Here is a 114,310-nt window from a genome sequence, read left to right as displayed (position 1 = left end):
AAAGCCGGGCCGTAGTGGGTGCCAGCCCCGTAGACGAAATGGTGTTATGGCCGGATGTGTATCCCAAGTAGCACGGGGCCCGAGAAATCCCGTGTGAATCTGTCAGGACCACCTGATAAGCCTAAATACTCCCAGATGACCGATAGCGGACAAGTACCGTGAGGGAAAGGTGAAAAGTACCCCGGGAGGGGAGTGAAATAGTACCTGAAACCGTTTGCTTACAAACCGTCGGAGCCTCCTTGTAGGGGTGACGGCGTGCCTTTGAAGAATGAGCCTGCGAGTTAGTGATATGTGGCGAGGTTAACCCGTGTGGGGCAGCCGTAGCGAAAGCGAGTCTGAATAGGGCGGTTCAGTCGCATGTCCTAGACCCGAAGCGAAGTGATCTATCCATGGCCAGGTTGAAGCGACGGTAAGACGTCGTGGAGGACCGAACCCACTTCAGTTGAAAATGGAGGGGATGAGCTGTGGATAGGGGTGAAAGGCCAATCAAACTTCGTGATAGCTGGTTCTCTCCGAAATGCATTTAGGTGCAGCGTTGCGTGTTTCTCGCCGGAGGTAGAGCTACTGGATGGCCGATGGGCCTCAACAGGTTACTGACGTCAGCCAAACTCCGAATGCCGGTGAGTGAGAGCGCAGCAGTGAGACGGTGGGGGATAAGCTTCATCGTCGAGAGGGAAACAACCCAGACTACCAACTAAGGCCCCTAAGCGTGTGCTAAGTGGGAAAGGATGTGGAGTTGCACAGACAACCAGGAGGTTGGCTTAGAAGCAGCCACCCTTGAAAGAGTGCGTAATAGCTCACTGGTCAAGTGATTCCGCGCCGACAATGTAACGGGGCTCAAGCACACCGCCGAAGTTGTAGATTTCGCACACAGACAAGCCTTCGTGGTTCAGTCGTGCGGAGTGGTAGGAGAGCGTCGTGTGGCGAGTGAAGCGGCGGAGTAATCCAGCCGTGGACGCCACACGAGTGAGAATGCAGGCATGAGTAGCGAAAGACGGGTGAGAAACCCGTCCTCCGAAAGACCAAGGGTTCCAGGGCCAGGTTAATCCGCCCTGGGTAAGTCGGGACCTAAGGCGAGGCCGACAGGCGTAGTCGATGGACAACGGGTTGATATTCCCGTACCGGCGAACAACCGCCCAAGCTAATCCAGTGGTGCTAAGAGTCCTAACCCGGATTACCGGATCCCTTCGGGGTGATGGTGTCCGGTCTAACGCTCGACCCCATGCTGGTGCGGCTAGCGTATGAACAGGTGTGACGCAGGAAGGTAGCTGAGCCAGGCGATGGTATCCGTAAGGTGAACCTGGTGTAAGGATGTAGGGCTGACGATAGGCAAATCCGTCGTCTGCATGCCTGAGATCCGACGCGTACCCGTCAAGGGGAAATCAGTGATCCTATGCTGCCGAGAAAAGCATCGACGCGAGGTTGCAGCCGCCCGTACCCGAAACCGACTCAGGTGGTCAGGTAGAGAATACCAAGGAGATCGAGAGAATCGTGGTTAAGGAACTCGGCAAAATGCCCCCGTAACTTCGGGAGAAGGGGGGCCGGACACGTGATACGACTTCTCGTTGTTGAGCGTTGAAGGCCGCAGAGACCAGTGGGAAGCGACTGTTTACTAAAAACACAGGTCCGTGCGAAGTCGCAAGACGATGTATACGGACTGACGCCTGCCCGGTGCTGGAAGGTTAAGAGGAAGGGTTAGCCCTTGCGGCGAAGCTCTGAATTTAAGCCCCAGTAAACGGCGGTGGTAACTATAACCATCCTAAGGTAGCGAAATTCCTTGTCGGGTAAGTTCCGACCTGCACGAATGGCGTAACGACTTCCCAGCTGTCTCAACCGCGAACTCGGCGAAATTGCACTACGAGTAAAGATGCTCGTTACGCGCAGCAGGACGGAAAGACCCCGTGACCTTTACTACAGTTTGGTATTGGTGTTCGGAGTGGCTTGTGTAGGATAGGTGGGAGACTGTGAAGCGGGCACGCTAGTGTTCGTGGAGTCATTGTTGAAATACCACTCTGGTCACTTTGGATGTCTAACGTAGGACCCTGATCGGGTTCATGGACAGTGCCTGATGGGTAGTTTAACTGGGGCGGTTGCCTCCCAAAGAGTAACGGAGGCGCCCAAAGGTTCCCTCAACCTGGTTGGCAATCAGGTGGCGAGTGTAAGTGCACAAGGGAGCTTGACTGTGAGACTGACAGGTCGAGCAGGGACGAAAGTCGGGACTAGTGATCCGGCAGTGGCTTGTGGAAGCGCTGTCGCTCAACGGATAAAAGGTACCTCGGGGATAACAGGCTGATCTTGCCCAAGAGTCCATATCGACGGCATGGTTTGGCACCTCGATGTCGGCTCGTCGCATCCTGGGGCTGGAGTAGGTCCCAAGGGTTGGGCTGTTCGCCCATTAAAGCGGTACGCGAGCTGGGTTTAGAACGTCGTGAGACAGTTCGGTCCCTATCCGCTGCGCGCGTTGGAAATTTGAGAAGATCTATCCCTAGTACGAGAGGACCGGGATGGACGAACCTCTGGTGTGTCAGTTGTTCTGCCAAGGGCACCGCTGATTAGCTACGTTCGGACCGGATAACCGCTGAAAGCATCTAAGCGGGAAGCCGTCTTCGAGATGAGATTTCCATGCACCTTGAGTGTGAGAGGCTCCCAGCAGACTACTGGGTTGATAGGCCGGATGTGGAAGCGGGGACTAACGACCCGTGGAGCTGACCGGTACTAATAAGCCGAAGACTTGACAACACAACTATTACCTCCACCGGTTTACGGTGGGGGGCTCGCGTCCACTTTGTGGTTCCCGACAGACGATCGGGAATCAAACTGAATACTTCAGCAATGCTCTGAAGGAACAATGGTTTGATCCAGGATCTGGGTCGACAGTGTTCCGGTGGTCATAGCGAGAGGGAAACGCCCGGTCACATTCCGAACCCGGAAGCTAAGCCTCTCAGCGCCGATGGTACTGCAAGGGGGACCTTGTGGGAGAGTAGGACGCCGCCGGACTCAACGTAAGTGATGTGGCCATCGGCCCTCCATCGAGAACTCGTAGGGGAGACCCTCGTTCTCGCGGAGGCCGGTGGCCACATCTGTTTCCGCCCTCGGTCGCTCGACTCGCGGTCCGGTTCGTGATGGACTGGACCCGCAGCGAGCACGGACGACCGTGCGGCACCCACACAACGACACAGCGGACGACAGCCCGGCGCTCTTCGGCGCGGGCACGCGATGAGGAGCAACGGTGGCGAACGACGACGAGCAGCAGCGCAACGACCGGGATCGCGGAGCGCGGCGTGAAGGCGGCCGCTGGTCGTCCGGGCCTCGTGACTTCGAGCGTCGCGAGGGTGATCGTGCGCGACGTGACAGCGACCGAGGCGGCCGTGACGTCGGGCCGGTCGGTCGTGACGACCGTCGGTCCTTCCGTGACGGTGACCGGTCGTTCGCCGACGGTGGCCGCCGCCCGGCCCGCCAGGGCGACCGCGACGGTGCCGGGCGTCCGCCGCGAGGCGACGGTCCTCGTGGCGGCGACCGTCCGTTCCGCGGTGGTGACGACCGTCGTCCGCAGCGTGAGGGCGGCGAGCGTCGTCCGCAGCGTGAGGGCGGCGAGCGTCGTCCCTCCCGTGACGGCGACGATCGCCGTCCCTCCCGTGACAGTGGCGAGCGTCGTCCGTTCCGTGGGGGTGAGGACCGTCGTCCGCAGCGTGGTGGGGACGCGCGTCGTCCGTTCCGCGATGGTGACGACCGTCGTCCGCAGCGTGATGGTGACGAGCGTCGTCCGTACCGTGGGGGCGATGACCGTCGGCCGCAGCGCGACGGTGACGTGCGCCGTCCCTACCGTGATCGCGGTGAGCGCGCTCCGTTTCGCGGGGGCGATGACCGTCGTCCGCAGCGTGATGGTGACGAGCGTCGTCCGTACCGTGGGAGCGATGACCGTCGGCCGCAGCGCGACGGTGACGAGCGCCGTCCCCACCGCGATCGTGCTGAGCGCGCTCCGTTCCGCGGTGGCGACGATCGTCGTCCGCAGCGTGAGGGCGGCGACCGTCGTCCGCAGCGCGACGGTGACGAGCGCCGTCCGTTCCGTGGAGGTGACGACCGTCGGCCGCAGCGCGACGGCGACCGTCGGTCGTTCGGCCGTGGTGACGACCGCCCCCGCCGCGACGACCGCGGTGACCGCCCTCGCTTCGGTGACGGCTCCCGGCACGCCGGTGCCCGCTTCGGCGAGGCCGCGCGGGACGACTGGGAGGACCGGGACCCGTACGGCACCCGTTCCGTCCGCCCGCGCCACGACGACCCCGAGATCGACGAGAGCGTCTCGGCGCGCGACCTCGACCCGGCCGCTCGCGCGGAGCTCAAGACGCTCAGCAAGGACAACGCGGACTGGGTCGCGAAGCACCTCGTCATGGCGGCGCTGCTCGTCGACGAGGACCCGGAGACGGCGAACCTCCACGCCCTGAGCGCCGCCCGGCGTGCCGGCCGTGTCGCCGTCGTCCGTGAGACTGCGGCGATCACCGCGTACCGCACGGGCGACTTCGCCACCGCGCTCCGTGAGCTCCGTACCTACCGTCGGATCTCCGGGAAGAACGACCAGCTGCCGATGATGGTGGACTGCGAGCGGGGCCTCGGTCGGCCCGAGCGTGCACTCGAGCTCGGACGGTCGATCGATCGCGCCGCACTGGACACGGCGGTGCAGGTCGAACTGGCGATCGCGATGTCGGGCGCCCGGCTCGACCTGGGCAACCCGACGGCTGCCCTCGGCGAGCTCGAGATCCCGCAGCTCGACCCGAGCACGGCATACAGCTGGTCGCCGGCCCTCTACAGTGCTTACGCGGCCACGCTCGAGGAGCTCGGCCGTCAGGACGAGGCCGACGAGTGGTGGGCGCGGGTCGACCGGGCCGCCGCCGCCCTGGCTGAGATCGCCGACGAGAACGCATGGGAGACTGTCGATGTGGTCGAGGAAGAAGTCGAAGGACACGACGAGCACGACGCCGTCGTCGGTGACGAGCCCGTCGCCGGGGACGAGCACGGAGCCGGAGCGCTCGACGACACCGACCAGCTCGGCGACGACGTCGACCCCGACGACGACCTCGGCGAGATCGACGACGACAACCCCCGCGACGTCGACGGCTCCGCAGCCGACTGACGTCCCGAGGCCGCCGACGGACGGGGTGGACGTCGTCCTCACCGACCTCGACGGCGTCGTGTACCGCGGGCGGAACGCGATCCCGCACGCGGTCGAGGCCCTGACCCGCGCGTCGCTGACGGCGCGGGTCGGGTACATCACGAACAACGCCTCGCGCCGGCCGTCCGACGTGGCCGAGCACCTGCAGGGCTACGGGCTCGAAGTCTCGGCCGACGACGTCGTGACCTCGTCGCAGGCGGGTGTCCGACTGCTCGAGACGCTCGTGCCGGCCGGGTCCACCGTGCTGGTGACGGGCGGTGTCGGGCTGACGAGCATCGTCGAGCAGGCGGGCTTCACCGTGACGACGAGCGCCGACGACGCGCCGGCAGCGGTCATCCAGGGGTTCTCACCGGACCTCGGGTGGACGCACCTCGCCGAGGCGTCGTTCGCCCTCGCCGACCCGCAGGTGCCGTGGGTCGCGACGAACATGGACTGGTCGATCCCGGTCGAGCGGGGCATCGCGCCCGGCAACGGCACGCTCGTGTCCGCCGTGCACCAGGCCGTCGGTCGGATGCCGGTCGTCGCGGGCAAGCCGGAACGGCCGATCTTCGACGCCGCGATCGCCCGGTTCGGCGGTGAGCACCCGCTGTTCATCGGCGACCGTCTCGACACGGACATCAAGGGCGCGAACGACGCGGGCATCCCCAGCGTGCTCGTGCTGACGGGCATCGACCAGGCGAAGCAGGTGCTCGCGGCCGACCAGCGCTCGCGTCCGACCTACGTGCTGCAGGACCTGCGCGGGCTGTCCGCGCCCTACCCGGTGACGGTGCGGCGGCAGGACCCGGACGGCACCCGGTACGTCACCGTCGGTGACGCCACCGTCGCGATGCACGGGCACGTCGTGCGGGTGCTCGACGCCGGCACCCCGATCGACCTGCTCCGTGCGGGCGCGGCGCTCATCTGGGAGTCGGGGCTGGCGATCTACGGCCTCGACGTCGACCCGAAGCTGTACGGCGGCGAGTAGCGTGACCGACGTGCACGACCCGCAGCCCGAGCAGCAGCGCCAGAGCGAGCACCGACAGAGCGACCAGCAGCGCCAGAGCGAGCACCGACAGAGCGAGCAGCAGCGCCAGAGCGAGCACCAGCAGCCCGAGCAACCGCAGCAACCCGACGACTTCGCAGCTCGCACCGCCGCTGCCGAGGCCCTGCCCCTGCCCGAGCGCGCCGACGCCTTCGCCACCCTGCACGACGACCTGCGCACCCGGCTCGAGAGCGGTCAGCCACCGCAGGGGCACAGCTCCGGCCCCGCATCCGCCGCCGCGCAGGTGTGGGGGGAGCGGACGAGGCGACGGCGGTACGGGTGCCTGAGCACGACGACCGCCGACCGGTCCGGCTGGACGCACTGCTCGCCACCCGCGGACTCGTGCGCTCACGGACCGCGGCGGCGAAACTGGTCCAGGCCGGGCGGGTGACCGTCGACGGGTCGGCCGTCGTGAAGCCCTCGGCGCCGGTCGCCCCGGACGCCGAACTCGTCGTGGACACCGAGGACGAGTGGGTGTCCCGTGCGGCGCGGAAGCTCGTCCGCGCGCTCGAGGTCTTCGGCGTCGACCCGGGCGGGCGCGTGGTGCTCGACGTGGGGGCCAGCACCGGCGGGTTCACCCAGGTGCTGCTCCACCACGGCGCTGCCCGCGTGGTCGCCCTCGACGTCGGGCACGGCCAGCTCGACCCGGTGATCGCGATCGACGAACGCGTCCGTGTGGTCGAGGGCTGCAACGCCCGCGACCTCACCGCCGACGACTACGCGGCACTCGACCACGAGGCACCCCGCACGACCCTGGTGGTCGGCGACCTGTCCTTCATCTCCCTGCGCATCGTGCTGCCCGTGCTGGCCGAGGCCGTGCCCGCCGACGAGTTCGTGCTGCTCGTGAAGCCGCAGTTCGAGGTCGGCCGCGGCGGTGTGCGCGAGGGCATCGTGCGCGATCCCGGGCTGCGGAACGACGCGCTGATGAACGTGCTCTGGTCGGCGTGGGACGCCGGCCTCGGAACGGTCGGACTCGCCGCGTCGCCGATCGTAGGCACGCACGGCAACCGCGAGTACCTCGCGCACTTCCAGCGTCGTGTCGGGGGTGATCCGGCAGGATGGGGGAACCCGACAGCGTGGATCGATCGGGCCACCGAACTCACCGAAGGGGCTGCATGAGCGACGACGACCGGCACATCCTGCTCGTCTCCCACACGGGCCGACAGGACTCCATCGACGCCGCCGTCGAGGTCTGCGACCTGCTCCACGCCGCGGGGCTCACCCCGGTGATGCCGTTCGACGAGTACGCCGACGTCCGGCGGGCCGAGGCCTCGGTCGGCCAGGTCGACATCCTGGGTGTCGACGTGCAGGCCGACCAGCTCGAGATCGTCATCGTCCTCGGCGGCGACGGCACGATCCTCCGGGCGGCCGAGTTGGCGCGCGGGACGGGTGCGCCGATCGTCGGCGTGAACCTGGGGCACGTCGGGTTCCTCGCCGAGAGCGAGCGCGACGGGCTGCGCGCCACGGTCGAACGCGCCCTGACCGGCGACTACAAGGTCGAGGAGCGCGTGACGCTGCAGGTCGACGTGGTCGTCGGGCACGAGGTCGTCTACTCGTCGTGGGCGTTGAACGAGGCGACGATCGAGAAGGCCTCGCGTGAGCGCATGCTCGAGGTCGTGACCGAGGTCGACGGTCGTCCGCTGTCGTCCTTCGGCTGCGACGGCGTCGTCGTCGCGACCCCGACGGGGTCCACCGCCTACTCGTTCTCGGGCGGCGGCCCGATCGTCTGGCCGGACGTCGACGCCCTGCTGATGGTGCCGCTCAGCGCGCACGCCCTGTTCGCCCGACCGATCGTCGTCGGTCCCGACTGCACGCTGGCGATCGAAGTCCTGCGGCGGACGAGCGGCGTCGGGGTCCTCTGGTGTGACGGACGTCGCACGCACGACCTGCCGCCGGGCGCCCGGGTCGAGGTCCGTCGTTCACCCGACCCGGTCCGGGTCGCACGGCTGAAGGACGCACCGTTCACCGACCGGCTGGTCGCGAAGTTCCAGCTGCCCGTCGCCGGGTGGCGCGGCCCGGCGACCGAGGACGACGCATGATCGAGGAGATCGTCATCTCCGACCTCGGCGTCATCGGCGAGACCACGCTCGAGCTCGGGCCCGGCTTCACCGTCGTCACCGGGGAGACCGGTGCGGGCAAGACCATGATCGTGACGGCGCTCGGGCTCCTGCTCGGTGCGCGCGCGGACGCCGGCTCGGTGCGCCGCGGTGCCTCGAGCGCGGTGGTCGAGGGACGCTGGCACGTGCCGGACCACGCCGCCGTCGCGGAGCGTGTCGAGGACGCCGGCGGCACGGTCGAGGACGGCGAGCTCATCCTCACCCGCACGGTCTCCGCCGAGGGCCGTAGCCGTGCGACCGTCGGCGGACGCAGCGCCCCGGTCGCGGTACTCGGTGAACTCGCCGACCAGCTGGTGACGGTGCACGGACAGTCGGACCAGATCCGCCTGACGTCGGCGTCGGCCCAGCGCGCAGCCCTCGACGGCTTCGGTGGCCGGACCGTCCAGCGTGCGCTGGATGCCTACGTCGCCGCCTACGACACCTGGCAGGCCCACGCCGGCGAGCTGGAGGCGCTCGTGCGCGACCGCGACGACCGCGTCGCCGAGGCCGATCGGATCCGTGCTGCGTCGGACGAGATCGAGTCGGTCGACCCGCAACCCGGCGAGGACGTCGAGCTCGCGGAGCGCGCCGAACGCCTCGGCAACCTCGAGGAGCTCCGCCTGGCGGCCGGCACCGCCCACGAGGCCCTGTCGAGCGAGTCGCTCGACGGCGTCGCCGACGTGGTCGGCCTGGTCGAGGCAGCGCGCCGCGCCGTCGAGCGCGTCGCCGGCTCGGACCCGGCCCTGCAGCCCGTGCTCGAGCAACTGACCGAACTCGGGATCCAGGCGTCGGACGCCTCCGCCGGGCTGTCCAGCTACCTCGACTCGTTGGAGCCGGACGCCGGCCACGACCTCGAGCTCGTCAACGAGCGCCGGGCGCTCCTGGCGAACCTGACCCGCAAGTACGGCGAGACCGTCGACGACGTCATCGCGTACGGCCAGCGGGCGAGCGATCGGCTCCTCGAGCTCGACGGCGACGACGACCGCATCGTGGCGCTGCAGCAGGCCGTCGAACAGGACGAGCAGGCCCTCGAGCAGACGGCCGCCACGCTCACGGCGGCCCGGACGAAGGCGGCCGGCGACCTGGCGAAGCGGGTCACCGCGGAGCTGCGGACGCTGGCGATGGCCGGAGCGACGCTCGTCGTCGAGGTCACCGACGGCGGCGAGTACCGCCGGCACGGCCGCGACCAGGTGGCCATCCTGCTCCAGCCGCACTCCGGTACCGACCCGCGCCCGATCGGCAAGGGCGCGTCCGGCGGCGAGCTGTCCCGCGTCATGCTCGCGATCGAGGTCGTCATGGCCGGCAGCACGACCGTGCCGACCTTCGTCTTCGACGAGGTGGACGCCGGTGTCGGCGGTGCCGCGGCGATCGAGATCGGTCGGCGGCTCGCGAAGCTCGCCGAGCGCACGCAGGTCGTCGTCGTCACGCACCTCGCACAGGTCGCCGCGTTCGCGAACAACCACCTCAACGTGGTCAAGGACGCCAGTGGCGCCGTGACCTCGTCGAGCGTCCGGCGGCTCGAGGGCGAGGAACGACTGCAGGAGATGGCTCGTCTGCTCTCCGGCCTGGGGGACAGCGCGAGCGGCATCGAGCACGCGCGCGAGCTCCTCGACGTCGCCGGCCAGCGCGCCTAGCCGACCGCTCGACCTGGAGGCGCACCGCACCCCCGCCCTTCGGCTCGCGCCCGCCCCGTGGTCAGCGCGAGACACCGGCGTCAGCCCGAGACGCCGCGCGCTCCGCGAGACGCCGCCGGAACCCGCGGCGTCTCGCGCGGGCCGGGGCGTCTCGGTGGGAGCGACCACCGTCGTGCGCAACGCCCGCGGCGAACGCAGGTCGCGCCTCCCGGCAGTTCTGACGTACGATGGAACCCCGTGGCGGACACTCTCAGCGGCGGAACCAATTCTTCGACCTCGACCCCGAAGGTCACGAAGCAGATCTTCGTGACCGGCGGGGTCGTCTCGTCCCTCGGCAAGGGCCTGACGGCGGCCAGCCTCGGCAACCTGCTCACGGCACGCGGCCTCAAGGTCGTCATGCAGAAGCTCGACCCGTACCTCAACGTGGACCCGGGCACCATGAACCCGTTCCAGCACGGCGAGGTCTTCGTGACCGACGACGGCGCCGAGACGGACCTCGACATCGGGCACTACGAGCGCTTCCTCGACATCGACCTGTCGCAGGCCGCGAACGTCACGACCGGCCAGGTCTACTCGAGCGTCATCGCCAAGGAGCGTCGCGGCGAGTACCTCGGCGACACGGTCCAGGTCATCCCGCACATCACCGACGAGATCAAGCGGCGGATGCGCGAGCAGGCCGAGAACGACCCGCAGCCCGACGTCATCATCACCGAGGTCGGCGGCACGGTCGGTGACATCGAGTCCCAGCCCTTCATCGAGTCCGCACGCCAGGTCCGGCACGAGCTCGGCCGCAACAACGTGTTCTTCGTGCACGTGTCGCTCGTGCCGTTCATGAGCGCCTCGGGCGAGCAGAAGACCAAGCCGACGCAGCACTCGGTCGCCGCGCTCCGGTCCATCGGCATCCAGCCGGACGCCCTCGTGCTCCGCTCGGACCGCCCGGTGTCGGACGCGAACAAGCGCAAGATCGCCCTGATGTGCGACGTCGACGAGGACGCGGTGGTGAACGCGGTGGACGTGCCGTCGATCTACGACCTCCCGACGCTGCTGCACGACCAGGGCCTCGACCAGGTCATCATCGACGCGCTGAAGCTCGACGCGCACGACGTCGACTGGTCGGCCTGGAACCCGGTCCTCGACGCGGTGCACGAGCCGAAGAAGCACGTCACGATCGCCCTGGTCGGCAAGTACATCGACCTGCCGGACGCGTACCTGTCCGTCACCGAGGCCCTGCGCGCGGGCGGTTTCGCCCACAACGCCAAGGTCACGCTGAAGTGGGTCGTGTCCGACGACTGCACGACACCCGAGGGCGCCGCGAAGCAGCTCGGCGACGTCGACGGCATCTGCGTCCCCGGCGGCTTCGGCGTGCGCGGCATCGAGGGCAAGCTCGGTGCGCTCCGCTTCGCTCGCGAGCAGGGCATCCCCACGCTCGGCCTGTGCCTCGGCCTGCAGTGCATGGTCATCGAGTACGCCCGGCACGAGGCCGGCCTGACCGACGCGTCGAGCACCGAGTTCGACCCGGAGACCTCGACGCCGGTCATCGCGACCATGGCCGAGCAGGTCGACATCATCGCCGGTGGGGACATGGGCGGCACGATGCGCCTCGGCCTCTACCCCGCGAAGTTCGCCGACGGGTCGCTCGCCGCGTCGCTGTACGGTGCGCCGGAGGCCTCCGAGCGCCACCGCCACCGCTACGAGGTGAACAACGCCTACCGTCAGCAGATCGCGGACGCCGGCCTGGTGTTCTCGGGCACCTCGCCCGACGGCACCCTGGTCGAGTACGTCGAGCTGCCGCGCGACGTGCACCCGTTCTACATCGCCACGCAGGCGCACCCGGAGCTGCGCTCGCGGCCGACGAAGGCCCACCCGCTGTTCGCCGGGCTGGTCGACGCGGCGATCGCGCGGCACGAGGCGTCCAGCCTCTTCGACCCGGCCGAGGAGTCGGCGGAGGTCGTCGCCTGACGCGACCGGACGACTGACGGGCGCGGTGCCGGCTGGCACCGCGCCTCCCGTCCGTTGCGGGGCGCGTGCGGTTCTGATCCGTACCGCGGGAGCGACAGTGTGCGCGGAACCGTCGGCGGCGGACTGTCGCTTCCGCGGAACGGACGCGGCCTGAGGGGCCGCTCGTCGGGGCCGCGTGCCAGGATGGCTCGGTGACCACCGCTGACGACCCCACCGCTGCCGCACCGATCGCCGACGAACACGCCTCGTACGAGGTCACCGAGTCCACCGTCGTGTACGAGGGCGCGGTCTGGGACGTGCGCCGCGACCACGTCGACTACGACGGGCACGACATGGTCCGCGAGTACATCGACCACACCGGCGCCGTGGCCGTCTTCGCGGAGGACGACGACGGCCGTGTGCTCGTCATCCAGCAGTACCGGCACCCGGTGCAGCTGCGCGACTGGGAGCTGCCGGCCGGACTCCTCGACCACGAGGGCGAGGACCACCTGACCGCCGCGCAGCGGGAGCTCGGCGAAGAGGCGGACCTCGAGGCGGACCACTGGGAGCCCCTGGTCCGGTACAACACCTCGTCCGGTGGCAGCGACGAGTTCATCCAGGTCTACCGCGCCCGTGGGGTCCGTGCGACGGCGTCCGCGTTCGAGCGCGAGGCGGAGGAAGCCGACATCGTGACGCGGTGGGTGCCGCGCGCCGAGCTGGTCGAGGGCATCCTGGCCGGTCGGCTGCAGAACTCCGCGCTCGTCGTGGCGACCCTGGCGGTCGACGCGATCGAGCGGGGTGCGACCGAGCGCGGCGCGACGGCATGACCACCGCGCGGGGCTAGCGTCGAGGGGTGACCCCGCTCGATCGTGCCACCGACACGTACCTGCGGCACGTCGCCGTCGAGCGAGGGCTGTCGCAGCACACGGTCGCGGCCTACCGGCGGGACCTGGCGGTCTTCGCGGAGTGGCTCGCCTCGACGCGGGCGGTCGACTCCGCGGGCGCGGACCGGGCCGGGGGAGCGGAGGCCCTGACGGACGTCGCGCGGCTGACCCGTGCGGACGTCGCCGGGTTCGTCGCACACCTGACCTCGCGGCCGGAGCAGCCGCTCGCGCCCCGGTCGGTGGCGCGGATGCTCAGCTCGGTGCGCTCCTTCACCGCGTTCGCCGCCGCCGAGGGCTGGGTCCCGCTCGACCCGGGCACGGCCGTCCGCCCGCCGAAGGCACCGTCGCGCCTGCCGAAGGCGATCTCGGTGGACGACATGGAGCGGCTGCTCGGCGCCGCGGGCGCGGTGGACGACGACCCGGTGCAGCTCCGGGACCGGGCACTGCTGGAGCTGCTCTACGCCACGGGCGCGCGCATCTCCGAGGCGGTGGGGCTGTCCGTGGACGACGTCGCGACGCTGTCCGACCCCGAGGACGACGAGGGCGACGGGCTGGCGGTCGTGAAGGTCACCGGCAAGGGGAACAAGCAGCGCATCGTGCCGCTCGGCAGCTTCGCCCGGGCCGCGGTCGACGCCTACCTCGTGCGCGCGCGGCCGGTCTTCGCGGCCCGGGGTCCGTCGACCCCGGCGCTCTTCCTCGGAGCACGCGGCGCTCAGTTGTCGCGGCAGAGCGCGTGGCTCGTGATCCAGGCGGCGGCGGAACGGGCGGGGCTGTCGGCGCACGTGTCACCGCACACGTTCCGGCACTCGTTCGCGACGCACCTGCTCGAGGGCGGCGCCGACGTCCGCGTCGTGCAGGAGCTGCTCGGGCACGCGAGCGTCGCGACGACGCAGATCTACACGCTCGTCACGGCCGACATGCTGCGCGACGTGTACCAGACGGCGCACCCGCGGGCGCGGCGGTAGCGACCGGAGTCGGTGGGCCGGGGCGACGTGCGGCGCGACGTGCTCAGACACGACCGGAAGCACGTTGCGCCGTGGAGAAGCGTGGCGCGACGTGCTTTCGGCTGTGCGGGGAGCGCCGAGCACCGAGGGCCGCGGGCGCGGCGGTAGCGACCGGAGGTCGTCCTCAGAGCAGGTGGAACTGCGCGGACGCAGCCACCGCCCCCGTGGCGACGGCGACCACGAGGGCGCTCGCCGCAGCGCTCCGCCACAGCACGCGCCAGCCGCCGGTCGCGCCGGGACGGACGATCGCGACGACCCCCGCGACGACGGCCAGCGTGCTCGCTGCCCCGACCGGGTTCCACACGACCGACACGACCGCGAGCAGGACCGCCACGAGCGCCGCCGCCCCGACCCGCTGCACGGAGCCGCCGGAGGCCCACGAGCCGGTCCGGACCGCTCCGCCCTCGACCGAGAACGACGGTCCGGCCGGTGCGACGACGATCGGTGCGACGGGTTCCTGCCGGGCCGGGAGCACCCGCGTCGCCCCGCCCCACGCGTGACCGTCCCACCACCGCAGGCGGTGGGCGTCCTGGGGGTCCGGGAACCAGCCTGCGGCCGGCAGCGTCACGGGGTGCTCCTCGAGGGTGCGGTGGATGGTGCACCTCGACGCTACGCAGCCGGGAGGTACGCCCACAGTCCCACAGCGGGTGTCGGCAACAAGGGGGACCAGTCGGTGCGCTACGGTCGGGCGGGTGATCACCGCCGACGCCCATACCCTGTCCGCCTTCTGGTCCGCCCGCCGTGACGAGGCACCGGAGCTCCCCGAGGCCGTGCCGGAGGCGTGGGCGTTCGGCGCCACGCCGGACCACGCCGACGGTCTGCTCGACCTGGTGCTCCGCGGGATCAAGGACGGCACGGCGTCGTCGATGTGGGACTACGAGGCGACGGGCGACCCGCTGCCCGAGGTCGGCGAGCTCAGCGTCATCCTCGACGGTCGGGGCGAACCCCGCGCCGTCATCGAGACGACGGACCTGCGGGTCGTGCCGTTCGACCAGGTCGGCGAGGAGCACGCCCGCGCCGAGGGCGAGGGCGACCGCACCCTCGCGCACTGGCGCGCGGTGCACGAGCGCTACTGGCGCGAGCACTCCGAGAACCCGCGCGGGTACGAGCCGGACATGCCGGTGCTGTGCGAGCGCTTCCGGCTGCTCTGGCCGGAGGCGCCCGCCGAGGCCTGAGCGGGGAGCCCTGAGCGGGGAGCCCTACGCAGGGACGGCCGCCGCGTCGACCTCGTCCATGACGGCCTTCGTCGCCGCGAGCAGCCGGGCGTTGAAGTCGACCCCGAGCTGGTTCGGCACCGTGACGAGCACGGTGTCGGCGGCCCGGACCGCGGCGTCGGCGGCGAGCTCGGCCACGAGCTGCTCCGGCTCCCCGATGTACGAGCGGCCGAACCGGGCGAGGCCGCCGTCCAGGTGCCCGACCTGGTCCTGCCCCTCGACCTGCGCCCGCACCCCGAAGTAGTGCCGCGACTCGTCGTCGGTGATCGGGATGATGCTGCGCGACACCGAGACGCGCGGTGCCCGCTCCCAGCCCATCTCGGCCCAGGTGGTCCGGAAGCGCTCGATCTGCTCGGCCTGCAGCTGGTCGAAGGGCACGCCGGTGTCCTCGGTGAGCAGGGTCGAGGACATGAGGTTCATCCCCTGCTCGGCCGTCCACTCGGCGGTCGCGCGGGTGCCGGCGCCCCACCAGATCCGGTCGGGCAGCGTGGCCGACAGCGGGGACACCGCCAGCGAGCCGGCGGACCCGGTCATCTGCGGGTTCGCGTGTGCCATCGGCTCCCCGGCGATCGCGCGACGGAACACGTCGGTGTGCGAGCGTGCCATGTCGCCGCCGTTGGTGTCGTGCGCCTCGGGGACGTAGCCGAACTGCTGGTACCCGGCGAGGGCGGTCTCGGGTGACCCCCGCGAGACGCCGAGCTGCAGTCGGCCGCCCGAGATGAGGTCGGTGGCCGCGGCCTCCTCGGCCATGTAGAGCGGGTTCTCGTAGCGCATGTCGATCACGCCGGTGCCGATCTCGATGCGGCTGGTCCGGGCGGCGATCGCCGAGAGCAGCGGGAACGGTGCCGCCTGCTGCGGGGCGAAGTGGTGCACACGGAAGTACGCGCCGTCGACACCCGACTCCTCGGCAGCGACGGCGAGGTCGATCGCCTGCACGAGGGCCTCGCGGCCGCTGCGCACACGCGAGCCCGGCACGTCGCGCCAGTGCCCGAAGGACAGGAACCCGATCTTCGTCATGCCGATGCGAACGCATGCTGCTGCTGCCGCATTCCGACCGGACTACGGTCGTCGGCATGGACGACCCACGCACGGCGCTGACGGACGAACGGCGGCGCAACGAGCGGCTGCTCGCCGACGTCGAGCGCAGCATGCGGGACGTCAGCGACGCACGGCAGGACGCCAACTCGGACGACGAGCACGACCCCGAGGGGGCGACCCTCGCCTGGGAACGCGGCTCGCTCGGTGCGGTGCGCGACGACGCACGGAACCGGATCCGCCTGGTCGACGCCGCGCTCGCGCGGCTCGACGCCGGCACCTACGGGCGGTGCGGCGTCGGCGGCGAACCGATCCCGGCGGCCCGTCTGGACGCGGTCCCGTGGGCCGCGACGTGCGTCGCACACGCGTGACGCGCCTCCAGACCGGTGGGCCGTGCTGCTGACGGTCTCGCGGCCGGACCGAGACGGGCCCGTCTGCACGGCACGCCGCGCAGCGCGTGGGGCGGCGTGGCATCTGCGGCCGCCTCGGTGAGACCGCGGCGTCTCGACGGAACGGCGGCCGGGAGGCGCGGTGCACCCCCGCCCCGCCACCCACGTCGCGTGGACCGGTTGCGCCGCCGTTTCCCAGCCGCGCGCCCTAGGTTGCCGCCATGGACGACACCCACGAGCGACCCGACGCGGTCGTGCGTGCCGACACCACGGCTCCCGAGACCGACGCCGACGACCGTCACCGCCGCTTCCGGTGGTTCCGTCGAGTGCGGGCGTGGATCCACGCGCGGCCCGGTGTGCACCTGTTCTACAAGGTGCTCGTCGGGATCGTCGGGGGGCTCGTCGTGGTGATCGGGCTGATCCTCGTGCCACTGCCCGGCCCCGGCTGGCTCGTGGTGTTCATCGGCCTGACGATCCTGGCCAGCGAGTTCCACTTCTTCCACCGCATCATCACGTGGTTGCGTGCGCAGCTGCACCGCTTCTGGGACTGGGCGAAGGCGCACGGGCCGCAGTGGCTGCGGAAGGCTGCGGACCGGGGCAAGGCCGACGTCGACGCGGCCCACGCCGATGCACACCGCAGCACCGGGGTGCGGGCGCAGCGGCCGAACCGGGCGCGACCGGGGCACTGACCGCCGACCGCGTCGGTCGGGCCGTGGCTACTCGGCGACGGTCCGGACGGCGCCCGTCGCCGTGCGCTCGACGGTCTCGGCGGCGCGCTCCTCGACACCGGCCGCGCTGCGGGAGGTGACCTGCAGCACGAGCGCGGTCGTCGCTGCGAGGACGATGAAGGCGCCGTACCCGGCGAGCACCGGTACGAAGCCGAACGCCGGCTCGACCAGACCGGCCACGACGGCCGGCACCCCGAACGCCAGGTAGCTGACGATGTAGACCGACGACAGCAGCCCGGCGCGGTGCGTGGGGGCGGCGGTCGCGAGGAGCATCCGCAGCGGCGCCTGGAACCCCGCACCGAAGCCGACGCCCGCGATCGCGCTGCCGACGACGAGCCCGGGCAGCGAGTGCGCGAACACGAAGGACACGGTGACGACCGGGCCGACGATGAGCGCGACGAGGCCGAGGAACAGGCTCCGACGCGTGTCGAAGCGCTGGATCGCGAGCCCCGTGAGCCCGCCGACACCGGTGACGACGGCGATCAGGGCTCCGGCCGCGAAGTGGTCGTGGATGCCGAAGACCGCACCGAGCGCCGACGGCACGAGCGACAGGAACAGCCCGCCCAGTGCCCAGCTGGCGACCAGCGCACCGGCGACGCCGCGGAACAGCGCTCGCGAGGCCCGGGGGACGGACACCGTCGGGCGGAGGGAGCGGAGCGCACCCGGTCGGCGGGTGACCCGCTCGGGCACGACGACCAGGGCGGCGACGAGGAGCAGCAGGAGCGCGCCGAACAGCACGTAGACGAGCTGCTCCGGTGCCGGGCCCCACTCGACGAGGGCGCCGCTCGACACCGCGCCGGTCGCCAGGGCGAAGGGTGGGACGGCGCCGTTCAGCACGCCGGCGAGCGAGGGGAAGCGGTCGAGCGAGTTGTCGATGAGGGCCGCGCCGAGGGCACCGATGAGCAGCCCGACGGCGACGCCCTGCACGATGCGGTCGAGCACGAGCGCCCCGAAGCCGTCCGCCCCGGTGAACAGCACGAGCGAGACGACGAGCAGCAGGCCGCCGGCGACGAGCACGGGCTTCCGGCCGACGTGGTCGGAGAGCCGCCCGGCGACGAGCATCGTGACGAGGAGTCCGGCGACGTAGATCGCGAACACCCCGGTGAGCATGAGCGGCGTGAGGTCCCACTCGGCGGCGTAGACGGGGTAGATCGGCGAGGGGACCGAGGACGACGCCATCGCCACGAAGAGCATGGCGGCGAGGATCCAGAACCCCGCGACTCCGCGTGCTGTCTGCATGGTGACACCTTCCCGCCGGATCGACTGCTGTACGAGCACATTCGTACAGCAGGTGCCAGTACGACGCAAGTCGTACTGTCCGGTCGGCGGTGCTACCGTCGTCGCATGCCCGTCGCGCCCGTGGACTCCGCCGTCACGCCAGAACGCCTGCCGCAGCCGACCGTCGCCGAGATGGACCTGCCGGTCGTGCTCGACGCGCTGAGCGACCCGATCCGGCTCACGATCCTGCACCGCTACCTGGTCGACGCCGCCGGCGGGGTGCGCAGCTGCGGGTGGGTCGGGGTCGACCGGCCGAAGTCGACGCTGACGCACCACTTCCGTGTGCTGCGCGAGGCAGGCCTGCTCGAGCAGCACCAGGAGGGCCTGACGCGGTCGAGCCGGGTCCGGGTCGAGGACGTGCAGCAGCGCTTCCCCGGACTGCTCGACCTGGTGGCCGCGTGGCAGGTCCCCGCGTCCGTCATGCGCACGGAGGTCCCCGCGTGACCCAGCGGGCACGGGCAGCAGCGGCCCACGAACTGCCGACCATCACGACCGACCCCGCCGTGACGACGGCGCTCGCCGCGGACCTCGACGCCGCGGGCTTCACCGTCGAGCGCATCGACGCGCTCTGGGGCAGTGAGGCCGCCGCATCGCTGCACCGAGGCTCACGGGTCGCCGCGCTGCGGGCACTCGCCGCGCGTGAGACGACGCCGCTGACCACCCTCGCGACGCTGTTCGTGCTCGGCCTGCCGGTCGACCGCGCCGATGCCGAGCGGGCGTTCCCGACGGCCGGACTCGACCGGGTCCTGGCCGCGGGGCTCCTGCGCAGCGACGACGGTTCGGGCCACGACGAGATCGACGACTCCGGGCTGCCGGACACCGAGCACCGACGGGTGCACCCGACCGTCGACCTGCGGCCCTACGCCTTCGTCGACGACCAGGGCGCCGGCAGCTGGTGGATCGTCTCGGACCTCGGCGAGCTCGCGCTCGGCACCGCCCTGGGCGAGGAACACGTGCTCGGCATCGGCGGTGCGACCACCACGCTCTCCGGGCTGCAGGTCCCGGTGCCGGTCCGACGGGTGCTCGACCTCGGGACCGGTTGCGGGATCCAGGCCATGCACGCGCGGCGCTTCGCCGAGCAGGTCGTCGCCACGGACATCTCGCGCCGCGCGCTCGACATCGCCCGGTTCAACGCCGCGCTGAACGGCATCGACGGCATCGAGTTCCGGCTGGGCTCGCTGTACGAGCCGGTGGCGGGAGAGCGCTTCGACCGCATCGTGTCGAACCCGCCGTTCGTCATCACCCCGCGACGCGACGACGTGCCGTCCTACGAGTACCGCGACGGCGGGATGGTCGGCGACGCGCTCGTCGAGACCGTGCTCCGCGGGCTCGCCGACCACCTGGAGCCCGGCGGGACCGCGCAGCTGCTCGGCAACTGGGAGTACCGCTGGGGCGTGGACGGGCTCGACCGGGTGCGCTCGTGGTTCGCCGACGCCGAGGACCTCGACCTGTGGGTCGTCGAACGGGAGCGCGAGGACCCGCCCGCCTACGCCGAGACCTGGATCCGGGACGGCGGCACGAAGCCCGGCACGGAAGCGTTCGACCGGCTCGTGGACGCCTGGCTCGACGACTTCGCCACCCGCCGGGTCACGGGGGTCGGCTTCGGGTACGTGGTCGTCCGGCGTGCGTCGGCGACGGACGCCGACCGGCCGGGAGGCACGGCTCGCCTCCGCCGCACCGAGCGCGTCCCCGAGGCGCTCGGCTCCAACCCCGTGGGGCTCGGCGCGACGGTCGCCCGGGTGCTCGACGCTGCCGAGTGGCTCGCGGCGAGCGACGACCGGGCCCTCGCGGCCGCACACCTGCGGGTCGCCGGGGACGTCACCGAGGAACGGCACTACTGGCCCGGGAACGACGACCCGACGGTGATCACGCTCGTGCAGGGCGGCGGCTTCGGCCGGCGGGTGGACGCGGACACGGCGCTCGCCGCGTTCGTGGGTGCCTGTGACGGGGACCTGTCGGTCGCGGCGATCGTCGGCGCCCTCGCGCAGATCACCGGCGTCGACGAGGACGCGCTCACGGCAGACCTGCTGCCGCGCGTGCGCGACCTGGTGCTGGACGGCCTGCTGCTCGCACCGACGTCCTGAGCGCGCCCCGCGCCTGGCGTCCGGTCAGCGGGAGCGGTGGTCGCGCCAGGTGTGCTCGGGGGCGTAGCCGAGGAGCTCGCGGGCCTTCTCGCTCGACAGCAGCGAGCTCGTCCCGTCGATGTCCGTACGGCGCTCGATGTCCGGCACGAAGCGCTCGACGAGCTCGATCGTCGGGGTGTCCATCACGGTGTCGGGGCTCGCGATCACGAACGCCTCGAACCCGGTGAGCTCGGCCTCGAGCGACTTCCGCACCGCCTGCGCCCCGTCGCGGGAGTCGATGTACGACCACAGGTTGAACGTCTTGGCCTCCGGCGAGGCGTCCCACGGGAAGGACGGGTAGTCGGTCTCGTCCATCACGTTCGAGAACCGCAGCCCGATCATCTTCAGCTCCGGGTCCCACCGGGTGAAGTGGCGGGCCATCTCCTCCTCGACGGCCTTGCCGAGCGAGTACGACGACTGCGGGCGGACCGCGAACTCCTCGTCGACGGGCAGGTACGGCGGGTGGTGCTCACCCATCGGGATGCCGAGCAGGGTCTCGCTCGACGCCCACACGACGTTCTTGATGCGTGCGACCCGGGCGGCGTGGAAGACGTTGATCGACGCGGTGACGTTGTTCGTGATGAGCGCCACGTCGGGCACCTGGCCCGGTGCAGGGACGGCGGCGAGGTGCACGACGGCGTCGACGCGGTCGTAGCGGTCGTCGATGCCGGTCAGTGCGCCGAGGACCTGGCCGTAGTCGCTCAGGTCGACGCGGACGAACGGCACCCGCTCGGGCTTGTCGGGTGAGGGCACCCGGTCGAGCAGGACGACGTCGTACCCGTGCTCGTCGAGGTCGCGGACGACCGCCCGTCCGAGCTTGCCGCTGCCTCCGGTCACCACAACACGCGTCATCGCGTCACTCCACATCGTCGTCGGACGGCCTGGTCGGCCGGCTCCCATCCTGCCGTGCGCGCCCGCGTCGGGACCAGGCACTGGTGGTACCTGTCCGGGCGGCGCAGCCCGATGCGCCGGGTCAGGGCGGGTCGGCGCTCAGGCGGAGGCGGTCGTGACCGACTGTGCGACGGCCAGCCGGGCGACGAGCTCGACGTGCTCGGCCATGTCCCGTGACGGGTCGTAGAGCCACTGGATCTGCATGCCGTCCGAGATCGCCAGCAGCACGCTCGCCAGCTGCTCGACGTCCACGTCGGTGCGGAGCCGACCGTCCTGCTGCATGGCCCGGAAGTCCCGGGTGAAGTCGTCGCGGCTGCGCTCGTAGCGTTCGCGGAAGTACTCGTGCGCGGGGTGTCCGGCGTCGGTCGCGGCGGCGGCGGACAGGTTCACGAACATCTGCACGAGTCCGGGGACCTCGGTGTTGTGCCGGACGATCGCCGCGAGGAACGCACCGGGGTCCTCGGCGGCGGTGCCCCAGTCGTGCGCCAGGTCGACCTCGTCGCGACGGCGGAGGATCTCCACCCAGAGGTCGTCCTTCGAGTCGAAGTAGTGCAGCAGCCCGGCCTGGGTGAGCCCGACCGCGTCGGCGATGTCCTTGATGCTCGTGCGTCGGAACCCCTGCTGGGCGACGAGGTCGAGCGCGACCGTGAGGATCTCCTCGCGCTTCGCGATGCCCTTCGCGTACGAACCCCGTCGTGCCATGGCGCGAGCGTACCGCCCGTTCCGGGCGCGAGAAACCTACTCCTGATAGGTTTTGCCTGCTACGCTGACGACAGCCGCCGACGAAGGCGCGCGGAGGTCATGCCCCGGCGCCCGTCGCACAACGAAGGGACCGACCATCGTGACCACCGTGGACGACACCACCCGCGCCTCCCGGCCGACCGCCGCGTCGCCGCTGGCCGAGCGCATCGACGCGCTCCTCGGACAGCTGACGACCGCGGAGAAGGTCCAGCTGCTCACCGGCCGTGACTTCTGGACGACCTGGCCGGTCGAGAAGATCGGTCTCCGCCGCATCCTGATGTCCGACGGCCCGTCCGGTGTCCGCGGCGAGGTCTGGGACGAGCGCGACCCGTCGCTCAACCTGCCCTCCGCCACCGCGCTGTCGGCGAGCTGGGACCGGGCGATCGCGAAGCGCTACGGGGCAGCGGCCGCGGTCGAGGCACGACGCAAGGGCGTCGACGTCGTGCTCGGCCCGACCATCAACCTGCACCGGTCGCCCCTGGGTGGGCGGCACTTCGAGGCGTTCAGCGAGGACCCGGTGCTCACCGGCGACCTCGCCGCGTCGTACGTCGACGGCGTGCAGGAGAACGGCGTCGCCGCGACCCCGAAGCACTACGTCGCGAACGACTACGAGACCGACCGCTTCACCGCGTCGACCGAGGTGTCCGACCGGGCGCTCCGCGAGCTGTACCTGCTCGCGTTCGAGAAGGCCGTGACCGAGGCGCACGCCTGGGCGATCATGTCGTCCTACAACGCGATCAACGGTGTCACCGCGTCGGAGAACGACCTGCTGGAGACCCCGCTCAACTCGGAGTGGGGCTTCGACGGCATCGTCGTGTCCGACTGGACCGGTGTGCGCTCGGTGGACTCGGCGAAGGCGTCGCAGGACGTCGCGATGCCCGGACCGAACCCGTGGTGGAGCGAGGGTCCGCTGCTGCAGGCGGTCGAGTCGGGCGAGGTCCCGGTGGAGGCGATCGACCGCAAGGTCCGCCGGATCCTGACCCTGGCCGCCCGCGTCGGTGCGCTCGAGGGCTTCGAGCCCGTCGCGGCGGAGCCCGTGCACGTCGAGGACGGCGTCGCGTTCGTCCGCGAGGCCGAGGCCGAGGGCACGGTCCTCGTCCGGAACACCGGCATCCTGCCGCTCGACGCCCCCGCGGTGTCGCGGATCGCGCTCCTGGGGCACAACGCCGACCAGGCCCGCACACAGGGCGGCGGATCGGCGACGGTCGTGCCGGAGCACGTCGTGACGCCCATCGAGGGCATCCGGGCGGCCTTCCCGGGCGCGACGGTGGACTACGCCATCGGCGCCGTCGTGCAGGAGGGCATCGCGGAGTTCCCGCTGTCGAGCATCACGAACCCCGCGACCGGCGAGCCCGGTGCCCGGGTGGCGTTCGTCAAGGACGGCGAGGAGCTGTTCGTCGAGGACCGCCGTGCCACCGCGCTGTTCTGGTTCGGCGGCGATGCCCCGATCCGCGAGTCCGACCGACTCGACGTCACCACGACCTACACCGCCGAGACGACGGGCACCGTGCGGCTCGGCATCGGCGCCGCGGGTCGCTCCCGCATGTGGGTCGACGGCGAACTCCTGCTCGACGAGACGGTCCCGGTCGAGGGCGACCAGCTCGGCGCGGCGTTCCTCAACCCGCCCGCGCGCTCCGTGCCGGTGACGGTCGAGGCCGGGCAGCAGCTCGCGATCCGGATCGAGCACGACATCGTGCAGGACGACGCACTCGGCGGCGTGCTCGCCTACCAGTTCGGCACCGAGCCGAGCGACGCCGACCCCGCAGCGCTCATCGAGGCCGCCGTCGCCACGGCCCGCGACGCCGACGTGGCGATCGTCGTCGTCGGCACGAACAGCAAGGTCGAGTCCGAGGGCTACGACCGCTCGTCGCTCGCGCTGCCCGGCCACCAGGACGACCTGGTCCGTGCCGTCGCCGCCGTGAACCCGAACACCGTCGTCGTGGTGAACTCCGGTTCGCCGGTGGAGATGCCGTGGCGGGACGACGTCGCCGCGGTGCTCCTGACCTGGTTCGGCGGGCAGGAGTACGGCAACGCGCTCGCCGACGTGCTGACCGGCGCGGCGGAGCCCGGTGGTCGCCTGCCCACCACGTGGCCGGCCGCCCTCGCCGACGTCCCGGTGCAGGACGTCACGCCGGTCGACGGCAAGGTCGCGTACGACGAGGGCGTGCACGTCGGGTACCGCGCCTGGCTGCGTGCCGGCACCGAGCCCGCCTACCCCTTCGGGTACGGCCTCGGGTACACCACCTGGACGATCGACGGCGTCTCCGCATCGCCCACAGTCACCGAGGGGGACGCAGCGATCGTCACCGCGACCGTCGCGAACACCGGTGACCGCGCCGGGAAGCACGTCGTGCAGGTCTACGCGTCGCGTGCGCAGTCAGCGGTCGACCGTCCGGTGCGGTGGCTCGTCGGGTTCGCGCCCGTCCGGCTCGGTGCGGGGGAGTCCACCGAGGTGTCGATCGAGGTCCCGGCCCGGGCGTTCGCGCACTGGGACGGCGCCTGGCGCTACGAGCCCGGGACGTTCGAGCTCCACGTCGGCGCGTCCGTCGTCGACCTCGCCGGCTCGGCGACCCTCGAACTGGAGTGAGCCGATTTCCGCACGAGCGCGGGTTCATTCAGTAGCATGAACCCGCGCCAGTCGGCTGGTTACCGTCGGCGCGCGCACCACCGAGGGCTCGTCGCGTGAGCGAAGCGGCCTCCTGATCCGGTCGTGGAACCCCTTCGAGTCCGGTGCGTCCAGAATGCGTCCCCGCGTCCGCGCGGGGGCGCATTCGTCGTTGTGGGGACAATGGTCTGCGGGCGCACCTTTTGCCTTGTGACCAGGGATTGTCACGATTATCTGACAGTCCGTCACTTGTCCGTGTAACGATGATGACAAATCCTTCGAAAAGTGAAAGAGTGTTGTCACCATCCCGTGCGGATCAGGGACGAGATGGTCATCCGGCCCGGGGCTCGTCGGACCTCACCACCCCGACTCGAGCCCCGGCCGGTTGCCCCGCCGCGAGCCGGAGCCGCGGCCGGCCCAGCCGCGGTCAGCCCAGGCGCGGGACGACCTCCTCGGCGACGATCCGCAGGATGCGTTCGTGCGCCGCGGCGTCGCCGTTCGCCGGCAGGGTGATCACGAGCTCGTCGGTCGACTGCACGGCCGGGTCGGCGGCGAGTGCGTCGACGATCTCGTCCACGCCACCCGACACGATCCTGCTGAAGCGGAAGGGCGGGCCGCTCGGGGGCGGCCCTCGTCGTCCATGCCGCTCGCGTAGCCGGTCAGGAACTCCTCGTGCACCCGGCGGTCGTGGTCGTCGAGCAGCGGCACGACGATCCTGCCCACCGCGACCCGCGGCGTGCGGCCCGGGTGCTCGCCGGCCGCCTGCAGCTCCGCGAACCGCTCTCGGTACGCGGTGAGCTGGTCCGCCTGCGCCTGCGCGAAGGGGGCGCCGGTGTCCTCGGTGTTGAGCGTCGAGCAGTGCAGCAGCAGACCCTTCTCGGCCGTGCGGATCGCCGTGCCCGTGCTGCCACCGCCCCACCAGACGCGGTCACGAAGACCCGGTGACAGGGGCTGCAGCGCCAGGTCCGCGCCGGCCGGGATGCTCTCGTAGCCCTTCCCGGCGGTGCCGAGCGGCTCGCCCTGCAGGACCTCGAGCAGCCGCGCAGCCCGGGCCTCGGCCTCGTCGCGGAAGCTGCGCTCCGAGCCGCCGAACACCGGGTCGAGGATCGGCCCGTACCCGGCGATCCCGGTGCTGATCCCGAGCTGCACGCGGCCACCGCTGAGCAGGTCGACCGTGCTGGCGTCCTCGGCGAGGCGGATCGGGTCCTCGTAGCGCATCCCGAGGACGGCCGTCCCGAAGCCGATCGTGCTGGTGCGCTGGGCGGCCGCCGCGAAGAACGTCATCGGGCTGGTCAGGAACGGCTCGAAGTGTCGGCCACGCACCCAACCGGTGCCGTAACCGAGTGACTCGGCCGTCTCGAACAGGCGCAGGCCGTCCTCCAGCGCGGCGGCCGCACCGGCGGTGCCGCCGTGGTTGGGGACGAAGGAGAGGAAGCCGAGTTCGCGCACGGCCCGAGTCTATGCGCGTGCATCCATTCGCGGCAGGGTATCGGACGGGAGGCGCGGGGCGCGGCCGCCGCGCGCGCTCCGGTCCGCGAGTGTCGGGCAGGAGGCGCGGCTCGTCGCTGCCTCGCGCCCTGCGGTGGGTGCCTGCGGACGGGAGGCGCGTGGCGGGCCCGCGCCGTGCCTCCCGGTCGTCGCCGCCCCGTCTCCCGGTCACCACCCACCTGGGAGGATGGACGCATGACCGACGTCACCACCACCCCGCCGCTCCTCGCCGCCCTGCCGGCGGCGGTCGACGGCGTCGTCGACCCGGACGCGGTCTACCAGGCGTTCGCCGACTGGGCCGAGGCCGGCGGGCGGCCGCTGTACCCGGCGCAGGACGAGGCGCTCATCGAGCTCGTGTCCGGCGCCAACGTCGTGCTGAGCACGCCGACCGGGACCGGCAAGTCCCTCGTCGCGGCCGGAGCGCACTTCGCGGCGCTCGCCGAGGGCAAGCGGAGCTGGTACACGGCACCGATCAAGGCGCTCGTCTCCGAGAAGTTCTTCCAGCTCGTCGACCTGTTCGGCGCGCAGAACGTCGGCATGGTGACCGGTGACTCCAGCGTCAACGCGGATGCGCCGATCATCTGCTGCACCGCGGAGATCCTGGCGAACACCGCGCTCCGACAGGGCCCGGACGCCGAGGTCGACGTCGTGGTGATGGACGAGTTCCACTTCTACGGCGACCCCGACCGCGGGTGGGCGTGGCAGGTGCCGCTGCTCGTGCTCGAGCGCGCGCAGTTCCTGCTCATGTCCGCGACCCTCGGCGACGTCACGACCATCGCCGACGACCTGTCCCGCCGGACCGGACGTCCCACCGCACGCGTCACGGGTGTCTCGCGGCCCGTGCCGCTGTCCTACGAGTACGTGTTGACCCCGGTGCAGGAGACCGTCGAGCGGCTCCTCGAGGAGGGCAAGGCACCCGTCTACATCGTGCACTTCGCCCAGGCAGCGGCGCTCGAGCGGGCGCAGGCGCTGATGTCCGTGAAGGTGGCGTCGCGCGAGCGGCGGGACGAGATCGCCGCCGCGATCGCCGGGTTCCGGTTCAGCGCCGGATTCGGGCAGACCCTGTCACGGCTCATCCGGGCCGGCATCGGCGTGCACCACGCCGGCATGCTGCCGAAGTACCGACGGCTGGTCGAGCAGCTCGCCCAGCGCGGACTGCTGCCGGTGATCTGCGGCACCGACACCCTGGGGGTCGGGATCAACGTGCCGATCCGGTCCGTGCTGCTCACCGGCCTGACGAAGTTCGACGGATCCCGTATGCGGCAGCTGTCCGCCCGCGAGTTCCACCAGATCGCGGGGCGGGCCGGTCGCGCCGGGTACGACACCGAGGGCGACGTCGTCGCCGAGGCGCCCGAGCACGAGATCGAGAACGCGCGGGCCGTCGCCAAGGCCGGGGACGACCCGAAGAAGAAGAACAAGGTCAAGAAGAAGAAGGCACCCGAGGGGTTCGTCTCCTGGGGCCCGGCGTCGTTCGACCGCCTGATCGCGGCGGAGCCCGAACCGATGGTGTCGCGGATGCGGATCACGCACGCGATGGTGCTCGCCGTCGTCGCCCGCGGGGGAGACGCCTTCGCCGATGTCCGCTCGCTCGTGTTCGAGAACCACGAGCCGCGCTCCCGCCAGCTCGCGATGGCCCGGCGCGCACTGTCGATCGCCCGGACGCTGATCAACGCCCGGGTGATCGAGAAGGTCGACGGGCAGTACCGGATGACCGTCGACCTGCCCGTCAACTTCGCGCTCAACCAGCCGCTGTCGCCGTTCGCGCTCGCCGCGTTCGAGCTGCTCGACCCGGAGTCACCCACCTACGCCCTGGACATGGTGTCCGTCGTCGAGGCGACGTTGGACGACCCGCGGGCGATCCTGGCGCAGCAGCAGTTCAAGGAGCGCGGCGAAGAGGTCGCCCGCATGAAGCGCGAGGGGATCGAGTACGAGGAGCGGATGGAGCTGCTCGAGCAGGTGACCTGGCCCAAGCCGCTCGACGAACTGCTCACCGCTGCCTACGAGGCGTACGCCGCCGAGCAACCGTGGGTGCTCGACTTCACGCTGTCGCCCAAGGCCGTCGTGCGCGACATGTACGAGCGGGCGATGACCTTCGGCGACTTCGTGCGCTTCTACCAGCTCACCCGCTCGGAGGGGCTCGTCCTCCGCTATCTGTCCGACGCCTACCGGACGATGCGGCAGACCATCTCCGAGGAGCAGCGGACCCCCGAGCTCGACGACCTGATCGAGTGGCTCGGCGAGGTCGTCCGGCAGACCGACTCGTCGCTCGTCGACGAGTGGGAGGCGCTGGTCAACGGCTCCGTGGCAGAGGCCGCGGCGGAGCACGACGAGATCGCTCCGCCGCAGCCCGCCCGGCTCACGGGCAACCCGCGGGCCTTCCGGGTGCTCGTGCGGAACGCCCTGTTCCAGCGGGTGCTGCTCGCCGCCGCCGACGACCCGGCCGGGCTCGGGGAACTCGACGCGACCAGCGGGTTCGACCGGTCCGCGTGGGACAACGTGCTCGAGGAGTACTACGAGGAGCACGACGCGATCGGGACCGATGGTGACGCGCGGTCGATGGCGTACCTGGTGCTCGACGAGCAGGGGCCGGGTCGGACCTGGCGGGCGCGGCAGATCTTCGCCGACCCCGAGGGCGACAAGGACTTCGGGTTCTCGGCGACGATCGACCTCGACGCGTCGGACGACGCGGGGGAGGCCGTCGTCCGGGTCACCGAGATCGGGCGCTTCGACGGGTGGGCGGAGGTCGACGTCGACTGACGACGGCCCGCGGTCTGCGGTCGTGCGGAACGTGTCGGCCGGGGTCCGGGTACCTTCGACGCCAGCCCCGGACACCCGGGCCGGGGCGCCCACGGAAGGACCCGTCATGCGGATCGGATCGAGCATCGCCCTGATCGTCATCGGAGCGATCATCGCCTTCGCGGTCGACTACCAGATCGCGGGCATCGACCTGCGCCTGATCGGCTACATTCTGATGGCCGCCGGCGTCGTGCTGCTCATCATCAGCCTGGCGGTCGGGTTCGGCGGGCGCCGGACCACGACCACCACCCGGTCGGGCATCGACCCCGCGTCGGGGGAGCAGATCACGCGGCAGGACCGCCGCGACGGCACCTACTGAGCGGACCGCCGCAGGAGGACGAGAACGGAGCGGGGACCGGTCGGTCCCCGCTCCGTTCAGCACGTGGGGCCGGTCAGGCAGCCGCGCCCGGCACCGTGTACTCGAACCCGCCGAGCACTCGGCCGTCCGTGGTCCTCAGCTCGACCCGGTGCGTCCCGGCCTTGCCGCCCGGGAACGTCTCGGTGTGCGCCGTCGCGTCGACGGTCGCCACCCCGACGGGCCGTCCGTCGACCCACGCCTGCACGGTGTAGCGCGCGCCCGGGGCGGTGAGTCCGGCGTCCTGCACGGTGTAGGAGACCGCCTTGGTGACGCGGTTCACCCCGACGAGTGCGGCCGCGAACTGCTCGGTGGGCTGCCACGGCTCGACCGGCGACACCGTCTCCGGCACGGTGTACTGCACCGTCGTGAGGCTGCGGCCGTCCTTCCGCAGCTCGAGCGTGTGCGCGCCCGGTCCGCCGGTCCGGACGCTCTGCTCGCGGAGCTTGCCCGACACGAGCACCGACTCGGTCTGCTTGCCGTCGATCAGCACGTCCGCGTAGTACGAGCTGTACTCGGCGATCGAGCGGTCCTGCACGCGGAGGATGCCTGTGCCGGTCACGCCGTTCGGCCGGAGGACCTCGGCCGCGACGTCCGCGACGGGCGTGCCGTCGTCGTCGCCGTTCCCGGGATCGCCGGTCTGGTCGCCGGGGTCGCCGGGGTCGCCGGTCTGACCGCCGTCGCCGGGCTGACCGCCGTCGCCGTCGCCGGGCTCGCCAGTCTGGTCACCTGGCACGGTGAAACCGGGGTCCACCGTCCCGCGCCCCGGCTCCGCCGTGACCGGTCGCTGCACCTCGAGCGTGCCGGTGTGCGCCACGTGGTCGTCGCCGATGGTCTGCCACGAGAGGACTCCCGCACCGCGATCGTCGAGCACCATCGAGAACCGCACCAGGCCGTCCTCCGGGACGACTCCGGACCACGGACCCTCGCCCGGACCCGCGAACCGGAAGGAGGCGCCGGGTGTCCCGCCGAACGTGACGTCCGCGCCGCGCTCCGTGAAGGTCGTGTCGAGGTGTTCGAGTGCCTCGGCGTGCACGGGCTTCCGCGCCTCGCTGGTGACGGTGATCGCGGTGTCGATACGCTGCGAACCGCGACGGACCTCACCACGGAGCGTCCGCTCCTCGCCGTTCGGGAAGTCCCACACGTCGAACGACGCGCGTCCGGCGTCGTCGAGCCGACCACTCCACCAGAAGGCGCCGTCGTGCAGTTCGACCGCATCGCCGGCGTTCCCGGCGATGGTGACGCGCGCGACGTCGGCCGTCGCGGTGGCCTCGACACCGACGACCCGGATCTGCGCCGGCGCCGCATCGTCGACACCGGGACCCGCGACCTCCTGCACGCCGTGGTGCGCACCGGCCTCACCGAACGTGGTCCACGAGACTCGGGCGACCTGACCCTGGGGGATCGACACCGCCCATCGCACCAGGCCGTCCGGAGCGATGGTGCCGGAGGTGTGCTGCCCCTGCGTCGAGAGGTCGTAGCGCGCGCCGGGCGTCCCTCGGAACGTCACGAGCGTCCCCTCGGTGGTCTGCTGGGCGCCCACGAACTCGAGTGGCTCCGCCGTGATCGGCTCGCGGGCGTTGCTGGTCACGTCGAGGGAGACCGGGTGCTGGACGCCGTCTCGGGACACCGTGCCGGTGAACGTGCGCTGCTCGCCGTTCGGGAACCCCCACACGTCGAACGACGCACGCCCGTCCTGGTCGAGCACACCGTGCCACCAGAAGTGCCGGCCCTCGGTGGTGCCGAGGTCGACGACGTCGCCGGCGTGACCCTGGATGGTGACGCGCGCGACGTCGGCGGTGCTCGTCGGTTCGACGGCGACGAGGGTGACCGGGTCGACCGTCTGCCCCCGGGTGTGGTGAACCCGGCGTCGGCGTCGCCGGGCCCGGGCTGCGCGACGACCGGGAGCGTGAACCCCGGGTCCTGCACGCCGTCCCCGGGCAGGGCGACGACCGGTCCGCCGGACTGTTCGCCGCCGTCCTCCCCGCCGTCCGTCGGGGGCTGCGGGTTCCCGCTCACCTGCACGGTACCGGTCCACCGACGTCCGTCGCGCTGCGTCTCGACCGAGAGCTCGTCGGTCCTGCCGGCGGCGACGAACACCTCGGCCGTGGCCGTGCCCGACTCGCCGAACGTCGTGTCGAGCACGTCGTCCCAGATCTGGTCGCGCAAGATGACGCGGTCGCCGGGGGTGCCCCGCAGGGTGACGGCGGTGGTGCCCTCGTGGTTCCCCGGCGCCGTGCCCGCGACGGTCACGCCGTGCGGTGCCACACCGTCCGCGGGGATCTCCGGCGCGTACGACTCGATCACGACCGGTTCCGACTTCTTGGTCACGCCGTTCGCGCTCACCTCGCCGACCACGCGGTGTTCGCCCGGTCCGAGGAACGCCGGACAGTCCGCGAGGGCCTCGAGTGCACGCTGGGGGAGCTTGCAGAGGACCTCGCCCGACTCGTCGTCGCGCACCGTGAGGTCACCGTGCACTGCGCTCGGGCCGGAGTTCCGCACCCAGATGCCGACGTTCCAGTCGTCGGCGAGGAAGTGGTCGATGCCGTCGACACTCGTGAACGGCCGCTGCCCCTCGACCTGGGCGATCACCGGATCGCCCATCGCTCGTGGCGCTGCGACGGCGGGGGTGCACGACGCGAGGATCCCGGCCCCGATGAGGACCGTGCCCAGCGTCGATCGGAATGCCAGGCGGCGCACGACCGTGGACTTGTCTGTCACAGATGTCTCCTTCTCTGCGGTCCAGCGTGGACCGCAGGGAGCAGGATGACACTGTCACATTTCGTATACTGAATTCATTCCGGGTGCTCTGTAACGCATTCGACGACGTCGCCGTCCGTCGACCGCTCCGCCGGTCAGAAGAGCGTCGCGGGCGGCGCGCTCTCCGTCGGTGCGGACGGCGCGGGCGCGGCGACGTCGACGCCGGGCCAACCCGGGCCGGTCGGCACCTCGGTGTGGTTCTGGTACGCCGTAGCAGCACCCCGTGCACGGACGTCCGCGGCCTCGTTCATCTCGTGGCCGACGTGCCCGCGGACCCACTCGAAGGTGACCTTGCGTCCCTGGAGCTCGGCGTCGAGCTCCTTGATGATCTCGACGTTCAGGACGGGCTTGCCGTCGGCCTTGCGCCAGCCCTTGCGCTTCCAACCGGCCAACCACTCGGTGCAGGCCTTGATGGCGTACTGGCTGTCGCACAGGATGTGGAGCGGTTCGCCGGTGTCCTTCGTCGCGCGGAGCAGCTGCAGCACGGCGGTCAGCTCGCCGATGTTGTTCGTCGCCCGGGGCCACCCGCCGGCAGCCCACCGGTCGTCGTCGACGTACCAGGCCCAGCCTGCGGGGCCGGGGTTGCCGAGTGCGGAGCCGTCTGCGGCGGCGACGATGGTCACGATGTGGCCTCCTGGGTGGTGCGGGGTGCTGGTCGAGCGTAACCGACCGGCAGACCGCCCCGAGCTCAGCGCGTGGCAGGGTCGAGGTTCAGCCAGGACCCGGCGAGGACCCAGTCCCTGCGGTTCGTCGGCATCTGCGGGTTCAGCCACCGCAGCTGTTCGACCGTGATGCCGAAGCGCTCCGCGATCGTCGTCTGGTCGTCACCCTCGTTGACCCGGTAGGCGACCGGGGTGCCGGTCGTGCCACGGAGGGTCTGGTCGTCGGCGTCGAACGCGTACCCGTACGCACCCGGCCGGGCCGCGCCGAGGGTGACGTGCAGGTCGGGTTCGGGATCGGGGATCGACCAGGAGAGCGTCCCGATCGCCAGCACCTTGTGGACCCAGGGACGGTCACTGTCGTCGCCGTCGGACTGGTCCGGCACGAGGACCACGGTGCGCAGCCAGTCCGGATCCGCTCCCGCGTCGAACAGGCTGACGGTGCCCGGGGGTTGCGCCTGCGCGCCCCACCTCGTCGTGCCCACCGCTCGGTCGTCGTAGCCGTCCCCGAACTGCGCCGTGCGCCGGAACTCCACCGACATCGGCTGCGGCTGCGTGGTGCGGTAGCCAGACAGCTGCGCGTCGAAGGTGCCGTGGTCGTTCGCGACGATCCGGACGTGGATCGACGTGTCGCCCGACCTCGACACCGCGTCCGTCTCCGCGACGACCGTTCCGGCGGGGACCGCCTGCGGCGCCGCGACGGCCTGCGCGGTGTCGCCCGTCGTGCCCGATCCGTCGACGGGCCCCGGGGTCGCTGAGGCGCTCGGCGCGGCGTGCCCGGTCGGCTTCGGCAGCGGGGCGTCGTCGCCGAACAGCGAGCACCCCGTCAGCAGCAGTGCGCTCGTCCCCACCAGTGCGACGACCGCCGCAGCGTGTGCCCTCGTCCGACCCATCCTCGGCCCCCTCCGTCGGGACGACCGTACCCGAGCGGGAACCGGATCACGGCCGTCGTGACCGAACCGGTACCAGGGGATGCGGCCTACTGTGCGGGGCATGAGCGACAGTATCCCGAACGTGCCCGGTCCGGACGAGTCTGACGACCGAGCCCGCAGTGACGCGCTCCGTGACGCAGCGCACAGCGACGACCGCGACGGCGTGAGCGACTCGGAGCAGCGTGCGGCCGACACCTCGTACAGCCCGTCGAGCGAGCGGGAGACGGTCGCATCGCAGACCCAGCAGCGCGACGACGCGGACCTGGCGGCGGACGGCATCGACCCGTCTCGTGTGGTGGCGGTCCCGGGAACCGGCGGCGCGGACGACGCCGGCGACGTCGAGCCCGAGCCGGGCGACCTGAACCTGCCGTGGCAGTCGGAGGAGGACCGCCGGGGCTAGGAGCGCCCGAGCGACCTCAGGACACCGTGTCCGGGTGCGACCCGGTCCGCTGTCCGTTCTCGAGCCCGGCGATCGCGGTCAGGTCCTCGTCGGTCAGCGTGAAGCCGTCGACGTCGGTGTTCGACCGGATGCGCGACGGGGTGACCGACTTCGGCAGCACCACCACCCCCTGCTGCACGTTCCACCGGACGAGCACCTGCGCGACGCCCACCCCGTGCGACTCCGCGATGCGGGTGAGCACCGGGTCGTCGACGAGCCGCCCGCGCCCGAGCGGCGACCACGCCTCGGTCCGGATGTCGTGCTGCTCGTGGAACGCCATCAGTTCGCGCTGCGGGAGCCACGGGTGTCGCTCGACCTGGTTGACCGCGGGCACCTCTCCGGTCTCGTCGACGATCCGCTGCAGGTGCGGCACCTGGAAGTTCGAGACACCGACGCTCCGCACCCGCCCCTGCTCGCGCAACTCGACGAGCGTCCGCCACGTCTCGACGTACCGGTCGTTCGCCGCCGCTGGCCAGTGGATGAGGTACAGGTCCACCGCCTCGAGCCCGAGCCGTTCGAGGCTCGCGTCGAACGCCCGCAGGGTCGCGTCGCGTCCCTGGTGGTCGTTCCACACCTTGGTGGTCACGAAGACGTCGTCGCGGTCCAACCGGGAGGCGCGGAGCGCCTTCCCGACGCCGCGTTCGTTGCCGTACATCTCGGCCGTGTCGACGTGGCGGTACCCCGCGTCGAGCGCGAGGCCGACCGCGGCTTCCGCCGCGGGATCGTCGACCTTGTAGAGACCGAAGCCCACGGCGGGGATCGACCGGCCGTCGCGGAGGGGGAAGGAGGTGACCATGCACCCATCCTGCCGAGCGGAGCGGCGTCGTGCCGCGCCTCCAGGCCGTTGCTTCGCATGTCACATCAGATGTCCACAGAGGGGCTGTCGCACCATGGTCGCCGCCCGGCACCCGCCGGGCCGGAACGAAGGAGACTCCATAAAGAAGACCACCGGGATCGCGACCGCCGCCGGGCTCGCGCTGGCACTCGGCGGCACGCTGTTCGCCGCCGTGCCCGCGAACGCGGCCACTCCGACGGTCGCGCCGAGCACCAGCGCCTCCGAGTCGGTCGCCCCCGTCGGCCCGACGACGTCGTGGCGCGGCGTGTCCATCACCAAGAGCGTGGTCGAGGGCGACGAGATCGTCGTCGCCGGCAAGGTCACGGGTCAGACGCGGGTGAGCGGAGTGCGCGCGGCCGCAGGCGACGGGTACAAGACCATCGCGTCGGTCGCGTCGAACGGCGAGTTCGAGATCCGCATCCCGAGTCGCGGTGACCTCGACGACCAGGGCTACGTGCTGCAGTTCGGACAGAAGGTCGGGTCGACCGTCCTGCCGAACCCCGCGATCGGCCAGGTGTACTGGCACGCGGTGCGCGTCTGACGCAGGGACGATGACGGCGACGTCCCGTGGATCGAGGGGTCTGCGGGGCGTCGCCGTCGCCGTTCGACCCGACGTCAGCTGGGCAGTGTCACCGGCTCGGTGTCGGGCAGCGGGCTCGCGTCGCGGCCGCGCAGGTCGGGCAGCCAGCGCTTCGTCACGAGCGGCAGGACGACCCCCGCCGCTGCCATCACCGCTCCGACGGTCATGCCGCCGGTCGGGCCGTTCGCGTCGATGAGGAAGCCGGCGACGGCGGAACCGCCCGCGGCGCCGATGAGCTGTCCGGTGCCCATCCAGCCGTACGCCTCGGCCGTGTCGGAGAACTTCACCGTCGCGGACACCGACCCGAACATCACCGCGAGGGCGGGGGCGATGCCCGCGCCGGCGATCACGAGCGCCAGGCAGAGCCACCAGAAGTCGGTGCCACCGACCGCCAGCGCCAGGCCGACGAACACGATCGACATTCGCGCCCAGAGGGTGTTCTTCGAGATCGGTCGGTGCCCGAGTACGAGACCGCCCGCGAGCGATCCGACCGCGAACACCGCGAGGACGATGCCGGCGTTCGGGCTGCCCTCGCCGAAGACGCTGGTCACGCTGGCCTCGACCGCGGAGCACGCGCCGATGAGCAGCAGGCCGGTCAGGGTCGCGACGATCACCGACGGCCGCTTCAGCACGACGCCGAACGCGCGCTTCGAGCGGGGGATGCGCACCCGGCCGAGCTCGGGGGAGGCGATGAACCACACGCCGCCCACCACCAGGAACACCATCGCGACGACGATCGCCTGGACGGTGCCGACCTGCGTCGCGACGAACGTGGTGATGACCGGACCGGCGACCCAGATGAGCTCCTGCGCGCTGGCGTCGAGCGAGAACAGCGGGGTGAGCTGTGACGAGGTCACCATCTTCGGGTAGATGGTGCGCACCGCCGGCTGCACGGGCGGGACCGCCAGGCCGCCGAGGAACCCGACGACGACGTAGCCCCAGAGCGGCATCGTGGCGAACGCGATGACGACCATGCTCGCCAGGGCGACCGCGCTCGTCAGGACGAGCACCGGGCGCATGCCCCAGCTGCCCATCCACCGGCTGGTGAGCGGTCCGGCGATCGCCTGGCCGATGCTCGTCGTCGCGAGGACGAGTCCGGCGGCGCCGTACGAGTGGAAGACGTGCTCGACGTGCAGCAGGTAGGCGAGCGAGAGCATGCCGAACGGGAAGCGTGCGGTGAGCTGCGCTGCGATGACGCGACCGACTCCGGGGGTCTTCAGCAGGGGTCCGTAGGCGCTCACGGATCGAGCGTACCGACCGGACGGATCGGGCCGTCACCCGTCCGGGGGTGCTGTGGACGGAGCGGCCGCTCGCGGGGCTCGGTGGACGGTTCCGCGACACGCCGACGCGCCGATTCCACACATGTGGATCGAGGCTGTCCACGGGTGTGGGGAAGTGTCGGTGGTCAGCCGGAGACTGGCGGAATCACGGGCCTTCCCGAACTGTTCACACTGTGGAAGGCCCTGTGGAGAACTACACGGCTGTAACACTTCCTCTAGTGGTCGGTGCGGCAGTCAGCCACTAGATGTAGTGTGGAGGCATCGCAGCGGCCCCTTCCCGGACACGACTGCGCAGGTGCCAGCGGCACCCGACACCAGCACCACTCCACAGCACGAACAACCAGCAAGAACCAGGGGAGATCATGGCCGTCACCGTCTACACCAAGCCGTCCTGCGTCCAGTGCACCGCGACGTACCGCGCGCTCGACAACAAGGGCATCCAGTACGAGGTGCTCGACGTCTCCGCCGACGAAGCAGCGCTCGAGCACGTCAAGTCGCTCGGCTACATGCAGGCCCCCGTCGTCGTGACCGACGACGACCACTGGTCGGGCTTCCGTCCCGACAAGATCGCGACGCTCAGCGCCGAACTCGCGTGAGCTGCGCGGGTCCCGTCACCGGGACCCGCGCCTCCGCCGGCCCGGAGGCCCTGCTCGCCTCCGACGGGCCACCCCGATCTGCTGTCCGCACCTCTCACAAGGAGCGCGCACATGAGTCGCCTCGTCTACTTCTCGAGCGTGTCCGGCTACACGGCCCGCTTCATCGAGAAGCTCGGTCGTGACGCGGACCGCATCCCGCTCTTCCCGAACGACCCGTTCCTCCACGTGGACGAGCCGTACGTGCTCGTGCTGCCCACCTACGGCGGCGGCAATGGTCAGGGCGCGGCGCCCAAGCAGGTCATCAAGTTCCTCAACGACGAACGCAACCGCTCGCTCATCCGCGGCGTGATCGTCGGGGGCAACACGAACTTCGGCGAGGCCTACGGGCTCGCCGGGGACGTCATCGCGCAGAAGTGCGGCGTCCCGCTCTTGTACCGCTTCGAACTCTTCGGAACGCCTGACGACGTGCAGGCGGTCAACTCAGGATTGGATGCATTTTGGACGCAGCAGTTGCAGACGTCGATCTGACGTCGCCGCAGACGGGGATGGACTACCACTCCCTCAACGCGATGCTCAACCTCTACGACGCGGACGGGAACATCCAGTTCGACAAGGATCGTGAGGCCGCGAAGCAGTTCTTCCTGCAGCACGTCAACCAGAACACCGTCTTCTTCCACAACCTGAAGGAGCGGCTCGACTACCTGGTCGAGAACGAGTACTACGAGGCTGCGACGATCGAGCAGTACTCGCTCGAGTTCATCCAGCGGCTCAACGACCTGGCGTACTCGAAGAAGTTCCGGTTCCAGACGTTCCTCGGTGCGTTCAAGTACTACACGAGCTACACGCTCAAGACGTTCGACGGCAAGCGCTACCTCGAGCGCTTCGAGGACCGCGTCGTGATGACCGCTCTCGGCCTGGCGCAGGGCAACGAGCAGCTCGCGATCGACCTCGTCGAGGAGATCATCGCCGGCCGCTTCCAGCCCGCGACCCCGACGTTCCTCAACACCGCGAAGGCCCAGCGCGGCGAGCTCGTCTCCTGCTTCCTCCTCCGCATCGAGGACAACATGGAGTCGATCTCGCGCGGCATCAACTCCTCGCTGCAGCTCTCGAAGCGCGGCGGCGGCGTGGCCCTGCTCCTCTCCAACATCCGCGAGGCCGGCGCCCCGATCAAGCAGATCGAGAACCAGTCGTCGGGCATCATCCCCGTGATGAAGCTGCTGGAAGACTCCTTCTCGTACGCGAACCAGCTCGGTGCGCGTCAGGGTGCCGGTGCCGTCTACCTGTCGGCGCACCACCCCGACATCATGAAGTTCCTCGACACCAAGCGCGAGAACGCCGACGAGAAGATCCGCATCAAGACGCTGTCGCTCGGTGTCGTCGTGCCGGACATCACGTTCGAGCTCGCGAAGAACAACGAGGACATGTACCTGTTCTCGCCGTACGACGTCGAGAAGGTCTACGGGATGCCCTTCGGCGACGTCCCGATCTCCGAGAACTACCGCGCGATGGTCGACGACTCGCGCATCAAGAAGACGAAGATCAAGGCGCGTGACTTCTTCACGACGATCGCCGAGATCCAGTTCGAGTCGGGCTACCCGTACATCGTGTTCGAGGACACGGTGAACAAGGCCAACCCGATCAAGGGTCGGATCAACATGTCCAACCTGTGCTCGGAGATCCTGCAGGTCAACACCCCGACGACCTTCAACGAGGACCTGTCCTACAAGGAGATCGGCAAGGACATCTCCTGCAACCTCGGCTCGCTGAACATCGCGCTGACGATGGACTCGCCGGACTTCGGCAAGACCATCGAGACGGCGATCCGCGGCCTGACCTCGGTCTCGCAGATGTCGCACATCTCGTCGGTCCGCTCGGTCGAGGACGGCAACGACAAGTCGCACGCCATCGGTCTCGGCCAGATGAACCTGCACGGGTACCTCGCTCGTGAGCGTGTCTTCTACGGCTCCGAAGAGGGCATCGACTTCACGAACATCTACTTCTACACGGTGCTGTTCCACGCCCTGCGGGCCTCGAACAACATCGCGATCGAGACGGGGGAGACCTTCGACGGTTTCCGCGACTCGAAGTACGCGTCGGGTGAGTTCTTCGACAAGTACACCGACCAGGAGTGGACGCCGGCGACCGAGCGTGTCCGCGAGCTCTTCGCGAACGCGAACGTGACGATCCCGACGCAGGACGACTGGAAGGCGCTGAAGGCGTCCGTCCAGGAGCACGGCATCTACAACCAGAACCTGCAGGCCGTCCCGCCGACCGGCTCGATCTCGTACATCAACCATTCGACGTCGTCGATCCACCCGATCGCGTCGAAGATCGAGATCCGCAAGGAAGGCAAGCTCGGTCGCGTCTACTACCCGGCGCCGTTCATGACGAACGACAACCTGGACTACTACCAGGACGCGTACGAGATCGGTGCCGAGAAGATCATCGACACCTACGCCGCTGCCACCCAGCACGTCGACCAGGGTCTGTCGCTCACGCTGTTCTTCAAGGACACCGCCACCACGCGCGACATCAACAAGGCCCAGATCTACGCATGGCGCAAGGGCATCAAGACGATCTACTACATCCGTCTGCGCCAGCTCGCCCTCGAGGGCACCGAGGTCGAGGGCTGCGTCAGCTGCATGCTCTGATCGCTCACGCGATCACCTCCGGACTGGAGGCACGGTGCCAGACCGCACCGCGCCTCCAGTCCGTCACCAGATCACCATCTCGAATCCGGAAGACAATCCATGACCCTCACCGACCCGGTCCACGCCACGGGCAAGTCCATCCCGCTGATCAGCGCGGTCAGTGCCATCAACTGGAACCGCATCCAGGACGACAAGGACGTCGAGGTCTGGAACCGTCTGGTCAACAACTTCTGGCTGCCCGAGAAGGTGCCGCTGTCGAACGACGTGCAGTCGTGGAACACGCTCACGCCGGATGAGCAGCAGCTCACCATGCGGGTGTTCACCGGCCTGACACTGCTCGACACCATCCAGGGCACCGTCGGCGCGATCAGCCTGATCCCCGACGCGATCACCCCGCACGAAGAGGCCGTCTACACGAACATCGCGTTCATGGAGTCGGTGCACGCGAAGAGCTACTCGTCGATCTTCTCGACGCTCGCCTCGACGCCTGAGATCGACGACGCCTTCCGCTGGTCCACGGAGAACCCGAACCTGCAGAAGAAGGCCCAGATCGTCCTCGACTACTACACGGGCGACGACCCCCTGAAGCGCAAGGTCGCCTCGACGCTGCTCGAGTCGTTCCTGTTCTACTCCGGCTTCTACCTGCCGATGTACTGGTCCTCGCGCGCCAAGCTCACCAACACCGCCGACCTGATCCGTCTGATCATCCGCGACGAGGCCGTCCACGGGTACTACATCGGCTACAAGTTCCAGAAGGGCCTCGAGGGAGCCTCGGAGGAGCGCAAGCAGGAGATCAAGGACTACACGTTCAACCTGCTCTTCGAGCTCTACGAGAACGAGGTGCAGTACACGCAGGACCTCTACGACGGTGTCGGGCTGACCGAGGACGTCAAGAAGTTCCTGCACTACAACGCCAACAAGGCGCTGATGAACCTGGGCTACGAGCCGATGTTCCCCAAGGAGACGACGGACGTGAACCCGGCGATCCTGTCGGCGCTGTCGCCGAACGCGGACGAGAACCACGACTTCTTCTCGGGGTCGGGATCGTCGTACGTCATCGGCAAGGCCGTCGTGACGGAGGACGAGGACTGGGACTTCTGATCCTGGTCCGACTCACGGGAACGCCCTGCTGGCTCCGGCCCGCGGGGCGTTCTCGTTGATCGCGACCTCAGCTACGCGCACAGGCGGCGAGTGCGTCGGGACGAGACCGCGACCGAGCCGACTCAGGCTTCGTCGAGCCGCTCCACCACCCGCTGAGCGGAACCCGTACGGTCATCGCTTGCCGAGCGTCACGATGAGGAGGACGTCGATGCGCGTTCGATCAGCAGCAGTCGTCGTTCACGACGACCGGGTGCTCGTGATCAGGCGGCGTACAGAAGGTCGGAACTACTGCGTGCTCCCCGGAGGCGGCGTCGAGGAGGGCGAGAGCCTTCGTGATGCTTGTCGGCGTGAACTCCTCGAAGAGACCGGGCTCGATGGCGACGTGGGTGACCTGCTCGACGTCCCCGTGGACAGTGAGGTGCCAGCCGCGTACTTCGCGGTCCGAGTGACGTCCACAGCGGTGTCGCTCGGGGGACCTGAGCTCCACCGGGCATCGGACTCCAACGAGTACGACCCCAGCTGGGTCGCCGTCACTGCCCTCGACGAAGTACATCTCGTGCCCGACGGAGCGCGACTGGCGGTGAGCGTCGCGCTGAGTACTTCGAGGCGCCCATCGACGCCGTCCCGGTAGCCGATCGAAGATCAAGGCGATGCGTGGTCGTCAGAGCGTGGCCTCGCGGGACTGTGCCGAACGGTCGATGCGCCGGAACGTCGTCGCCCCGTACGGTCGGGAGATGCTCCAGCGAACCGCCGTCGTCACCGCGGCCCTCCTGATCACGCTCGTCTCGGTCACCGGGTGTGCGGTCGGGCCGGGAGGCGCAGCCTCCTCCGCCGATCCGGCGGCGGTCCCGCAGCTGGACCCGCAGGTCGCGTCCATGCTCGACGACGCGCTCCGGACCGTGCAGGCGAGCCCCGGCGTCGCGAGCGCGACGAACCGGATCGAGCTGCACCAGCGCTGGACCGCTGCCGATGGGACGGACGTCACACCCCCTGGCCTCGACGCATGGAACAACCGCGACGCCGGGCCGGCCGCGCCACCCCCGATCGGCGCTGTCTCTCCGGACGACCCCGCGGTCCCTCCGATGCCCACGCCCTCGGCTCGTCCTGCACCGCCGGCCGGCGCGACCGAGTCACACTCGTTCTCGAGCGCCTTCGTGGTCATGATGGACGCGGACGCAACCCCGTCGGAAGCGGCGGCTGTCCCGGTCGCGATGGCGAAGCAGATCGCCTGGACCGGGGTCACCCTCACGCTGCAGGTGCCGGCGGGGCCGGAACATGTCCGCTCCACCGTCACTTACTCGGGCACCTTCGACCAGCGGATCCCTGACGAGACCGCCCTCGGTGTCGCGTCCGGACTGGCCACGCTCGCCGCCACACCGGGCGTCACCGGACTCGAGGCGAGCATCCCACAGACGATGCGCGTCGACTACGGCTCGCTGACGATCGGGGTCTCCCCGGCGGACGGCGCCACGCTCGCGCGGGTGCACGGTGTGATCGACGAGACCGCGTTCGCCGAGACGACGCTGCACGGGTCGTTCGGGAACGGGGCGAAGCCCTAGCCGGATCCACGACCGCACGCTCGACCAGCGCCCTGCTCGCGGGCGCTGCCGTGTCGCAGGGGTCAGCCCTCCACCCACACGTCCGCACGCCCGCCGGACCGGCACTGCAGATCGGCTCCGAAGCGGACGTCGGTCCACTGCAGGTCGATGGGTTCTTCGTGCAGCCGGACCCCGGCTGCGTCGAAGAACGCGACCCGTCCCGGACCATCGGGTGTGCCGTCGAGTTCCGCCACCCAGGAATCACCGGATCGCATCCTCGTCGAATCACTGAACGTCGGAGTGCACGCAGCCCCCACGCACAGTGCGACGGCGTGCACTTCGCCGGACGATTCCGGGACGTGGATCGAGACGGGATTCGGCTGGTCGTAGTCAGCGCAGACCGAGTCCGGCGTGATCGAGCAGCCCGCGAGCGCTGAGGCCCCGATGCCGAGCGCCAGGGCGATCACGAACTTCCCGCCTCTGGTGAGCATGTGTCAACCATAAGCTCTGCTGGTGGGCGCGGGCAGACTGGAGTCCGTGCAGCCCACGCCGAAAGCCGTCGTCACCGCAGCGCTCCTCGACCTGACCGGGAAGGGGGAGCACCCCATCGTCGTCACCGCAGAGGGCGACCGCATCACCGGTACCTGGTCGACGAACCTGTCCGGGCAACCCACCGGCGACGGGGGCATCACCCTCCTCGGCAACGCGAGCTGGAACTGGCACGTCACGCTCCTCGACGGAGGCCTGTACAAGGCATCCATGAGCTCGAGGAACTGGCCCGACGGCGGTGGCTCCTTCACGTTCCGGTCCTCATGGGTGGCCGACCCGATGAAGCGGGTCCTCGCCGATCACGGCTGGCAGCGTCGGAAGAACCCGTTCGCTCGTGCCTGGGGAGCGCTGACCGGCCGGCGGTGAGGACCGCGCCACCGCTGGCTGCGGGGCGGGCCGCTGCCGCGCCTCCAGACCGGTCTGGAGGCTCACGACCCGCGGACGCGACGGCTCCTGCCGTTCCCCTGGTCGCGGCCCACGCCGCTGGACCGAGCACGTCGTGTCGCCTCCGCGCGTTTCCCCGGCTCCCAGAGGTATGCGTCGGACGAATCTCCGCGGCGCCGGCTGCGCCTCCAGGCCGCTCTGTCCAGGAAGTGGAAGTGCGCGCCGAACTCGTTCGGCCATTCCGCCGGGTCGACCGTCTCGACGCCGAACTCGACCCCGTGCAGCAGGAACGTCCCCGCCGCGAGCTCGTCGAACGTGTCCGCCTCGAACGGCATCCCGTCGCTGAGGCCGTACGAGAGCGAGCCGTCGGGCCAGGCCCGCAGCGTGTCGAAGTCCCAGAAGTCGACGTACCACTCGCCGACCAGCCGGGGACGGACCCAGCGCTGGTTCCACCACGGCCCCTCCACGTCGTACACGTGGTCGGGGCGGACGGACAGGTACCCTGCGAGATCGCCCGGGTGATCCGGCAGGTGCAGCAGGTAGAGACCCGCTTCGATGCCCGTCGGCAGCGGAGGCGGGGCATCCTTGCGCGGCCGGAACACCATGCGCACACGGTAGCCGCCCGCTGGAGGCGTGCGCGTCACGGGCCGGTCGCGACCGGTCCCGGGATGGGAGGATCGCGCCGTGCCGTTCCGTGATCTCGCGATGCTCGACGACGCGACGTTCGACGCCACCGGTGTGCGGGTGACCGACGGATGTGTCGTCCTGCACGGGTCGGTGGTCGAACGTGGCACGAGTGTCGGGACGGCTCGTCTGCCCGTCACGCTCACGGTCTCCGACGCGGTCGACGTCACCGTGGACCTCGCGGGCGGGACCGGTGACCTCGTGCTCGACCGCGTCGAGGTGACCCCGACGACCGTGTCGCTCGTCGGCGTCGTCCCCGCCCGGGTCGTCGTGACGACGTCGGTGCAGAGCGAAGCGCTGCTCGAGGTGGGGACGACACCGATCGCGGTGCGTCGCTGGGGGCGCTGGCGGCCCTGGGGCACGGGCGGACCGGTGGCCCTCGACCATCGGGCCATCCTCAAGCGGCTGCGGACCTCGACGTGTCCGGAGTGCGGGCACCCGTGGTCCGAGCACTCGACGGACCCGGACGAATCGCTGACGATGTGCAGCGAGTGCGCGTACGAGCACGATCACGGGGAGACGCCACCGGGTGCAACCGTCTGCTTCGCGCGGGTCCCTCGCGCACTGGTCGAGCCTCGGTCAGCGTCCGCGCGGACCGCTCTGCGCGACGACCCACCGGTCGATCGGGGAGCGCCCGCGGCGTCCAGCACCGGCCGGTTGTTTCGACCGACGGTCTCGAGCCTGCGGGAAGCGCGTGCAGCCCTCGCTGTCGGGATGGTCTCGACCGACGAGGTGAGTGCACTCGCGGCCGAACTCGTGGCTGTGGGACACGACGGTGAGTCGCTCGTCGCACTCGCTTCCCTGTACTCCGGGGCCGCCACTGCCGACGCCCTCGACCTCACTCGGGCGGCACTCGTCGAGGCCGGTGTGCGGCCCGTGGACCTTGAGGGTGAAGAAGTGCCGCTCCTCGCGCTGCGCGTCGCGTGTCACGGCTTCCTCCTCGGGCACTGGACGCTCCGTACCTTCGCGTCCTGGGTGCATCGAGAGATCGGCCACGAGGGGCCTGAGGCTGCACAACAGCTCGCACTGGTCGACGACGAGCTCGACGAACTCGACCATCGGCACGCCGCGGTCGGTCCGTCGTTCCGTCGAGCGGTCGAACGACTCGCCGTCGACTTCCTCGAACTGACCGAGGATCTGGCGCATCCGTCGCCGTCCTGACCGTCGGCACCAAGCCAGGCCGGCGCGTGGATCAAGGAGAAGGTGAAGTGGTGACGAGACACTCGGCGGGCATCGCGACGTCGATCGCGGTGCAGACGCTGTTGTTGACCGGTTGCGCCGTCACGGCGCCGAGCGATTGCCGACGCGCCCGTGATGATGCCTCGGTCGTCGCTGACGACGACATCCTGGCGCTGCTCACGCCGGCGGCGTCGTTCCCGCGCCCTCGGTGTCGTCCGCACCCGCCGGACCGGTACCGGCCTGGTCGAGGTTCTCGTGCGGATCGCCCATGTCGCCGATCGCCCTGCCCGCCGAGGACAGCCCGAAGTGCTTGCGGACGGCGTTCGCCTCGGCGGCGGACAGAGCGTTGCCGGCTCCGGCGGAGGGCGCGCCCTTGATCGCGCTCTTGGTGTACCCGACGTGCAGGTCGGCGCCGTCGAAGGTGGCGTCCTCGACCGGCACGAGCGCGGAGTGACCGCCGAAGAGTCCGGTCGCCACGCTGACGAACGCAGCGCTGCCGTCCTCGGCGGAAGGGAAGACCTGCGCGACCTTGCCGACGGATGCGCCGTCGCGGTCCTTGACGGGTGCGTTCTCGATCTCGTGGATCTCGGCCTTGGTGATCATGCCTGCAGTCAACGCCCTCGGCCTGATGCGAGTGTGTCAGCCCTCGTGACCGGTCCGATCCAAGAGTGCCGCTCGGCGTACCGCGCGGTGGGCCGCGGGGATCGACAGGAGCGCGCCGCCGACGAGGAAGACCGACGCGACGACCACCGTAACGGGGGTGTGGAGCGCAGGTGTGATGATGCACGCGGCGCACCAGAGAACGGTGATCGCCGCGGACACCAGCGTCGGACGGAGTGCGCCGCGATGCCCGGTCCGCCAGGCCTCGTCGCTGGACATCGTGACGCGCGTCCGGACGCCGGCGAGATCGTTCCGGCCCAGCGTTCCCTTCGCGGCCCGCCAGGTCAGCCACGTCACGAGGACCGCCCCTCCGATCTCGAGGGCGAGTGCGAACACCATTCCTGTAGCCATGATCACGACGCTAGTGTCCTGGTACATGAACGGCAATGTTCCATGCCGTAACTGGCGGGCGAGTGTCACGACTCCCGATGGACGGCGGAGCGTCCGTGAGCGGGCAGGGCCATACGCCGAGGGGCCGCTGCTGGAGTGGGGGAGCATCACCAAGAGGGTCGTCGGGACGACGGCTGCGATGACGCTCGAACCCGAGCGTCCGGTGAGGTCGTACCTCCCCGACCTCGCTGACCCCGACATGACCGTCGCCGACCTCGTCCACCACACCTCCGGGCTGCCCCGGGTCCCGGCGACGATCCGCGACAGCCCTTTCCGAGACCCCTACCGATCGGCCGTCGGGGTACCGTTGGATCTCACGAGCGCAGTTGCCGTCGCACCGAGAGGACAGTACGGGTACTCCAACCTCGGGTACGCACTCCTCGGGGCGGTCCTCGACGCGGTGCACGGCGACTGGTTCGATGCGGAGGTTGAACAGCTCCTCGGACCGGCAGGTATCGCGTCCGCAACGCTCGCCCCTGCGGTCATCGAGCGCATCATCCCCAGGCGCTTCGGCCGTGCGGTCCGGCCGTGGAACCTCGGCGCGACCTCGTTCGCCTCGGCTGCGCGGGATCTGGTCGACATTCGATGACCTCTGTCGCTACGCCGATCGGGCGCTCGAAGCTGACGCGCCATGCTCACGGACGGTGAGCTGGCAACAGGAAGGGGCCACCGTCTGGATCAACGGGCAGGTCCGAGCCGCTGGGGCGGTGATCGCGCGGGCTGCGGGAGTGACCGCCGTGGTCCACGTGCTCGCGAAGGCCCCGTACACGGCCGATCGGATCGCGGGAGTGCTCATCGAGCGGGAACGACGTCGCCTTCGAGACCGGTGATCCCGTCGCCGGAGGCACGCCTCGATGCCGAGGCGGGCCGTCGTACGGAGCCGAGCTGCTAGCGGCCTGCCGGCACGGCGACGTTCGCGATCTCGGCCCGCACGATGTCCGCCCCGGCGGACAGCGCGCCGAGCTTCTGCAGGGCCGCCCCGCGCGCCAGCGGCGCCATGCCGCAGTTCGTGCTCGGGATGAGCTTGTCCGCATCGACGTGCTCGAGCGCCCGGCGCAGCACCTCGGCGACCTCCTCCGGCGTCTCGACCTGCTCGGTGGCGACGTCGATCGCCCCGAGCATGACCTTCTTGCCGCGGATGAGCTCGACGAGCTCGAGCGGGACTTGGGAGTGGATGCACTCGAGGGAGACGGTGTCGATCGACGACTGCTGCAGCAGCGGGAAGGACCGCTCGTACTGCCGCCACTCGGCGCCGAGGGTCTCCTTCCACCTGTTGTTCGCCTCGATGCCGTAGCCGTAGCAGATGTGCACGACGGTCTCGGCGCGCAGGCCCTCGGCAGCGCGCTCGAGCGCGGCGACGCCCCAGTCCTGCACCTCGTCGTGGAAGACGGTGAAGGCCGGCTCGTCGAACTGGATCACGTCGACGCCGGCGTCCTGCAGCTCGAGTGCCTCCTGGTTGAGGATCGTGGCGAACTCCCACGCCAGCTTCTCGCGGCTCTTGTAGTGCTGGTCGGAGAGGGTGTCGATCATGGTCATCGGGCCGGGGAGCGCCCACTTGATCGGGCGGTCGGTCTGGGCGCGGAGGAACTTCGCGTCGTCCACGAAGACCGGCTTCGGGCGGCTGACGGCGCCGACGACGGTCGGGACAGCCGCGTCGTAGCGGTCACGGATGCGGACGGTCTCCTTGCGCTCCTGGTCGATGCCGTCGAGGTGCTCGATGAACGTCGTGACGAAGTGCTGGCGGGTCTGCTCGCCGTCGCTCACGATGTCGATGCCGTGGCGCTCCTGCTCGTGGACGGCGGAGCGGAGGGCGTCCTGCTTGCCCTCGACCAGCGCGTCACCCTCGAGCAGCCAGGGGGACCAGAGGCGCTCGGGCTCGGCGAGCCAGGAGGGCTTCGGCAGGCTGCCGACGATCGAGGTGGGGAGGAGCGTGCTCATGTGCGTGGAGGTCCAGTCGGTCAGTGGGTGAGGGCGGCGGAGGCGGTCTGGGCCGCGAGGGCGGTCTGCTGCTCGGCGGGGGCGGTCTGCTCCGCGAGCCAGCGGTCGAGGAAGTCGCGGTGCGGTGTGACGAGGTGCTCCTCGGTCCAGCGGCCCTGCGTGACGCCGAGGCGGCTGCGCTCCTCGCGGTCGTAGGCGATGCCGGTCGACGACCAGTCGTCGTGCTCGAGCGTCGGGCGGAACGTGCTCGGCGCGGTCGCGTTCGCGTTGTAGATCTCCGGGCGGTAGATCTTCTGGAACGTCTCCATCGTGCTGATCGTGCCGATCAGCTGGAGGTTCGAATAGTTGCTGACGACGTCACCACGCGAGTAGAAGGCGAGCGGCGCCTTGGACCCCGGCGGCATGAAGTAGCGGACCTGCATGCCCATCCGGCCGAAGTAGTCGTCGGTGAGCGACGCGTGCTCGTGCTCGTACTCCGCACCGAGGACCGGGTGGACGAAGCCGGTCTGCCGGTAGGTCTGACTCGTCGAGACGCTGATGCAGACGACGGGTTCCGCGTCGAACTGCGCCCGGAAGGCGTCCGACCGCAGGAAGTGCTGGAACAGCTGCCCGTGCAGCTCCCCGAAGTCGGCGGGGAGCGAGGGTGCCGACGGCAGCCGTACGGCGAAGTCGTGGTCACGGAGGTACGACGAGAAGTTGTTGCCGACGATGCCCTGGTGGCGCTCGCCGGAGTGCTGGTCGACGATCGTGACGTCGAGCACCTCGATCAGCGGGAAGCGCTCGACCTGTCCGCCGTCCTCGAACTGCATCGTGACCGACACGATGTCGAGTTCGACCCGCCAGCGGTCGCCGCCCGGTTCCCCGGCGAGGTCGTTGCAGCGGCCGTCGATCAGTGCAAGGGCGTTCCGGAGGTTCTGCTGGCGGTGCTCGCCGCGCGCCAGGTTCGCGAAGTTCGTCGTCAGGCGCGAGCTCTCGGCGGGGGAGTAGTCCTCGTCGAAGCGCGTCCTGCTGATGCTGAAGGTGATGTCGTTCGCCATGGTCCGCAGTCCGGTCGTCGAGCGCCCGCGGGCACTGTGGGAAGAGTCCTCCGATCATGACGGGAGGCGCGGGTCATCAGGTAATACCGAGACGCTATGCAGTCGCATAGCCTGTACCTATGGCTCGCGTCGCGAACGACATCACCCTGCAGCAGCTGCGGTACTTCATCGAGGTCGCCTCCGAAGGGTCGATCAGCGCGGCCGCCGACCTGCTCTACGTCTCGCAGCCGACCATGTCGGCCGCGATGAAGGACCTGGAGGCACGCATCGGCCGGCCCCTCTTCACCCGCTCGGCGCGTGGAGTCGTGCTCACCGTCGACGGGGTCGAGTTCCTCGGGTACGCCCGGCAGGTCGTCGAACAGGTCTCGCTGCTGGAGCAGCGGTACGTCGGGCGCCAGGCCTCGCGCCGGCTGCTCGGGGTGTCCGCGCAGCACTACTCCTTCGCCGTCGAGGCCTTCGTCCGGATGGTCGAGGGCGCCGACGCCGACCAGTACGAGTTCTCGCTGCGCGAGACCCGCACGTGGGACATCATCGAGGACGTCCGGACGCTGCGGAGCGAACTCGGGATCCTGTACCGCAACGACTTCAACCGGCAGGTCCTCGGCAAGCTGATGCGGGACGCCGGAGTGGTGTTCACGCCGCTGTTCGTCGCGCAGCCGCACATCTTCGTCGCCCGGCGGAACCCGCTGGCCTCCCAGGAGCGGGCGACGCTCGACGACCTCGCCGAGCTGCCGCGGCTGACGTTCGACCAGGGCGCGAACAACTCCTTCTACCTAGCCGAGGAGATCCTGTCGACGATGTCGAGCAAGCGGGAGATCCGGGTGTCGGACCGGGCGACGATCTTCAACCTGATGATCGGTCTGGGCGGGTACACGATCTCGACCGGGCTCATCAGCGACGACCTCGACCCGGAGATCGTCGCCATCCCGCTCGACGTCGACGAGCAGATCGAGATCGGGTGGATCGCGCACTCGTCGGTGCCCCTGACCGAGCAGGCGCAGACGTACCTGGAGGAGTTGCGGGCGGTGGTCGTCAGCTACGGGGTCGAGCCGCTCGGCTGAACCCGCGCGACCGGCGTGGTCAGCGCGCCCCTCGGCTCGACCGTCGTCGCCGCCGCACCACGTGGCCGACCAGCGCGACCGCGCCCAGCACCACCCCCGCGGCCCCGAGCAGCTGCCCGAGGACGAACGCCCCGGCAGCGCCGAAGTCGAAGTCGCCCGGCGTCGGCTCGAGCAGCTGGTGCGACCCCACGACGAGGAGCACGAAGCCACCGGCCAACAGAGTGGTGCTCACCACGTGGAGTGTGCGCATCGGATCGGTCTCCGTCCTCGGTTCTTCACCCGTCGGCCGAGCGTACCGCGGCCGGCGGCGCCCCCGAGACGGAGGCAGAGCGCCTCTTGACTACGTAGTCACAATCATGGTTGTCTTGCTCCCACACCCGCCCGACGGGTGCCGACCCGACGCAGCGAAGGAGCTGGCACATGAGTGACACCGCCCCCGTGCGTCGCCTCCGCCCCGCGTCGATGACGGACGTCGCCGCCCTCGCCGGTGTCTCGCAGAAGACCGTCTCCCGCGTGGTCAACGGCGAACCCCACGTCACCGACGCCGTCCGCACCAGGGTCGAGGCCGCCATCGCCGAGCTCGGCTTCCGCCCGAACGCCGCCGCACGGTCGCTGAAGTCCCAGCGCTCCCGCCGCGTCGGCCTCGTCACGATCGGCACCGACCTGTACGGCCCGACGGCGATGCTGACCGGCGTCGAGCAGGCCTGCCGCTCGAACGGCTACGCCCTGTCGATCGTGCGCACGGTGACGGCGTCCGCAGCCGAGCTCCAGCCCGCGGTCGACTCGCTCGTCGAACAGGGCGTCGAGGCGATCGTGCTCTCCGAGCCGGTGGAGAACCAGATGGACCAGCTCCGGATGCCCCGGGGTGCCACGATCCTGACGCTCGGCCCGCCCGACGTCGCCGACCGCGAGAACACCCTGGCCGTCGGGCTCGACGAGAGCGGGGCCGCGTTCGCCGCGACGGACCACCTGCTGGCGCTCGGGCACGAGACCGTGTGGCACATCGCGGGCCCGGCGAACTGGACGTCGAGCGTGCGTCGCGAGCAGGGGTGGCGCGCCGCCCTGCAGGACGCGGGAGTCGCCGAGCACGCGCCGGTCGAGGGGGACTGGTCGCCGCAGAGCGGCCACGACGCGATGCGTGCGCTGCTCACCCGCCCGGACGTCACCGCGGTCTTCGTCGCGAACGACCAGATGGCGGTCGGCGCGATGCACGCCATCCAGCAGGCTGGTCTCTCGGTGCCGCAGGACGTCAGCATCGTCGGCTTCGACGACATGCCGATCGCCGCGTTCCTCCCGACGCCGCTGACCACCATCCGTCAGGACTTCGCCGAGTCGACCCGACTCGCGATGCACCGCCTGTTCCGCACCCTCGACGGCCACCCGCCCGCCGAGCGGCACCGGATGCTCCCGGGACAGCTGATCACGCGCGCCACCAGCGCGCCGCCGTCTCCGACGCGGCGTCACCTCCGCCCCACCGACTGACCCCGGACGGGAGGCGCGGCTCGCGTCCGTCCCGTGCGTGAGCGCTCACACGCGCTCGCCACCCACCCACCGGCCACCCGACGACGACGTCAGGAGTCAACACGTGACCCCAGTACCAACGCGACCTCCCGGAACGGCGGAGGCCGTGCCTCCCGGCCGTGGCGGCCACCGAGCACCCAGCCGACGCGACCTGCTCCGCTGGGGTGCAGCCGCCGGCGGTGCCTTCGCACTGAGCGGGCTGCTCGCCGCCTGCTCACCGCAGTCCACCGCCGCGGTCCGCTCGGGCCGGGCCGACCTGTCCTTCTGGACCCACGACCCCGGCTACGAGAAGTTCTTCACCCAGGCGCTCCCGGTCGCCGACCGGGGGTCCCGCTTCGACTACGCCCTCGACATCACCACCATCGCGGCGGCGGACATCCCGACGAAGCTCATCGCGCAGGCGGTCGCGGGGACGGGGACGCCGGACGTGGCCGGCCTCGAGATCGGCGCGTTCTGCCGCATGCTCCGCGGCGACATCGCGAAGGAGCTCCTGAGCGACCTGTCGTCCTCGGTCGCGTCGAAGCGGGACGACCTGATCAGCGCCCGTCTCACGCCGTTCTCGAAGGACGGGCGGCTGTACGCACTCGACTCGGACACCCCCCTGTGCGTCTACTACCACCGCGCCGACCGCTTCCGGGAGCTCGGGATCCCCGACGACCTGGCGACGTGGGAGGAGACGATGTCGGTCGGCGCGAAGCTGCACGAGAGCAAGGGCGTCTCGCTGCACGCGGTCGCCGTCACCGACCCCGGCGGCACGCTGCAGAGCTACCAGATCCTGCTGCTCCAGCGCGGCGGCGACCTGTACGACGAGTCCGGCGACATCGCGATCCAGACACCCGAGGCCGAGCGCACCCTGCAGTTCCTGGTCGACGGCGTGCAGTCCGGTGCGATCGCCACGGTCGCCGACATGTACGGGCCGAGCCTGCAGTCCGGGCTCAAGGGCGGGACGATCCTGGCCGTCGACATGCCCTCCTGGTACGCGAGCTACGGCATCAAGCCGAACGTGCCCGAGCAGGCGGGGAAGTGGCGGGTCCGCAACCTGCCGCGGTTCGCCGGCGGCGGGAGCACGACGAGCGTCGGCGGCGGGACCGGCTTCGCGGTGCTCCGCGACAAGCCCCTCACACAGGCCGGCATCGACCTCGTGCTCGCCGCGTACCTCGACCCCGACCAGCAGGTGAAGCGGTACGAGGACCTCGGGTACCTGCCGACGCTCCGCTCCGTGTACGACGACCCGAGGCTCGCGGCACTGAGCGACCCGTACTTCGGCGGGCAGCAGCTGTTCGGCGTCTACAAGTCGGTCGTCGACGAGGTGCCCTCGCAGCACCAGAGCGCGAACGCCGCGATCCTGCAGACCGTGCTGAGCGGCTACCTCATCAAGGCCTACAAGGGCCAGATCTCCCCGAAGCAGGCGCTCGACGCCGCTGCGGCCGACTTCCGCGGTCAGACCCGCGCCTGAGGAGGACCTTCGTTGTCCACATCCACCGCCACCGGCATCCCGGTGTCCGCCTCACCCGCCGCCGCAGACCCTCCGGGGAAGCGGCGTCGGCTCAACACGAACGGCGGCAGCGCCCCATACCTGTTCATCGCGCCGTTCTACGTGCTGTACGCCCTGTTCATGATCGTGCCGGTACTCGCCGCCGTGTACCTGTCGCTCACCGAGTGGGTGGGCCTCGGGACGCCGGACTGGATCGGGCTGCGGAACTACGCGAACCTGTTCCGGGACACGAGCTTCGGCACGGCTCTGGTGAACTCGCTGATCTACACGCTCGTCGCGGTGTTCGTCATCGTGCCCGTGTCGCTCCTCGTCGCGCAGGCGCTGAACGCGAAGGGGCTCCGAGCGCGGGACCTGTTCCGCGTGACGTTCTTCATCCCGATGGTGCTGTCGCCGATCGTCATCGCGCTCATCTACAGCCTGGTGTTCGACACGAACTACGGCCTGCTGAACGCCACGCTCAAGGCGCTGTTCGGGCTGCCCGGCACCGACTGGCTCGGCGACCCCGTGCTCGCCAAGGTCGCGATCGGCTTCGTGCTCCTCTGGCGCACGGTCGGGTACCTGACGATCTTCTTCCTCGCCGCGCTGCAGAACGTCTCGCCGGAGCAGTACGAGGCTGCATCGCTCGACGGGGCCGGCACCGTCCGGAAGTTCACGAACGTCACCCTGCCGGCGATCCGCCCGGTCACCGCGTTCGTCGTCGTGACGTCGTTCATCAGTGCCGCGCAGCTGTTCGACGAGCCCTACCTGCTCACGAAGGGCGGCCCGGGCGAAGCGACGCTCTCCGTCGCCATGTTCATCTACCGCGCCGCATTCGAGCGGCAGCAGTTCGGCTACGCGGCCGCGGCCGGCGTCGTCCTGTTCGTCGTCGTCTTCGGCGTCAGCCAGATCCTCAACCGCGCACTCGCCATCGGGAGGGACGCATGACCGCCACCGTCACCGAGGCCGTGACCACCAGGGGCAGCGCACGACGCCCCCGGTCCGGCCCGCCGCGCACGCCCGGGTGGATCGCCCGCCGCGGCCTGCTCTACGTCACGCTCGTCGTGCTGCTGCTCGTGTTCGTGTTCCCGCTGCTCTGGGCGCTGTCCGGCTCGTTCAAGCGCCGCGGCGACATCTTCTCGACACCGCCCACGCTCATCCCGAGCCCGGCGACCGGCGAGAACTACGTCAACCTGCTGACCACGCAGCCGTTCTGGGCCTGGTTCGGCATCAGCGTCGGTACCGCCGTGATCGCCACCGTCGTGTCGGTCTTCGTCTGCGCGATGGCCGGGTACGGGTTCGCGAAGTTCCGGTTCCGCGGCAAGCGGGTCCTGTTCGCGGTGATGTTCTCGTCGCTGTCGGTCCCGTTCGCGGTGATCCTCGTGCCGCTCTTCATCCTCGTGGTGAAGTCGGGGCTCGCGAACCCCTGGTTCTCGCTGATCGTGCCGTGGGTCGCGCCGGCGTTCGGGATCTTCATGATGCAGCAGTTCATCACCCAGTCGATCCCCGACGAGATCATCGAGGCCGCCCGCATCGACGGCAACTCGGAGTTCGGGACCTTCCGCCGCGTCGTGCTCCCGCTGCTCCGGCCGTCGCTCGGGGCGCTCGCGGTCTGGAGCTTCCTGCAGAGCTACAACTCGTTCCTCTGGCCGCTCGTGCTCGTGTCGAACTCCGACCAGTACACGCTGCCGCTCGGGCTGAACGCGATCTTCGCATCCGAGAACCGGTCGTACGACCTCGTGCTCGCCGGCGCCGTGCTGGCGAGCGTGCCGACCATCCTCGTGTTCCTGCTCCTCCGCAAGCAGCTGCTCGACGGCCTGACCGCGGGGGCGGTCAAGGGATGAGCGGCCCCGCGCCCGGACGGGCCGATCACGGCACCGCCACCGACCGCACGACCACCACGAACGGAGCACCTCGCACCATGCAGCACGACCGCGTCCTCTTCGGCGCCGCGTACTACCACGAGTACCAGCCCACCCCTCGGCTCGACGAGGACATGCGCCTCATGCAGGAGGCCGGCTTCACGGTGATCCGGGTCGGCGAGTCCGTCTGGAGCACCTGGGAGCCGGAGAACGGCCGGTTCGAGCTCGAGTGGCTCGCACCCGTGCTCGACGCCGCGCACGAGCACGGCATCAGCGTGATCCTCGGCACCCCGACCTACGCACTGCCGATGTGGCTCGCCCGCATCGTGCCCGAGGTGAACGTGCGACGCCGGACCGCGGGGGAGCCGATGGGCTGGGGTGCTCGCCAGGAGATCGACCACGCCCACCCCGCCTTCCTGTTCCACGCCGAGCGGGTCATCCGGAAGATCGCCGCCCGGTACGCCGAGCACCCGGCCGTCATCGGGTACCAGGTCGACAACGAGCCCGGCAACGAGCTCATCGCCAACCCCGAGGTGTTCCAGCGCTTCGTCGACCACCTCCGCCACACCTACGGCAGCGTCGAGCGGATCAACGAGGAGTGGGGGCTGACCTACTGGTCCCACCGCCTGTCGACCTGGGCGGACCTCTGGACGCCGGACGGCAACGTGCAACCGCAGTACGACCTGGCCTGGCATCGATTCCAGGCCTCGCTCACCACCGACTTCATCGCTTGGCAGGCGGAGATCGTGCGCGAGTACGCCCGTGAGGACCAGTTCGTCACCACCTGCATCTCGTACGAGCGACCGACCGTCGAGGACGACGCTCTCACCCGGGCACTCGACGTCACGGCGGGCAACCCGTACTACCGGATGCAGGACGCCCTCGAGCTGCCGAACACCGACGAGGCGCCGCAGTACTGGACGTCCTCCGGCGCGTGGTCGGTCGTCGCGACCGGTGACCGGATGTACGGGTCGAAGCAGGCCCCCTTCCTGGTGACCGAGACGAACGCGCAGGCGATCGGCTTCTCGTGGATGAACGAACCCGCCTACGAGGGCCAGTGGCGGCAGGCGGCCTGGGCGCTGGTCTCACGCGGCGCATCGATGATCGAGTACTGGCACTGGCACACGCTGCACTTCGGCGTCGAGACCTACTGGGGCGGGATCCTGCCGCACTCGCAGCAGCCGGGGCGCACCTACCAGGAGATCGCCCGCATCGGCGCCGAGTTCCGGCTCGCGGGAGACCGGGTCGCCGGGCTCCGGCCGCACGCCGACGTCGCCCTGCTGTTCTCGAACGAGTCCAAGTGGGCGCTGAACGAGCACCCCGCGCTCGGCGACGGTGCGGAGCCCGACCGACGCTCGTGGCAGACCGTGTACGACGCGTTCGCCCGCGGGGTGTTCGAGGCCGGTCTGCAGGCGAACACCGTGCACCCGTCGCAGGTGTTCCACCGCGATCCCGCCACGGTCGCCGCGGAGCGCCCGGTGCTCGTGGCAGCGGCGTTCACCATCGCGACGGACGCCCAGCTGCGGTGGCTCGCGGACTACGCCGAGGCCGGCGGACACCTCGTCGTCGGCATCCGCACCGGGTACGAGGACGAGGAGGCCCGCGCCCGGCTCGAGCGCAAGCCGGCCTTCCTCGACGTCGCCGCCGGGGTGCACTACGACGAGTTCAGCAACCTCGGCCGGCGTGTGCCGGTGTCCGCAGGTGCCGCCGCCGCTGACCACGGCTTCACGGTGCCGACCGGAGCGACGGCGACGCGCTGGGCGGACGGGTTGCTCGTCGACGACGCCGACGTGCTCGTCGACTACGACCACCCGCACCACGGTCGGTTCGCCGCCGTGACCACCCGCACGCACGGTGCCGGACGGGTGACCTACGTCGGGACGGTGCCGGACCCGGCGCTCGCCGCCGCCGTCGTGGGGTGGGCGGTCGAGCACGGGAACGGCACGACGGCCTGGCTGCCGCAGACGGAGACGCAGTCGGTCCAGACCGCCGACAACGCCCGGGGCGAGACCGTGCACGTCGTCCACAACTGGTCGTGGACACCCAGCACGTTCACGCTGCCGGTCGACGCGGACGACGTCCTCGACGGCACGGCGCTCGCGGCGGGATCCCAGCTGTCGCTCAGGGCCTGGGACGTGCGGGTGGTGGCCGTCCGGTAGACGCGACCTCGGGACGGACGGGAGGCGCGGTGCCGGCTGGCACCGCGCCTCCGGACCGTCAGCAGGCCGCGTTCAAAGCCCGACGCTGCCCTGCGAGATCCCGCCGTCGATCGTGACCGTGGTGCTCGTCATGTAGGCAGCCTTGCCCGACGCCAGGAACACGACGACCTCGGCGATCTCGTGCGGCTTCGCCGGGCGGCCGAGCGGGATCGCGTCGTCGAGCTGTCGCAGCTTGTCCGGGTCGGAGGTCGTCGCCGTGTTGATCGGGGTGTCGACTGCGCCGGGAGCGATGTTCACGATCCGGACGCCGTGCGGCCCGAGTTCCACACCGCCGCTCCGGGCGAGCATCCGCATGCCGCCCTTCGAGACGCAGTAGGCCAGGTTGCCGGGCATCGGCCAGTCCTCGTGCACGCTCGAGATGTTGAGCACGAGTCCGCCGTTCCCCTGCGCGATGAACTGCTTCGCCGCCGCCTGCGTCCCGAAGAACGCGCTCTTCATGTTGACGGCCATGACCTTGTCGTAGCCCTCCTCGGTCTCCTCGAGCAGGGACTTCCGGTCCTCGATGCCGGCGTTGTTGACGAGGACGTCGAGCGAGCCGAACGCGTCGACGGCCTTCTGCACCATCGCGTGCAGGTCGGATGCGCTGGTGATGTCGGCGTCGACCCCGACCGCGTGCCCGCCGGCCTCCTCGATGCGGTGGATCAGCGAGTCCGTCGCCTCGGGGTGCGCGACGTAGTCGATGACGATGTTCGCGCCCTCGGCGGCCGCGGCGAGGCAGATCTGCTCACCGATCCCGCTGTTCCCGCCGGTGACGACGATGGTCTTGCCCTCGAGCAGCATGGTTCCTCCTGTGGGTCCGGTGCTGCCCACGGTGCTCCGATGTCGCTCCGGTGGTCCGGCGGATCGGCTGAGGCCTCGTGCAGCCTCGTGCGGCCCCGGGCAGGTGTCGGGCGGGTCGTCAGGAGGGGACGCTGGTCCCGCGCAGCGGCGCGGGGTCGGGTGCCTGGTCCGCCTGCACCGCGAACTGGGTCCGGTGCAGTTCCTCGTAGCGCCCGCCGGCTGCCAGGAGTTCCTCGTGCGTGCCGCGCTCGACGACGGAGCCGTCCTCGACGACCAGGATGAGGTCCGCGCTCCTGATCGTCGAGAGCCGGTGCGCGATCACCATCGCCGTCCGGCCGTCGAGTGCCTCGCTCAGGGCCGCCTGCACGGCGGCCTCGGACGTCGAGTCGAGCGCCGCGGTCGCCTCGTCCAGGATCACGACGCGGGGCTGCGCGAGCAGGAGCCGTGCGATCGTCATGCGCTGGCGCTCGCCGCCGGACAGCCGGTAGCCGCGCTCGCCGACCATGGTGTCGAGCTGGTCGGGCAACGACCGGATGAGGGGTTCCAGGCGTGCTCGCCGCACGGCGTCCCAGACCTCGTCGTCGGTGGCCTCGGGCCGGGCCAGGCGCAGGTTGGCGCCGATCGTCTCGTGGAACAGGTGCCCGTCCTGGGTCACCATGCCCATCGTGTGGCGGAGTGACTCGAAGGTGACGTCGCGGACGTCCGTGCCCGCGAGACGGACCGCGCCGCTGTCGACGTCGTACAGGCGGGAGAGCAGCTGCGCGATCGTGGACTTGCCGGCGCCGGAGGACCCGACCAGGGCCACGGTCTGCCCGGGCTCGATCCGGAACGAGACACCGTGCAGCACCTCGTCGCCGCCGCGGGTGTCGAGCGTGGAGACCTCCTCCAGCGAGGCGAGCGAGACCTTGTCAGCGGACGGGTACGCGAACCGGACGTCGTCGAACTCGACCGCGACGGGGCCGTCGGGCAGGGTGACCGCGTCCGGCTTCTCCTGGATGAGCGGTCGCAGGTCGAGCACCTCGAAGACGCGCTCGAAGCTCACGACGGCGCTCATGATCTCGACCCGGGCGTTCGCCAGGCTGGTGAGCGGCGCGTAGAGGCGGGTGAGCAGGAGCGCGAGGGTCACGACGTCACCGGTGTTCAGCTGCCCGCCGAGGGCGAGCGTGCCGCCCAGGCCGTAGACCAACGCGAGGGCGAGCGCCGAGACGAGCATGAGCGCGGTGACGAAGACGAACTGCAGCATCGCCGTGCGGACGCCGATGTCCCGCACGCGGGCGGCACGGATCCGGAACTCCTCGGCCTCGTCGTCGGGGCGGCCGAACAGCTTGACGAGCGTGGCGCCGGGCGCCGAGAACCGCTCGGTCATCTGCGTGCTCATCGCGGAGTTGTGGTCGGCGGCCTCGCGGCGGAGGGCGGCGAGACGGCTGCCCATCCGGCGCGCGGGGACGAGGAAGACCGGCAGCATGACGACGGCGATGACCGTCACCAGCCACGAGGTGCTGAGCATGACGACCAGCGTCAGCACGAGCGCGACGACGTTCGTGACGACGCCCGAGAGCGTGCCGCTGAAGGCCTGCTGCGCGCCGATCACGTCGTTGTTGAGCCGGCTGACGAGGGCCCCGGTGCGGGTGCGGGTGAAGAACGCGATCGGCATCTTCTGCACGTGGTTGAACACCGCGGTCCGGAGGTCGAGGATCACGCCCTCGCCGATCCGCGCCGAGTACCAGCGGGTCAGGAGCGACGAGGCGGCGTCGGCGACGGCCACGAGCGCGATGACCACGGCGAGCCAGACGATCGTCGACACGGCGCCGCGGGCAGCGATGACGTCGACGACCTGGCCGGCGAGCACCGGGGTCGCGACGGCGAGGAACGCGCCGACGACCGACAGTGCGATGAAGACGACGAGCTGCGCCCGGTACGGCACGGCGAACGTCATGATCCGCCGGAGGGACTCTCGGGAGAAGCCCCGCCCGGCGTCCTTCGCTGACGAGATCTTGTACAGCGAGCTCCAGGCCGCGCCCTCCATGCTCATGCGGCCAGGATACGTCGGGACCACCGACGCCCCGCGCCCCGGTCTGCCACCATCGGGTCATGCCCTCCGACGACCGTCCCCTCGAGCGCCTCGGCTTCCTGACCATCGGCTCGTTCGACCCCGCGCGTCCCGCCGTCGGCCACGAGGAGACGCTCGGCGTGATCGAGCGCGCCGAGACCCTCGGCTTCGACAGCGCCTGGCTCCGGCACCGCCACCTGCAGTACGGCATCTCGTCACCCGTGGCGATCCTGGCCGCCGCCTCGCAGCGCACGTCGCGGATCGCCCTCGGCACCGCGGTCACCCCGATCGGTGCCGAGAACCCGTTCCGCCTCGCCGAGGACCTCGGCACCGTCGACGTCCTGCTCGGCGGCCGACTGCAGCCCGGCTTCTCGGTCGGGACGCCCATGCACTACGACCTGTACCGCGACGCGATCCACCCGGACACCGCCGAGCACGAGGACCTCGGCAACGACCGGCTGCTGCGCTTCCGCGACCTCGTGCGCGGCGACGCCGTGACTGCGGTCGCCCAACGCCGGGGGATCGAGGAGTTCGCCACGACCGTGCAGCCGCAGAGCCGCGGGCTCGCCGACCGGATCTGGTACGGGACCGGCAGCACGCGGTCCGCGGTGTGGGCGGCCGAGAACGGCTTCCACCTGCTCACCTCGAGCGTGACCCGGAGCGAGGTCGGCACCGACTTCGCGACGAACCAGCGCGCCCAGGTCGAGGCCTACCTCGACGCGCACCCGGACCCCGCTGCAGCGCGGGTGTCGCAGGGCCTCGTCGTCATCCCGACCGACTCGGCGACGCCGGAGCAGGTCACGCGCTACCGGGCCTACGCCGAGGCACGGGTCGGCCGGGTCGGGGTGCCGCAGGGGCCCGGGAAGCTGCTGTTCGCCGCCGACCTCGTCGGGAGCTCGGCCGAGATCGCGGACCGACTCCGCGCGGACGCCGGGTACCAGGTGGCGACGGAGGTGGCCTTCGCGCTGCCGTTCTCGTTCGCGCCCGACGACTACGCGCAGATCATCGAGGACATGGCCGGGCGGCTGGGTCCCGAGCTCGGCTGGACGCCGGCCACCGGCGACCGGTGACCGCCAGCGCCCGCTGACCACCAGGGCCCGGCCAGTCCCGGCTGGCAGGTTGGACGGGTGCACACCACCATCGACTCCGCGACCGAGGTCGTCTCCGGCATCCGCTTCCCCGAGGGCAACCGCTGGCACGACGGCCGGCTCTGGTACTCCGACATGCACACGGGTGAGGTCTTCTCGGTCGACCCCGGTGCTCCGGGCGCGGAGCCGCGCCTCGAGACGACCATCGACGGGCAGTCGTCGGGCCTCGGGTGGCTCGCCGACGGCCGGCTGATCGTCAGTGCCATGAACGCGCGGACGATCCAGGTCGTCCGTCCCGACGGCACGAACGAGCCCTTCGCCGACCTGTCGTCGATCGAGCCGTCGCTCCTGAACGACCTGGTCGTCGACGAGGTCACCGGTCGGACCTACGTCGGCGCGTTCGGCTACGACCTGTACGGCGGCGAGGAACTCCGTCCCGGCCCGCTGTACGTCGTCGAGCCGGACGGCTCGGCCCGGCTCGCCGCGGACGGCCTGGTGTTCCCGAACAGTGCGAACGTGCTCCCCGGTACCCGGACCCTGGTCGTCAGCGAGACCTGGGGTGGCCGCCTGACGGCGTTCGACATCGAGCCGGACGGCTCGCTCACCGGCCGCCGCGAGTGGGCAGCACTGCCCGAGGGCGTCACGCCGGACGGCAGCACCGTCGACGCCGAGGGGGCGATCTGGGTCTGCTCGGTCGACACGGGGGAGTTCCTCCGCGTCGTCGAGGGCGGCGAGGTCACCGACCGCGTCGACGCCCCGGGGCTCTGCGCGATCGACTGCGCGCTCGGTGGCGAGGACGGCCGCACCCTCTACCTGGCCACCGCGGACAGCTACGACCCGGCCACCACGGCGCGCACGCGCGCCGGCCGGATCAGCGCGGTCCGCGTCACCGTCCCCGGGCCGTGACCACGCGACCGACCTGAGCGGTCGACAGTGGGGAACAGCGACCGCGGGGAACAGTCGACAGCAGGGAGCAGTCGTCGGACGGGAGGCGCGGTGCGGGCCGGTGCCGGGCCTCCCGTCCGACGGCACCCGCGCGATCAGGGCGTGGTGAGTCGTGCGCGCAACCGTGCGCGCAGGTCGTCGTCGGCACCGACCGCGGCGAACGCCGCGTCCACGTCGGCGGCGACGTCCTCGACGATCGGCGTGACCGTGGCGAGCCAGTCGGTCACCTGCTCGGCGTCCCACGACGCCTGCCGGTCGCCCGGCGCGTGTGTCCCGGTGCCCGCCATCGCCCGGACGGAGGCCGCGTAGTCCTCGGCGACCGAGGTCGGTGGCACCCCGGCGTCCGCGAGCAGCAGCGTGCTGACCATCCCCGTGCGGTCGCGTCCCGCGCTGCAGTGCACGAGCACCCCGGCCGGCGCGTCGGCGACCGCGCGCAGGGCTCCGAGCACCAGGTGGGGCAGGATCCGCCAGTTGTGCCGCCAGTACTCGGGGGAGTCGAGGATCGGGAGGCAGACCTCGCGGAACTCCGGGTCGTCCTGGTCCTCCGTCGGGGCCGAGACGACGGTGATCCCGGTCAGGGCGTCCGGAGCGACGAACGGATCGCCGTCACGACGACCCACCTCGTCGGCGCAGCGCAGGTCGACGACGGAGCGGAGACCCCAGGCGCGGGCGTCCTGCCACCCGCGATCGGTCAGCAGTTCGCGGCGCGGACCGCGTGCGACCCGTCCGAACTGCGTCGCGCCCGTCGGCGACAGCGGCGTCGGGAGCCCACCGAGGTCGCGCACGTTCCGGTAGCCGTCCCACTCGAGTTCGCGCACCCTGCCACCGTACGACGCGTCTGTCCGTTCGACGCGTCCCCCCCGGACGGGGGGAAACCGAGAGTGCGCTGCATGTCTACCGTGAAGCACAACCGCGGGTGACACCCGTCACCGCACCGACCGGAACCACGACCCGGTCCTCGCACACAAGGAGAGACCACATGTCCAGCGCAGCATCACCCCGTACCGGTTTCGCTTCGACCCTCGTCCAGAAGGGCGCCCTGCTCTTCGGGATCGTCTTCCTCATCGTCGGCATCGCCGGCTTCATCCCCGGCCTGACCATGGACATGGGCACGCTGTCCTTCGCGGGCAACAGCTCGATGGCCATGCTCCTCGGCCTGTTCCAGGTGTCCGTGCTCCACAACATCGTGCACCTGCTGTTCGGCATCGTCGGCCTGCTCGCCGCCCGTTCGGCCGCGGGTTCGCGCTCGTACCTGCTCGTCGGCGGCATCATCTACGCCGTCCTGTTCGTGTTCGGCCTCTTCGTCGCGAACATGGCCGGTGCGGCGAACTTCGTCCCGCTGAACAGCGCCGACAACGTGCTGCACGCACTGCTCGCCGTCGCGATGATCCTGCTCGGTGTGCTCCTGCCCCGCGCCGGTCGCACCGCGCGCTGACCCACCCCGTCCAGCGCTGACGGGAGCGCGTCGGTCCTCGGACCGGCGCGCTCCTGTCGTGTGCCAGGCGTCAGTCCAGCGACCGGCGCCGGCGGTGCCGCAGCGTCAGCAGGACACCGGTCGTGAGCAGTGCCGCCGCCAGCAGGCCGAGCGGCACGACGTCCGCACCGGTCCAGGCGAGCGGTCCGCCGCGGCGGTCCGACGTCGCACCGGTGGTCGGAGCGCCGCCGGCTCCGTCGGCGACGGTCCCGCCGGCACCGGGCACGGTGCTCGGGGTGCCCGCGCCCGGATCGGCGACGGGGCCGGCACCACCGGGGGTGCCGTCGCCGGGCGTCGGTCCCGTCGTCGGCGGGACCGTCACGGCCACGCTGCTGAAGCGCACGACCGTGCGCTGGGTGACGGGGCGCTCGTCGACGGGCACGGAGAGCGTCCGCGTGTCAGCGTCGTACGACCAGCCCGAGGCCGGGACGGCCCGTCCGTCGACGGTGACCGAGCGCGGCAGGTCGGTGTCCGTGAACGTCGCCGTCCACGACCGGTCCCGGACCTGTCCCGTGAAGGACCCGTCTGCCGGGGCGATGTCGAGCGTCCCGCCGGTCGACTGCTGCGTGTACCGGACGGCGGTCGAAGCGCTGTCCGCCGCCGCAGCTGCGGACGCCCGGACGGTGGGGGCTGCGTCGGCCCCGGTGTCCTCGTACAGGTCGAAGGACCCGTCCGCACCAGACGCCACCGTCAGCGTGACCGCGTCGAGCGGCGCCGCGTCGTTCCGCACGTGGTGGGATCGCGTCGGCACGATGCCGCCGCTCCGGACGAACACCGGCATGGCGTCGAGACCCGTCGTCACGTCGGCGGAGGTGCCGCCGGCGTACGTCCGCCCGGTGAACCAGTCGGTCCAGGAGCTGCCGGCGGGGAACCACACGGAGCGGGTGGCGGTCCCGGAGGCGTCGTTCGCGGTCGTCACCGGGGCGACGAGCACGTCCGGCCCGTACAGGTACTCCGACCCGGCCTCGGCGTAGGACTCCTGCGCCTCCGGGTACTGCAGGTACAGGGGCTGCACGATAGGCTCGCCCGTCGCGGTGGCCCGGGCGGCGAGCGTGTACGTCAGCGGGAGCAGGTCCTCGCGGAGGTCCAGGAACTGCTTCGCCGACGCGTTCGCCGCCGCCGGGTACTGCCAGGGCAGCCGGTCGCTGTGGTTGCTGTGCAGGCGGTCGATCGGCTGGAACGTCCCGAGCTGCACCCATCGGGCGTAGAGGTCCTCGGGCAGCTGGGTCGTGCCCGGCTCCGCTCCCGCGATGCCGTACTGCGCGCCGTTGTGGCCGCCGATGTCGTGGCTGATCGCGGCCAGCCCTGTCGCCGCGGACTCACCGGGCGTGTACCCGACCTCGGCCAGCAGCATGTCCCACGACGAGGTCGTGTCCCCGGTGAAGTGCACCGTCGTGCGCTTGTCCGCCCACGGACCGGTCGGGACCGCCTGCGGGTTGCCGTAGCCGCCCGCGGTCAGCGAGCCGTACGCCCGCGAGAACGCGAAGCCGCGCCCGTCCAGGGCCTCGTCCACGTGCCGGGCGTACTGCTCGTTGATGAACGCGTCCGGGGTGACGCCGTTCGCCGAGTACCGCGAGCGTTCGCTGCAGCACCAGTCGAGCCACCACGTGTCGACGCCCTCGGGCTGCAGCGACTCGTGCAGCTCGAAGTACGCGCGCAACTGGTCGGGATCGGACCAGTCGAACAGGTACCGGTCCCCGTCGCCCTTGGTGAGCTTCCCCTTCGCGGTGGCCTGGGCCCGGGCGAACTCCGGGTCCTGGCTCGAGATCGTCGGGTGGATGTTGAGGGTGTTGTGGATGCCCTCGGCGTGCCAGTCGCTGAGCAACTGCGTCATGTCGGGGATCCTGGCCGGGTCGACCGACCAGCCGTCCCACTTGCTGTCGTCCTGGTTCGTGGTGCTGCCGGTCTTGTAGTCGGTGTCGATCGCCATGACGTCGACGGGCACCCGCTCGTCCGCGAACCGCTTCGCGATCGCCTCGTAGTCGGCCTGCGAGCGGTCGTAGTACTCCGAGTACCAGACGCCGTACGCCCACCGGGGGAGCAGCTTCGTCGGGCCGGTCAGGACCGCGAGTTCCCGGAGTGCGTGCCGGAAGTCGGTGCCGTAGCCGAAGACGTAGCCGTCCTGGTACGGCTCGCCGCCGTGGTCGCTCGCGGGGGCGACGTCGCCGGCCGCCTGGTCGTACCCGGCCGAGGCGCTGTCGTCGAGCAGCGACCAGCCGTCCTGGTAGAGCAGCCCGGGGTTCGTCTTCACCAGGCCGTCCGCGGTGTCGAGGTCACGCCGGTAGCCGCCGAGCGGAGCGTGCGCGGCGAGCAGGGGCGCGTCGGCGGCGACCACCGCGACCGTGTCCAGGTTCACGTTGCAGTTGCCCGCCGTCGTCGGGCAGCCGAGCACGACGTCGTTCGTCCCCGCGGCGAGGTGCACCGGGATGCTGACGGTGGTCCAGGAGTCCCAGCTGCTCGTGGTCGGGAGGTCGGCTGTCGTGGCCGTGCGTCCGGTCGGCGCGACCGTCAGCGTCGGGATCTTCCGTGAACCGTTGGCGTAGCGCACCTGCAGGGCGTAGTCGCCGGCGGCCGGGACACCCGTGACGTGCGCGGTGGCGCGGGCGTCGGCGCGTTCGAACCCGGCGACGAACCCGGTTCCGGCGAAGCCGTTGTGGTCCGTGGCCACGGTGGCGGGAGCGTCGAGGGCCGCGTCCTCCGCCTGGCACACCACGCCGAAGGCGCAGTCCTCGCCGACGGCCGTGGCCGTGGGAGCGGGGTAGGCAGCACCGGTCGGCACCAGGGCGAGGCTGTCGACGTTCACCTGACCGGAGTCGTCCGCGGTCCGCTCGATGCGCACGGTGTGCTCGCCGGCCCCGAGGTCGAGCGGTGTCGCGGTCGTCGTGCGCCAGTCGTCCCAGTTCGCACCCGGGGCGAGGCTGATCGTCTGCGCCGCTCGGTCGTCGACCGTGACGGTGAGCGTCCGGGTCGTGACCCTGCCGTCGCCGCCCTGGTTGTTCGCGTAGCGGAGCAGCAGGTCGACCGGCCCCGCCGTCGCCGTGGTGGTGCGGAAGGTCAGCGCGTTGCCGACGGACTCGAAGCCCGCTGCGAAGCCGGCGCCGGTGTAGTCGCCGTGGTCCGTGGCCAGCGACAGGCCGCTGAGCCCGAGCGACTCGGCCTCGCAGAGCGCGCCGACCGCGCACGACGGACTCGGGGTGGTCACCCAGGGTGTGCCGGTGACGTGCTGGCCGGTGGGCAGGGTGAGGCTCGTCTGCAGGGTGTCCTGCGTGAAGGGCCCGGAGCCCTCCCGGTAGCGGACCACCATCGATCCGGTGTCGATGGTCAGCCACCCGTCCTGCTCGGTCTTCGTGAACCGCGTGGGCGCGAAGTCGTCGCGACCGACGACGTTGAAGGTGCTGCCGTCGGTGAACCGGGAGTCCCCGGCGTACTCGGTGCGGATCAGGGTGGGGGAGAGCACTTCGAACCGGGCCTGCCCGGAGACGACAGTGCGTGCGGCTGCGGGGTCCGCGGTGGCGGGCAGGGTCGCGATGCCGAGCATGCCCAGTGCGGTCGCGGCGACGACGGCCGAGGACAGCGCACGCCGCCGCCCTCGGGGTCGCAGGGAGAGTGGTCGCAAGTGTGTGCTCCTCGTGGACGTCGTCGTCCATCGGGCCGTGCTCCGGCCGGTACCAGCGGGACCGCCCGATCGACGCCCCCGTTCTACAACGCTGTAGACCATAGGGGTTCGTTGGCCCCCGAGGAAGGGTCATCATCGACGAGGCTCGTTCTGTGGCCTGCTCCGGTCGCGGTCCGCGACCGTACGCCGGACGAGAGGCTGGCGGCGGGCGGCGCCGTGCAGGCCGTGACCGTGCGCCGGACGGGAGGCTCGCGGCGAGCAGGCACCGAGCCTCCCGTCCGGTGGGTGGTGCTCGGCCTACCCGCGGTGCCAGGATTCCGTCAGCACCGGTCCGCCGACCGGGCGCTCGGATCGGCGAGGGAGACGGACATGGCCGGAGTGTTCAGCGACGCGGAGCGCGCCGCGATGCAGCAGGCGGCGGAGGAACGGAAGGCGACGCGCGGGCTGAAGGGCGCTGCGAAGCGCGAGGCCGAGCGCGAGGCCTGCACCGCGGCCATCGAGGCGCTCGAGGGCTTCGACCAGACGCTGGCGTCGCGGTACCACGTGCTCGTGACCGAGGTCGCTCCGGAGCTCGACCCGAAGACGTGGTACGGGTTCCCGTCCTACGCACGGGACGGCAAGGTCGTCACGTTCGTGCAGCCGGCGTCGAAGTTCGGGGCGCGGTACGCCACCGTCGGCTTCCAGGAGGACGCCAGGCTCGACGACGGGCCGATGTGGGCGACCTCGTTCGCCGTGGTCGAGTGGACCGACGAGGTCGAGCAGCGACTGCGCGAGCTGGTGGGCCGGGCTGCCGGCTGACGTCCCTGCGCCCGCCGGTGCAGCGGCGCCCGCCGGTGCCGCCGTGCCCGCCGCTGCCGCGGTGCCGACCGACGCTGCGGTGCCCGCTGACCCCGCCGGGCGTCACTCGTAGCGGAGCGCGGCGACCGGGGCAGCGCGCACGGCCCGTGCTGCCGGGCCGAGTGCCGCGGCGAGCCCGGTGCCGGCGGCGCCCACCACGACGACGACCACGAGCCAGGCCGGCACGACCGGGGCGATGAGCTCCGCGCCCTTCGTCGCGCCGAGCAGCGTGTACGCGCCGGCCCAGCCGTACGCGGTGCCGAGCAGCCCGCCGAGCACGACCGCGACCGCGACGGTGATCGTCGTCTCCGCGAGGACGAGTGCACGGACCTGCTGCCTCGTCGCACCGACGATCCGCAGCAGTCCGAGCTCGCGGCCGCGCTGCGCGATCGTCAGGGCCGTCACCACGACGACCCCGGCGGCGGCGATGACCCCGGCGGCGCCGACGAGCCCCGTGAACATGACGGCCAGCTGGTCGAACTGCTCCTGGATGCCCCGGTAGTACTCGGGATCGTCCGCGGCCTGCCCCTGGAGCATCACCGAGTAGGTCGAGAACCCGACGGAGAAGGTCGCCATCAGGGTCACCGCGATGAGCAGTCCGACCGTGGCCCGGGCGGTCCGCCGCGGCGCACGGAGCGCGTTCCGCGCCGCCATCGCCGGCACGACCGACCGGGCGGACGCAGCCGCCGCGAGACGGAGCACGGCGGGCAGCAGCACCGGCGCAGCGACGACGACACCCGAGAACGACAGTGCCCCGCACGCGACCGCGAGGAGCAGGGAGTCGACGTTCGTCGCGCCGAGGACCACCGCGCCGCCGAGCCCGCCCGTGCCGAGCAGGACGAGTGAGCCCGCGGTCAGGGTGCGCCCGACCGAGCGGGTGGCACCGGCAGGAGCTTCGACCCCGGCCTCGAGCGCACGGAGCGGGGAGATCGTGAGCACGGCGCGGGAGCCGATGCGGAACGCGACGGTCGTGATGCCCGCGACGAGGAGCCCGATCGGTGCGAGTGACGGTGGCACGAGGACACCGAGCGGCGGGAGCGAACCGGACGCCGCGGCGACCGCGAGTCCGGCGTCGGCGACCACGGTCCCGACGACCGTGCCGAGGGCGGCCCCGACGAGACCGCAGGCCGCACCGGTCCGGGTGACCTGCCATCGGAGCTGCTGCCCGGTGGCGCCGAGGACGCGCTGCAGCCCGAGTGCGCGGGTGCGGCCGGCGATGACCGTCGCGCACGTGTTCGACGCCACGACGGCGCTGACGTAGAGCGCGATGCCGATGAAGACCCACGCCACGACGGGCAGGATCGCGGCGACCGTGGCGCTCGACCCCGTGCGCTCGCCGAGCTCGACGATGCGGTGGGCGGCCTCGGCGCCGGTGACGACGACGGCGCCGAGACCGGCGGACAGTGCCGCGACGCCGACGGTCGCGCGGTGCTCCCCGAGCCGGGGTGCGCGTCCCGGCGCACGACGGGGCCGCGCGGTCGTCGCGGACCTGCGGTCTGCCGCTCGGTGGCGGCCGCGCGGGCGGGACACGTCAGGACCCGCCGTCGCCCGGGTTCGGCGTCCAGGCGATCCACCGGTCGCCCTTCGACGTCATCGACCACGGGCCGCAGCGCAGCACCTCGGTCGCCCCGTACACGTCCGGCGCGTCCTCGACGTCCATCGTCGGTGCTGACTGCCGCGGGGCGGTGCTGCAGGACCCGTCGGTGACGCCGTCGGCGCTCGTGAACACCAGCGTGGTCGGGGTCGTGTCGGAGGCCTTGCCCCCGGTGCCGGCGACGGAGGTGATGTCGCGGGCGTCCGCGGGCAGCCAGTCCGGCGCCGCGTCGAGGTCGGCGCGGGTCGCGGCCTCGGAGGTCACCCGGTCGTGGGCGACGTCGCCCAGGGCGGAGCAGCCGGTGAGCGTCAGCGCGCCGAGGGCGAGCACGCCGAGGGCCAGGGGAGTGGTGATCGTGGAGCGGGGCATGTCGAGCCTTTCGTGTCAGACCCGATCACAGCGCATCCACGTCCCGTGGGGATCGGCACAGCGGAGGACCGACGTGCTCCTCCGGGATGACATCCGGTGCCGCGGCTACTCGAACATCGCCCGCAGATCTCCGTACGGGTCGCCGTCGTGCACGTGCGCCGACGGCGGTTCCGGCCAGTGCGTCGTGCCGTCGTCCGGCCAGCACGGCACGACGTGGAAGTGCAGGTGCGGCACGCTCTGCCCGGCGTCGGCTCCGGAGGCCTGCAGCAGGACGGTCCCGGTCGCGCCGAGGGCCCCGCGCATGGCGAGGCCGACCCGCCGCGCCAGTGCCGTGCAGGCCGCGAGCGAGGTGGGGTCGGCGCTGAGCAGGTCCGCGGTGTGCGCGACCGGGACGACCAGCGTGTGCCCGGGGGCGAGTGCCGACCCCGGGAGCGGGGCGAACGCGACGGCGTGCTCCTCGCGCTCCACCCAGGTCGCCGGTTCGCGGTCGGCGATGATGCTGCAGAACGTGCACGACTCCATCCCCCCAGTCTGGTGGACGGCGTCCCGTCCGTGTCCGGGGGGGACGACCCGGAGTCGTCCGCTCGGTGGACGCGGGCGCGACGGTGTCCGTCCTAGCGTGGGGTGCTCGACGACGACGGAGGAGGACGACGTGCTCGAGAACTTCGCTGGTGCCCATCTGCTGGTGCTCACGCTGCTGCTGGCCCTCGACGTGCTGGCGCTGGTGCAGGTCTGGCGCGACCGACGCCGGAGCGACGTGGTGAAGATCGTCTGGACGCTCGTGATCGTCCTCGTGCCGGTCGTCGGCGTGCTCGGGTGGGCGGTGAACTGGCTGCTGGGGAAGGCTGCGGACGGTCTGCAGCGCGCCGATCGCTGACCACCCGACCGGTCCGCCCCCCACCGGCGGGCTGTGGGCCCGGACCCGGGGGACAAGAACCGCACAGCCTGCGGATCGGTCTCGGGGCGCGGCCTAGCGTGGCATCGTCATGGCAGCCGAACACCGCAAACCCGTCGAGCCCGATGCGGCTCCCACCGTCGCGCACCACACCGCGCACCACGCCGCGACCGCCGAGCACCCGTCGGCGCCGCAGGCCGAGCAGCACCCCGACCAGGAGCAGCACCCCGACCAGCGGCAGGACTCCGACCAGCGGCAGGACTCCGACCAGCGGCAGGACTCCGGCCAGCAGAAGGGCGACGCCCCGGACCCGAATCGCTGGAAGGCGCTCGTCATCTGCCTGCTCGGTGGTGGCATCGTCCTGCTCGACGTGTCGATCGTCAACGTCGCGCTGCAGTCCATCTCGAGCGGCCTGAGCGGCGCGACCCCCGAGGCCGTCCAGTGGATCCTGTCCGGCTACGCCCTGGCCTTCGGCCTGCTGCTCGTCCCCGGCGGTCGTCTCGGTGACGCGGTGGGGCGCCGACGCATGTTCGTCGTCGGTGTCGCGTTGTTCACCCTCGCGAGCGCGCTGTGCGGCTTCGCCCCGAACGGGCTCGTGCTCGTCATCGCCCGACTGGTGCAGGGTCTGGCCGGTGGCCTGCTCACCCCGCAGGTCACCGCGCTCATTCAGCAGCTGTTCCGCGGCAAGGAACGCGGCACCGCCTTCGGTCTCTTCGGTGCGACCGTCGGCATCGCCACGGCGATCGGTCCGCTCGTGGGCGGCCTGCTCATCACGGCGTTCGGCACCGAGAACGGGTGGCGCTTCGTCTTCTTCGTGAACCTGCCCGTCGGGCTCGTCACGATCCTGCTCGCCTTCCGGTACCTGCCCACCACACCGAAGGCCGAACGAGGGCGGAAGCACGACTTCGACCCGGTCGGCATCCTGCTGCTCGGTGCCGCGGTCGTCGCGCTGCTGCTGCCGTTCGTGCAGTCCGAGCAGTGGAAGAGCAACGCGAAGTGGTGGCTCGTCGTCGCCGCCGTCGTGTTCGCCGTGCTGTTCGTGCTGTGGGAGCGCCGCTACGGCCGGGAGCACGAGCCCGTGATCGACCTCGGCCTGTTCCGTCGCCGGTCGTTCTCGCTCGGGGTCGGCCTGGCCACGGTCTACTTCGCCGGCTTCACCCCGCTCTTCTTCGTGCTGACCCTCGCGCTGCAGTCGGGCCTGCAGTACTCCGCGCTGCTCGCCGGTGTCGCGTCGGTGCCGTTCGCGATCGGCTCCGGCATCGCGTCGACGATCGGCGGTCGGATCGTGCACCGCTTCGGGCGGCAGCTCATCGTGGTCGGCACGGTGCTCGTGCTCATCGGGCTCGGCGCGGTCATCTGGGTCGTCGCGGACCACTACGGGCCGGACCTCGGCTGGTGGCTCGTGCTGCCGCTCCTGGTCGCCGGCATCGGGTCCGGCCTGACCATCTCGCCGAACCAGACGCTCACGCTCTCCGAGGTGCCGGTCCAGCAGGGCGGTTCCGCCGGCGGGCTCATCCAGGTCGGCGCGCGGGTCGGCTCGGCGATCGGCATCGCGGCCGTGGGCAGCGTGTTCTACTCGTCGCTCGCGAGCTCGAAGGGCGACTACTCGCAGGGGCTCCCGCTCGGGCTCGGGGTCTCGCTGGTGTTCGTGGCGGCGGCGCTCGTCGCCGGGATCGTCGACGTCGTGGTGGGGAAGGTCCGCGGGACGGAGGCGTCCGTCTGAGCGGGCGCGGCCGCCGCGCGGTGAGCGACGTTGCGGCTGTCGTACGACAGCCGCAACGTCGCATCAGTCGCAAGCGGTGAGCTGGCCGAGCGGAACACGACGAGATCGCTGTCGTACGACAGCGATACCGTCACAGGACCCATCGCTCGGGGGCTGGCCGACCGCGTCCCGACTCCGCTACGGTCGCGGTACGCGGCCGTGGGGTCTGCGTCGACCAGAGGGGGCACCGTGACGACGGACGAGCGCGCACAGGAGACCGGCCGACCGAGGCAACAGCCGCCGGTGGTCATCGCGGCCGTGTCGATCTGGGCCGTCGTGCTCGTCGAGCGGATCGTCGTCTTCTCGGTGATGTCCGTGCTGTCGGCGCTGCGTGAGCCCGACCTGCTCCCCGCCACGGTGGTCGCCTGGGTGCTCGGCCTCGGCATCTGCGCACTCCTCGCCTGGGCCACGCTGCTCGTGTGGCGCGGCTCCGGGACCGCGCGCGTGTGGCTCGGGGTCATGGGGGCCTTCGCCGTGGTGAACGTGGTCGTGATGGGGCTCACCGGGAGCGCGAGCTGGCTGACGCTCGAAGCGGTCGCCGTGATCGCCGCCGCCGTGCTGCTCTGGCTGCCGTCGGCACGTCCCTGGTTCCCCCGCGTCGAACGACGCCCGCGCGTGCAGGAGCCGAGGACCATCGGCTGGGACCCGCAGACCGGGGAGCGGATCACGGAGCCGCGCGAGACGGCCGACCCCCGCTGACGCCGTCGCGCTCGCGGGCGCGCCAGCGCAGCCGACCACGGCCGGCTGGCCCGCACCGCCGTCGGACGGGAGGCGCGGCGCTCGCTGGCACCGCGCCTCCCGTCCGTTCTCAACGTGCGTTCCGCGACATCGCGGCTGTCGAACGACAGCCGTCCTGTCGCAGGATGCACACGCATCGCGTGCGTGTGCATGAGGCGACAAGACCGTTGTCGAACGACAGCCGTCTTGTCGCAGGACCCGCGCCGACGACCGACGCGCGCCGACGACCGACGACCGACGACCGACGCCCGCGCCGACCGACCGACGCGCGCCTCACACCCCGGCGGGCACCGCCACCCGCGTCAGCCGCACCGGGACCGCCTTCGACACCGGGGTGTTGCTGCCCTTCGCCGCACTGTCGAGCGGCACGAGGACGTTCGCCTCGGGGAAGTAGGCCGCCGCGCACCCGCGGGCGCTCGGGTAGGCGACGACCCGGTAGTCCCGGAGCACCCGCTCGACGTCGTCGTCCCAGACGGTCTCGACGTCGACGTGGTCGCCGTCGGACAGCCCGAGCTCGGTCAGGTCGTCCGGGTTCACGAAGACGACGTGCCGGCCCTTCTTGATGCCGCGGTACCGGTCGTTCAGGCTGTAGATCGTCGTGTTGTACTGGTCGTGCGAGCGCAGGGTCTGCAGCAGCAGGGTGCCCTCGGGGCGCTCGACGTGCTCGAGCTCGTTGACCGTGATCATGGCCTTGCCGGTCTCCGTCGCGAAGGTCCGCGAGTCGCGGGGGCCGTTCGGCAGGACGAAGCCCTCCTTGCTGCCGGCGCGGCGGGAGTAGTCGTCGAAGCCGGGCACGACGTGGCTGATGTGGTCGCGGATCACGTCGTAGTCGTCGCGCATGGCCTGCCAGTCGACCGGCACCCGGTCACCCAGCGTGGCCTTCGCGAGCTCGCACACGATCGCGACCTCGGACAGCAGGCCGGGCGCGACCGGCGGGACCTGCCCGTGGCTGCCGTGCACGGAGCAGACGGTGTCCTCGACGGAGACGAACTGCGGGCCGGCGGCCTGCACGTCGATCTCGGTGCGGCCCATCGTCGGCAGGATCAGGGCCTCCTCGCCCACGACGGCGTGCGACCGGTTCAGCTTGGTCGACACCTGGACGGTCATCTCGGTCCCGCGGAACGCGGCCTCGGCGAGCTGGCTGTCCGAGATCGCGGCGACGAGGTTGCCGCCCATGCCCATCCAGAACCTGATGTCCCCGCGCTGCATGGCCTTGATGCCCTTGAGCGCGTCGACCCCGTGCTCCCGCGGCGGCTCGAAGTGGAACTCCTCCGCCAGGGCATCGAGGAAGCTGTCGGGCATCTGCTCCCAGATGCCCATGGTCCGGTCGCCCTGGACGTTGCTGTGCCCGCGGATCGGCGAGGCGCCGGCGCCCGGACGGCCGATGTTCCCGCGCAGGAGCAGGAGGTTGATGATCTCCTTGATGGTGTCGACGGCCTTCGTGTGCTGGGTGATGCCCATCGCCCACGTGATGATCGTTCGCTCGGAGTGCAGGTAGCGCTCGGCGAGTTCGTCGATCTCCTCGATGGTCAGCCCGGTGGCGCGGACGACCTCGTCGTCGTCGACCTGCAGGATGTGCTCGACGAACGCCTCGTACCCGCTCGTGTGCGCCTCGATGAACGCGTGGTCCACCACGCCCGGGGTCTTCTGCTCGGCGAGCACGACGCGCTTCGCGAGCGCCTGCAGCAGCGCCATGTCGCCACCGAGTCGGATCTGCAGGAACTGGTCGGCGATCTGGGTGCCGTGCCCGATCACCCCGCGGACGCGCTGCGGGTTCTTGTAGCGGCGGAGGCCCGCCTCGGGCAGCGGGTTGACCGCGACGATCTCGGCGCCGTTCTTCTTGGCGTCCTCGAGTGCGGTGAGCATGCGCGGGTGGTTCGTGCCGGGGTTCTGCCCCATCACGATGATGAGCTCGGTGTGCTCGAAGTCGTCGTACGCGATGGTCGACTTGCCGATGCCGACGACCTCGGCCATCGCCAGGCTCGTCGACTCGTGGCACATGTTCGAGCAGTCGGGCAGGTTGTTCGTGCCGAACGCCCGGACGAACAGCTGGTACACGAAGGCGGCCTCGTTCGAGGTTCGCCCGGACGTGTAGAACGACGCCTGGTCGGGGGAGTCGAGCCCGTTGAGCTTGTCGGCGATGATCCGGAACGCCCGCTCCCAGCTGACCGGCTGGTAGTGGTCCTCGCCGGCGGGCTTCCACACCGGCTCGGTCAGGCGTCCCTGCTGCCCGAGCCAGTACTCGGTCTTGTCCGCCAGGTCGTGGATCGAGTGCTCGGACCAGAACGTGCGGGGGACCAGGACGGGCGTCGCCTCCCACACGACCGCCTTGCCGCCGTTCTCGCAGAACTCGGCGGTCTTGCGCTTGTCCGGGTCCGGCCAGGCGCAGCTCATGCAGTCGAAGCCGCCCTTCTGGTTGAGCGACAGCATGAGCTTGGCGGTGCGGGCGGCGCCGAGCTGTTCGAGCGCGGGACCCATCGAGTGCAGGACACCCGGGACGCCGGCGGCCCAGTCCTTCGGTTCGCCGACGGTCATCTCGGCGTCGGTCACGTCGTCCTTCGGGGGCTGTTCGGTCACGGTGCGCTCACGGTCTCTCGAGGGGCGGGTGCTGGTTCGGTGATGCGTTCGGGGCGGCTGTAGACGACCATGCTCTGGCCGCGAAGGAAGCCGACGATCGTGATGCCGACCTCCTTCGCCAGGTCGACGGCGAGCGAGGACGGCGCGGACACGGCGGCGAGCACCGGGATGCCCGCCATCGACGCCTTCTGCGTCAGCTCGAAGCTCGCCCGACCGGAGACCATGAGGACGGTGCCGCTCAGGGGCAGGCGCCCCTCCTTCACGGCCCACCCGACGACCTTGTCGACGGCGTTGTGCCGGCCCACGTCCTCGCGGAGCACGAGCATCTCGCCGGTGGTGCCGTCGAACAGCGCCGCCGCGTGCAGCCCGCCGGTCTTCTCGAACACGTCCTGGGCCTCGCGCAGGCGATCGGGGAACGTCGCGAGGAGTGCCGGGTCGAGCACGAGGTCGTCGTGGTGCACCGCGTGCTGCGAGGTCGTCCGCACCGCGTCGATGCTCGCCTTGCCGCACAGGCCGCACGAACTGGTCGTGTAGAAGGCCCGCTCCAGGCTCGGGTCCGGTGCGGGGACACCGAGGGCGAGCGTCACGTCGAGCACGTTGTAGGTGTTCAGCCCCTCGTCCGTCGCACCCGCGCAGTACCGGGCGGCGGCGAAGTCGTCACCGCGGGCGATCACGCCCTCGGACACCAGGAACCCGGCAGCGAGGTCGACGTCGTTGCCGGGCGTCCGCATCGTGATCGCGAGCGAGTTCCCGCCGACGCGGATCTCGAGCGGCTCCTCGACGGCGAGCAGGTCGTCGCGGACCGACCGGGACGTCGCGACGGTGATGCGGGTGACGCGCTTCCGCGCCGTGATCCGGCTCATGCTCCGGGTCTACCACCCCCGCCCGGCACCCGCCAGGGCGGTGCGGTTCCCGCCACCGCGGCTGAGCCGCTCCTCAGGCTGCCGGGTCCGCACCCGTCAGACCCACGGCAGCCGGACGGGAGGCACGTCCTCGCCCGCCACGCCGCCCCCGGCCGGCACGATCATCAGTCCGTCCGCGTCGGCCAGCCCCCGCAGCATGGCCGACGACTGGTGGGACGCCGGCACGGCACCCTCGGACGTCGTCCGATGTGCGAGCACCAGTGCGCCCGGTCGGTCGTTCGGCACGTCCACCGCGAGCCGGACCGACCCCGTCGGCTCGAGTGGTCGCCCGAGCAGTCCGGCGACGAGCGGTCCGCCGAGCAGCACGAGGCCGACCATCGCGGCCATCGGGTTGCCGGGCAGGCAGAGGAAGACCGTCGAGCCGCGACGCGCGAGCAGCACCGGCCGCCCGGGCCGGACGTCGACGCGATCGACCAGCAGCTCGGCGCCGATGCGGGCGAGCGCTCCCCGCACGTGGTCGGTCGAGGAGCCGGCCGTACCGCCGGTCGTGACGACGAGGCGCTCCTGCGCGGCGTCGAGCACCCGGGCGGTGCCGTCGGCGTCGTCGGCCACGCGCTCCGTGGCGACCGGGTCGGCCCCGAACACCCGGAGCACGGACGGCAGGGTGTGGGTGAAGACGTCGCGCACCTGTCCGGGTCGCGGGACGCCCGCGCCGACGATCTCGTCGCCGAGCACCGCGACCCGCGCGGTCGGGACGGGCGCGACGAGCACGTCGTCGACGCCGGACGCCGCGGCCAGCGCTGCACGCGGCGGGGTCAGCACCGACCCGCCGGGGAACAGCACCTGGTCGCGGGTGACCTCCTCGCCGGCCGATCGGACGTGCCGCCGCGAGGACGACGTGTGGCGGACCAGGCGGCCGTCGTCGTCGACGGAGGCGTCCTCGGAGCGCACCACCGCCTCCGTGCCGGGCGGGACCGGCGCCCCGGTCGTGACCGGACGGGCGTGCCCGACGGTGAGCGGCTCGTCCGCGGGGACCGCGCCCGCGACGATCGGTGCGCCGAGCACCCACGGCCCGGGCCCCGCGACGGCCCACCCGTCCATCGCGGCGCCGTCGTGGCCCGGCACGTCGGCACGGGCGAGCAGGTCAGCGGCGAGCGTCCGCCCGAGCGCCGACGCCAGGTCGAGTCGGACCGCTCCCGACCCCGGGTCAGCGGCCGCGGTGTCGGCGGCCAGACGGGCGCCCTGCTCGTGTGCCGCGCGTCGGGCCTCGGACCAGGACGGCAGGACCAGCGTCACCGGGCGTCGGGTCCGGTGGAGCCGTCAGCCGCTGCGGAGTCCGTGGTGTCCTCGTGCGCCAGCGCGAGCCGGGTCGCGGTCGCCGCGGCATCGGCCAGGTCGGCGCTCGATCCGCCGCGGAGCCCGGCTGCGTACCCGACCAGGAAGGTCGTGAGCGGGGCGGCCGGCCGGGCGACCCCGTGGGCGGCGTCGCGGGCGAGGTCGAGCACGACGTCGCGGTCGAGCGTGAAGTCCTCGGGGAAGCCGAGCGCCTCGGCGAGCTCGGCGGTCCAGGCGGCGAGGACGTCGTCAGTGGTCATGCGGTCAGTCAAGCAGCCGGGCGCTCGCCGTGGCCCGCGTGGCGTCCTCCGGTTCGTCCACGTCCGCACAGAGATCGGCGGACAGCGGCACGTCGACGAGCCGGAGGTCGGCGGTGAGTCGTCGGACCGCCGCGCCGGTGGGGTCACCGAGCACCCGGACCGCGGCACGCAGCGCATCCGACCGGTAGAGCGCGAGCAGCGGTTGGCGACGCCCGTCCTGGTCCACGGCGACGAAGCCGTCGACGTCGGCCTCGTCGTTCGCCGCCCCGAACAGCACGCTGACCGCCCGCTCGGGGCGCACCAGGTCGCACGCGAGCACGAGCGTCCACGGCGCGGACTCGGTGATCGCCGCGAGCCCTGCGGCGATGCCGGCCACCGGTCCACCGAACGGCGGGTCCTCGCGCGTGAGGACGACCCCGTCCGGTGCGGTCCGGCCGTCGCGGAGCCCGACGAGCACGACGCTGCGGGCACCGGCCGCCGCGCGGACGGCGTGGTCGGACAGTGCCAGGCCGTCGGCGACGAGGGCGGTCTTGTCGATCCCGCCCATCCGCGACGCCCGACCCCCCGCGAGCAGGACGGCGTCATGGCCCGCGGCTCCGGGGACGGTCATGCCGGAACGCTCCTGACCGGTCCGCTGCCGCCGCGCACCCAGCGCTCCTCGTCGAGTCCCGTGCCGGGATCGACCTGCGGTGGACCCTGTGGTGCGAAGCCGTGGCGGGCGTAGAAGCGCTTGGCTCGTTCGTTCACCGAGAAGACGAGCAGGTGGGCAGCAGCCCGCCCGAGAGCAGCCTCGAGCAGCTGGTCCGACACCCCGGTGCCCTGCACGGTTGCATCGAGGTAGAGCGTGCAGAGTTCGGTCGCGGGCAGACCGGGTTCGGCCGACCGTGCGGTACTCGACACCCCGACCACGACGTCGCGGGCACGCACGAGCACGACACGACGCTCGCCCCGGCGGATGCGTCCAGCCCAGCGCGCACGTCGGTCGCGCGACCTCGCGGCGTCGAGGAACGCGTCGGGGACGAGCCCCCGGTACGTCTGCTCCCATGCCCGGACCTGGAAGGCGGCGACTGCCTCGGCGTCGTCCAGGTCGGCCACGCGGATCTCCATCGTTCGATCCTGCCCTACCCGCGTCGTCTCAGGAGCACCGCTCGAGCGCGAAGGACGTGGCGCCGCCGCCGAAGGACCTGCCGGGAGCCGCGTCGGCGAACGTCGAACCCCACCGCTGCACCACCCGACAGCCGAGGTCGGCACCGGCACGGCGGACCGGGTCGGTCGCGGCCGTGCCCGACGCGACGACGAGCAGGTGCGTCCGGCCCGAGCGGACGATCGACTCGACCTGCGCGGCCGTGAAGACCGGGACCCGGCCGGAGAACCCGCCGTCGGTCAGGACCTCGTCGCCGGTGTCCCCGATGACGTCGGCGGCGATCCGCCACGAGTCGGTGAGGAACAGCGGTGCCCCGTCCTGACCACCGCCGACGCGCTGGGCGGCGTCGACGAGGGCTGCCTCGTCGGCGGGCAGGCTGGTGTGCCCACCGACGACATCCGGCGCGGAGATCGTGAACGCCGCGGAACCGGACGACCGACCCTCGGCGGGCCAGCCGCCGGTGCCGCCGCGGCCGAGCGCGAACGCCCGCTCCGGGGTGCCACCGCCACGGGCGAAGGCGCCCTGCCCGACGCCGACCGACGCGTCGCCGCCGCTGCCGTCCCGCGCCGCGTCGAGGACCTGCAGCGAGAAGCACGCCGGCCCGAGCACCACCGCGGCGACGAGCAGGCCGGCCGCTGTCCGACGCCAGCGGGTCGACGGCACGGTCGGGTCGCTCCGACGCCAGCGGACGACGAGCACCACGAGCGCCACCACGGTCACCCCGACGGCGAGCGTGCCGAGGAGCGTCGGCTCCGACGAGGCCCGCGCCAGCCACACCCACCAGGCGCCCTGGACCACGAGCAGGCCGACGGGCACGAGCCGCAGCCGGCGGTCAGCCGCGTCCACGAACCCGGCGGCACCCCACCAGCCGAGCGCGCCGAGCGCCGCGAGCTGCGCGCCGATCCCGGCGACGTACGCGGTGTGCGGGAGTCGCAGGACGGACAGGACCGCCACCGCGGTGGCCAGCCACACGACCAGGGCGACGAGCGTGGCGGCGGGGAGCAGGGCCTCCCGGCCGGATCGACGACGCCACCACCGGGCTGCGCCGATCCCGATGCCGGTCAACGCTGCGGGCCACGACCAGCCGACCTGCGACGCGTACCGCGGCGAGAAGAGCTGCAGCAGCGAGTGGTCGCCGCCGCCACGGCCGGCGGTCGCCGTGCGCCAGGCGTCCGCGACGTGTGACCCGGCGTGCCCGACGGCGGCGCCCAGCGCACCGACCGCCCCTGGCCACAGTCCGGGGAGGAACCGGTCGACGCCGTTGTAGCCGAAGACCATCGCGAACACGCTGTCGTCGGTCGACCCGTCGAAGTAGGGGTGGTCGCCCGTCGGCAGCAGCCCCAGCACGACCGACCAGGAGAGGCTCGCGACGACTGCGGCACCGACCAGCGCGGCCACGTGCCCGACGGCGCGGCGCCACCGCCGTCCCGGGCCGGCGGTGGCGACCACCGTGGCGAGCACGAGGGCGGGCAGCACCAACCAGGCCTGCAGCATCTTCGCCTGGAAGCCGACGCCGACGAACAGCCCGGCGAGCAGCAGCGGCCACCACGTCCGGGTGAGCGCGGCGCGCTGCCACCAGACCAGCGCGACGGCGAGGGACATCGTGAGGAGACCGTCCTCCATCGGGTGGCCGAACATCGACACGAAGATCGGGGTGCTCGCGGCGAGGGCGGCGGCGACCAGGCCGGCCCGGGCGCCGAGCCAGCGGAGCACGACCACCGACACGGCGAGCGTCGTGACCGCGCCCTCGATCACCTGCGGCAGCGCGAGCGACGCCGTGGACATGCCGAACAGGTGGATGCTGATCGCCTGGGGCACCGCGAATCCGGCGAGCTTGTCGAGGGTCACCGTCGCGCCGGGGTCGAACGAGCCGGACAGGAACGCCGGCAGCGACTCGGACATCGAGCGGGCGGCTGCGGCGTAGAACGACGAGTCACCGCCGCGGGCGAGGTTCCAGCTCGACAGGACGGCGCCGAGCACGACGATCGCAGCGAGGCTCGCCCGCTGGGCGACGGTCTGGTGCCACCACCGTGCAGGGCGTGTGGCGGCGTGGTCGCCCGACGTCGGGGCGGGGTGGGTCGAGTCCATGCGCTGAAGATCGCGCCGGAGTCGATGAAGGAGCCTGGGGCAGCCGGTCCCCAGGACTCCGGTTCGTTCAGGAGCGGTACCAGGATGCCGGTCGGGAGGGTTCCCGGATGCGTCGGCGCTCGCCGGGGTGCTGTCGCTCGCTGCGGTGGTGGCGGGTGCGGTCGGCAGCATCGTCCGGCGGACAGCCGGAGACGCACACTCCTGACACCGAGGCGGCTCGATGCTATGTTCGAGCACACAACAAATCCGGACGACGGTGGCGACGATGCCACCAGGGGAGCAGTCATGGACACCCAGCAGTCGGTTGCCCAGCAGTCGGTCGCCCACCGGACCGGCGAGGTCGTCCTCACCGTCGTCGACCACCACGGCACGCCGCTACCGGACGTCGAGGTCACGGTCGAGCAGACCCGGCACGCCTTCGGCTTCGGCAACATCGGCTTCGACTTCGTCGCGCTCGCGAACGACGAGGTCGACGGGGACGAGCGGGAGCACCTCGAACGGCTCGCGGACCTGTACACCGACGTGTTCACCACCGCGACGCTCCCGTTCTACTGGGGCACCTTCGAGCCCGAGCGCGGCCGACCCGACACCGCCCGGCTCCGTCGCACCGCTGAGTGGTTCCGCGAGCGGGGGATCGCGCGCAAGGGTCACCCGCTCGTCTGGCACACCGTGCAGCCGGACTGGCTGCTCGGGCTGCCCCTCGACGAGGTCGAACGGCTGCAGCGCGAGCGCATCCGGCGCGAGGTCTCCGACCTCGCCGGGCTGGTCGACACGTGGGACGCGATCAACGAGGTCGTGATCATGCCCGTGTTCGACAACGGCGACAACGCGATCACCCCGCTCGCCCGGGCGAAGGGCCGCATCCCGACCATCCGGATGGCCTTCGAGGAGGCCCGCGCCACGAACCCGCACGCGACCCTGCTGCTCAACGACTTCGACCTGTCGAGCGCGTACGAGTGCCTGATCGAGGGCGTGCTCGAGGCCGGGGTGCAGATCGACGCGATCGGCCTGCAGACCCACATGCACCAGGGCTACTGGGGCGAGGAGACGATGCTCGCGATGGTCGACCGGTTCGCCCGGTACGGTCTGCCGCTGCACCTGACCGAGACCTCGCTCGTGTCGGGGGACCTCATGCCCGCGCACGTCGTCGACCTCAACGACCACCGGGTGGACTCGTGGCCGTCGACACCCGAGGGCGAGGCACGGCAGGCCGACGAGGTCGAGCGGCACTACCGGAGCCTGGTCGGGCACCCCGCGGTCGAGGCGGTCACGTACTGGGGCATCACCGACGCGGGCGCCTGGCTGGGCGCACCGATCGGGCTGGTACGCGAGGACGGGACGCCGAAGCCGTCCTACGAGGCGCTGCGTCGGCTCGTGAAGGAGGAGTGGTGGACCGGGCCGACCGTGTTCCGCACGGACGAGCGCGGACAGCTGCGGGTGCGCGGGTTCCGCGGGGACTACCGGGCGGACGCGCGAGGGGCGTCGACGGCGTTCGACGTCGGCCGGGACGCTGCGGAGCACGCACTGGTCGCGCCGACGACGTGACGACGTGACCGCGGGACGAACGGGAGGCGCGGTGCGGGCCCGCCACGCGCCTCCCGTCCGACACCGCTCGCGCCGCCCGCGACCGACCGACCGACGCGATCCGACCCGACCTGATCCGGTCGCGTCGTCGCATCCGGCGTACCGTCCGTCGTGGCGCGCGGCGGCCGCGCGTCGGACAGGAGACACGGGATGTCCGGGGACGCGAGAACGGACGGGCTGGGCACGGCGCGACTGATCGGCATCGAGGAGCACTGGATCTCGGACCCGGTCGACCGGGCGCTCCAGGGCCTCACCGGAGACGACCGTGACACCAGCCTCGTGCTCAACGACCACGGCGACGTCCGTGCGCGGTTGGCCGACCTGGGGGAGCGACGGCTCGCCGCGATGGACGCGCAGGGCGTCGACGTCCAGGTGCTCTCGCTGGCCCCGCCCGGCGCACAGGTGCCGACCACCGCCGACGCCGTGACGCTCGCCCGCGACGCGAACGACGAGGTCGTCGAGGCGATCCGCGCGCACCCCGGGCGGTTCCGGGCCATGGCGACGCTCCCGCTCGCGGACCCGGCAGCCGCCGCGGCCGAGCTCGAGCGCGCCGTCGCGCTCGGGTTGACGGGCGTGATGACGTACGGCCGGGTCGGTGACGTGACGCTCGACGACCCGCGGTACGACGACCTGTGGGCGGTGGCGTCGCGCCTGCACCAGCCGGTCTTCATCCACCCGCAGGTACCGCCCGGCGCCGTCCGCCGAGCCGCGTACTCGGGGCTCGGCGGACCGGTGGACCTCGCCCTCGCGACGTTCGGGTGGGGCTGGCACCTCGAGGCGGGGACGGCCGCGCTCCGGCTGATGGCGAGCGGCGCCCTCGACCGGCACCCCGACCTGCAGCTCGTGCTCGGGCACTGGGGGGAACTGCTGCTCTTCTGGCACGGTCGGGCCGACGGTGTCGCACGGACGGCCGGGCTCGATCGGTCGGTCACGGACTACCTGCGCGAGAACGTCTGGATCACCGCGTCGGGCATGCTCGACCCGGCGCTGCTGCGGCACGCACTCGCCGTCACGTCGGTCGACCGGCTCGTGTTCTCGACCGACCACCCGTTCCAGTCACCGACCCGCGAGCAGATCGACGGGTTCCTGGCGGAGCTCCCCGACGACGCCGCGCGGGAGGCGTTCGCGTCAGGCAACGCGCGGCGACTGTTCGGGCTCGGCGACCACGGATGACGGATCAGGTGCGCGGAGCTCCTGCGGTCGCCGCGGTCACGAGGGTCCGCTCGGCGTCGTCGAGGTAGTCGCCGAGCAGGGACGCTGCGGTGTCTCGGTCACCGTCGAGCAGCGCGGCGACGATGGCCCGGTTCCGCTCGACGAAGTCCGCGTGGAAGGCCGCGGGGTCGTCCGTGGACAGGAACGCCAGGCGCATCTCGGCGAGCAGGGAGTCCATCAGACCGTGCAGCCGCTCGCTCGGGACGGCTCGGACGAGCGCCGCGTGGAAGCGGATGTCGGCGGTGCCGACCTCGGCCCACCGTCCGGCTGCGGCGGCGGCCTGCGCGGCGTCGACCGCGGCGACCGCGTCGGACAGGGCCGGGGAGTCCGGCGAGCAGGCGCGGACGCCGGCGGTCTCGAGGACCCGTCGCGCGGCGTAGAGGTCGCGGACGTCCTCGGGCGTCAGCCGACGGACGAACACCCCGCGGTGGAAGACGTGCTCGACGAGGCGCTCCTGCGCGAGCAGCCGGAAGGCCTCCCGGAGCGTGTTCCGCGAGACGCCGAGCTCGTCGCTCAGGCGCTCCTCGGACAGCTGGGCACCCGGCAGGTGGTGGCCGCCCGCGATGGCGGCGCGCAGGCGGGCGGCGGTGGACTCGGCGCCGCCGAGGGAACGGGTCATCCCCCGATCCTCCCCGGAGCGGGCGCGGGGAGCCGTCGCGCGCGCCGACGCGCGCTGAGCGGATCGGGCAGCGGCCCGCAGTTTGCGTGCGTGTTACAGATCGCCCGTACCCCTTGCGATTGTTGAACAATGCTGACGAGACTGTCCCGCATGTTCGTCCTCATCGGTGTCGCCGTCGTGATCGTCGGCTTCGCCCTCCGCGTCAACGCGCTGCTCGTGGTCACCGTGGCGGGCATCGTCACCGCGGCCATCGGCGGCATCGACCCGGTCGGCATCCTCGACGCCTTCGGCAACGGCTTCGCGTCGAGCCGGAGCGTCACCACGTTCGCCCTCGTCCTGCCCGTCATCGGGCTCGTCGAGCGCTACGGGCTGCAGGACCAGGCGAAGCGCCTGATCGCGAAGCTCGACCGACTCACGACCGGGCGGATCCTGGCCGGGTACCTCGCGGTCCGCCAGGTCACCGCCGCCGTCGGGCTCACCAGCATCGGCGGTCCCGCGCAGACGGTCCGTCCGCTCGTGCACCCGATGGCCGAGGGTGCCGCCCTGAAGCGCTACGGGCGCATCGACGAGCGGATGCGCGAGAAGATCAAGGGCTTCTCGGCGTCGTCCGACACCGTCGGGGTGTTCTTCGGCGAGGACGTGTTCGTCGCGGTCGGCTCGATCCTCCTCATCACCACCTTCGTCGACACCACCTACGGGCTGGCGCTCGAGCCGATCGACCTCGCGCTCTGGGCGATCCCGACCGGCATCGCGGCCCTGGTCGTGCACGGCATCCGCCTGCTGCTGCTCGACCGACGGCTCGACCGGATGGCAGCCGCCGTCCAGCCGCAGACCCAGGGGGTGGCAGCGTGATCACCAGCGAGTGGCTCTACTGGCTCATCGGCGCGTTCTTCGTCGTCGTCGCCGTGCTCATCGCCGCCGACGCCGGTCACGCCAAGCGCCTCGGGAACGCGGCGTTCTGGGGCATCCTCGGCGTCTCCTTCCCGGTCGGTACCTTCGTCGTCTCGGGTGCGGTGCCGGCGTGGGTGCTCGGCGTCGCCGTGCTCGTGATGGTGGCCCTGGCCGGTGCCGGACTGACCGGCACCACGAGCCGCACCCGCGTCGCGGCCGTCCCCGGGGCCGGGACCGGTGCCCCGACCGGTCCGGCGGACCCGACCGGCACGGTCGAACGGGTCCCTGCGCAGGAGGGCGTCGCGGCGGCGCAGGGACGGAGCGCCACGAGTGTCCTCGCCACGACGGGTCCCGAGGAACGCGCCGCGTCCGCCCGCCGCTTCGGCAACCGGCTCTTCGTGCCGGCGCTCGTCGTCCCGGTGGTGGCGGTCCTCGTCGCCACGCTCGGACCGCTCGTGCGGATCGGTGACCGGCCGCTCCTCGCCGAGGGCAGCGCCACGCTGACGGGGCTCGGCCTCGGCTCGGTGCTCGCCGTCGTCGTCGCCGTCCTCGTCCTCCGGCCGCCGAGCGTCGCCACCCCCGTGCGCGAGGGCGGGCGGCTCCTGCAGGCGATCGGCTGGGCAGCGCTCCTGCCGCAGATGCTCTCGACGCTCGGCATCGTCTTCACCCAGGCCGGTGTCGGTGCCGCGGTCGGCACCATCACGAAGGCCGTGCTGCCGGACGGGTCCCTGCTCGCCGCGGTCGTGCTGTACTGCGTGGGCACGGCGGTCTTCACCGTGATCATGGGCAACGCCTTCGCGGCCTTCCCGATCATGACCGCCGCCATCGGGTGGCCCGTCCTCGTCCAGCAGTTCGACGGCAACCCCGCGGCGATCTTCGCCATCGGCATGCTCGCGGGCTTCTGCGGCACGCTCGTCACCCCGATGGCGGCCAACTTCAACCTCGTACCGGCGGCGCTCCTCGAGATGCGGGACAAGTACGGGCCGATCAAGGCACAGCTGCCGACCGCCGTCGTCCTGCTCGCCGTCAACACCGGGATCATGTACCTTGTCGCATTCTGAGAACCACCGTCCCGACGTGGACCGCCCCGACCTCCGCCGTGCCGCCTGGGCCGAGCGGTTCGCCCGGGTCGCCCTCGACAACACCACCCGCGAGTACCCGTACGCCGCGCACCACGCGACGACGGGGCCGGACGACCGAGCGCTGCCCGTCGAGCTCCACCCCGCGTTCGCGACGTCGTACGACTGGCACTCGTCCGTGCACATGCACTGGCTCGCCGCGCGGTTGCTCGCCCACGGCCTACCGGCGGAGCAGCAGACGGCGTTGACCGCGGTCCTGCAGGAACACCTGCGCGCCGACCACCTGGCGACGGAGGCCGCGTACCTGCGCGCCGCACCCCACTTCGAGCGGCCCTACGGCTGGGCGTGGCTGCTGCGCCTCGCTGCCGAGGTGACCGCGTCCGAGGTGCCCGAGCTCCGGGCGCTCGCTCCGGGCTTCGTACCCGTGGTCGACGCGATCGCCGACCTGGTGACGGACTGGACCGCCGCGGCCGCCCACCCGGTGCGCCACGGGGTGCACGGCAACTCGGCGTTCGGCCTGCTGCTCGTGCACGACGCCGCGCGCGTCCTCGGGCGGGACGGACTCGTCGCCACGGTCGAGGGGGCGGCACGCGAGTGGTTCGGGGCCGACGCGGGGTGGCCGTTCGGGTGGGAGCGAAGCGGGCACGACTTCCTGTCCGCCGGGCTCGCCGAGGCCGACCTCATGGCGGTCGTGCTCCCGCCCACGGAGTACCGCGACTGGGCGGCGAGGTTCCTGTCCGACGTCGGCCCCGACGCCGAGGTGCTCCGCCCGACGGTGGTCCGCGACCCCTCGGATGCGCAGCAGGTGCACCTGTACGGCCTGGACCTGTCTCGTGCAGGGAGCGCGGCGCGCATCGTCGCCGCCCTGCGGGCCGACAGCGGTGACGTGCCGGTCGCCGGGCTGCTCGACGCGGCGGTCGACGAGCTGTTGGCTTCCGGCCTCGAGGCGGCGGTCGGTGAGGAGTACTACTCGACGCACTGGCTCGCAAGCTTCGCGTGGGACGCCATGGAGGCGCGGGAGGGCGCCGCGCGCTGACCCACCGGTGCTGGGCCGTCGGCGGGCACGGTGCCGTCAGCCGACCAGCCGGAAGCGCAGCGGGTCGCCGGGGCGGAGCTGCGCGGCGCGGTCGACCGAGGCCGCCGTCAGGACCCCGACGACCGGGTACCCGCCGGTGACCGGGTGGTCGGCGAGGAACAGCACTGGGTGGCCCTCGGGCGGTACCTGCAGCGACCCGGTCTCGACGCCCTCGCTCGGCAGCTCGCCGTCCCGCTGGCGGACGAGCGGGTCGGGCGCGGTGGTGCGGACCCCGACCCGGTCGCTGTCCGGCCGGGTCGTCCACGTCTGACCGGTCAGCGTGCGGCGCCAGTCCGGACGGAACCAGTCGTCGCGCGGACCGGCGACGACGTCGAGCACGACCGGTCCGCCGGACGGGGGTGCGAGCGGCGGTGCGACGGCGTCGACCAGGGGCCACCCGTCCGCGTCCACGCCCACCGGCAGGACGTCGCCCGCGCGGACCGGTGACGGACCGAGACCCGCGAGCGAGTCCCACGAACGGCTGCCCAGGACGGGCTCGACGGCGAGACCCCCGCGCACGGCGAGGTACGTGCGGAGCAGCGACTCGGCCAGACCGACCCGGAGCACGTCACCGGGGCGGAGCATCAGGACCTCGCCGATCGCTGCGCCGTGCACCCGGCCGTCCGCCCGCTCGACGGCGACCGGACCGGGTGCGCCGGTCAGGGCGGCGACCACGTGCCCGTCCGCGCGGAGCGTGACGGAGCCGAGCAGTGCCTCCAGGACGGCCGCCGTCGCACGGTTGCCGACCATGCGGTTGGCGAGGGCCGCGGACCCGCGGTCGGCTGCGCCCGCCGCGCCGAGGCCCGCCTCGCTGAAGCCCGGGCGACCGAGGTCCTGCGTGCTCGCCGCGAACCCGACCTCGAGCACGGTGAGCGCGGTCACGACGGCACCGCGACGTAGCGCAGGCGCGTGCCGGGCGGGGCCAGCGCCGGTGGGTCGCGGTCGAGCGACCACATCGCGACGTCGGTCCGCCCCACCAGCTGCCAGCCGCCGGGGGAGCTGCGCGGGTAGACGGCGCTGAACTCGCCAGCCAGGGCGACCGAGCCGGCCGGCACCGAGGTCCGGGCGGTGCTCCGCCGTGGCACCCCGAGCGATGGCTCGGTGCCCGTGCAGTAGCTGAACCCGGGCGCGAACCCGCAGAAGGCACTCGTCCACACCTGCCCGGTGTGCCAGTCGACGAGGGCGTCGCGGGACGTCCCGAGCGAGACGGCGAGCTCGTCGAGGTCCTCGCCGTCGTAGCGGACCGGCACGACCAGGGTGACGTCGTCCGTGCTCGGGGCCGGTGGCACCGGGACGACCAGGTCGAGTGCACTCCGGAGCCGCGCGGGATCGGTGCGCGTCGGGTCGAAGCGCAGGAGGAGGGTCCGGGCGCCGGACACGACCTCGTGCACACCGGGCAGGACGCCCTCGGGGTCCGCTCCGAGACCGCCGCGGAACGCCACGACCTGTTCGAGGGAGTCGAAGGTGACGAGGACCGCGGAGCGCCCGGCCGGCCGGATGTCCGGAGCGGTGCGGTCGGTCACGGCGTCGTCGCGCTCGCTCACGGCGTCGTCGCGCCCGGGGCGAAGGGGGTGAGCTCCACGCCCTCGGCCGACAGGAGCTCCCGGATCGCCCGGGCCATCGCGACGGCACCGGGGGAGTCCCCGTGCACGCACACCGACTCGGCGGCCACCCGGACCTCGGACCCGTCCACGGCGACGGCGGAGCCGTCGGTCACCATCCGCAGCACGCGAGCGGCGACCTCGTCCGGGTCGTGCAGCACCGCGCCGGGACGGCTGCGCGACACGAGCGAGCCGTCGGGTTCGTAGGCGCGGTCCGCGAAGGCCTCGGCGACGGGCCGCAGACCGCGGTGCTCGGCCGCGGCGAGGAGCTCCGAGCCGGGCAGGGCGAGGACCGCGAGCGAGGCATCGACGTCCGCGACCGCACGGACGACGGCCTCGGCCTGCACCGGGTCGGCACAGGCGGTGTTGTAGAGCGCGCCGTGCGGCTTGACGTACGTGACGCGGCCGCCGGCGACCGTCGCCGCGGCGGCCATCGCGCCGAGCTGGTGCACGACGTCGGCGTGCAGCTCGTCCGGCGTCACGTGCACCGGGCGACGGCCGAACCCGGCGAGGTCCCGGTACGCCACGTGGGCACCGATCGCGACCCCTCGTGCCACGGCTGCGCGGGCGGTGGCGAGCATGATCGTCGGGTCCCCGGCGTGCGCACCGCACGCGATGTTCGCGCTCGTCACGAGGTCGAGGACGGCCCCGTCGTCACCGGCCGTCCACACGCCGTAGCCCTCGCCGAGGTCGCTGTTGAGGTCGATCGTCGTCACGGGCGCTCCTGCGTCGTCGGGTGGTTGTTGAACAATCTACCGAGCGCCCGTGACGGTGTCACCCCTCCGGTCAGCCGAGATCGAGCGCCCGGCTGAACGTGCGCGTGACGGGCGGAGCAGCGACGATCGCGGCGAGGGCCCGCGGGGCGCCCTCGTCGGTGGCGCGCCAGGCGACGTAGGCGTCGTGGTCGGCCGGGGTGGTCCACCGCTCGAGCACGACGAGGTGCAGCGGGTCGGTGTCGTCGACCAGGACCTCGAGGGACTCGTTGCCCGCGAAGGCGGCCGTCTGGGCGAGGGTCTCGCGGATCGCGGACTCGATGGTGTCCTGCGCGACGTCGTCTCGCAGCTGGACCTCGAGGAGGACCGTCTGGGTCATGGTGCACCTTCCGTCAGCGGCGCCCGTCGATCGGGCTTCACGTGCACCAACGCGGTGACGACACGTGGTGTTCCGCGACCTGCCGGGGAAGTGCAGAACGCAACGTCGGCGACTGTTCGCAGCGGTGGACCGTCGCGTGGACCCGCCGGTGTTGCGTCCCGCGGGACGGGGCCGCGACACATGTCGAGAAAAAGCTTCCGGAGGAAGGTTTTGAGTGTTACTGTCCTGCTCACCTACCAGCACTAGGTATTCATGAGGGCACCCTGCCCCCGATGGCTCGAGGAGGAGTCATGTCGACACCGACGTCGAAGGAAGAACCGCAGTCCGGTCTCGCCGGTACCGCGAACCCGCCGGTCACCGCGGCCGCCGGAGCCACGAGCGCCGACCCCGCAGCGGCATCGCGGGCGTTCTCGGTCGAGGGCCTCACGCAGAGCGTCAGCACCGTCCGGGTCGGCCCGAAGTACCTCTGGGCGCTCAGCCTCGCCCAGTTCGGCCTCTTCGCCGCACTGCTCACGCCGGTGTTCGTGAGCATGTCGATCAAGGCGACGGTGCTCGACCCGGACAGCCCCGAGACGATCGTCGGCTCGGTCCTGCCGTTCGGTGCCCTCGGCGCCTTGCTCGCCAACCCGCTGGCGGGAGCGCTCTCCGACCGCACCCGCACGCGCTGGGGACGTCGTCGGCCGTGGATGGTCACCGGTGTCGTCGTCTTCGTCGTCGCCCTCGCGTGGCTCGCGTTCGCGCCGGACGTGCTGCAGCTCACCGTCGCGTGGGTGCTCGCCCAGGTCGCCGCGAACGCCGTCCTCGCCACGCTGACCGCGAGCTTCGCCGACAACGTGCCGGAGTTCCAGCGCGGCAAGGCCTCGAGCGTCATCGCCCTCGCGCAGAACATCGCGATCCTCGCCGGCCTGTACCTCGCCGTGTACCTGGTCGGCAACCTGCCGGTGCTCTTCATCGCGCCGGGCATCCTGGCGATCGTCGTGATCCTCGTCTACGCGGTCGTCGCCCGCGACGAGCTCCCGGCCACCACCAAGCCCTTCAGCTGGCTCACGCTCATCGCGTCGTTCTGGACCAACCCGATCAAGCACCCCGACTTCGGGCTCGCCTGGTGGGGCCGGTTCCTCATCACCTTCGGCACGTTCATGTTCACGACCTACCGCCTGCTCTACATGCAGGAGCAGATCGGGATCGAGGACGTCGCCGAGGCCACCGCGACCGTCGCCTTCGGCGTGCTCCTCTACACGGTCGCCCTGCTCGTCAGCGCCGCGGTGTCCGGTTGGGTGTCGGACCGCGTCCGTCGCCGCAAGGTGTTCGTCTGGGGCTCCACGGCCCTCACCGCCGTCGGCCTCATCATCCTCGCCCACGTCGAGTCGGTCGGCGGGTTCTACTTCGCCGAGATCGTGCTCGGCTTCGCCTACGGCATCTACGCCGCGATCGACACCGCGCTCGTGGTCGACGTGCTCCCCGACCCGGAGCGCCCGGGCAAGGACCTCGGCGTGATCAACATCGCCAACGCCCTGCCGCAGTCGCTCGCCCCCGCGGTCGGCCTGTTCCTGCTCGGCATCGGCGGCGGCCAGAACTACACGCTCATGCTCTGGGGTGCCGGCGTCGCCGTGCTCCTCGGTGCGCTCGTCATCCTCCCGATCAAGAAGGTCCGGTGACCACCGTGGCACCCCGCATCTCGCTCCAGCTCTACACGGTCGACAAGGCCCTGGCGCCCGACCTCGACGGCGGGGTCGCACGCCTCGCCGCCATCGGGTTCGACACCGTCGAGGCGTTCGCCTTCGTCGGTCGCGCCGCCGTGCTCCGGACGGCCTTCGACGCGCACGGCATCAGCGCCCGCACCGGTCACGCCTTCCTGGTCGAGGAGACGATCCCGCTGCCCGACGGCACCGTGATGACCGCACCGTCGCACGCCGAGACCTTCGCCGAGGCGTCGGCCCTCGGGCTCGAGATCGTCATCGACCCGTTCGTCGGGCCCGACCACTGGACGAGCCGCGAGGGCGTCGAGCGGATCGCCGCCCGGCTGAACGCGGCCGCCGAGGAAGCCGCCGCGCACGGACTGCGCGTCGGGTACCACAACCACGACCACGAGCTCCGGCCCCGCATCGACGGGAAGCCCGCGCTCCAGGTGCTCGCCGAGCTGCTCGACCCGCGCGTCGTGCTCGAGCTCGACCTGTACTGGGCGTCCGCCGCGGGCATCGACCTGGTGCCGTTCGTCGAGGAGCTCGGTGACCGCATCGTCGCCGTGCACGTCAAGGACGGACCGATGCGCGAGGGCATCTCCACCGCGCAGGTGCCGACCGACCAGACCCCGGCCGGGCAGGGCGACGTCCGTCTGGCCGAGGCGCTGGCAGCGGCGACCGCGCTCGAGTACGCCGTCATCGAGTTCGACGGCTTCGACGGGGAGATCTTCGACGGGGTCGAGCAGTCGTACCGCTGGCTGCAGGCCGCGCTCGCCGGATCCGGTGCGACCGCCACGACGGGGGTGTCCGCATGACCCGCACGGGACGCGTCGGCGTCGGCTTCATCGGCGCCGGGATGATCAGCGAGCAGTACCTGACGAACCTCACGACCTTCCCGGACGTCGAGGTGGTCCGCATCGGTGACATCGACACCGAGCGCGCCGCGGCGACGGCGGCGAAGTGGGGGATCCCCGCGTCCGGCACGGGCGACGAGGTGCTCACCGACCCCGACGTCGAGATCGTCGTCAACCTGACCCTGCCCGCCACGCACGTCGAGGTCTCCACGGCCGCGCTCCGTGCGGGCAAGCACGTCTGGAGCGAGAAGCCGATCGGCGTCGACCGCGCGAGCGCCGCCGGGCTCGTGGCGCTCGCCGACGAGCTCGGCCTGCGCCTCGGGATCGCGCCCGACACCGTCCTCGGCACCGGGTGGCAGACCGCCAAGCGCGCGATCGAGGCCGGCGCGATCGGGACCCCGCTCACCGCCGTCACGAGCTTCCAGTGGCAGGGTCCGGACGTGTTCCACCCGAACGCGTCCTTCCTCTACGCGAAGGGCGCCGGTCCGCTGTTCGACATGGGGCCGTACTACTTCACGGCACTCGTGCACCTGCTCGGCCCGGTCGCGTCGGTCGTGGCGACGGGGACCCGGTCGCGCGACACCCGGCAGCTGGTGGTCGGACCGAACGCGGGGCAGGAGTTCCCGGTCGAGGTCCCGACGCACCTCTCGGTGCTCACGTCGTTCGAGCAGGGCGGGAACGCGCAGTCGCTGCTGTCGTTCGACACCCCGCTCTTCCGGCACGGCGTCTTCGAGGTGAACGGCACCGAGGGCACGATCGTGCTCCCGGACCCGAACACCTTCGGCGGAGGCCACCCGATCCGCATCGCCCGGCCGCTCGGCGCGGACGTGTCGTTCCCGATCGAGCAGGAGTGGGAGACCCTGTCCGACGAGGAACCGACGGTCGGCCGCGGCCTCGGCGTGCTCGACATGGCACGGGCGATCCGCGGGGGCGGTGCGCACATCGCGACCGGCGAGGTCGGCTACCACGTGCTCGACACCATGGTGGCCGTCGAGGAGTCGGTCGAGCGCCGCGCGTTCGTCGAGGTCGCGTCGACGGTCGCGCCGATCGCGTCGCTGCCCGAGGACTTCGACCCGCTCGCCGCGACCCTCGAGGGTGCGTCCGCCACGGTCTGACCGACACACGACGGTCGGGAGGCTCGGTGCCGGCCGGCTCCGAGCCTCCAGGCTGTCACGTGGTGCGGGACGGCCGCAGGACGCGCTCGTAGACCGCGACCAGTCCGTCGACGCGCTGTTCGACGCGGCCTCGGGCCGCGACCAGGGCGGCGCTCGCCCGCTCGAGGAGCTCCGGCTCCTCGTGCACCCGCCGGACGACCGTCGCGATGCCCGCGGCGTCCGGTGTCGGCGTCGTGAAGCCGCCGCCCGCGGGGACGACCTCGGCGAGGTCCGGGTCGCAGTGCACGACGGGCAGGCCGGTGGCGACGGCCTCGAGCATCACCATCGGCTGGTTGTCGAAGTCGACCGAGCTCGACACCAGCACGTGCGCGCGTCGCATGGCGGCGAGCACCTCGTCGTGCGGGGTGGAGCCGTGCAGCCGGACCGGGGTGCCGACCGCCGACCGGGCGACCGCGGTACGCGCGACGCCGTCGCCGAGCACGTCGACCACCGTGCCGGGCGGGAACGAGCGGGCGGCCTCGACCAGGACCCCCGGACGCTTCTCGGGCGACAGGCGACCGACCCACAGCACCCGGAGCGGCTCGTCGACCGCCCGGGTCCGGACCGACGCCGGCCCGATCGTGTCGAGGACAGCGGGCTCGATGCCGTTCGAGACGACCGACACCGGGGTCCGGACACCCCGGTCGACGAGCTTGTCGGCGAAGTGCCGCGACGGGACCACCACGTGGTCGCTCGCCCGCGACTGCGCGAGCATGACCCGCCACATCCGACGTGCCGTCCGGGTGCGGGTGTACGGGGTGTCGGCCGCGACGTGGATGCCGCGACGGGAGACCTGCGTCGCGTGCAGGAACGCGAGCAGCGCGGTCGTCACGGCCGGGACGGGCAGGACGTTCCGCGTGTAGACGTCGATGCGGCCGTGCATCGTGTGGACCACGGGGATGCCGAGGTCCTGCGCGGCACGGAGCCCACCGAGTGCGGCGAACATCTCGGAGTGGGTGTGCACGACGTCGGTGCCGCGCGCGGCGAAGTCGCGACGGAGCACGGCACGGACGCGCCGCGGCGACCAGGCGAAGGGGTAGCCGTCGGGGCGGAACACGGGAGAGACCGGCAGGCCGACGACGGCCGGCGCGGCTGCGCCGCCGGGCGTGTGGGCGGGGCCGGCCGGGTCGTCGGGGCAGAAGACCGTGACCTCGTGCCCGGCGGTCACGAGGGCCTCGGCGAGCGAGCGCACCGCCGTCTGGACGCCCCCGAGCGTCGGCAGGTAGTAGTCGGTGACCAGCGCGATCCGCACGTCCCGAGCCTAGGGCCGTCGGGTCGCGCCGGGCTCCTGCCGGGCCATCGGCGTGCTCCTGCCGGTACCCGGCCTGCCCGTAGGATCGGCAACGTGGGGGGAACGGGCACCGGGGAGCGCGCACTGGTCACGGGGGCGAGCGGGTTCGTCGGCGGCCACGTCGTGCGGCACCTGCGCGAGCGCGGGTACCACGTCACGGCGTCGGGGCGACGAGGCGGAGCACTGCCCGCCGGGGACGTGCACGTCGGTGACCTCGACGACCTCGCCCGCTCGGACGTACCCGCCGACGTCGTCGTGCACTGTGCGGCGCTCAGCTCGCCGTGGGGGCCCTGGTCGGCCTTCGAGCACGCCAACGTCACCGGGACCGCCCGGGTGCTCGAGTACGCGCGACGGGTGGGGGCGCGTCGGCTCGTGCACGTTTCGTCGCCCGGCATCTACGCCGCACCGCGCGACCGACTCGACATCCGTGAGGACCAGGTCGACCCGAGCCGCCCGATGAACCACTACATCCGCTCGAAGCTGCACGCGGAGGCACTCCTCCGTGCCGCGAGCGGCGACCCCGACGGACCCGAGATCGTCGTCCTGCGCCCCCGCGGCATCGTCGGCGCCGGGGACACGGGTCTCGTGCCGCGGCTGCTGCGCGTGCACGACCGGGTCGGGGTGCCGCTCCTGCGCGGCGGACGCGGACTCGTCGACCTGACCGCCGTCGAGAACGTCGCACACGCCGTCCGGCTCGCCGCCGAGGTACCGGAGGCCGCCGGGCTCGCCTTCAACATCACGAACGGGGACCCGCGCCCCTTCGTCGAGCTCCTCGACCAGCTGCTCACCGGACTCGGGGTGCGCCCGCGGTACCTGCGCCTGCCCGCCGGGCCGGTGTCCGCGCTGGCCGCCGTGCTCGAGGCCGTGTGCACGGTGCTGCCCGGACAGCCGGAACCACCGATCACCCGGTACACGGTGTCGACGATCACGCACTCGCAGACGCTCGACCTGACCCGAGCGCGGCGGGTGCTCGGCTACGAGCCCGTCGTCGGGCTCGACGCGGCACTGGCGAGCTACGCCGTCGCCGGGCAGCGGGGCCGTCGCGTGGGGGAGCAGCCGCGTGACTGAGCGTCCGTCGGACGGTCGCGTGGCGGAGCGCCCGCGCGGCGTCCTGCGCGCCGCCGCCTGCGGGTGGACGACCCACGACCTGCGCGGGCTCGTCCGCGGTGCCCCGCGCGGACGCCGGGTCTTCCCCGCGAACGTCTTCACCTGGACCGGTCCGGACCGCACCGTCCTGTTCGACACCGGGTACGCACCCCTGCCGTGGCGGACCGGTGCGGCCGGGTGGGCGTACCGACGCCTGCTCCCACCCGTGGTCCCGACGGGCAGCACGCTCGCCGACGCCGTCGACACGGACGCCGTCACGCACGTCGTCCTGTCCCACCTGCACCCCGACCACGTCGGCGGACTCGCCGCCGTCCCGCACGCCACGGTGCTCGTCACCGAGGGCATCGCCCGCAGCGTCGCCCGCCCACGGCTGCTCGCCGGGCAGCTGCGCGGACTGCTGCCCGAGGGGCTCGTCGACCGGCTCCGGGTCGTCCCGGACAGCGCCTTCGGCCCCGCCCCGACCGGTCCGCTCGCCGGGGCCGGACTCGCGACGGCCGACCCGTTCGGGGACGGTCGCACCCGCCTCGTCCGCCTACCCGGACACACGGACGGACACCTCGGCCTGCTGGTCGAGGACCGCGTGCTGCTCGCGGGCGACGCCGCGTGGAGCCGTGACCTGCTCGGGCGGGAACACGACCTGCGTCTCCTGCCGCGCGCGGTCGCACACGACTCCGGAGCGCAGCGCGACACCGCCGAGCGCCTGCTCGCACTCGAGCGCGCGGGTGTCAGACTGCTGTTCAGCCACGACGAGCACCGGACCGGGGTGGACCTGCTCGCCGACGACGACGAGGACCGAGGGGGACCATGAAGCACTGCGCCATCGCCGGCTGGGGGACGGCACTGCCCGACCGGAGGGTCACCTACGGCAGTGGCACCCGGACCGTCACGCGCTACCGGATCGCCGACGACGTGTCACAGCTCGACATGCTCGCCGAGGCAGCCTCGCGCGCGATCGAGCGCGCCGGCATCGACGCCGCCGACCTCGACCTGGTGATCGCCGCCTGCGCCGCGGGCGTGCAGCCGATCCCGTGCACGGCGGCACTCGTGATGGAGCGGGTCGCACCCGACGCACGGGCGGCCGCCCTCGACGTCAACTCCACCTGCACGAGCTTCATCACGGCGCTCGACGTCGCCTCCCGCTACCTGGAGGACGGCGACCACGAGCGGGTGCTCGTCGTGTCCGGTGACGTCGGGTCGCGCTTCCTGGACCCGGCGCAGCGCGAGTCCGCCGAACTGTTCTCGGACGCCGCTGCCGCCGTGGTGCTCACTCGCGGCGACGGGACGCAGGGTGTGCTCTCGGCGCTGCAGCAGACCTGGCCGGAGCACGCCCACGACACCGAGCTCCGGGGCGGTCTGTCCCGGCACCCGGCGCAGCGGTACGCCGAGGGGGACCCGGCGGACTACCTGTTCGACATGCACGGCCGCCGCGCCCTGACCGGGATGCTCCGGGTCCTGCCCGCGTTCTTCGCGCGGTTCTGGGAGCGCAGCGGGCTCGGGCTCGACGACGTCGACCTGGTCGTCCCGCACCAGGCCAGCGGCGCGATCGGGCTCGCGATGCGCCGGATCGGGATCCCGACGGACAAGTACGTCGACGAGGTCGCGGCGTTCGGGAACTCGGTGTCGTCGTCGGTGCCGTTCATGCTCGCGCGGTGCCTCGACGACGGACGACTCCGTCGCGGTGACACCGTGCTGCTCTGCGGGACGGCGGCGGGCCTGACCGCGAACGCCCTCGCGCTGCGCCTCTGACGTCTCGATCCCGACCTGTCGGTCTTGTACAAACCGTTATCCGATCTTGCTCGACCCCGAGACGCTGGAGGACCGCATGACCGTCACGACGATCGACCTCGACCAGTCGGTGCTCGACACCGCCAAGGAGCTCACGGGTGCACGCACGAACCGCGACGTCGTCAACCGTGCGCTGCAGACGCTGATCGCCGTGCGGCGTCAGCCGGCCGCGGTCGAACGCATCCTCGCCCGCGACGTGCTCGACGAGCAGACGCAGGCTCCCGTCGTGCACTACTCGGCACCCGGCGTCCCCGTCGAAGGGCAGTGAGCGCCTACATCGTCGACAACTCCGTGTGGTGGAAGGCCGGCCGCTGCCCGTCGATCGCTGCACGACTCCGGGTGGTTGCGACACAGGACCTGATCCTGACCTGCCCTCCCCAGGTGCTGGAGTACTGCTCCTCCGCACGGGTCAGCGCCGAACACGCTGCGTTGGCCGAGGACATGGCCGCGTTCCTGCCGGCGGACGTGGTGCCGGCCGTGGACGCCGCGCTCGAGATCCAGCAGTCGCTGTGGCACCGCGGGTACGTGCGCGGGGCGGGAGTCGTCGACGTCCTCGTCGCTGCGTACGCGGTGACCAACGATGCCGTGGTGCTGACCGCGGACCACGACTACGACCACATCGCTGCCGTGATGCCCCGCTTCCGCCACGAGTACCTGCCGGAGGGCTGACGCGTCGCGCGCGGCTCCGTTCCGTGAGCCCGGCTGCCGGACACGACGACGCCCCCGCCGCTGTTGCGACGGGGGCGCCCGATGGCCCCTGATCCCCGGGGAGGCCACCGCTGGTCCGGCGGACCGCCCAGCACCGGACGGCCCACCGAGGTCGATCAGCGAGCGGTGCGACCCGCGCGGGGGAGCAGCACGCCGAGGACGATCATCGCGACGGCGAGCAGCGCGTGCAGCACGTTGTCGGCGCTGTTCAGCGGGACGAAGTTCGCAGCGCCCGCTATGTTCGCGACGAAGAGGCCGAAGACGAACAGGACGGCGTAGATGATGCCGCCGATGAGCAGGTAGGAGCGCGAGCCGGCTGCGGACCGGGCGGCGAGGATGCCGACGATGCCGAACAGCAGGTGGACGATGTTGTGCAGGGCCGACACCTGGAAGAGCCCGAGGAGCATGGCCATCGAGCTGTTGCCGGCGAACGACATGGTGCCCATGTCCATGGTCAGGCCGGGGATGAAGCCGGCGATGCCGACGATGAGGAAGACGATCCCGAAGAGCAGGGCGCCCTTCTGGACGAGGGTCGAAGCGAAACCGGTACGGGGTGAAGCTGCGTTGCTGGTCATGGTGCTGTCCTTCCGAATGCGTTCCACGACGGCGTCTCGAGGTCACCGCACAGGGGCAGCGTCGTCGTCGTACAGGGGTTTCGGAGCAGCTGCGCAGCCGGATTGGTGCGGGGCCGTAGTGGTCGTTCAGCGCGGTCGGGCATGCGCGGGTCCTCCGCTGGGATGACCCCGGGTCTCCACCCGTGGGGGGACGCGCTCGACGGGCCCGCGGAAATAGCGTGGACGACGTGATCGAGATCGAGCATCTGTCCAAGCGCTACGGCGCCAAGACCGCCGTCGACGACATCTCCTTCGTCGTCCGACCCGGCATCGTCACCGGCTTCCTCGGCCCGAACGGCGCCGGCAAGTCCACGACCATGCGGATGATCATGGGCCTCGACACGCCCACGGCCGGTCGCGTGCGGGTCAACGGGCAGGAGTACCGGTCCTTCCGCGACCCGCTCCGCCAGGTCGGGGCGCTGCTCGAGGCGAAGGCCGTCCACTCGGGGCGCAGCGCCTCCAACCACCTGCTCTCGCTCGCGGCGACGCACGGCATCCCGAAGTCCCGCGTGCACCACGTCATCGAGCTCACCGGCCTCGAGTCGGTCGCGAAGAAGCGCGTCGGCGGGTTCTCCCTCGGCATGGGGCAGCGGCTCGGCATCGCGGCGGCACTGCTCGGCGACCCGAAGACCCTGATCCTGGACGAGCCGGTGAACGGCCTCGATCCGGACGGCGTCGTGTGGGTGCGTCAGCTCGCTCGTCACCTGGCGTCCGAGGGGCGCACGGTCTTCCTCTCCAGCCACCTGATGAGCGAGATGGCGCAGACCGCCGACCGCGTGGTCGTGCTCGGTCGCGGCAAGGTGCTCGCGGACGCCCCGATCGCGGAGTTCGTCGCCGGCAGTGGGCAGGGCGGCGGTGCACGGACCCTCGTCCGGACGCCGCACCCCGACCAGCTGTTCGGCGCCGTCGGCTCCGCGGCGACGTCGATCACCCCGCGCGAGGACGGCGCCTTCGTGGTCGTCGGGCCCGACGCGCAGCAGATCGGCACCATCGCCGCGCAGAGCGGTGCGGTGCTGCACGAACTCACCCCGATGGGTGCGAGCCTCGAGGAGGCGTACATGGCCCTGACCAAGGACGAGGTCGAGTACCAGGCGGAGGTCGCACGATGAGCGCCGCGACCGCCACCGGCATGCCCAGCGGCGTCGGCCTGGGGTTCGGCCGACTGGTCCGCAGCGAGTGGATCAAGTTCCGCAGCATCCGCTCCACCTGGTGGTGCTACGCCATCATCGTCGCCCTGACGATCGGTCTCGGCGCGATGATCGGTGCCGCTGCCCCCGTGATGGGACTCCCCGAGGGCGCCGAGGTCACGCAGGAGATCGCGAACCGGCAGATCGTCCTGCTGAGCACCTCGTCCGTCGGGTTCACCGTCCTGGTCGCCGCGGTGCTCGGAGTCCTCATCATCACCGGGGAGTACGGCACCGGCCAGGTCCGGTCCACCTTCACGGCCGACCCCGGACGCACGGGTGCGATCCTGGCCAAGGCCGTGGTCCTCGCCGTCGCGACCTTCGTCGTCAGCGCCGTCTCGACATGGATCGGCGTCGCGCTCGTCGCGTTCTTCCAGGCGGACAAGGGCGTGCACGCCGATCTGGCCGATCCCGCGGTCGTCATGCCGGTCCTCGGATCGTCGGTCTACGTCACCGGGATCGCCCTGCTCGCCTTCGGCATCGGGCTGCTCGTCCGCTCCAGCGCCGGCGGCATCGCCATCGCGCTCGGCGTGCTGCTCGTCGTGCCGATCGTGCTGCAGCTCGTCGCCGGTCTGGTGGACCAGCAGTGGCTCCTCGACGTGTCGCGGTTCCTGCCCGACCAGGCCGGCAGCCAGCTCTACACCTACGAACGCTCCGCCGCGCAGCCCGCACCCGAGGGCGTCGTGCTGGACGGCTGGGCCGGTGGCGGGGTCCTGGCGGCGTGGGTCGTCGCGATCGGCGTGGTCGCGCTGGCCGCGGTGAAGAAGCGCGACGTCTGACGACGGCGCCGCCCACGGGTCACGACGTGACCACGCACGCCACGGGAGGCGCGGTGCCGGCTGGCACCGCGCCTCCCGTCCGTCTGCAGCCGGGGAGCGGCGGGTCAGGCCGCCCGCGAGAACAGCCCGCGCAGGGCGCGCGTCAGCCGCCACGAGCGACGCGGCTGCTGGACGACCTCGACCGCATGCGTGGGCATGCGGAAGGCGAGGTCGTGGAGCATGTTCCGCTTCGTGCCGTCCCAGTTCGCGAACAGGTAGGAGCCGCCGATGAACGACATGCTCCGGACCGGCGTGCGCTTCCAGGAGTCGGCTGCCACGTAGTAGCCGGCGTGTCCGGCGCGGATGTGGTCGATGACGGTGTCCACGTCGAAGACACCGGTCGTGGTGACGACGGTGGTGATGCCCGTCCGGTCGCGGGCGACGTACTCGATGAGGTGTTCGGTCACGGCGTGCTCTGATCTGTGTCTGACTCGACCGGCCCGTGAGGTCGGCGCTCGGGAGGTGTTCGGAACCGCCCTTGCTTCCGCCTGGATGGTACGCCGGAGGAGGGACCGCTTCCAGCCGGTGGTGCGGTCGGGGGACGAACGTCCGGACAGCGCGAGGAGCAGTGTGGTCTCATGCGTCACACCCGTCACATCCGTCCCGTCGGTCTGCTCCTCGTCGCCGCCGGAGCCGCGTTCGCCCTCGCCGGGTGCTCCGGCGGGGGCGACGCCGGTCCGACCGCCACCGTGACGCGGACGGTCACGCCCACGGCGTCGCCGTCGGTGTCGTCCGCTGCGGGCGCTGCACCCGCCACGGGGTCGTCGGCGCCGACCGCGACGCCCTCGTGCGGACCGTCCGACGGTGCCGCAGCCGCTGCCGGCCCGATCGCGGACCTCCCGCTGCCCGCCGGGCTCGAGTCCGCGCGTTGGGACGCCGCGCACGCGGACACCTCGGTCTACGACGGGTGCGCGGCGCTGTCCGCGGTGACCGTGTCCGTCGTCGACGCCACCGCGAGCTCCCCGGTCGCGGTCCTGCTGTTCCACGACGGGTCGTACCTCGGAACGGCGACGAAGGAGCAGTACCCGTTCGTCCCGCAGGTGACGCGGGAGTCGGCGGACGCGATCCGCGTCGAGTACCGGTACCCGCAGGGCGCGGACAGCAACGCCGACCCGTCCGGCCGGGCGACCGCGACCTACACGTGGAACGACGACACCGGCCGGGTCGTGATGTCCGGGGACGTCCCACCGACGCCGTGAGCCGTCGTCCCGGTGGCATGCTGTCCGGGTGCCCCTGACCCGCCCGGTGATCACCGCCGCCCTGCCCGGCGTCGCCCTCGCCGTCGTGATCGGCATCGCCGCGACCGTGGTCGGCCGCGCGGTCCCCGTCGTCGGCGGTCCGGTGCCGGCCGTCCTGCTCGGCGCACTGGTGGGGTGGCTCGTGCGGCGTCGACGCCAGCAGGACGACGGGACCGCCGACCTGGGTGGACTCCAGCCCGGCGTGAAGTTCGCGTCCAGCCGGGTCCTGCAGGCAGCGGTCGTGCTCCTCGGTGCGCAGCTGTCGATCGGCGAGGTCCTGCGCATCGGTGGCGAGACCCTGCCCGTGATGCTCACGACGCTCGTGGTCTGCCTGGTCGCCGCATGGGGGATCGGCCGGCTGCTCCGGGTGTCGAGCACGCTCCGGACGCTCATCGGCGTCGGGACCGGCATCTGCGGCGCCTCCGCCATCGCGGCCGTCACGCCCGTGGTCGGAGCGGCCAGCGCCGAGGTCGCCTACGCGCTGTCCACCATCTTCCTCTGCAACATCGCAGCGGTCTTCGTCTTCCCCCTCGTCGGACACGCGCTCGGTCTGTCGCAGCACGCGTTCGGCGTCTTCGCGGGCACCGCGGTCAACGACACCTCGTCCGTCGTCGCGACCGCCACGGTCTACGGCCGCCAGGCGACCGACACCGCGGTCGTCGTCAAGCTGGTCCGGACGCTGATGATCATCCCGATCGTGATCGGGCTGGCCGGCCTGGAGGCACGCCGCACCGCCCGCACGCAGCCGGGCACCGCAGACGGGCCGCGTCGCGCCGGGGGCGTCCGCGTGCTGCGGTTGGTCCCGTGGTTCCTGATCGGGTTCCTCGTCGTGGTGCTGCTGCGGACCACCGGTGTCCTGCCGGCGGCGGCGGCCCCGGGGTTCTCGGCGGCGGCCACGTTCCTCATCACGGTGGCGCTCGGCGCGGTCGGGGTCTCGACGGACTTCGCGGCCCTGCGTCGTGCCGGGTTCCGGCCGATGCTGCTCGGCATCGTGCTCTGGGTGCTCGTCGCCGGGACGAGTCTGGGCGTGCAGGCGGCCTTCGGCCAGCTCTGACGCGCGGAACGGCGGCGCGTGCGGCGCGCGGCGGTGCCGGCGCGACGTGCTCACGCACAACAGCAAGCAGGTCGCGCCACGTCGTTGCGTGGTGCGACCTGCGTTGCGTTGTGCGTGGCGCCCCGCGCTCAGCCCGGCCGTGTGCCGGACGGGAGGCTCGGAGCGGTCCGGCTGCGTGCCTCCCGTCCGGCGGTGCGTCCGTGGCGAGACGTGCGCCAGCTCGACCGAAGGCACGTCGCGCCGTGTGGTTGCGGGGCGCGACGTGCCTCCGGTTGTGCGCGGCGCGGCTGCCGCCGCCGCCGCTCGACCGCGCATCAGCCGCGCAGCGCCTCCGTCAGCTTCACGCGACCGCCCGTGCGGAGCAGTGCGTTCTCGTAGATGCGCGCGCCGACGGCGACGACCACGACGACCGAGGCGGCCACGACGAGCAGCGACAGGATCGGCTCCCACCACTCGGCGGTCCCGAGGAAGATCCGCATCGGCATCCCGATCGGCGCGCTGAACGGGACGTACGACATGATCCCGACGATCGTCGGGTCGTCCGCCGCCACCACGATCAGGATGTACGGGATCATCACGAGCATCATCACCGGCATGGTGACGCTGCCGACGTCCTCCTGACGGGAGACGAGTACGGCGGACGCGGCGAACAGCGACGCGATGAGCACGAAGCCGATCGCGAAGAACCCGACGAACCACAGCACGCTCGGGCCGAGCAGGGTGAACAGGTTGTCCTGCCCGGTGACGGCCAGCGCCACCACCCCGGCGATCGCGATCGCGACGATCTGCGCGAACGCCATGATGCTGTTCCCGAGCACCTTGCCGGCGAGCAGTGCCCGTGCGGGGATCGCCGCCATCAGGATCTCGACCACGCGGGTGGACTTCTCCTCGACGACGCTCTGCGCGATCGACGAGCCGAAGGTCACGGCCGAGGCGAAGAACACGACGCCGAACATGATGCCGATCGCCGAGACGAGCCCCGCGGACAGGGTGCCCGGGTCGAGCAGCTCGACCGAGGGGGTGACACTGAGCGCGCTGACGACGTCGGTGGGGGTGTCCTCGAGCCCGACGACCGAGTAGCCGAGCGCGTCGTCGGACGGCACGATCGCCGCGTCGACCTCGCCGTCGCGGACGAGGCGCTCGGCCTGGGCGACCGTGCGCGTGGGGGTCACGTCGAGACCGTCCGTGGACTCGAGCGAGACCCCGTCGACGACCGCGACGGGTGTCGTGTCGTCCGCGGTGGCCTTGCCGACGATGCCGCCGATCACGATCGAGGCCACGACGACCACCAGCAGGATCGCCGCCGAGACCACGAAGGCCTTGCTGCGGAGGCGGGCCTGGATCTCGCGGGCGGTGACGAGCTGCACCGCGTGCACGAAGGAGCTGTTCACCGGACGACCTCCCGGAAGACCTCGCTGAGCCGGGGCACCCGCGGGGCGAACGACCCCACGGTGCCGTGCTGGACGGCACGCTGCAGGACGCGCTGCGCAGTGGCCTCGTCGGCCTCGAACACGGCGTAGCCGCCGTCGAACTCGCGCACGGTGACGCCGGACTCGTCGCGGAGCCAGGCGACGTCGCCGTCGACGAGCAGCTCCCACGCGGCCGGGCCGGCGCTGCGGCGCAGGTCCTCCTGGGACCCGGCAGCGCGGATCGTGCCGTCGGCGATCACCACCACGTCGTCGCAGAGCCGTTCGACCACGTCGAGCTGGTGGCTCGAGAAGAGCACCGGGACGCCCTTGGCAGCCTGCTCGCGGAGCACGCCGAGCACGGTGTCGACGGCCATCGGGTCGAGGCCCGAGAACGGCTCGTCGAGCACCAGGACCTCGGGGTCGTGCACGAGTGCCGCGGCGACCTGCACGCGCTGCTGGTTGCCCAGCGAGAGCTTCTCGACGGCGTCGCCCGCGTGCTGCGCGAGGTCGAGTCGTTCCAGCAGCGCGGTCGTGCGCTGCCCGGCGGTCCGCTTGTCGACACCGTGCAGGCGCGCCAGGTAGGTGATCTGTTCGGCGACCGGCATCTTCGGGTACAGCCCGCGTTCCTCGGGCATGTAGCCGAAGCGGCGACGGTCGGTCGGCCCGACCTCGCTGCCGTCGATCGACACCCGCCCGGTGTCCGCCTGCAGCACGCCGAGCAGGATCCGCATTGTGGTCGTCTTGCCGGCCCCGTTGCCGCCGACGAACCCGGTCAGTCGGCCGCTGCCGACCGAGAACCCCACGTCGTCGAGCACCCGACGGTCGCCGAAGTGCTTCGTGACCCCTTCGATGGTGAGCATCGCCCGTTCCCCTTCCGCCGACGGTCCTCGCCGACGTCTCGACGCTACGGTCCGCCAGGCCCGCCACGCATCCGGCACGAGGCGGGACTTCGCGACGCCCCGGCTCCACCGCACGGGGGAGCGGACTCCGTCAGCTCGCGGAGGCGACGCCCCGCTCGAACGCCCAGACGACCGCCTGGATCCGGTCGCGCACACCGGTCTTCTGCAGGACGTTCGACACGTGCGTCTTCACGGTGGCCTCGCCGACGAAGAGTTCGCGGGCGATCTCGGCGTTGCTGTAGCCGCGGGCGAGCAGGCGCAGGACCTCGGCCTCGCGCTCGGTGAGGCCGGCCGCGGCGATCGCGGCCGCACCGGTCTCCGGAGCGGCCGTCCCACCGTCGCCGCCGTCGGCCCCGGGGCAGTCCGGCCCGTGACCGGCGGTCGCGCGGCTGATCACCCGACGGGTGACGTCGGGGGCGAGCAACGCGTCCCCGGCTGCGATCGTCCGGACGGCGTCGATCAGCCGTTCGGGGGAGGCGTTCTTCAGCAGGAACCCGCTCGCCCCCGCCTCGAGCGCCTGGAACAGCGCGTCGTCGTCGTCGAACGTGGTGAGCACGAGGACCGCCGGCGGGTCCGGCAGCGCACCGATCCGCCGTGCCGCCTCGAGCCCGTCGACGCCCGGCATCTGGACGTCGAGGCACACCACGTCCGGCCGCAGTGCGACGACGGCCTCGACCGCGGCAGCTCCGTCCGGGGCCTCGCCGACCACCCGGAAGCCCGGCTCGGACTCCAGGATGACGCGGAAGCCAGCGCGCACCAGGTCCTGGTCGTCCGCGAGCACGATCGTCAGGTCGTCGGCAGCCATGCCCGTACCAGGTACCCTCCCCGGGCGCGCGGCCCGATCTCGATGCGTCCACCCACCGCGGTGACGCGTTCCCGCATGCCGACGTGTCCCAGCCCGCTGCCGCTCGTGCTGCGGGCCGCTCGGGCGCCGTGTCCGTCGTCCGTGACCTCGACCTCGATGCCGTCGTCGAGGTAGCGCAGCCGCACGTCGGCCCTGGCGGTCGGCCCGGCGTGCTTCACCACGTTCGTCACGGCCTCCTGCGCGATCCGGAACGCCACCGCGCCGACGGTCGGCGGGACCGGGCGTTCGTCGCCGACGACCACGAGGTCGCCGTCGTGACCGGCGGTCCGCACGGCCTCGACGAGTTCCGACATCCGGCCGAGCCCGGCCGTGCTCGGTGCCGTGTCGGTCGCGCCCGCGCCTCGGTCGTCCTCGCGCAGGGTCCCGAGCATGCGGCGGAGTTCCTCGACCGCCGTGCGGGCGCTGTCCTCGACCACGGTGAGCGAGGCGGTCGCCTGCGCCGGGTCGCGGTCGACCACGCGGCGCGCGGCCCCGGCCTGGACGCCCATCAGCGACACGTGGTGCGCGACCACGTCGTGCAGTTCGCGGGCGATCCGGACCCGCTCGAGCGTGACCGCCTGGGCTGCCGTGCGCTCCCGCTCGGCCGCGAGCTCGGCGGTGCGCTCGGCGAGGTCGTGCTTGGCGACCGCGGCCGCCCACGCCCGGTTGCCCGCGTACCAGGCGCCGCCGAAGTACAGCACGTTGATCAGGATGTTGACCAGCGAGTACGCGACGTACGGCGGGATGAGCGCGTCCTCGTCGTTCGGCAGGGCACTCGGCACCGCCCACCCGAACGAGAGCGAGACGAACACCCAGGCGAACATCCCGCCGATGATCACCCAGCGGACCGCCTCGGCACGGACGCGGTCCGAGCACCAGGCGCCCACCGTGTAGAGCGCGATGAAGAGGGTGAAGTTGACGAGGACGATCTCGGGCACGTGGAGCAGCTGCGTCGCGGCGAACGCCAGCGCGGACACGACGGCGACCGTCATCGGCCACCGGCGGCGGAACGCGATCGGTGCCGCGTTCGCGACGACCATCAGCGCCGAGACCCACCACGGTGCCTGCTCGTCCTCGTACACGCCCGCGGCGCCGTACAGCGTCGTCGTGACGGCCAGGCCGGTGCCGAGCACCAGCGCGAGCAGTTCGTCCTGGCGGTGCTCCCGCGGTCCGACGGGCAGCCGGGCCCACCCCTCCGTCGTCCTCCCCATGCGGGCAACGCTACCGGGTGGGCACCGCCGATCGCAGGCCCCGGCGGGCGACCAGCAGCGGGACAGCGGCGGCGATCGCCACCACGGCCGCTGCAATCGTGAACGTCGCCTCCGTGCCCGCCGGCTCGACCAGCGCACCGGCGGCCGCCGCCCCGAGCGCCTGCCCGGCGACGAGCACCACGAAGAGCAGCGCGGTGCCCGCGGCCGCGTGCTGCTGGTCGGTCTCGGTCGTCCACGCGATGAGTGCGCCGGTCGCTGCGGTGTAGGCCCACCCGAACACCGCACACGCCATCAGGGCGGCCACGACGAGGTGGGGCAGCAGCCCGAGCGCGAGGACCGCGACGGCCGCGAGCGTCGTCGTCAGCGACCACGTCCGAGCGGCGGGCACCCCGCTCGTCCACCGGGCCGTCACCGCCACCGAGGCCCCGCCGACACCGAGCACGACCCACGCGACGACGGTCAGTGCACTCGGCACGCCCGCGCCGACGAGCGCCGAGCGGCCGTACGTCCAGACCACCGCCGAGCCCGCGCCGAAGAGCAGGGCGACCACGACCGGCACGACCTGCGCACCGAACCACGAGCGGTCGGGCAGCACGGCTCGCGGAGCACGCCCGGACGTGACCGCGCGCCCGGTCGTCCCCGCCGCGAGGAACACCACGGCCCCGACCAGCAGCGTCGCGATCCCGGCGACGGTCCAGGCGGTCCGCCAGTCCGGCAGCAGCACGAGCGCGAGCACCCCGGCGGCGACGAGCCCCGGCCCCGTGCCGGAGTTCACGACCGCCTGTGCCCGGTCACGCAGCGCGCCGTCGACACGGCCGGCGACCAGCTGCACCATCGCCGGCGACGCCAGCCCCGCCCCGGTGGACGCCACGACGGCGGACGTCCCGTACACCGGGGTCGTCAGGCTCGCAGCCATCACGATCGCGCCCACGCCTGCCGTGAGCGCAGCGGTGACGACGAGCCACCGGGCGGCCCGGCCCGCGAGGAGGAACCCCGCGACGGCGCCGACGCAGTACAGGGCCGAAGCGCCCGAGGACACCGCACCGCCGACGTCCGCCCCGAAGCCGAGGTCGCGCTGCACGTCCGGCAGGAACAGTCCGTACGCCAGGCGCACCAGCCCGTAGGTCGCGGCGACGAGTCCGAGCCCACCGAGCACCAGGAGCCGGGTCCTTGATGAAAACGATCGTTTCACTTCTGTGACCCTAGGCTGGCGGCATGGCGATGCGTCCAGGAACCGAGCAGCGGGTGCTCGACGCTGCCGAGGAGCTCTTCTTCACACGGGGCATCGCGGCGACGCCGATCGACGCCGTGCTCGAGCGCGCGAGGGTGTCGTCGGCGACGCTCTACCGCGGGTACCCGAGCAAGGAGGCCCTCGTCGCCGCGGCACTCGACCGACGCCACGAGGACTGGGTCGCGACCTGGGACCGGGCGCTCGAGCGGGCGACGGACGACCGCGGCCGGGTGCTCGCCGTGTTCGACGCCCTCGACCAGTACCGGTCCACCCCGGCGGGCTCCCGCTGGTGCGCGTTCCTCGGCACAGCGGCCGAGTACGTCGACGCTCCGGAGGACCTGCGCGCCGTCCTCCAGCGCGAGACCGACACTCTGCGCCGTCGTCTGACGGAGACCGCGCGTCCGCTCGTCGGTGACCGTGCCCCCGCGCTCGCCGAACAGCTGCTGCTCGTCGTCTCCGGGTCGCTGGCGATGCGCCTGCGCGACCCAGCTGCGGACTCCACGAGCGCTCGCGCGGTCGCGACCGCACTCCTGCCCTGACGGTCGGGCCAGGACTGCCCTGACGGTCGGGCCACGACGCGGACGGGAGGCGCGGTGCGGGTGACGGACGTCCGTCACCTGCGCCGCGCCTCCCGTCCGGTCCGTGACGGCTGCGAGCCGGTCGCTCAGCGCGCGGGGACCACCAGGTCGTCGACCGCGGTCAGCACGTCCGCGACCTCGGTGCGGGTCGTGTAGTCGACGTGCACGTCGGCGAAGCGGACCACGCCGTCCGCGTCGATCACGAAGACCGACGGGAACGGGATGGCGGCGGTGTCGTCGGCGTTGCTGTCCGCGACGTCGAAGCCGAGCTGCGTGTGCGCCGCCCGCGCAGCGGCGCTCGGCTCCGTGACGATGCCGAAGCGCCCGGCGAGCACGTTCCCCGGGTCGGTGAGCACGGGGAAGGCGAGCTCGCCGTTCGCGATCGACTGCTCGACGGCCTCCCGCGTCTGCGGGGACACGGCGACGAGCTGCACCCCGCGCTCCTGCAGGGCCGGCAGGAGTTCCTGCTGGTACGTGCGCAGGGTGATGTTGCAGTAGGGGCACCAGGCGCCGCGGTAGAAGACGACGACGGTCGGGGTGGAGCCGCGGACCGCCGCGAGCGAGGTCTCCTCGCCCGCCGGGGTGACCAGGCGGGCGTCCGGGGCGGTCTCGCCGGCACCGACGACACCGTCGGGCACCCCCGAGGCGCGCAGGTCGGCCTGCTCGCCGTCGAAGACCGCGGACAGTTCCGGGCCGATCTGGGCGGTGAAGCCCTGGTTGAAGTCGTCCACCTGGCGGGCGATGGTCTGGTCGGTCACGTCGGTCTCCTCGGGTCCGGGTCACCGGCGAGCGGGCCGGTGCGTGGAGCGTAGGCACGTCTCCGTCGCGGGGGAACGGCCCTCGTCACGGAGCGTCATCCGCGTAGCCGGGCGTGACGCGCACTCAGGTCTTCGGTGGTCGGCGAGCACGACCGGAGACGAGTACAACCGGAAGCGCGTCGCGCCACGGAACGATGTGGCGCGGAATGCCTTCCGTTGTGCGAGAGCACCGCGCGCCGCGTCCAGCGCCACGGCCGCGCGCCGCGCCCCGCGCTACGGCCGAGCGCCGCGCCTCAGGCGCGACCGCGGTTGCGCCGCCGGATCTCCTTCGGTGCCCGCCCCGCCATGAACGACCGGGCGGGGTCGACCAGGAACCCCTGGCGCAGCGCCTCGCGGCCGACGAGCATCCGGAAGCCCATCTGGTCGCGGTTGCTCAGCGTGACCTCGGCATCGATCGTGCGGCCCGCGAGCGTGATCGGCGTCAGCACGACGATGCGCTCCTGCGTGTGCCCCGTCGAGCTCCGGACGATCCGCCGGTCGTGCACGTCGCACTCGTGCGTGACGGCGTCGGCGTCGGTGTCCTGCCACGGGTGCACCGAGAAGCGCACCCGGTCGCCCGGCAGCTCCTCGAGGTCGAACGCGTGCAGTGCCGAGCTCCGCGCCCCGGTGTCGAGCTTCACCTTGATCCAGGGCAGGTCCAGCCCGGGCAGGGCAGCCCACTCGCGCCATCCTGCGATCGTCGGGTTCCGGGCCATGTGCCCATCCTGTCGCATGCTTTGATTGAGCGTCGCCGTCGACGTCTCGACCCCGTGGAGCAACCCCGATGAAACTCGCCATCCTGTCGCGCGCCCCGCACGCGTACTCGACGCAGCGTCTGCGTGCCGCCGCGGTCGACCGTGGGCACGAGGTCAAGGTGCTGAACACCCTGCGCTTCGCCATCGACCTGTCCGGCGACGAGCCCGACCTGCTGTACCGGGGCAAGCTGCTCAGCGACTACGACGCCGTGCTCCCGCGCATCGGCAACTCGATCACCTACTACGGCACGGCGGTGGTCCGGCAGTTCGAACAGATGGACGTCTACACGCCGAACACGGCCACGGGGATCACGAACTCCCGTGACAAGCTCCGGGCGAACCAGATCCTGTCCCGGCACCACATCGGCATGCCGGCGACCACCTTCGTGAACAGCCGCGCGGACGTCCGCGGTGCGATCGACAGCGTCGGCGGGGCGCCGGTCGTCATCAAGCTCCTCGAGGGGACGCAGGGCATCGGCGTGATCCTCGCTCCCGAGGCGAAGGTCGCCGAGTCGATCGTCGAGACCCTGCACTCCACGAAGCAGAACGTGCTCATCCAGGCGTTCATCTCGGAGAGCCGGGGCCGCGACATCCGCGCACTCGTCGTGGGGGACCGGGTGGTGGCCGCGATGCGGCGCAGCGCGTCGGGCGACGAGTTCCGCTCGAACGTGCACCGCGGCGGCACGGTCGAGAAGGTCACCCTCAGCCCGGAGTACGAGGAGGCGGCGGTGCGCTCGGCGCAGATCATGGGCCTCCGCGTCGCGGGCGTCGACATGCTCGAGGGCAACGACGGGCCGCTCGTGATGGAGGTCAACTCGTCCCCGGGCCTCGAGGGCATCGAACGTGCGACCGGTCTCGACGTCGCCGGCGCGATCATCGACTTCATCGGCAACCAGGTCGCGTTCCCGGAGATCGACGTCCGCCAGCGCCTCAGCGTCTCGACCGGCTACGGCGTCGCCGAGCTCCTCGTGCACACGAACGCCGACCTGGTGGGCAAGACGATCAAGGAGTCCGGGCTCTGGGACCGGGACATCACGGTCCTGACCCTGCACCGCGGCGCCTCGGTGATCCCGAACCCCCGCAGCGGTGTCGAACTGCAGGCCAGCGACCGCCTGCTCTGCTTCGGCAAGCTCGAGGAGATGCGGTCGATGATCCCGGACCGCCGCCGCCGTCGCTCGAAGGTCCGCAAGCTGCCCAAGGACGCCTGACCGGTGCCGCCCAGCGCACCCGGATCGCGTACCCAGGTCAGATGCGGAAGTATGTGTCGGTGACGATCATGACGGAACGACCGGTCGACCAGTCGACGAGCAGCGAACCGGAGCGCCCCGGCAACGCCACGGCGAAGCACCAGAACGTGTCGCTCCTGTCGGTCGCGACGACCGTCGCGGACCGCGTGACGACGTCCGCGGACATCGAGGCGCGGCTCCGCGGGGCCCTGCGTCGGCTCCGGCTCCCGACCGGTCTCCTCGAGCGGGTCGCCGGGGTCACCGAGCGCCGCAACTGGGGCGAGGACCAGACCTTCCAGGACGCCGCGATCGACGCCGGCCGCCGCGCCATGGCCGAGGCCGGCATCCGCCCGGAGGACGTCGGCCTGCTCATCAACACGTCCGTCACGCGCCCGCACCTCGAGCCGAGCGTCGCCGTCCGCCTGCACCACGGGCTCGGGCTGCCGACGTCGGCGATCAACTTCGACATCGCGAACGCGTGCCTCGGGTTCGTCAACGCGATGAGCGTCGCCGCGGGCATGATCGACTCCGGCCAGATCAAGTACGCGCTCATCGTGGACGGCGAGGACGCCGACCAGGTGCAGCTCAAC

110 protein-coding genes and 2 rRNA genes (2 of these 112 running past the window's edge) are annotated in these 114,310 nt (G+C 71.7%); 64 read left to right on the top strand and 48 right to left on the bottom strand.

The window, feature by feature from the left end; all coding sequences use genetic code 11:
* From LCG91_RS13770 to LCG91_RS13720, 11 genes are all read left to right on the top strand, one after another.
* Positions 1-2,739: ribosomal RNA gene (locus tag LCG91_RS13770) — 23S ribosomal RNA — on the top strand (it extends 390 nt beyond the left edge of the window).
* Positions 2,740-2,880: 141 nt separating this feature from the next.
* A 5S ribosomal RNA gene (gene rrf / locus LCG91_RS13765) occupies positions 2,881-2,997 on the top strand.
* A gap of 811 nt (positions 2,998-3,808) precedes the next feature.
* Positions 3,809-5,128: a hypothetical protein gene (locus tag LCG91_RS13760; protein ID WP_224441743.1), complete on the top strand. Its 1,320-nt coding sequence runs from the start codon at positions 3,809-3,811 to the stop codon at positions 5,126-5,128.
* Between the two features lie 25 nt (positions 5,129-5,153).
* Positions 5,154-6,131 carry an HAD-IIA family hydrolase gene (locus LCG91_RS13755; protein WP_058727696.1) on the top strand — a complete coding sequence of 326 codons (978 nt, stop codon included), beginning with the start codon at positions 5,154-5,156 and terminating at the stop codon, positions 6,129-6,131.
* A gap of 10 nt (positions 6,132-6,141) precedes the next feature.
* Positions 6,142-6,579, top strand: a complete 438-nt coding sequence (locus tag LCG91_RS13750) for a hypothetical protein (RefSeq protein ID WP_224441742.1) — start codon at positions 6,142-6,144, stop codon at positions 6,577-6,579.
* Positions 6,468-7,307, top strand: a complete 840-nt coding sequence (locus LCG91_RS13745; RefSeq protein WP_224441741.1) for a TlyA family RNA methyltransferase — start codon at positions 6,468-6,470, stop codon at positions 7,305-7,307. Before LCG91_RS13750 ends, LCG91_RS13745 begins: the two co-directional genes overlap by 112 nt.
* Positions 7,304-8,227, top strand: coding sequence for an NAD kinase (locus LCG91_RS13740; RefSeq protein ID WP_058727699.1), 924 nt, complete (start codon positions 7,304-7,306; stop codon positions 8,225-8,227). Before LCG91_RS13745 ends, LCG91_RS13740 begins: the two co-directional genes overlap by 4 nt.
* Positions 8,224-9,918, top strand: coding sequence for a DNA repair protein RecN (gene recN, locus LCG91_RS13735; RefSeq protein WP_224441740.1), 1,695 nt, complete (start codon positions 8,224-8,226; stop codon positions 9,916-9,918). The genes LCG91_RS13740 and recN overlap by 4 nt, the downstream gene beginning before the upstream one ends.
* A gap of 237 nt (positions 9,919-10,155) precedes the next feature.
* A complete protein-coding gene (locus LCG91_RS13730; RefSeq protein ID WP_058749256.1) occupies positions 10,156-11,877 on the top strand; it encodes a CTP synthase in 1,722 nt (573 codons plus the stop codon).
* A gap of 191 nt (positions 11,878-12,068) precedes the next feature.
* On the top strand, positions 12,069-12,683 hold the full coding sequence (locus LCG91_RS13725; RefSeq protein WP_058727702.1) for an NUDIX domain-containing protein: 615 nt from the start codon (positions 12,069-12,071) through the stop codon (positions 12,681-12,683).
* A 26-nt stretch (positions 12,684-12,709) separates the two neighbouring features.
* Positions 12,710-13,705: a site-specific tyrosine recombinase XerD gene (locus LCG91_RS13720; protein ID WP_224441739.1), complete on the top strand. Its 996-nt coding sequence runs from the start codon at positions 12,710-12,712 to the stop codon at positions 13,703-13,705.
* Positions 13,706-13,868: 163 nt separating this feature from the next.
* Here the strand turns inward: LCG91_RS13720 and LCG91_RS13715 are convergent, their stop codons facing one another.
* Positions 13,869-14,312 (bottom strand): DUF2510 domain-containing protein, encoded by a 444-nt coding sequence (locus LCG91_RS13715; RefSeq protein WP_224441738.1) that lies wholly within the window; start codon positions 14,310-14,312, stop codon positions 13,869-13,871.
* A gap of 127 nt (positions 14,313-14,439) precedes the next feature.
* On the opposite strand from LCG91_RS13715, the gene LCG91_RS13710 reads away from it, so the two are divergent.
* Entirely contained in the window at positions 14,440-14,919 is a 480-nt protein-coding gene (locus LCG91_RS13710; protein WP_224443160.1) for an ASCH domain-containing protein, read from the top strand.
* Between the two features lie 24 nt (positions 14,920-14,943).
* Here LCG91_RS13710 and LCG91_RS13705 read toward each other — a convergent pair whose 3' ends face one another.
* Positions 14,944-15,975: an LLM class flavin-dependent oxidoreductase gene (locus LCG91_RS13705; protein ID WP_411955808.1), complete on the bottom strand. Its 1,032-nt coding sequence runs from the start codon at positions 15,973-15,975 to the stop codon at positions 14,944-14,946.
* 56 nt (positions 15,976-16,031) lie between these two features.
* Between LCG91_RS13705 and LCG91_RS13700 the strand changes: the two genes are divergently transcribed.
* Positions 16,032-16,364 (top strand): TraR/DksA family transcriptional regulator, encoded by a 333-nt coding sequence (locus LCG91_RS13700; RefSeq protein ID WP_224441737.1) that lies wholly within the window; start codon positions 16,032-16,034, stop codon positions 16,362-16,364.
* A gap of 239 nt (positions 16,365-16,603) precedes the next feature.
* Entirely contained in the window at positions 16,604-17,071 is a 468-nt protein-coding gene (locus LCG91_RS13695; protein WP_082688257.1) for a TIGR02611 family protein, read from the top strand.
* 27 nt (positions 17,072-17,098) lie between these two features.
* Here the strand turns inward: LCG91_RS13695 and LCG91_RS13690 are convergent, their stop codons facing one another.
* Entirely contained in the window at positions 17,099-18,349 is a 1,251-nt protein-coding gene (locus LCG91_RS13690; protein WP_224441736.1) for an MFS transporter, read from the bottom strand.
* A 105-nt stretch (positions 18,350-18,454) separates the two neighbouring features.
* On the opposite strand from LCG91_RS13690, the gene LCG91_RS13685 reads away from it, so the two are divergent.
* Both LCG91_RS13685 and LCG91_RS13680 read left to right on the top strand, forming a co-directional pair.
* The gene (locus LCG91_RS13685) at positions 18,455-18,832 is read left to right on the top strand and encodes an ArsR/SmtB family transcription factor (protein WP_058727707.1); all 378 of its coding nucleotides are present in this window, start codon (positions 18,455-18,457) and stop codon (positions 18,830-18,832) included.
* Positions 18,829-20,472 carry a methyltransferase gene (locus LCG91_RS13680; protein ID WP_224441735.1) on the top strand — a complete coding sequence of 548 codons (1,644 nt, stop codon included), beginning with the start codon at positions 18,829-18,831 and terminating at the stop codon, positions 20,470-20,472. Before LCG91_RS13685 ends, LCG91_RS13680 begins: the two co-directional genes overlap by 4 nt.
* A 24-nt stretch (positions 20,473-20,496) precedes the next feature.
* Here LCG91_RS13680 and LCG91_RS13675 read toward each other — a convergent pair whose 3' ends face one another.
* Together LCG91_RS13675 and LCG91_RS13670 are read right to left on the bottom strand one after the other, a co-directional pair.
* Positions 20,497-21,363, bottom strand: a complete 867-nt coding sequence (locus LCG91_RS13675; RefSeq protein ID WP_224441734.1) for an NAD-dependent epimerase/dehydratase family protein — start codon at positions 21,361-21,363, stop codon at positions 20,497-20,499.
* A gap of 138 nt (positions 21,364-21,501) precedes the next feature.
* Complete coding sequence (locus tag LCG91_RS13670; protein ID WP_224441733.1) at positions 21,502-22,104, bottom strand: TetR/AcrR family transcriptional regulator; 603 nt, start codon at positions 22,102-22,104, stop codon at positions 21,502-21,504.
* Between the two features lie 139 nt (positions 22,105-22,243).
* Between LCG91_RS13670 and LCG91_RS13665 the strand changes: the two genes are divergently transcribed.
* The gene (locus LCG91_RS13665) at positions 22,244-24,730 is read left to right on the top strand and encodes a beta-glucosidase family protein (RefSeq protein ID WP_224441732.1); all 2,487 of its coding nucleotides are present in this window, start codon (positions 22,244-22,246) and stop codon (positions 24,728-24,730) included.
* A gap of 445 nt (positions 24,731-25,175) precedes the next feature.
* Here LCG91_RS13665 and LCG91_RS13660 read toward each other — a convergent pair whose 3' ends face one another.
* Together LCG91_RS13660 and LCG91_RS13655 are read right to left on the bottom strand one after the other, a co-directional pair.
* Positions 25,176-25,325 (bottom strand): hypothetical protein, encoded by a 150-nt coding sequence (locus tag LCG91_RS13660; RefSeq protein WP_224441731.1) that lies wholly within the window; start codon positions 25,323-25,325, stop codon positions 25,176-25,178.
* Positions 25,262-26,197: an LLM class flavin-dependent oxidoreductase gene (locus LCG91_RS13655; protein ID WP_224441730.1), complete on the bottom strand. Its 936-nt coding sequence runs from the start codon at positions 26,195-26,197 to the stop codon at positions 25,262-25,264. Before LCG91_RS13655 ends, LCG91_RS13660 begins: the two co-directional genes overlap by 64 nt.
* Before the next feature lie 234 nt (positions 26,198-26,431).
* Between LCG91_RS13655 and LCG91_RS13650 the strand changes: the two genes are divergently transcribed.
* Positions 26,432-28,993 (top strand): DEAD/DEAH box helicase, encoded by a 2,562-nt coding sequence (locus LCG91_RS13650; protein ID WP_224441729.1) that lies wholly within the window; start codon positions 26,432-26,434, stop codon positions 28,991-28,993.
* Between the two features lie 106 nt (positions 28,994-29,099).
* Positions 29,100-29,351: a DUF6458 family protein gene (locus tag LCG91_RS13645; RefSeq protein WP_224441728.1), complete on the top strand. Its 252-nt coding sequence runs from the start codon at positions 29,100-29,102 to the stop codon at positions 29,349-29,351.
* Positions 29,352-29,424: 73 nt separating this feature from the next.
* Here LCG91_RS13645 and LCG91_RS13640 read toward each other — a convergent pair whose 3' ends face one another.
* The 3 genes from LCG91_RS13640 to LCG91_RS13630 all read right to left on the bottom strand — a co-directional run bounded on the left by LCG91_RS13640 (position 29,425) and on the right by LCG91_RS13630 (position 33,699).
* On the bottom strand, positions 29,425-31,095 hold the full coding sequence (locus LCG91_RS13640; protein ID WP_224441727.1) for a hypothetical protein: 1,671 nt from the start codon (positions 31,093-31,095) through the stop codon (positions 29,425-29,427).
* Positions 31,096-32,242: 1,147 nt separating this feature from the next.
* Entirely contained in the window at positions 32,243-32,770 is a 528-nt protein-coding gene (locus tag LCG91_RS13635; RefSeq protein WP_224441726.1) for a ribonuclease H, read from the bottom strand.
* 65 nt (positions 32,771-32,835) lie between these two features.
* Entirely contained in the window at positions 32,836-33,699 is an 864-nt protein-coding gene (locus tag LCG91_RS13630; RefSeq protein ID WP_058727714.1) for a LysM peptidoglycan-binding domain-containing protein, read from the bottom strand.
* 100 nt (positions 33,700-33,799) lie between these two features.
* On the opposite strand from LCG91_RS13630, the gene LCG91_RS13625 reads away from it, so the two are divergent.
* Complete coding sequence (locus tag LCG91_RS13625; RefSeq protein ID WP_224441725.1) at positions 33,800-34,138, top strand: hypothetical protein; 339 nt, start codon at positions 33,800-33,802, stop codon at positions 34,136-34,138.
* 16 nt (positions 34,139-34,154) lie between these two features.
* On the opposite strand, the gene LCG91_RS13620 is transcribed toward LCG91_RS13625, so the two are convergent.
* Positions 34,155-34,973, bottom strand: a complete 819-nt coding sequence (locus tag LCG91_RS13620) for an aldo/keto reductase (protein WP_058727716.1) — start codon at positions 34,971-34,973, stop codon at positions 34,155-34,157.
* Positions 34,974-35,067: 94 nt separating this feature from the next.
* Here LCG91_RS13620 and LCG91_RS13615 point away from each other — a divergent pair, with 94 nt between their 5' ends.
* Positions 35,068-35,553, top strand: a complete 486-nt coding sequence (locus tag LCG91_RS13615) for a hypothetical protein (RefSeq protein ID WP_224441724.1) — start codon at positions 35,068-35,070, stop codon at positions 35,551-35,553.
* A gap of 74 nt (positions 35,554-35,627) precedes the next feature.
* On the opposite strand, the gene LCG91_RS13610 is transcribed toward LCG91_RS13615, so the two are convergent.
* Positions 35,628-36,833 carry an MFS transporter gene (locus LCG91_RS13610; protein WP_224441723.1) on the bottom strand — a complete coding sequence of 402 codons (1,206 nt, stop codon included), beginning with the start codon at positions 36,831-36,833 and terminating at the stop codon, positions 35,628-35,630.
* Between the two features lie 401 nt (positions 36,834-37,234).
* Between LCG91_RS13610 and nrdH the strand changes: the two genes are divergently transcribed.
* The 6 genes from nrdH (at position 37,235) to LCG91_RS13580 (ending at position 42,779) form a co-directional block, all read left to right on the top strand.
* Entirely contained in the window at positions 37,235-37,468 is a 234-nt protein-coding gene (nrdH, locus tag LCG91_RS13605; protein ID WP_058727719.1) for a glutaredoxin-like protein NrdH, read from the top strand.
* Positions 37,469-37,579: 111 nt separating this feature from the next.
* Entirely contained in the window at positions 37,580-37,996 is a 417-nt protein-coding gene (nrdI, locus tag LCG91_RS13600) for a class Ib ribonucleoside-diphosphate reductase assembly flavoprotein NrdI (RefSeq protein WP_224441722.1), read from the top strand.
* Positions 37,997-38,013: 17 nt separating this feature from the next.
* The gene (gene nrdE / locus LCG91_RS13595) at positions 38,014-40,119 is read left to right on the top strand and encodes a class 1b ribonucleoside-diphosphate reductase subunit alpha (protein WP_224441721.1); all 2,106 of its coding nucleotides are present in this window, start codon (positions 38,014-38,016) and stop codon (positions 40,117-40,119) included.
* A 99-nt stretch (positions 40,120-40,218) separates the two neighbouring features.
* A complete protein-coding gene (gene nrdF / locus LCG91_RS13590) occupies positions 40,219-41,220 on the top strand; it encodes a class 1b ribonucleoside-diphosphate reductase subunit beta (RefSeq protein WP_224441720.1) in 1,002 nt (333 codons plus the stop codon).
* A 193-nt stretch (positions 41,221-41,413) separates the two neighbouring features.
* Entirely contained in the window at positions 41,414-41,851 is a 438-nt protein-coding gene (locus LCG91_RS16530) for an NUDIX domain-containing protein (RefSeq protein WP_411955843.1), read from the top strand.
* 103 nt (positions 41,852-41,954) lie between these two features.
* Positions 41,955-42,779 (top strand): hypothetical protein, encoded by an 825-nt coding sequence (locus LCG91_RS13580; protein ID WP_224441719.1) that lies wholly within the window; start codon positions 41,955-41,957, stop codon positions 42,777-42,779.
* 62 nt (positions 42,780-42,841) lie between these two features.
* Here the strand turns inward: LCG91_RS13580 and LCG91_RS13575 are convergent, their stop codons facing one another.
* Complete coding sequence (locus LCG91_RS13575; RefSeq protein ID WP_224441718.1) at positions 42,842-43,225, bottom strand: hypothetical protein; 384 nt, start codon at positions 43,223-43,225, stop codon at positions 42,842-42,844.
* Between the two features lie 70 nt (positions 43,226-43,295).
* On the opposite strand from LCG91_RS13575, the gene LCG91_RS13570 reads away from it, so the two are divergent.
* Positions 43,296-43,673: a hypothetical protein gene (locus LCG91_RS13570; protein ID WP_224441717.1), complete on the top strand. Its 378-nt coding sequence runs from the start codon at positions 43,296-43,298 to the stop codon at positions 43,671-43,673.
* Positions 43,674-43,735: 62 nt separating this feature from the next.
* Here the strand turns inward: LCG91_RS13570 and LCG91_RS13565 are convergent, their stop codons facing one another.
* Positions 43,736-44,296 carry a hypothetical protein gene (locus LCG91_RS13565; protein WP_224441716.1) on the bottom strand — a complete coding sequence of 187 codons (561 nt, stop codon included), beginning with the start codon at positions 44,294-44,296 and terminating at the stop codon, positions 43,736-43,738.
* Positions 44,297-44,375: 79 nt separating this feature from the next.
* On the opposite strand from LCG91_RS13565, the gene LCG91_RS13560 reads away from it, so the two are divergent.
* Positions 44,376-45,536 carry a hypothetical protein gene (locus LCG91_RS13560; protein WP_224441715.1) on the top strand — a complete coding sequence of 387 codons (1,161 nt, stop codon included), beginning with the start codon at positions 44,376-44,378 and terminating at the stop codon, positions 45,534-45,536.
* A gap of 195 nt (positions 45,537-45,731) precedes the next feature.
* On the opposite strand, the gene LCG91_RS13555 is transcribed toward LCG91_RS13560, so the two are convergent.
* Positions 45,732-46,157: a PRC-barrel domain-containing protein gene (locus LCG91_RS13555; protein ID WP_224441714.1), complete on the bottom strand. Its 426-nt coding sequence runs from the start codon at positions 46,155-46,157 to the stop codon at positions 45,732-45,734.
* Between the two features lie 36 nt (positions 46,158-46,193).
* Positions 46,194-46,565: an SdpI family protein gene (locus LCG91_RS13550; RefSeq protein WP_224441713.1), complete on the bottom strand. Its 372-nt coding sequence runs from the start codon at positions 46,563-46,565 to the stop codon at positions 46,194-46,196.
* Here LCG91_RS13550 and LCG91_RS13545 point away from each other — a divergent pair.
* Together LCG91_RS13545 and LCG91_RS13540 are read left to right on the top strand one after the other, a co-directional pair.
* Positions 46,564-47,193, top strand: a complete 630-nt coding sequence (locus tag LCG91_RS13545; RefSeq protein WP_224441712.1) for a serine hydrolase — start codon at positions 46,564-46,566, stop codon at positions 47,191-47,193. The genes LCG91_RS13550 and LCG91_RS13545 overlap by 2 nt on opposite strands.
* A 55-nt stretch (positions 47,194-47,248) precedes the next feature.
* Entirely contained in the window at positions 47,249-47,434 is a 186-nt protein-coding gene (locus tag LCG91_RS13540; RefSeq protein ID WP_224441711.1) for a hypothetical protein, read from the top strand.
* Positions 47,435-47,492: 58 nt separating this feature from the next.
* On the opposite strand, the gene LCG91_RS13535 is transcribed toward LCG91_RS13540, so the two are convergent.
* On the bottom strand, positions 47,493-48,542 hold the full coding sequence (locus LCG91_RS13535) for a methionine synthase (protein ID WP_224441710.1): 1,050 nt from the start codon (positions 48,540-48,542) through the stop codon (positions 47,493-47,495).
* Positions 48,543-48,562: 20 nt separating this feature from the next.
* A complete protein-coding gene (locus tag LCG91_RS13530; protein WP_224441709.1) occupies positions 48,563-49,579 on the bottom strand; it encodes a putative oxygenase MesX in 1,017 nt (338 codons plus the stop codon).
* A 119-nt stretch (positions 49,580-49,698) separates the two neighbouring features.
* On the opposite strand from LCG91_RS13530, the gene LCG91_RS13525 reads away from it, so the two are divergent.
* The gene (locus LCG91_RS13525; RefSeq protein WP_224441708.1) at positions 49,699-50,640 is read left to right on the top strand and encodes a LysR family transcriptional regulator; all 942 of its coding nucleotides are present in this window, start codon (positions 49,699-49,701) and stop codon (positions 50,638-50,640) included.
* Positions 50,641-50,659: 19 nt separating this feature from the next.
* Here LCG91_RS13525 and LCG91_RS13520 read toward each other — a convergent pair whose 3' ends face one another.
* Positions 50,660-50,872 carry a hypothetical protein gene (locus tag LCG91_RS13520; RefSeq protein ID WP_224441707.1) on the bottom strand — a complete coding sequence of 71 codons (213 nt, stop codon included), beginning with the start codon at positions 50,870-50,872 and terminating at the stop codon, positions 50,660-50,662.
* A 188-nt stretch (positions 50,873-51,060) separates the two neighbouring features.
* Between LCG91_RS13520 and LCG91_RS13515 the strand changes: the two genes are divergently transcribed.
* The 5 genes from LCG91_RS13515 (at position 51,061) to LCG91_RS13495 (ending at position 57,653) form a co-directional block, all read left to right on the top strand.
* The gene (locus LCG91_RS13515; RefSeq protein WP_224441706.1) at positions 51,061-52,122 is read left to right on the top strand and encodes a LacI family DNA-binding transcriptional regulator; all 1,062 of its coding nucleotides are present in this window, start codon (positions 51,061-51,063) and stop codon (positions 52,120-52,122) included.
* 145 nt (positions 52,123-52,267) lie between these two features.
* A complete protein-coding gene (locus LCG91_RS13510) occupies positions 52,268-53,617 on the top strand; it encodes an ABC transporter substrate-binding protein (RefSeq protein WP_224441705.1) in 1,350 nt (449 codons plus the stop codon).
* 12 nt (positions 53,618-53,629) lie between these two features.
* Positions 53,630-54,580 carry a carbohydrate ABC transporter permease gene (locus LCG91_RS13505; protein ID WP_224441704.1) on the top strand — a complete coding sequence of 317 codons (951 nt, stop codon included), beginning with the start codon at positions 53,630-53,632 and terminating at the stop codon, positions 54,578-54,580.
* Positions 54,577-55,476, top strand: coding sequence for a carbohydrate ABC transporter permease (locus tag LCG91_RS13500; protein ID WP_224441703.1), 900 nt, complete (start codon positions 54,577-54,579; stop codon positions 55,474-55,476). The genes LCG91_RS13505 and LCG91_RS13500 overlap by 4 nt, the downstream gene beginning before the upstream one ends.
* A 77-nt stretch (positions 55,477-55,553) precedes the next feature.
* Positions 55,554-57,653, top strand: a complete 2,100-nt coding sequence (locus LCG91_RS13495) for a beta-galactosidase (protein ID WP_224441702.1) — start codon at positions 55,554-55,556, stop codon at positions 57,651-57,653.
* Between the two features lie 72 nt (positions 57,654-57,725).
* Here the strand turns inward: LCG91_RS13495 and LCG91_RS13490 are convergent, their stop codons facing one another.
* Both LCG91_RS13490 and LCG91_RS13485 read right to left on the bottom strand, forming a co-directional pair.
* Complete coding sequence (locus LCG91_RS13490) at positions 57,726-58,493, bottom strand: SDR family NAD(P)-dependent oxidoreductase (protein WP_058727745.1); 768 nt, start codon at positions 58,491-58,493, stop codon at positions 57,726-57,728.
* Positions 58,494-58,611: 118 nt separating this feature from the next.
* A complete protein-coding gene (locus tag LCG91_RS13485) occupies positions 58,612-60,525 on the bottom strand; it encodes an ABC transporter ATP-binding protein (protein ID WP_224441701.1) in 1,914 nt (637 codons plus the stop codon).
* Between the two features lie 59 nt (positions 60,526-60,584).
* On the opposite strand from LCG91_RS13485, the gene LCG91_RS13480 reads away from it, so the two are divergent.
* Positions 60,585-61,613 carry an LLM class flavin-dependent oxidoreductase gene (locus tag LCG91_RS13480; protein WP_224441700.1) on the top strand — a complete coding sequence of 343 codons (1,029 nt, stop codon included), beginning with the start codon at positions 60,585-60,587 and terminating at the stop codon, positions 61,611-61,613.
* A gap of 57 nt (positions 61,614-61,670) precedes the next feature.
* A complete protein-coding gene (locus LCG91_RS13475; protein WP_224441699.1) occupies positions 61,671-62,537 on the top strand; it encodes an SMP-30/gluconolactonase/LRE family protein in 867 nt (288 codons plus the stop codon).
* A 134-nt stretch (positions 62,538-62,671) separates the two neighbouring features.
* Here the strand turns inward: LCG91_RS13475 and LCG91_RS13470 are convergent, their stop codons facing one another.
* Positions 62,672-63,394, bottom strand: a complete 723-nt coding sequence (locus LCG91_RS13470) for a tyrosine-protein phosphatase (protein ID WP_224441698.1) — start codon at positions 63,392-63,394, stop codon at positions 62,672-62,674.
* A gap of 161 nt (positions 63,395-63,555) precedes the next feature.
* On the opposite strand from LCG91_RS13470, the gene LCG91_RS13465 reads away from it, so the two are divergent.
* Positions 63,556-64,011: a DUF4383 domain-containing protein gene (locus LCG91_RS13465; protein ID WP_058727750.1), complete on the top strand. Its 456-nt coding sequence runs from the start codon at positions 63,556-63,558 to the stop codon at positions 64,009-64,011.
* A 70-nt stretch (positions 64,012-64,081) separates the two neighbouring features.
* On the opposite strand, the gene LCG91_RS13460 is transcribed toward LCG91_RS13465, so the two are convergent.
* Complete coding sequence (locus LCG91_RS13460) at positions 64,082-67,666, bottom strand: TIM-barrel domain-containing protein (RefSeq protein ID WP_224441697.1); 3,585 nt, start codon at positions 67,664-67,666, stop codon at positions 64,082-64,084.
* A gap of 369 nt (positions 67,667-68,035) precedes the next feature.
* On the opposite strand from LCG91_RS13460, the gene LCG91_RS13455 reads away from it, so the two are divergent.
* Positions 68,036-68,464, top strand: coding sequence for a hypothetical protein (locus LCG91_RS13455; protein ID WP_224441696.1), 429 nt, complete (start codon positions 68,036-68,038; stop codon positions 68,462-68,464).
* Positions 68,465-68,566: 102 nt separating this feature from the next.
* Here LCG91_RS13455 and LCG91_RS13450 read toward each other — a convergent pair whose 3' ends face one another.
* From LCG91_RS13450 to LCG91_RS13440, 3 genes are all read right to left on the bottom strand, one after another.
* The gene (locus LCG91_RS13450; protein ID WP_224441695.1) at positions 68,567-70,033 is read right to left on the bottom strand and encodes an ABC transporter permease; all 1,467 of its coding nucleotides are present in this window, start codon (positions 70,031-70,033) and stop codon (positions 68,567-68,569) included.
* A 1-nt stretch (position 70,034) separates the two neighbouring features.
* Positions 70,035-70,466, bottom strand: a complete 432-nt coding sequence (locus tag LCG91_RS13445) for a hypothetical protein (RefSeq protein ID WP_224441694.1) — start codon at positions 70,464-70,466, stop codon at positions 70,035-70,037.
* 105 nt (positions 70,467-70,571) lie between these two features.
* Positions 70,572-70,988: an HIT family protein gene (locus LCG91_RS13440; protein ID WP_224441693.1), complete on the bottom strand. Its 417-nt coding sequence runs from the start codon at positions 70,986-70,988 to the stop codon at positions 70,572-70,574.
* Positions 70,989-71,118: 130 nt separating this feature from the next.
* Here LCG91_RS13440 and LCG91_RS13435 point away from each other — a divergent pair, with 130 nt between their 5' ends.
* The 3 genes from LCG91_RS13435 to LCG91_RS13425 all read left to right on the top strand — a co-directional run bounded on the left by LCG91_RS13435 (position 71,119) and on the right by LCG91_RS13425 (position 73,822).
* Positions 71,119-71,343 (top strand): PLDc N-terminal domain-containing protein, encoded by a 225-nt coding sequence (locus LCG91_RS13435; RefSeq protein WP_082687473.1) that lies wholly within the window; start codon positions 71,119-71,121, stop codon positions 71,341-71,343.
* 109 nt (positions 71,344-71,452) lie between these two features.
* Positions 71,453-73,084 (top strand): MFS transporter, encoded by a 1,632-nt coding sequence (locus tag LCG91_RS13430; protein ID WP_224441692.1) that lies wholly within the window; start codon positions 71,453-71,455, stop codon positions 73,082-73,084.
* A 228-nt stretch (positions 73,085-73,312) separates the two neighbouring features.
* Complete coding sequence (locus tag LCG91_RS13425; protein ID WP_224441691.1) at positions 73,313-73,822, top strand: hypothetical protein; 510 nt, start codon at positions 73,313-73,315, stop codon at positions 73,820-73,822.
* A gap of 312 nt (positions 73,823-74,134) precedes the next feature.
* On the opposite strand, the gene LCG91_RS13420 is transcribed toward LCG91_RS13425, so the two are convergent.
* The 7 genes from LCG91_RS13420 to LCG91_RS13390 all read right to left on the bottom strand — a co-directional run bounded on the left by LCG91_RS13420 (position 74,135) and on the right by LCG91_RS13390 (position 82,128).
* Positions 74,135-76,396, bottom strand: coding sequence for an FdhF/YdeP family oxidoreductase (locus tag LCG91_RS13420; protein ID WP_224443157.1), 2,262 nt, complete (start codon positions 76,394-76,396; stop codon positions 74,135-74,137).
* A 38-nt stretch (positions 76,397-76,434) separates the two neighbouring features.
* Positions 76,435-77,301 (bottom strand): formate dehydrogenase accessory sulfurtransferase FdhD, encoded by an 867-nt coding sequence (fdhD, locus tag LCG91_RS13415; RefSeq protein WP_058727334.1) that lies wholly within the window; start codon positions 77,299-77,301, stop codon positions 76,435-76,437.
* Between the two features lie 96 nt (positions 77,302-77,397).
* A complete protein-coding gene (locus tag LCG91_RS13410; protein WP_224441690.1) occupies positions 77,398-78,597 on the bottom strand; it encodes a molybdopterin molybdotransferase MoeA in 1,200 nt (399 codons plus the stop codon).
* Positions 78,594-78,896, bottom strand: coding sequence for a DUF6457 domain-containing protein (locus LCG91_RS13405; RefSeq protein ID WP_058749217.1), 303 nt, complete (start codon positions 78,894-78,896; stop codon positions 78,594-78,596). The genes LCG91_RS13410 and LCG91_RS13405 overlap by 4 nt, the downstream gene beginning before the upstream one ends.
* 4 nt (positions 78,897-78,900) lie before the next feature.
* Entirely contained in the window at positions 78,901-79,506 is a 606-nt protein-coding gene (locus LCG91_RS13400; RefSeq protein WP_224441689.1) for a molybdenum cofactor guanylyltransferase, read from the bottom strand.
* Positions 79,503-80,003, bottom strand: coding sequence for a GNAT family N-acetyltransferase (locus LCG91_RS13395; protein WP_224441688.1), 501 nt, complete (start codon positions 80,001-80,003; stop codon positions 79,503-79,505). Before LCG91_RS13395 ends, LCG91_RS13400 begins: the two co-directional genes overlap by 4 nt.
* A 28-nt stretch (positions 80,004-80,031) precedes the next feature.
* Positions 80,032-82,128: an ArnT family glycosyltransferase gene (locus LCG91_RS13390; protein WP_224441687.1), complete on the bottom strand. Its 2,097-nt coding sequence runs from the start codon at positions 82,126-82,128 to the stop codon at positions 80,032-80,034.
* Between the two features lie 285 nt (positions 82,129-82,413).
* Between LCG91_RS13390 and LCG91_RS13385 the strand changes: the two genes are divergently transcribed.
* Positions 82,414-83,673: an endo-1,4-beta-xylanase gene (locus LCG91_RS13385; protein ID WP_224441686.1), complete on the top strand. Its 1,260-nt coding sequence runs from the start codon at positions 82,414-82,416 to the stop codon at positions 83,671-83,673.
* A gap of 189 nt (positions 83,674-83,862) precedes the next feature.
* The gene (locus LCG91_RS13380) at positions 83,863-84,885 is read left to right on the top strand and encodes an amidohydrolase family protein (protein ID WP_224441685.1); all 1,023 of its coding nucleotides are present in this window, start codon (positions 83,863-83,865) and stop codon (positions 84,883-84,885) included.
* Between the two features lie 4 nt (positions 84,886-84,889).
* On the opposite strand, the gene LCG91_RS13375 is transcribed toward LCG91_RS13380, so the two are convergent.
* Positions 84,890-85,543: a GntR family transcriptional regulator gene (locus LCG91_RS13375; RefSeq protein ID WP_224441684.1), complete on the bottom strand. Its 654-nt coding sequence runs from the start codon at positions 85,541-85,543 to the stop codon at positions 84,890-84,892.
* A 150-nt stretch (positions 85,544-85,693) separates the two neighbouring features.
* Between LCG91_RS13375 and LCG91_RS13370 the strand changes: the two genes are divergently transcribed.
* Genes LCG91_RS13370 through LCG91_RS13360 form a run of 3 tightly spaced genes read left to right on the top strand, consistent with a single transcriptional unit; the run spans position 85,694 to position 88,549 of the window.
* The gene (locus LCG91_RS13370; protein WP_224441683.1) at positions 85,694-86,395 is read left to right on the top strand and encodes a DUF969 domain-containing protein; all 702 of its coding nucleotides are present in this window, start codon (positions 85,694-85,696) and stop codon (positions 86,393-86,395) included.
* Positions 86,392-87,495 carry a DUF979 domain-containing protein gene (locus LCG91_RS13365; protein ID WP_224441682.1) on the top strand — a complete coding sequence of 368 codons (1,104 nt, stop codon included), beginning with the start codon at positions 86,392-86,394 and terminating at the stop codon, positions 87,493-87,495. The genes LCG91_RS13370 and LCG91_RS13365 overlap by 4 nt, the downstream gene beginning before the upstream one ends.
* A 16-nt stretch (positions 87,496-87,511) precedes the next feature.
* Positions 87,512-88,549 carry a DUF2891 family protein gene (locus tag LCG91_RS13360; RefSeq protein WP_224441681.1) on the top strand — a complete coding sequence of 346 codons (1,038 nt, stop codon included), beginning with the start codon at positions 87,512-87,514 and terminating at the stop codon, positions 88,547-88,549.
* A gap of 36 nt (positions 88,550-88,585) precedes the next feature.
* On the opposite strand, the gene LCG91_RS13355 is transcribed toward LCG91_RS13360, so the two are convergent.
* From LCG91_RS13355 to LCG91_RS13340, 4 genes are all read right to left on the bottom strand, one after another.
* On the bottom strand, positions 88,586-89,470 hold the full coding sequence (locus LCG91_RS13355) for a biotin-dependent carboxyltransferase family protein (RefSeq protein WP_224441680.1): 885 nt from the start codon (positions 89,468-89,470) through the stop codon (positions 88,586-88,588).
* Positions 89,467-90,132 (bottom strand): 5-oxoprolinase subunit B family protein, encoded by a 666-nt coding sequence (locus tag LCG91_RS13350; protein ID WP_224441679.1) that lies wholly within the window; start codon positions 90,130-90,132, stop codon positions 89,467-89,469. The genes LCG91_RS13355 and LCG91_RS13350 overlap by 4 nt, the downstream gene beginning before the upstream one ends.
* On the bottom strand, positions 90,129-90,905 hold the full coding sequence (locus LCG91_RS13345) for a LamB/YcsF family protein (RefSeq protein ID WP_224441678.1): 777 nt from the start codon (positions 90,903-90,905) through the stop codon (positions 90,129-90,131). The genes LCG91_RS13350 and LCG91_RS13345 overlap by 4 nt, the downstream gene beginning before the upstream one ends.
* A 70-nt stretch (positions 90,906-90,975) precedes the next feature.
* Complete coding sequence (locus LCG91_RS13340; RefSeq protein WP_224441677.1) at positions 90,976-91,281, bottom strand: putative quinol monooxygenase; 306 nt, start codon at positions 91,279-91,281, stop codon at positions 90,976-90,978.
* Between the two features lie 290 nt (positions 91,282-91,571).
* On the opposite strand from LCG91_RS13340, the gene LCG91_RS13335 reads away from it, so the two are divergent.
* Genes LCG91_RS13335 through LCG91_RS13325 form a run of 3 tightly spaced genes read left to right on the top strand, consistent with a single transcriptional unit; the run spans position 91,572 to position 94,932 of the window.
* Positions 91,572-92,939: an MFS transporter gene (locus LCG91_RS13335; RefSeq protein ID WP_224441676.1), complete on the top strand. Its 1,368-nt coding sequence runs from the start codon at positions 91,572-91,574 to the stop codon at positions 92,937-92,939.
* Positions 92,936-93,778: a sugar phosphate isomerase/epimerase family protein gene (locus tag LCG91_RS13330; protein ID WP_224441675.1), complete on the top strand. Its 843-nt coding sequence runs from the start codon at positions 92,936-92,938 to the stop codon at positions 93,776-93,778. Before LCG91_RS13335 ends, LCG91_RS13330 begins: the two co-directional genes overlap by 4 nt.
* Positions 93,775-94,932, top strand: coding sequence for a Gfo/Idh/MocA family protein (locus LCG91_RS13325; RefSeq protein WP_224441674.1), 1,158 nt, complete (start codon positions 93,775-93,777; stop codon positions 94,930-94,932). The genes LCG91_RS13330 and LCG91_RS13325 overlap by 4 nt, the downstream gene beginning before the upstream one ends.
* Before the next feature lie 55 nt (positions 94,933-94,987).
* Here the strand turns inward: LCG91_RS13325 and LCG91_RS13320 are convergent, their stop codons facing one another.
* Complete coding sequence (locus tag LCG91_RS13320; RefSeq protein WP_224441673.1) at positions 94,988-96,223, bottom strand: glycosyltransferase; 1,236 nt, start codon at positions 96,221-96,223, stop codon at positions 94,988-94,990.
* 93 nt (positions 96,224-96,316) lie between these two features.
* On the opposite strand from LCG91_RS13320, the gene LCG91_RS13315 reads away from it, so the two are divergent.
* From LCG91_RS13315 to LCG91_RS13295, 5 genes are all read left to right on the top strand, one after another.
* Positions 96,317-97,330 (top strand): NAD-dependent epimerase/dehydratase family protein, encoded by a 1,014-nt coding sequence (locus LCG91_RS13315; protein ID WP_224441672.1) that lies wholly within the window; start codon positions 96,317-96,319, stop codon positions 97,328-97,330.
* The gene (locus LCG91_RS13310) at positions 97,323-98,177 is read left to right on the top strand and encodes an MBL fold metallo-hydrolase (protein ID WP_224441671.1); all 855 of its coding nucleotides are present in this window, start codon (positions 97,323-97,325) and stop codon (positions 98,175-98,177) included. Before LCG91_RS13315 ends, LCG91_RS13310 begins: the two co-directional genes overlap by 8 nt.
* Positions 98,174-99,115: a 3-oxoacyl-ACP synthase III family protein gene (locus LCG91_RS13305; RefSeq protein WP_224441670.1), complete on the top strand. Its 942-nt coding sequence runs from the start codon at positions 98,174-98,176 to the stop codon at positions 99,113-99,115. The genes LCG91_RS13310 and LCG91_RS13305 overlap by 4 nt, the downstream gene beginning before the upstream one ends.
* A gap of 76 nt (positions 99,116-99,191) precedes the next feature.
* Positions 99,192-99,422, top strand: coding sequence for a type II toxin-antitoxin system VapB family antitoxin (locus LCG91_RS13300; protein ID WP_224441669.1), 231 nt, complete (start codon positions 99,192-99,194; stop codon positions 99,420-99,422).
* On the top strand, positions 99,419-99,823 hold the full coding sequence (locus LCG91_RS13295) for a PIN domain-containing protein (RefSeq protein ID WP_224441668.1): 405 nt from the start codon (positions 99,419-99,421) through the stop codon (positions 99,821-99,823). The genes LCG91_RS13300 and LCG91_RS13295 overlap by 4 nt, the downstream gene beginning before the upstream one ends.
* Positions 99,824-99,978: 155 nt before the next feature.
* Here the strand turns inward: LCG91_RS13295 and LCG91_RS13290 are convergent, their stop codons facing one another.
* Positions 99,979-100,437, bottom strand: a complete 459-nt coding sequence (locus LCG91_RS13290; protein ID WP_224441667.1) for a DUF4383 domain-containing protein — start codon at positions 100,435-100,437, stop codon at positions 99,979-99,981.
* Positions 100,438-100,664: 227 nt separating this feature from the next.
* Between LCG91_RS13290 and LCG91_RS13285 the strand changes: the two genes are divergently transcribed.
* Both LCG91_RS13285 and LCG91_RS13280 read left to right on the top strand, forming a co-directional pair.
* On the top strand, positions 100,665-101,585 hold the full coding sequence (locus LCG91_RS13285; RefSeq protein ID WP_058749260.1) for an ABC transporter ATP-binding protein: 921 nt from the start codon (positions 100,665-100,667) through the stop codon (positions 101,583-101,585).
* Positions 101,582-102,439, top strand: a complete 858-nt coding sequence (locus LCG91_RS13280; protein ID WP_058749199.1) for an ABC transporter permease subunit — start codon at positions 101,582-101,584, stop codon at positions 102,437-102,439. Before LCG91_RS13285 ends, LCG91_RS13280 begins: the two co-directional genes overlap by 4 nt.
* Positions 102,440-102,543: 104 nt before the next feature.
* On the opposite strand, the gene LCG91_RS13275 is transcribed toward LCG91_RS13280, so the two are convergent.
* A complete protein-coding gene (locus LCG91_RS13275; protein ID WP_058749198.1) occupies positions 102,544-102,885 on the bottom strand; it encodes a hypothetical protein in 342 nt (113 codons plus the stop codon).
* A gap of 171 nt (positions 102,886-103,056) precedes the next feature.
* Between LCG91_RS13275 and LCG91_RS13270 the strand changes: the two genes are divergently transcribed.
* Both LCG91_RS13270 and LCG91_RS13265 read left to right on the top strand, forming a co-directional pair.
* Positions 103,057-103,677, top strand: coding sequence for an LppP/LprE family lipoprotein (locus LCG91_RS13270; protein ID WP_058727311.1), 621 nt, complete (start codon positions 103,057-103,059; stop codon positions 103,675-103,677).
* Between the two features lie 28 nt (positions 103,678-103,705).
* Complete coding sequence (locus LCG91_RS13265; protein WP_224441666.1) at positions 103,706-104,770, top strand: YeiH family protein; 1,065 nt, start codon at positions 103,706-103,708, stop codon at positions 104,768-104,770.
* 314 nt (positions 104,771-105,084) lie between these two features.
* Here the strand turns inward: LCG91_RS13265 and LCG91_RS13260 are convergent, their stop codons facing one another.
* The 5 genes from LCG91_RS13260 to LCG91_RS13240 form a co-directional block, all read right to left on the bottom strand.
* Positions 105,085-106,161, bottom strand: coding sequence for an ABC transporter permease (locus LCG91_RS13260; protein WP_224441665.1), 1,077 nt, complete (start codon positions 106,159-106,161; stop codon positions 105,085-105,087).
* On the bottom strand, positions 106,158-107,039 hold the full coding sequence (locus tag LCG91_RS13255) for an ABC transporter ATP-binding protein (protein ID WP_224441664.1): 882 nt from the start codon (positions 107,037-107,039) through the stop codon (positions 106,158-106,160). Before LCG91_RS13255 ends, LCG91_RS13260 begins: the two co-directional genes overlap by 4 nt.
* A 130-nt stretch (positions 107,040-107,169) precedes the next feature.
* Positions 107,170-107,883, bottom strand: coding sequence for a response regulator (locus LCG91_RS13250; RefSeq protein ID WP_058749194.1), 714 nt, complete (start codon positions 107,881-107,883; stop codon positions 107,170-107,172).
* Positions 107,865-109,133 carry a sensor histidine kinase gene (locus tag LCG91_RS13245; protein ID WP_224441663.1) on the bottom strand — a complete coding sequence of 423 codons (1,269 nt, stop codon included), beginning with the start codon at positions 109,131-109,133 and terminating at the stop codon, positions 107,865-107,867. Before LCG91_RS13245 ends, LCG91_RS13250 begins: the two co-directional genes overlap by 19 nt.
* A 10-nt stretch (positions 109,134-109,143) precedes the next feature.
* Positions 109,144-110,325 (bottom strand): MFS transporter, encoded by a 1,182-nt coding sequence (locus LCG91_RS13240; protein ID WP_224441662.1) that lies wholly within the window; start codon positions 110,323-110,325, stop codon positions 109,144-109,146.
* 23 nt (positions 110,326-110,348) lie between these two features.
* Between LCG91_RS13240 and LCG91_RS13235 the strand changes: the two genes are divergently transcribed.
* Positions 110,349-110,903 carry a TetR/AcrR family transcriptional regulator gene (locus LCG91_RS13235; protein WP_224441661.1) on the top strand — a complete coding sequence of 185 codons (555 nt, stop codon included), beginning with the start codon at positions 110,349-110,351 and terminating at the stop codon, positions 110,901-110,903.
* 125 nt (positions 110,904-111,028) lie between these two features.
* On the opposite strand, the gene LCG91_RS13230 is transcribed toward LCG91_RS13235, so the two are convergent.
* Complete coding sequence (locus LCG91_RS13230; protein WP_224441660.1) at positions 111,029-111,700, bottom strand: peroxiredoxin-like family protein; 672 nt, start codon at positions 111,698-111,700, stop codon at positions 111,029-111,031.
* A 293-nt stretch (positions 111,701-111,993) separates the two neighbouring features.
* Positions 111,994-112,455, bottom strand: coding sequence for an ATP-dependent zinc protease (locus tag LCG91_RS13225; RefSeq protein WP_066656091.1), 462 nt, complete (start codon positions 112,453-112,455; stop codon positions 111,994-111,996).
* A gap of 68 nt (positions 112,456-112,523) precedes the next feature.
* On the opposite strand from LCG91_RS13225, the gene rimK reads away from it, so the two are divergent.
* Complete coding sequence (gene rimK / locus LCG91_RS13220) at positions 112,524-113,702, top strand: 30S ribosomal protein S6--L-glutamate ligase (RefSeq protein ID WP_058727301.1); 1,179 nt, start codon at positions 112,524-112,526, stop codon at positions 113,700-113,702.
* A gap of 68 nt (positions 113,703-113,770) precedes the next feature.
* Positions 113,771-114,310: the 5' portion of a 3-oxoacyl-ACP synthase III gene (locus LCG91_RS13215; RefSeq protein ID WP_058727342.1), read on the top strand. The gene runs 534 nt beyond the window's last position; only the first 540 of its 1,074 coding nucleotides appear in the window; its start codon is at positions 113,771-113,773; the stop codon falls past the right edge of the window.

The organism is Curtobacterium sp. TXMA1, assembly GCF_020162095.1.
GTDB lineage: Bacteria > Actinomycetota > Actinomycetes > Actinomycetales > Microbacteriaceae > Curtobacterium.
This window is presented reverse-complemented; position numbering and strand designations above follow the sequence as displayed.

Coding starts and splice junctions, on each gene's coding strand:
- LCG91_RS13325 (WP_224441674.1), top strand. CDS start 93,775: ATGACCCGCACGGGACGCGTCGGCGTCGGCTTCATCGGCGCCGGGATG.
- rimK (WP_058727301.1), top strand. CDS start 112,524: ATGAAACTCGCCATCCTGTCGCGCGCCCCGCACGCGTACTCGACGCAG.
- LCG91_RS13630 (WP_058727714.1), bottom strand. CDS start 33,699: ATGGGTCGGACGAGGGCACACGCTGCGGCGGTCGTCGCACTGGTGGGG.
- nrdH (WP_058727719.1), top strand. CDS start 37,235: ATGGCCGTCACCGTCTACACCAAGCCGTCCTGCGTCCAGTGCACCGCG.
- LCG91_RS13515 (WP_224441706.1), top strand. CDS start 51,061: ATGAGTGACACCGCCCCCGTGCGTCGCCTCCGCCCCGCGTCGATGACG.
- LCG91_RS13675 (WP_224441734.1), bottom strand. CDS start 21,363: ATGACGCGTGTTGTGGTGACCGGAGGCAGCGGCAAGCTCGGACGGGCG.
- LCG91_RS13650 (WP_224441729.1), top strand. CDS start 26,432: ATGACCGACGTCACCACCACCCCGCCGCTCCTCGCCGCCCTGCCGGCG.
- LCG91_RS13445 (WP_224441694.1), bottom strand. CDS start 70,466: ATGCCCCGCTCCACGATCACCACTCCCCTGGCCCTCGGCGTGCTCGCC.
- LCG91_RS13525 (WP_224441708.1), top strand. CDS start 49,699: ATGGCTCGCGTCGCGAACGACATCACCCTGCAGCAGCTGCGGTACTTC.
- recN (WP_224441740.1), top strand. CDS start 8,224: ATGATCGAGGAGATCGTCATCTCCGACCTCGGCGTCATCGGCGAGACC.
- LCG91_RS13305 (WP_224441670.1), top strand. CDS start 98,174: ATGAAGCACTGCGCCATCGCCGGCTGGGGGACGGCACTGCCCGACCGG.
- LCG91_RS13420 (WP_224443157.1), bottom strand. CDS start 76,396: ATGACCGTCGGCGAACCGAAGGACTGGGCCGCCGGCGTCCCGGGTGTC.
- LCG91_RS13335 (WP_224441676.1), top strand. CDS start 91,572: ATGTCGACACCGACGTCGAAGGAAGAACCGCAGTCCGGTCTCGCCGGT.
- nrdF (WP_224441720.1), top strand. CDS start 40,219: ATGACCCTCACCGACCCGGTCCACGCCACGGGCAAGTCCATCCCGCTG.
- LCG91_RS13270 (WP_058727311.1), top strand. CDS start 103,057: ATGCGTCACACCCGTCACATCCGTCCCGTCGGTCTGCTCCTCGTCGCC.
- LCG91_RS13385 (WP_224441686.1), top strand. CDS start 82,414: ATGGACACCCAGCAGTCGGTTGCCCAGCAGTCGGTCGCCCACCGGACC.
- LCG91_RS13430 (WP_224441692.1), top strand. CDS start 71,453: ATGGCAGCCGAACACCGCAAACCCGTCGAGCCCGATGCGGCTCCCACC.
- LCG91_RS13400 (WP_224441689.1), bottom strand. CDS start 79,506: ATGACCGTCCCCGGAGCCGCGGGCCATGACGCCGTCCTGCTCGCGGGG.
- LCG91_RS13685 (WP_058727707.1), top strand. CDS start 18,455: ATGCCCGTCGCGCCCGTGGACTCCGCCGTCACGCCAGAACGCCTGCCG.
- nrdE (WP_224441721.1), top strand. CDS start 38,014: ATGGACTACCACTCCCTCAACGCGATGCTCAACCTCTACGACGCGGAC.
- LCG91_RS13485 (WP_224441701.1), bottom strand. CDS start 60,525: ATGAGCATGGAGGGCGCGGCCTGGAGCTCGCTGTACAAGATCTCGTCA.
- LCG91_RS13395 (WP_224441688.1), bottom strand. CDS start 80,003: ATGGAGATCCGCGTGGCCGACCTGGACGACGCCGAGGCAGTCGCCGCC.
- LCG91_RS13565 (WP_224441716.1), bottom strand. CDS start 44,296: ATGGTGTTCCGGCCGCGCAAGGATGCCCCGCCTCCGCTGCCGACGGGC.
- fdhD (WP_058727334.1), bottom strand. CDS start 77,301: ATGAGCCGGATCACGGCGCGGAAGCGCGTCACCCGCATCACCGTCGCG.
- LCG91_RS13280 (WP_058749199.1), top strand. CDS start 101,582: ATGAGCGCCGCGACCGCCACCGGCATGCCCAGCGGCGTCGGCCTGGGG.
- LCG91_RS13705 (WP_411955808.1), bottom strand. CDS start 15,975: ATGACGAAGATCGGGTTCCTGTCCTTCGGGCACTGGCGCGACGTGCCG.
- LCG91_RS13670 (WP_224441733.1), bottom strand. CDS start 22,104: ATGGCACGACGGGGTTCGTACGCGAAGGGCATCGCGAAGCGCGAGGAG.
- LCG91_RS13440 (WP_224441693.1), bottom strand. CDS start 70,988: ATGGAGTCGTGCACGTTCTGCAGCATCATCGCCGACCGCGAACCGGCG.
- LCG91_RS13555 (WP_224441714.1), bottom strand. CDS start 46,157: ATGATCACCAAGGCCGAGATCCACGAGATCGAGAACGCACCCGTCAAG.
- LCG91_RS13695 (WP_082688257.1), top strand. CDS start 16,604: ATGGACGACACCCACGAGCGACCCGACGCGGTCGTGCGTGCCGACACC.
- LCG91_RS13545 (WP_224441712.1), top strand. CDS start 46,564: ATGATCACGACGCTAGTGTCCTGGTACATGAACGGCAATGTTCCATGC.
- LCG91_RS13495 (WP_224441702.1), top strand. CDS start 55,554: ATGCAGCACGACCGCGTCCTCTTCGGCGCCGCGTACTACCACGAGTAC.
- LCG91_RS16530 (WP_411955843.1), top strand. CDS start 41,414: ATGAGGAGGACGTCGATGCGCGTTCGATCAGCAGCAGTCGTCGTTCAC.
- LCG91_RS13255 (WP_224441664.1), bottom strand. CDS start 107,039: ATGCTCACCATCGAAGGGGTCACGAAGCACTTCGGCGACCGTCGGGTG.
- LCG91_RS13245 (WP_224441663.1), bottom strand. CDS start 109,133: ATGGGGAGGACGACGGAGGGGTGGGCCCGGCTGCCCGTCGGACCGCGG.
- LCG91_RS13580 (WP_224441719.1), top strand. CDS start 41,955: ATGCTCCAGCGAACCGCCGTCGTCACCGCGGCCCTCCTGATCACGCTC.
- LCG91_RS13455 (WP_224441696.1), top strand. CDS start 68,036: ATGGCCGGAGTGTTCAGCGACGCGGAGCGCGCCGCGATGCAGCAGGCG.
- LCG91_RS13235 (WP_224441661.1), top strand. CDS start 110,349: ATGGCGATGCGTCCAGGAACCGAGCAGCGGGTGCTCGACGCTGCCGAG.
- LCG91_RS13225 (WP_066656091.1), bottom strand. CDS start 112,455: ATGGCCCGGAACCCGACGATCGCAGGATGGCGCGAGTGGGCTGCCCTG.
- LCG91_RS13500 (WP_224441703.1), top strand. CDS start 54,577: ATGACCGCCACCGTCACCGAGGCCGTGACCACCAGGGGCAGCGCACGA.
- LCG91_RS13620 (WP_058727716.1), bottom strand. CDS start 34,973: ATGGTCACCTCCTTCCCCCTCCGCGACGGCCGGTCGATCCCCGCCGTG.
- LCG91_RS13340 (WP_224441677.1), bottom strand. CDS start 91,281: ATGACCCAGACGGTCCTCCTCGAGGTCCAGCTGCGAGACGACGTCGCG.
- LCG91_RS13370 (WP_224441683.1), top strand. CDS start 85,694: ATGTTCGTCCTCATCGGTGTCGCCGTCGTGATCGTCGGCTTCGCCCTC.
- LCG91_RS13550 (WP_224441713.1), bottom strand. CDS start 46,565: ATGGCTACAGGAATGGTGTTCGCACTCGCCCTCGAGATCGGAGGGGCG.
- LCG91_RS13740 (WP_058727699.1), top strand. CDS start 7,304: ATGAGCGACGACGACCGGCACATCCTGCTCGTCTCCCACACGGGCCGA.
- nrdI (WP_224441722.1), top strand. CDS start 37,580: ATGAGTCGCCTCGTCTACTTCTCGAGCGTGTCCGGCTACACGGCCCGC.
- LCG91_RS13375 (WP_224441684.1), bottom strand. CDS start 85,543: ATGACCCGTTCCCTCGGCGGCGCCGAGTCCACCGCCGCCCGCCTGCGC.
- LCG91_RS13530 (WP_224441709.1), bottom strand. CDS start 49,579: ATGGCGAACGACATCACCTTCAGCATCAGCAGGACGCGCTTCGACGAG.
- LCG91_RS13690 (WP_224441736.1), bottom strand. CDS start 18,349: ATGCAGACAGCACGCGGAGTCGCGGGGTTCTGGATCCTCGCCGCCATG.
- LCG91_RS13465 (WP_058727750.1), top strand. CDS start 63,556: ATGTCCAGCGCAGCATCACCCCGTACCGGTTTCGCTTCGACCCTCGTC.
- LCG91_RS13380 (WP_224441685.1), top strand. CDS start 83,863: ATGTCCGGGGACGCGAGAACGGACGGGCTGGGCACGGCGCGACTGATC.
- LCG91_RS13625 (WP_224441725.1), top strand. CDS start 33,800: ATGAGCGACAGTATCCCGAACGTGCCCGGTCCGGACGAGTCTGACGAC.
- LCG91_RS13535 (WP_224441710.1), bottom strand. CDS start 48,542: ATGAGCACGCTCCTCCCCACCTCGATCGTCGGCAGCCTGCCGAAGCCC.
- LCG91_RS13645 (WP_224441728.1), top strand. CDS start 29,100: ATGCGGATCGGATCGAGCATCGCCCTGATCGTCATCGGAGCGATCATC.
- LCG91_RS13250 (WP_058749194.1), bottom strand. CDS start 107,883: ATGGCTGCCGACGACCTGACGATCGTGCTCGCGGACGACCAGGACCTG.
- LCG91_RS13700 (WP_224441737.1), top strand. CDS start 16,032: ATGGACGACCCACGCACGGCGCTGACGGACGAACGGCGGCGCAACGAG.
- LCG91_RS13405 (WP_058749217.1), bottom strand. CDS start 78,896: ATGACCACTGACGACGTCCTCGCCGCCTGGACCGCCGAGCTCGCCGAG.
- LCG91_RS13390 (WP_224441687.1), bottom strand. CDS start 82,128: ATGGACTCGACCCACCCCGCCCCGACGTCGGGCGACCACGCCGCCACA.
- LCG91_RS13300 (WP_224441669.1), top strand. CDS start 99,192: ATGACCGTCACGACGATCGACCTCGACCAGTCGGTGCTCGACACCGCC.
- LCG91_RS13480 (WP_224441700.1), top strand. CDS start 60,585: ATGCCCTCCGACGACCGTCCCCTCGAGCGCCTCGGCTTCCTGACCATC.
- LCG91_RS13615 (WP_224441724.1), top strand. CDS start 35,068: ATGGTCGCCGCCCGGCACCCGCCGGGCCGGAACGAAGGAGACTCCATA.
- LCG91_RS13490 (WP_058727745.1), bottom strand. CDS start 58,493: ATGCTGCTCGAGGGCAAGACCATCGTCGTCACCGGCGGGAACAGCGGG.
- LCG91_RS13290 (WP_224441667.1), bottom strand. CDS start 100,437: ATGACCAGCAACGCAGCTTCACCCCGTACCGGTTTCGCTTCGACCCTC.